96 protein-coding genes, 1 tRNA gene and 5 pseudogenes (2 of these 102 cut by a window edge) are annotated in these 114,627 nt (G+C 70.0%); 65 read left to right on the forward strand and 37 right to left on the reverse strand.

Features of this window, described 5'->3' with window-relative positions; genetic code table 11:
* Together ACH4YP_RS08155 and ACH4YP_RS08160 are read right to left on the reverse strand one after the other, a co-directional pair.
* Nucleotides 1-92, reverse strand: the 5' portion of a protein-coding gene (locus ACH4YP_RS08155; RefSeq protein WP_398489862.1) for an amino acid ABC transporter permease. 853 nt of this gene lie to the left of the window's left edge; only the first 92 of its 945 coding nucleotides appear in the window; it begins with the start codon at nt 90-92; its stop codon lies off the left edge, out of view.
* Between the two features lie 33 nt (nt 93-125).
* Entirely contained in the window at nt 126-1,088 is a 963-nt protein-coding gene (locus ACH4YP_RS08160) for an ABC transporter substrate-binding protein (RefSeq protein WP_361068597.1), read from the reverse strand.
* Between the two features lie 670 nt (nt 1,089-1,758).
* Here ACH4YP_RS08160 and ACH4YP_RS08165 point away from each other — a divergent pair.
* The 4 genes from ACH4YP_RS08165 to ACH4YP_RS08180 all read left to right on the forward strand — a co-directional run bounded on the left by ACH4YP_RS08165 (nt 1,759) and on the right by ACH4YP_RS08180 (nt 5,144).
* On the forward strand, nt 1,759-2,982 hold the full coding sequence (locus ACH4YP_RS08165; protein WP_398489863.1) for an NADP-dependent malic enzyme: 1,224 nt from the start codon (nt 1,759-1,761) through the stop codon (nt 2,980-2,982).
* Between the two features lie 262 nt (nt 2,983-3,244).
* Nucleotides 3,245-4,210: a zinc-binding dehydrogenase gene (locus ACH4YP_RS08170; protein ID WP_361068591.1), complete on the forward strand. Its 966-nt coding sequence runs from the start codon at nt 3,245-3,247 to the stop codon at nt 4,208-4,210.
* A 137-nt stretch (nt 4,211-4,347) separates the two neighbouring features.
* A complete protein-coding gene (locus tag ACH4YP_RS08175) occupies nt 4,348-4,557 on the forward strand; it encodes a helix-turn-helix domain-containing protein (RefSeq protein ID WP_010984411.1) in 210 nt (69 codons plus the stop codon).
* Nucleotides 4,557-5,144, forward strand: coding sequence for a Clp protease N-terminal domain-containing protein (locus ACH4YP_RS08180; RefSeq protein ID WP_361068587.1), 588 nt, complete (start codon nt 4,557-4,559; stop codon nt 5,142-5,144). Before ACH4YP_RS08175 ends, ACH4YP_RS08180 begins: the two co-directional genes overlap by 1 nt.
* A gap of 295 nt (nt 5,145-5,439) precedes the next feature.
* On the opposite strand, the gene ACH4YP_RS08185 is transcribed toward ACH4YP_RS08180, so the two are convergent.
* From ACH4YP_RS08185 to ACH4YP_RS08195, 3 genes are all read right to left on the reverse strand, one after another.
* Complete coding sequence (locus ACH4YP_RS08185; RefSeq protein ID WP_361068584.1) at nt 5,440-6,552, reverse strand: helix-turn-helix transcriptional regulator; 1,113 nt, start codon at nt 6,550-6,552, stop codon at nt 5,440-5,442.
* Nucleotide 6,553: 1 nt separating this feature from the next.
* Nucleotides 6,554-7,684, reverse strand: coding sequence for a DUF4097 family beta strand repeat-containing protein (locus ACH4YP_RS08190; protein WP_398489865.1), 1,131 nt, complete (start codon nt 7,682-7,684; stop codon nt 6,554-6,556).
* Between the two features lie 705 nt (nt 7,685-8,389).
* Nucleotides 8,390-8,578 carry a DUF6104 family protein gene (locus ACH4YP_RS08195; RefSeq protein WP_398489867.1) on the reverse strand — a complete coding sequence of 63 codons (189 nt, stop codon included), beginning with the start codon at nt 8,576-8,578 and terminating at the stop codon, nt 8,390-8,392.
* A gap of 266 nt (nt 8,579-8,844) precedes the next feature.
* Between ACH4YP_RS08195 and ACH4YP_RS08200 the strand changes: the two genes are divergently transcribed.
* From ACH4YP_RS08200 to fxsT, 6 genes are all read left to right on the forward strand, one after another.
* The gene (locus ACH4YP_RS08200) at nt 8,845-9,255 is read left to right on the forward strand and encodes a CU044_2847 family protein (protein WP_398489869.1); all 411 of its coding nucleotides are present in this window, start codon (nt 8,845-8,847) and stop codon (nt 9,253-9,255) included.
* Nucleotides 9,252-11,354 carry a trypsin-like peptidase domain-containing protein gene (locus tag ACH4YP_RS08205; RefSeq protein ID WP_398489871.1) on the forward strand — a complete coding sequence of 701 codons (2,103 nt, stop codon included), beginning with the start codon at nt 9,252-9,254 and terminating at the stop codon, nt 11,352-11,354. Before ACH4YP_RS08200 ends, ACH4YP_RS08205 begins: the two co-directional genes overlap by 4 nt.
* Before the next feature lie 157 nt (nt 11,355-11,511).
* Nucleotides 11,512-12,531, forward strand: a complete 1,020-nt coding sequence (locus ACH4YP_RS08210; RefSeq protein ID WP_055618113.1) for a MoxR family ATPase — start codon at nt 11,512-11,514, stop codon at nt 12,529-12,531.
* A 5-nt stretch (nt 12,532-12,536) separates the two neighbouring features.
* Nucleotides 12,537-15,683, forward strand: coding sequence for an SAV_2336 N-terminal domain-related protein (locus ACH4YP_RS08215; protein ID WP_398489873.1), 3,147 nt, complete (start codon nt 12,537-12,539; stop codon nt 15,681-15,683).
* 362 nt (nt 15,684-16,045) lie between these two features.
* Nucleotides 16,046-17,335, forward strand: coding sequence for an aKG-HExxH-type peptide beta-hydroxylase (locus ACH4YP_RS08220; RefSeq protein ID WP_398489875.1), 1,290 nt, complete (start codon nt 16,046-16,048; stop codon nt 17,333-17,335).
* Between the two features lie 69 nt (nt 17,336-17,404).
* Nucleotides 17,405-20,422: an FxSxx-COOH system tetratricopeptide repeat protein gene (gene fxsT / locus ACH4YP_RS08225; protein ID WP_398489877.1), complete on the forward strand. Its 3,018-nt coding sequence runs from the start codon at nt 17,405-17,407 to the stop codon at nt 20,420-20,422.
* Nucleotides 20,423-20,541: 119 nt separating this feature from the next.
* Here the strand turns inward: fxsT and ACH4YP_RS08230 are convergent, their stop codons facing one another.
* The 4 genes from ACH4YP_RS08230 to ACH4YP_RS08245 all read right to left on the reverse strand — a co-directional run bounded on the left by ACH4YP_RS08230 (nt 20,542) and on the right by ACH4YP_RS08245 (nt 27,670).
* Complete coding sequence (locus ACH4YP_RS08230; protein WP_398489879.1) at nt 20,542-24,348, reverse strand: multifunctional oxoglutarate decarboxylase/oxoglutarate dehydrogenase thiamine pyrophosphate-binding subunit/dihydrolipoyllysine-residue succinyltransferase subunit; 3,807 nt, start codon at nt 24,346-24,348, stop codon at nt 20,542-20,544.
* Between the two features lie 296 nt (nt 24,349-24,644).
* Nucleotides 24,645-25,769 (reverse strand): ATP-binding protein, encoded by a 1,125-nt coding sequence (locus ACH4YP_RS08235; RefSeq protein WP_398489881.1) that lies wholly within the window; start codon nt 25,767-25,769, stop codon nt 24,645-24,647.
* A gap of 337 nt (nt 25,770-26,106) precedes the next feature.
* On the reverse strand, nt 26,107-26,844 hold the full coding sequence (locus ACH4YP_RS08240) for a response regulator transcription factor (protein ID WP_143636317.1): 738 nt from the start codon (nt 26,842-26,844) through the stop codon (nt 26,107-26,109).
* Between the two features lie 112 nt (nt 26,845-26,956).
* Nucleotides 26,957-27,670 carry a spermidine synthase gene (locus ACH4YP_RS08245; RefSeq protein ID WP_398489882.1) on the reverse strand — a complete coding sequence of 238 codons (714 nt, stop codon included), beginning with the start codon at nt 27,668-27,670 and terminating at the stop codon, nt 26,957-26,959.
* Between the two features lie 159 nt (nt 27,671-27,829).
* On the opposite strand from ACH4YP_RS08245, the gene ACH4YP_RS08250 reads away from it, so the two are divergent.
* The gene (locus ACH4YP_RS08250; RefSeq protein ID WP_398489884.1) at nt 27,830-28,750 is read left to right on the forward strand and encodes a rhomboid-like protein; all 921 of its coding nucleotides are present in this window, start codon (nt 27,830-27,832) and stop codon (nt 28,748-28,750) included.
* Here the strand turns inward: ACH4YP_RS08250 and ACH4YP_RS08255 are convergent.
* On the reverse strand, nt 28,689-29,600 hold the full coding sequence (locus ACH4YP_RS08255; RefSeq protein ID WP_398489885.1) for a hypothetical protein: 912 nt from the start codon (nt 29,598-29,600) through the stop codon (nt 28,689-28,691). The two genes, ACH4YP_RS08250 and ACH4YP_RS08255, sit on opposite strands and share 62 nt — an antisense overlap.
* Before the next feature lie 188 nt (nt 29,601-29,788).
* Between ACH4YP_RS08255 and lon the strand changes: the two genes are divergently transcribed.
* Nucleotides 29,789-32,206, forward strand: coding sequence for an endopeptidase La (gene lon, locus ACH4YP_RS08260; protein ID WP_398489887.1), 2,418 nt, complete (start codon nt 29,789-29,791; stop codon nt 32,204-32,206).
* A gap of 107 nt (nt 32,207-32,313) precedes the next feature.
* On the opposite strand, the gene ACH4YP_RS08265 is transcribed toward lon, so the two are convergent.
* Nucleotides 32,314-32,436: a hypothetical protein gene (locus ACH4YP_RS08265; RefSeq protein ID WP_361069601.1), complete on the reverse strand. Its 123-nt coding sequence runs from the start codon at nt 32,434-32,436 to the stop codon at nt 32,314-32,316.
* 430 nt (nt 32,437-32,866) lie between these two features.
* Here ACH4YP_RS08265 and ACH4YP_RS08270 point away from each other — a divergent pair, with 430 nt between their 5' ends.
* A complete protein-coding gene (locus ACH4YP_RS08270; protein ID WP_361069623.1) occupies nt 32,867-33,373 on the forward strand; it encodes a MarR family transcriptional regulator in 507 nt (168 codons plus the stop codon).
* Nucleotides 33,374-33,487: 114 nt separating this feature from the next.
* Here ACH4YP_RS08270 and ACH4YP_RS08275 read toward each other — a convergent pair whose 3' ends face one another.
* Nucleotides 33,488-34,273, reverse strand: a complete 786-nt coding sequence (locus ACH4YP_RS08275; RefSeq protein ID WP_361069603.1) for a protein phosphatase 2C domain-containing protein — start codon at nt 34,271-34,273, stop codon at nt 33,488-33,490.
* A 368-nt stretch (nt 34,274-34,641) separates the two neighbouring features.
* On the opposite strand from ACH4YP_RS08275, the gene ACH4YP_RS08280 reads away from it, so the two are divergent.
* Genes ACH4YP_RS08280 through ACH4YP_RS08300 form a run of 5 tightly spaced genes read left to right on the forward strand, consistent with a single transcriptional unit; the run spans nt 34,642 to nt 40,379 of the window.
* A complete protein-coding gene (locus tag ACH4YP_RS08280; RefSeq protein ID WP_398489888.1) occupies nt 34,642-37,542 on the forward strand; it encodes a nitrate- and nitrite sensing domain-containing protein in 2,901 nt (966 codons plus the stop codon).
* Nucleotides 37,539-38,039 (forward strand): roadblock/LC7 domain-containing protein, encoded by a 501-nt coding sequence (locus ACH4YP_RS08285; RefSeq protein WP_361069609.1) that lies wholly within the window; start codon nt 37,539-37,541, stop codon nt 38,037-38,039. The genes ACH4YP_RS08280 and ACH4YP_RS08285 overlap by 4 nt, the downstream gene beginning before the upstream one ends.
* Nucleotides 38,040-38,044: 5 nt before the next feature.
* Nucleotides 38,045-38,446: a DUF742 domain-containing protein gene (locus ACH4YP_RS08290; protein ID WP_189838446.1), complete on the forward strand. Its 402-nt coding sequence runs from the start codon at nt 38,045-38,047 to the stop codon at nt 38,444-38,446.
* The gene (locus tag ACH4YP_RS08295) at nt 38,427-39,089 is read left to right on the forward strand and encodes a GTP-binding protein (protein ID WP_398489890.1); all 663 of its coding nucleotides are present in this window, start codon (nt 38,427-38,429) and stop codon (nt 39,087-39,089) included. The genes ACH4YP_RS08290 and ACH4YP_RS08295 overlap by 20 nt, the downstream gene beginning before the upstream one ends.
* Nucleotides 39,090-39,125: 36 nt before the next feature.
* Nucleotides 39,126-40,379: a styrene monooxygenase/indole monooxygenase family protein gene (locus tag ACH4YP_RS08300; protein ID WP_361069612.1), complete on the forward strand. Its 1,254-nt coding sequence runs from the start codon at nt 39,126-39,128 to the stop codon at nt 40,377-40,379.
* A 170-nt stretch (nt 40,380-40,549) separates the two neighbouring features.
* On the opposite strand, the gene ACH4YP_RS08305 is transcribed toward ACH4YP_RS08300, so the two are convergent.
* From ACH4YP_RS08305 to ACH4YP_RS08330, 6 genes and pseudogenes are all read right to left on the reverse strand, one after another.
* Nucleotides 40,550-40,924: an SDR family NAD(P)-dependent oxidoreductase gene (locus ACH4YP_RS08305; RefSeq protein ID WP_398490042.1), complete on the reverse strand. Its 375-nt coding sequence runs from the start codon at nt 40,922-40,924 to the stop codon at nt 40,550-40,552.
* Nucleotides 40,921-41,031: pseudogene (locus ACH4YP_RS08310) on the reverse strand (SDR family oxidoreductase); the annotation flags it as partial. The gene ACH4YP_RS08305 and the pseudogene ACH4YP_RS08310, both read right to left, overlap by 4 nt.
* 177 nt (nt 41,032-41,208) lie before the next feature.
* Entirely contained in the window at nt 41,209-42,486 is a 1,278-nt protein-coding gene (locus ACH4YP_RS08315; protein ID WP_398489891.1) for an NlpC/P60 family protein, read from the reverse strand.
* 108 nt (nt 42,487-42,594) lie between these two features.
* Nucleotides 42,595-42,933, reverse strand: coding sequence for a hypothetical protein (locus ACH4YP_RS08320; protein WP_361069618.1), 339 nt, complete (start codon nt 42,931-42,933; stop codon nt 42,595-42,597).
* Between the two features lie 10 nt (nt 42,934-42,943).
* Entirely contained in the window at nt 42,944-43,669 is a 726-nt protein-coding gene (locus ACH4YP_RS08325; protein ID WP_361069621.1) for a helix-turn-helix domain-containing protein, read from the reverse strand.
* 178 nt (nt 43,670-43,847) lie between these two features.
* Nucleotides 43,848-44,018, reverse strand: coding sequence for a hypothetical protein (locus tag ACH4YP_RS08330; protein WP_398489893.1), 171 nt, complete (start codon nt 44,016-44,018; stop codon nt 43,848-43,850).
* A 77-nt stretch (nt 44,019-44,095) separates the two neighbouring features.
* On the opposite strand from ACH4YP_RS08330, the gene ACH4YP_RS08335 reads away from it, so the two are divergent.
* From ACH4YP_RS08335 to ACH4YP_RS08350, 4 genes and pseudogenes are all read left to right on the forward strand, one after another.
* Nucleotides 44,096-44,263 (forward strand): hypothetical protein, encoded by a 168-nt coding sequence (locus ACH4YP_RS08335; protein WP_398489895.1) that lies wholly within the window; start codon nt 44,096-44,098, stop codon nt 44,261-44,263.
* A 21-nt stretch (nt 44,264-44,284) separates the two neighbouring features.
* Nucleotides 44,285-44,440 carry a hypothetical protein gene (locus ACH4YP_RS08340; protein WP_398489896.1) on the forward strand — a complete coding sequence of 52 codons (156 nt, stop codon included), beginning with the start codon at nt 44,285-44,287 and terminating at the stop codon, nt 44,438-44,440.
* 202 nt (nt 44,441-44,642) lie between these two features.
* Complete coding sequence (locus ACH4YP_RS08345; RefSeq protein WP_361055291.1) at nt 44,643-44,915, forward strand: hypothetical protein; 273 nt, start codon at nt 44,643-44,645, stop codon at nt 44,913-44,915.
* A pseudogene (locus ACH4YP_RS08350) lies at nt 44,876-45,007 on the forward strand (LuxR C-terminal-related transcriptional regulator); the annotation flags it as partial. The gene ACH4YP_RS08345 and the pseudogene ACH4YP_RS08350, both read left to right, overlap by 40 nt.
* Nucleotides 45,008-45,093: 86 nt before the next feature.
* Here ACH4YP_RS08350 and ACH4YP_RS08355 read toward each other — a convergent pair.
* Complete coding sequence (locus tag ACH4YP_RS08355) at nt 45,094-46,023, reverse strand: diiron oxygenase (protein ID WP_398489897.1); 930 nt, start codon at nt 46,021-46,023, stop codon at nt 45,094-45,096.
* Nucleotides 46,024-46,171: 148 nt separating this feature from the next.
* Here ACH4YP_RS08355 and ACH4YP_RS08360 point away from each other — a divergent pair, with 148 nt between their 5' ends.
* The gene (locus ACH4YP_RS08360; protein ID WP_398489899.1) at nt 46,172-47,278 is read left to right on the forward strand and encodes a ferritin-like domain-containing protein; all 1,107 of its coding nucleotides are present in this window, start codon (nt 46,172-46,174) and stop codon (nt 47,276-47,278) included.
* Between the two features lie 10 nt (nt 47,279-47,288).
* Here ACH4YP_RS08360 and ACH4YP_RS08365 read toward each other — a convergent pair whose 3' ends face one another.
* The 5 genes and pseudogenes from ACH4YP_RS08365 to ACH4YP_RS08385 form a co-directional block, all read right to left on the reverse strand.
* Nucleotides 47,289-47,810: a DUF3291 domain-containing protein gene (locus ACH4YP_RS08365; RefSeq protein WP_361055068.1), complete on the reverse strand. Its 522-nt coding sequence runs from the start codon at nt 47,808-47,810 to the stop codon at nt 47,289-47,291.
* Between the two features lie 57 nt (nt 47,811-47,867).
* Complete coding sequence (locus ACH4YP_RS08370) at nt 47,868-49,325, reverse strand: peptidoglycan D,D-transpeptidase FtsI family protein (protein ID WP_398490044.1); 1,458 nt, start codon at nt 49,323-49,325, stop codon at nt 47,868-47,870.
* Between the two features lie 17 nt (nt 49,326-49,342).
* A complete protein-coding gene (locus tag ACH4YP_RS08375; RefSeq protein ID WP_398489900.1) occupies nt 49,343-50,761 on the reverse strand; it encodes an FtsW/RodA/SpoVE family cell cycle protein in 1,419 nt (472 codons plus the stop codon).
* A 102-nt stretch (nt 50,762-50,863) separates the two neighbouring features.
* A complete protein-coding gene (locus ACH4YP_RS08380) occupies nt 50,864-51,226 on the reverse strand; it encodes an SH3 domain-containing protein (RefSeq protein ID WP_361055073.1) in 363 nt (120 codons plus the stop codon).
* Nucleotides 51,227-51,417: 191 nt separating this feature from the next.
* A pseudogene (locus ACH4YP_RS08385) lies at nt 51,418-51,945 on the reverse strand (sensor histidine kinase); the annotation flags it as partial.
* A gap of 310 nt (nt 51,946-52,255) precedes the next feature.
* Between ACH4YP_RS08385 and ACH4YP_RS08390 the strand changes: the two are divergent.
* Complete coding sequence (locus ACH4YP_RS08390) at nt 52,256-53,476, forward strand: RNA-guided endonuclease InsQ/TnpB family protein (RefSeq protein WP_398489901.1); 1,221 nt, start codon at nt 52,256-52,258, stop codon at nt 53,474-53,476.
* Nucleotides 53,477-53,665: 189 nt separating this feature from the next.
* Here the strand turns inward: ACH4YP_RS08390 and ACH4YP_RS08395 are convergent, their stop codons facing one another.
* Entirely contained in the window at nt 53,666-54,172 is a 507-nt protein-coding gene (locus ACH4YP_RS08395; protein WP_398489903.1) for a protein phosphatase, read from the reverse strand.
* Nucleotides 54,173-54,262: 90 nt separating this feature from the next.
* On the opposite strand from ACH4YP_RS08395, the gene ACH4YP_RS08400 reads away from it, so the two are divergent.
* Nucleotides 54,263-55,066 (forward strand): nuclease-related domain-containing protein, encoded by an 804-nt coding sequence (locus tag ACH4YP_RS08400; protein WP_361055082.1) that lies wholly within the window; start codon nt 54,263-54,265, stop codon nt 55,064-55,066.
* Nucleotides 55,067-55,138: 72 nt separating this feature from the next.
* Here the strand turns inward: ACH4YP_RS08400 and ACH4YP_RS08405 are convergent, their stop codons facing one another.
* Nucleotides 55,139-56,440, reverse strand: coding sequence for a vanadium-dependent haloperoxidase (locus ACH4YP_RS08405; protein ID WP_361055086.1), 1,302 nt, complete (start codon nt 56,438-56,440; stop codon nt 55,139-55,141).
* A 65-nt stretch (nt 56,441-56,505) separates the two neighbouring features.
* Entirely contained in the window at nt 56,506-57,387 is an 882-nt protein-coding gene (gene ligD, locus ACH4YP_RS08410) for a non-homologous end-joining DNA ligase (protein WP_398489905.1), read from the reverse strand.
* Between the two features lie 71 nt (nt 57,388-57,458).
* Between ligD and ACH4YP_RS08415 the strand changes: the two genes are divergently transcribed.
* Nucleotides 57,459-58,463 (forward strand): Ku protein, encoded by a 1,005-nt coding sequence (locus tag ACH4YP_RS08415; protein WP_398489906.1) that lies wholly within the window; start codon nt 57,459-57,461, stop codon nt 58,461-58,463.
* Nucleotides 58,464-59,089: 626 nt separating this feature from the next.
* Here the strand turns inward: ACH4YP_RS08415 and ACH4YP_RS08420 are convergent.
* Nucleotides 59,090-60,046: a helix-turn-helix domain-containing protein gene (locus tag ACH4YP_RS08420; protein WP_361055095.1), complete on the reverse strand. Its 957-nt coding sequence runs from the start codon at nt 60,044-60,046 to the stop codon at nt 59,090-59,092.
* 398 nt (nt 60,047-60,444) lie between these two features.
* Here ACH4YP_RS08420 and ACH4YP_RS08425 point away from each other — a divergent pair, with 398 nt between their 5' ends.
* The 5 genes from ACH4YP_RS08425 (at nt 60,445) to ACH4YP_RS08445 (ending at nt 64,714) form a co-directional block, all read left to right on the forward strand.
* Entirely contained in the window at nt 60,445-61,908 is a 1,464-nt protein-coding gene (locus ACH4YP_RS08425; protein ID WP_398489907.1) for an ATP-binding protein, read from the forward strand.
* On the forward strand, nt 61,905-62,321 hold the full coding sequence (locus ACH4YP_RS08430; protein WP_361055101.1) for a roadblock/LC7 domain-containing protein: 417 nt from the start codon (nt 61,905-61,907) through the stop codon (nt 62,319-62,321). The genes ACH4YP_RS08425 and ACH4YP_RS08430 overlap by 4 nt, the downstream gene beginning before the upstream one ends.
* Nucleotides 62,318-62,677 (forward strand): DUF742 domain-containing protein, encoded by a 360-nt coding sequence (locus ACH4YP_RS08435; protein WP_361055104.1) that lies wholly within the window; start codon nt 62,318-62,320, stop codon nt 62,675-62,677. The genes ACH4YP_RS08430 and ACH4YP_RS08435 overlap by 4 nt, the downstream gene beginning before the upstream one ends.
* The gene (locus tag ACH4YP_RS08440) at nt 62,655-63,323 is read left to right on the forward strand and encodes an ATP/GTP-binding protein (RefSeq protein ID WP_361055107.1); all 669 of its coding nucleotides are present in this window, start codon (nt 62,655-62,657) and stop codon (nt 63,321-63,323) included. Before ACH4YP_RS08435 ends, ACH4YP_RS08440 begins: the two co-directional genes overlap by 23 nt.
* Before the next feature lie 62 nt (nt 63,324-63,385).
* Nucleotides 63,386-64,714 carry a cytochrome P450 gene (locus ACH4YP_RS08445; protein WP_398490045.1) on the forward strand — a complete coding sequence of 443 codons (1,329 nt, stop codon included), beginning with the start codon at nt 63,386-63,388 and terminating at the stop codon, nt 64,712-64,714.
* A gap of 488 nt (nt 64,715-65,202) precedes the next feature.
* Here the strand turns inward: ACH4YP_RS08445 and ACH4YP_RS08450 are convergent, their stop codons facing one another.
* Entirely contained in the window at nt 65,203-66,456 is a 1,254-nt protein-coding gene (locus tag ACH4YP_RS08450) for a cytochrome P450 (protein WP_398489909.1), read from the reverse strand.
* Nucleotides 66,457-66,664: 208 nt separating this feature from the next.
* On the opposite strand from ACH4YP_RS08450, the gene ACH4YP_RS08455 reads away from it, so the two are divergent.
* The 6 genes from ACH4YP_RS08455 to ACH4YP_RS08480 all read left to right on the forward strand — a co-directional run bounded on the left by ACH4YP_RS08455 (nt 66,665) and on the right by ACH4YP_RS08480 (nt 74,760).
* Nucleotides 66,665-67,048: a hypothetical protein gene (locus ACH4YP_RS08455; RefSeq protein WP_398489910.1), complete on the forward strand. Its 384-nt coding sequence runs from the start codon at nt 66,665-66,667 to the stop codon at nt 67,046-67,048.
* Between the two features lie 262 nt (nt 67,049-67,310).
* Nucleotides 67,311-68,540, forward strand: coding sequence for an MFS transporter (locus ACH4YP_RS08460; protein WP_398490046.1), 1,230 nt, complete (start codon nt 67,311-67,313; stop codon nt 68,538-68,540).
* A gap of 73 nt (nt 68,541-68,613) precedes the next feature.
* Entirely contained in the window at nt 68,614-70,380 is a 1,767-nt protein-coding gene (locus ACH4YP_RS08465; RefSeq protein ID WP_398489911.1) for a beta-galactosidase, read from the forward strand.
* Nucleotides 70,380-72,869: a beta-galactosidase gene (locus ACH4YP_RS08470; protein WP_398489912.1), complete on the forward strand. Its 2,490-nt coding sequence runs from the start codon at nt 70,380-70,382 to the stop codon at nt 72,867-72,869. Before ACH4YP_RS08465 ends, ACH4YP_RS08470 begins: the two co-directional genes overlap by 1 nt.
* 107 nt (nt 72,870-72,976) lie before the next feature.
* On the forward strand, nt 72,977-74,065 hold the full coding sequence (locus ACH4YP_RS08475; protein ID WP_398489914.1) for a LacI family DNA-binding transcriptional regulator: 1,089 nt from the start codon (nt 72,977-72,979) through the stop codon (nt 74,063-74,065).
* Nucleotides 74,066-74,223: 158 nt separating this feature from the next.
* The gene (locus tag ACH4YP_RS08480) at nt 74,224-74,760 is read left to right on the forward strand and encodes a MarR family winged helix-turn-helix transcriptional regulator (protein WP_398489915.1); all 537 of its coding nucleotides are present in this window, start codon (nt 74,224-74,226) and stop codon (nt 74,758-74,760) included.
* 38 nt (nt 74,761-74,798) lie between these two features.
* Here the strand turns inward: ACH4YP_RS08480 and ACH4YP_RS08485 are convergent, their stop codons facing one another.
* Nucleotides 74,799-75,545: a DUF4142 domain-containing protein gene (locus ACH4YP_RS08485; protein WP_361055128.1), complete on the reverse strand. Its 747-nt coding sequence runs from the start codon at nt 75,543-75,545 to the stop codon at nt 74,799-74,801.
* A gap of 251 nt (nt 75,546-75,796) precedes the next feature.
* On the opposite strand from ACH4YP_RS08485, the gene ACH4YP_RS08490 reads away from it, so the two are divergent.
* From ACH4YP_RS08490 to ACH4YP_RS08505, 4 genes and pseudogenes are all read left to right on the forward strand, one after another.
* Nucleotides 75,797-76,561 (forward strand): hypothetical protein, encoded by a 765-nt coding sequence (locus ACH4YP_RS08490; protein WP_398489917.1) that lies wholly within the window; start codon nt 75,797-75,799, stop codon nt 76,559-76,561.
* Nucleotides 76,562-76,761: 200 nt separating this feature from the next.
* Complete coding sequence (locus ACH4YP_RS08495; protein ID WP_398489919.1) at nt 76,762-76,980, forward strand: hypothetical protein; 219 nt, start codon at nt 76,762-76,764, stop codon at nt 76,978-76,980.
* Between the two features lie 1,447 nt (nt 76,981-78,427).
* Nucleotides 78,428-79,543, forward strand: coding sequence for a hypothetical protein (locus ACH4YP_RS08500; RefSeq protein WP_361055140.1), 1,116 nt, complete (start codon nt 78,428-78,430; stop codon nt 79,541-79,543).
* A 174-nt stretch (nt 79,544-79,717) separates the two neighbouring features.
* Nucleotides 79,718-79,957: pseudogene (locus ACH4YP_RS08505) on the forward strand (helix-turn-helix domain-containing protein); the annotation flags it as partial.
* 323 nt (nt 79,958-80,280) lie between these two features.
* Here the strand turns inward: ACH4YP_RS08505 and ACH4YP_RS08510 are convergent.
* Nucleotides 80,281-80,661, reverse strand: coding sequence for a helix-turn-helix domain-containing protein (locus ACH4YP_RS08510; RefSeq protein ID WP_266757402.1), 381 nt, complete (start codon nt 80,659-80,661; stop codon nt 80,281-80,283).
* Between the two features lie 76 nt (nt 80,662-80,737).
* Here ACH4YP_RS08510 and ACH4YP_RS08515 point away from each other — a divergent pair, with 76 nt between their 5' ends.
* Nucleotides 80,738-81,667, forward strand: a complete 930-nt coding sequence (locus ACH4YP_RS08515) for an NADP-dependent oxidoreductase (protein ID WP_361055143.1) — start codon at nt 80,738-80,740, stop codon at nt 81,665-81,667.
* A 139-nt stretch (nt 81,668-81,806) separates the two neighbouring features.
* Here the strand turns inward: ACH4YP_RS08515 and ACH4YP_RS08520 are convergent, their stop codons facing one another.
* The 4 genes from ACH4YP_RS08520 to ACH4YP_RS08535 all read right to left on the reverse strand — a co-directional run bounded on the left by ACH4YP_RS08520 (nt 81,807) and on the right by ACH4YP_RS08535 (nt 86,972).
* Nucleotides 81,807-82,646, reverse strand: coding sequence for a transposase family protein (locus ACH4YP_RS08520; protein WP_398489922.1), 840 nt, complete (start codon nt 82,644-82,646; stop codon nt 81,807-81,809).
* Between the two features lie 32 nt (nt 82,647-82,678).
* Nucleotides 82,679-82,960 (reverse strand): hypothetical protein, encoded by a 282-nt coding sequence (locus ACH4YP_RS08525; protein WP_398489924.1) that lies wholly within the window; start codon nt 82,958-82,960, stop codon nt 82,679-82,681.
* A 98-nt stretch (nt 82,961-83,058) separates the two neighbouring features.
* Complete coding sequence (locus ACH4YP_RS08530) at nt 83,059-83,814, reverse strand: class I SAM-dependent methyltransferase (protein WP_398490047.1); 756 nt, start codon at nt 83,812-83,814, stop codon at nt 83,059-83,061.
* A 242-nt stretch (nt 83,815-84,056) separates the two neighbouring features.
* On the reverse strand, nt 84,057-86,972 hold the full coding sequence (locus ACH4YP_RS08535) for an NACHT domain-containing protein (protein ID WP_398489926.1): 2,916 nt from the start codon (nt 86,970-86,972) through the stop codon (nt 84,057-84,059).
* A 233-nt stretch (nt 86,973-87,205) separates the two neighbouring features.
* Between ACH4YP_RS08535 and ACH4YP_RS08540 the strand changes: the two genes are divergently transcribed.
* Nucleotides 87,206-88,036: a hypothetical protein gene (locus ACH4YP_RS08540; RefSeq protein WP_398489928.1), complete on the forward strand. Its 831-nt coding sequence runs from the start codon at nt 87,206-87,208 to the stop codon at nt 88,034-88,036.
* Between the two features lie 1,864 nt (nt 88,037-89,900).
* Here the strand turns inward: ACH4YP_RS08540 and ACH4YP_RS08545 are convergent.
* Entirely contained in the window at nt 89,901-90,731 is an 831-nt protein-coding gene (locus tag ACH4YP_RS08545) for a tetratricopeptide repeat protein (protein ID WP_361055157.1), read from the reverse strand.
* A 434-nt stretch (nt 90,732-91,165) separates the two neighbouring features.
* Here ACH4YP_RS08545 and ACH4YP_RS08550 point away from each other — a divergent pair.
* Nucleotides 91,166-91,411 (forward strand): annotated as a pseudogene (locus tag ACH4YP_RS08550) (hypothetical protein); the annotation flags it as partial.
* 159 nt (nt 91,412-91,570) lie between these two features.
* Here the strand turns inward: ACH4YP_RS08550 and ACH4YP_RS08555 are convergent.
* Nucleotides 91,571-91,642 (reverse strand) — tRNA-Arg (locus ACH4YP_RS08555).
* Between the two features lie 156 nt (nt 91,643-91,798).
* Between ACH4YP_RS08555 and ACH4YP_RS08560 the strand changes: the two genes are divergently transcribed.
* From ACH4YP_RS08560 to atpA, 21 genes are all read left to right on the forward strand, one after another.
* Nucleotides 91,799-92,317, forward strand: a complete 519-nt coding sequence (locus tag ACH4YP_RS08560) for a response regulator (RefSeq protein ID WP_361055205.1) — start codon at nt 91,799-91,801, stop codon at nt 92,315-92,317.
* 262 nt (nt 92,318-92,579) lie between these two features.
* Nucleotides 92,580-93,629: an ArgS-related anticodon-binding protein NrtL gene (nrtL, locus tag ACH4YP_RS08565; RefSeq protein WP_398489930.1), complete on the forward strand. Its 1,050-nt coding sequence runs from the start codon at nt 92,580-92,582 to the stop codon at nt 93,627-93,629.
* Nucleotides 93,630-93,655: 26 nt separating this feature from the next.
* Nucleotides 93,656-95,047: a diaminopimelate decarboxylase gene (gene lysA, locus ACH4YP_RS08570; RefSeq protein WP_361055211.1), complete on the forward strand. Its 1,392-nt coding sequence runs from the start codon at nt 93,656-93,658 to the stop codon at nt 95,045-95,047.
* A 160-nt stretch (nt 95,048-95,207) separates the two neighbouring features.
* The gene (locus tag ACH4YP_RS08575) at nt 95,208-96,506 is read left to right on the forward strand and encodes a homoserine dehydrogenase (protein WP_361055285.1); all 1,299 of its coding nucleotides are present in this window, start codon (nt 95,208-95,210) and stop codon (nt 96,504-96,506) included.
* Between the two features lie 6 nt (nt 96,507-96,512).
* Complete coding sequence (thrC, locus tag ACH4YP_RS08580) at nt 96,513-97,571, forward strand: threonine synthase (protein WP_398489932.1); 1,059 nt, start codon at nt 96,513-96,515, stop codon at nt 97,569-97,571.
* 398 nt (nt 97,572-97,969) lie between these two features.
* Entirely contained in the window at nt 97,970-98,899 is a 930-nt protein-coding gene (thrB, locus tag ACH4YP_RS08585) for a homoserine kinase (RefSeq protein WP_398489934.1), read from the forward strand.
* A 387-nt stretch (nt 98,900-99,286) separates the two neighbouring features.
* Nucleotides 99,287-101,335, forward strand: a complete 2,049-nt coding sequence (gene rho, locus ACH4YP_RS08590) for a transcription termination factor Rho (protein ID WP_398489936.1) — start codon at nt 99,287-99,289, stop codon at nt 101,333-101,335.
* A gap of 366 nt (nt 101,336-101,701) precedes the next feature.
* The gene (locus tag ACH4YP_RS08595; RefSeq protein WP_398489937.1) at nt 101,702-102,835 is read left to right on the forward strand and encodes an LCP family protein; all 1,134 of its coding nucleotides are present in this window, start codon (nt 101,702-101,704) and stop codon (nt 102,833-102,835) included.
* 201 nt (nt 102,836-103,036) lie between these two features.
* On the forward strand, nt 103,037-103,264 hold the full coding sequence (gene rpmE / locus ACH4YP_RS08600) for a 50S ribosomal protein L31 (RefSeq protein WP_328844693.1): 228 nt from the start codon (nt 103,037-103,039) through the stop codon (nt 103,262-103,264).
* 138 nt (nt 103,265-103,402) lie between these two features.
* Nucleotides 103,403-104,479: a peptide chain release factor 1 gene (gene prfA, locus ACH4YP_RS08605; protein WP_361055225.1), complete on the forward strand. Its 1,077-nt coding sequence runs from the start codon at nt 103,403-103,405 to the stop codon at nt 104,477-104,479.
* A gap of 61 nt (nt 104,480-104,540) precedes the next feature.
* Entirely contained in the window at nt 104,541-105,386 is an 846-nt protein-coding gene (gene prmC / locus ACH4YP_RS08610; RefSeq protein ID WP_361055228.1) for a peptide chain release factor N(5)-glutamine methyltransferase, read from the forward strand.
* Nucleotides 105,387-105,470: 84 nt separating this feature from the next.
* Nucleotides 105,471-106,118 (forward strand): L-threonylcarbamoyladenylate synthase, encoded by a 648-nt coding sequence (locus ACH4YP_RS08615; protein WP_361055231.1) that lies wholly within the window; start codon nt 105,471-105,473, stop codon nt 106,116-106,118.
* Complete coding sequence (locus ACH4YP_RS08620; protein ID WP_398489939.1) at nt 106,115-106,795, forward strand: protein-tyrosine-phosphatase; 681 nt, start codon at nt 106,115-106,117, stop codon at nt 106,793-106,795. The genes ACH4YP_RS08615 and ACH4YP_RS08620 overlap by 4 nt, the downstream gene beginning before the upstream one ends.
* A 70-nt stretch (nt 106,796-106,865) precedes the next feature.
* Nucleotides 106,866-108,119, forward strand: a complete 1,254-nt coding sequence (gene glyA / locus ACH4YP_RS08625; protein WP_326759432.1) for a serine hydroxymethyltransferase — start codon at nt 106,866-106,868, stop codon at nt 108,117-108,119.
* 126 nt (nt 108,120-108,245) lie between these two features.
* Entirely contained in the window at nt 108,246-109,667 is a 1,422-nt protein-coding gene (locus tag ACH4YP_RS08630; protein ID WP_398489941.1) for an MraY family glycosyltransferase, read from the forward strand.
* Between the two features lie 296 nt (nt 109,668-109,963).
* Entirely contained in the window at nt 109,964-110,401 is a 438-nt protein-coding gene (locus ACH4YP_RS08635; RefSeq protein WP_359719303.1) for a hypothetical protein, read from the forward strand.
* A 273-nt stretch (nt 110,402-110,674) separates the two neighbouring features.
* The gene (gene atpB, locus ACH4YP_RS08640) at nt 110,675-111,445 is read left to right on the forward strand and encodes a F0F1 ATP synthase subunit A (RefSeq protein ID WP_143636846.1); all 771 of its coding nucleotides are present in this window, start codon (nt 110,675-110,677) and stop codon (nt 111,443-111,445) included.
* Nucleotides 111,446-111,522: 77 nt separating this feature from the next.
* Nucleotides 111,523-111,756: an ATP synthase F0 subunit C gene (gene atpE / locus ACH4YP_RS08645; RefSeq protein ID WP_013000660.1), complete on the forward strand. Its 234-nt coding sequence runs from the start codon at nt 111,523-111,525 to the stop codon at nt 111,754-111,756.
* A gap of 40 nt (nt 111,757-111,796) precedes the next feature.
* The gene (locus ACH4YP_RS08650) at nt 111,797-112,357 is read left to right on the forward strand and encodes a F0F1 ATP synthase subunit B (RefSeq protein ID WP_361055241.1); all 561 of its coding nucleotides are present in this window, start codon (nt 111,797-111,799) and stop codon (nt 112,355-112,357) included.
* The gene (locus tag ACH4YP_RS08655; protein ID WP_361055244.1) at nt 112,354-113,169 is read left to right on the forward strand and encodes a F0F1 ATP synthase subunit delta; all 816 of its coding nucleotides are present in this window, start codon (nt 112,354-112,356) and stop codon (nt 113,167-113,169) included. Before ACH4YP_RS08650 ends, ACH4YP_RS08655 begins: the two co-directional genes overlap by 4 nt.
* A 139-nt stretch (nt 113,170-113,308) precedes the next feature.
* Nucleotides 113,309-114,627: the 5' portion of a F0F1 ATP synthase subunit alpha gene (atpA, locus tag ACH4YP_RS08660; RefSeq protein ID WP_361055247.1), read on the forward strand. It continues 274 nt past the right edge of the window; only the first 1,319 of its 1,593 coding nucleotides appear in the window; its start codon is at nt 113,309-113,311; its stop codon lies off the right edge, out of view.

The raw sequence follows: 114,627 nt of genomic DNA on the forward strand, positions 1-114,627 counted from the left end.
CCGTAGTGACGGACCGGAATGGCCTTGATGGCCTCCGGTCCGCCCGGGGGAGTGTCCGCGGGGCCGGCCGTCTTGTCGATGTCAACAGTCACGGATGTTGCCTTTCAGCGCCGCTGGGAACGCGGTCACTTGCCACCGTTGAGGGTGGCTTCCTTGACGGCGCCCGCGTCGACGCCCCACTTCGCGATGATCTTGTCGTACTCGCCGTTCTTGATGATCGCGTCGAGTGCGGCCTTGAGGGCGTCCCGCAGCTCGGTGTTCGACTTGGCGATCGCGATGCCGTACGGAGCGGCCTCGACCTGCTCGCCGACGACCTCGAAGTCCTTGCCGCCGCCCGAGGTCTTCGCCGCGTACGCCGCGACGGGGAAGTCCGAGGAACCGGCGTCGGCGCCACCGGCGCGCAGCCGGGTCTGGGCCTGCTGGTCGTTGTCGAAGGCCTCGATGGAGAGCTTCTTGCCGGCCGGGCACTTCTTGGCCTGGTCCTTGGCGAGGTCGTTGGAGACGGTGTTGCGCTGCACCACGATCTTCTTGCCGCAGAGGTCGTCCCAGCTCTTGATGCCCTGGTCGTCGCCCTGCTTGGTGTAGATCGAGACGCCCGCGGTGAAGTAGTCGAGGAAGTCGACGCCCTCGCCGACCTTCTTGCCGGTGTCGGCGTCGATGCCCTCCTGGCGGTCCTTGGTGTCCGTCATCGCCGACATCGCGATGTCGTACCGCTTGGAGCGCAGGCCGGTGAGCAGGGTGTCGAACGTGCCGTTCTCGAACTCGAACTTCACGCCGAGCTGCTTGCCCATGGCGTCGGCGAGGTCGGGGTCGATGCCCACGGTCTTGCCGGCGTCGTCCTTGAACTCGACGGGCGCGTACGCGATGTCCGAGCCGACCTTGATGACGCCCTTGTCGCGGACGGCCTTGGGCAGCTTGTCGGCGAGCGGGGCCGCGCTGGTGTCCGCGGACTCCGAGCTGCCGCTGTCCTTGTCCTTGGTCTGGTCACCGCAGCCGGTGAGCAGCAGGGCGCCTGCGACCGCGATCGCACCGACCGCGGCTATCCGGGACTGCGCTGCGGTCGTACGACGGGTGGAGCTTGCGGTCATGGTGGGTTCCTCCGGCGGGTGGGTGGAGTTGCCGATGGGTCGGCAGTAGCCGATGGGTCGACGAGAACACACACCTTCGGGTGTCGCGACCTCGTGTGATTACGGCATCTTGCCATTCGGACTCGCGCCTTCAGGGTGCCCGCCATGTCAAAATCGGATAACGGGTGACCCCCGAACCGGACCGAGTCGGTCCGTCGAAGCCGGATCTTGTGCGGAAAATCCCCCATCATGACCGGAAGATCTTCGGTGTACTGGGCGAAACGGGCGACCGTTTCTTCGCAAACGCGATGCTTCGGAGCGCATCGGTGGATTGTTCGCGAAATGGGCGCGTTCGGCGCATTCGGTCATGAGTCATGTCACCGGTATGTGACCTTCACTCTCCGGTATCCGGCCTGCATTCGGCCTGTATCCCGGTCGCGATCCTCCGATATGCGACCTTCCGCCGTCGGCGTGTGACCTTCGCTCCATGGACTCGTCTGCGATGCGGTCCGTCGGGTAAGAAGGTTCCTTACACCCCTCATCCGGGGCTCAGGGCGCGTGTGCGGCGCGCTCGTCGCGTATGACCCGTACGTACACGTACGTAACCGTCATCTGGGACATACGCGGTGCCCGCCTGCTCCTCACCCGGAGCGGAGACCCTCAACCATTAAGACTTAAGGGGTAAAACAAAGTGGCAGCGGAGATCGTCAATCCTCGCAGCGACAGCAGTACGGATCAGGAAGGCGGGGCCGAGCCCCTCGATTCCTTCGACCCGGCGTTCGCGCTGCACCGCGGCGGCAAGATGGCCGTGCAGGCCACGGTGCCCGTCCGTGACAAGGGCGACCTGTCCCTGGCGTACACGCCCGGTGTCGCGAAGGTCTGCACGGCCATCGCGGAGCAGCCGGAACTCGTCCACGACTACACGTGGAAGTCGTCCGTGGTCGCCGTCGTGACCGACGGCACCGCCGTGCTCGGGCTCGGTGACATCGGGCCCGAGGCCTCCCTCCCCGTGATGGAGGGCAAGGCGATCCTGTTCAAGCAGTTCGGCGGGGTCGACGCCGTGCCGATCGCGCTCGCCTGCACCGGTGTCGACGAGATCGTCGAGACCGTGGTGCGGCTCGCGCCGTCCTTCGGCGGCGTGAACCTGGAGGACATCTCGGCGCCCCGGTGCTTCGAGATCGAGCGGCAGCTGCAGGAGCGGCTCGACATTCCCGTCTTCCACGACGACCAGCACGGCACGGCCGTCGTCACGCTGGCGGCCCTGCGCAACGCCGCGCGGCTGACCGGGCGCTCGCTCGGGCAGTTGAGGGCCGTCATCTCGGGCGCGGGTGCGGCCGGGGTCGCCATCGCCAAGTTCCTCCTTGAGGCGGGGCTCGGGGATGTCGCGGTCGCCGACCGCAAGGGGATCGTGTCGACGGACCGGGACGACCTGACGCCGGTCAAGCGGGAACTGGCCGCCATGACCAACAAGGCGGGGCTGTCCGGCTCGCTGGAGTCCGCGCTCGCCGGCGCCGACGTCTTCATCGGCGTTTCCGGCGGTACGGTGCCGGAGCCGGCCGTGGCGTCCATGGCCGAGGGCGCGTTCGTTTTCGCCATGGCGAACCCGGATCCCGAGGTGCATCCCGATGTCGCCCACAAGTACGCGGCGGTCGTCGCCACCGGGCGGTCGGACTTCCCGAACCAGATCAACAACGTGCTGGCGTTCCCCGGGATCTTCGCGGGGGCGCTTCAGGTGCGGGCCTCCCGGATCACCGAGGGGATGAAGATCGCTGCGGCGGAGGCGCTGGCTTCGGTCGTCGGGGACGACCTTGCCGCGGACTACGTGATCCCGTCGCCGTTCGACGAGCGGGTCGCTCCCGCCGTCACCGCGGCGGTCGCCGCGGCGGCGCGGGCTGAGGGTGTGGCTCGGCGGTAGGTCCGGCTTGTCCGGCTTGTCCGGCTTGTTCGGCTGTGCGTGAGGTTCGGGTCCTGTCCTGGTGGGCGGGGCCCGGATTTTTTTGTGCGTGGAGATTTTTTGCCCGGGGGTTCGGCTGGGTGGGTGGCGTTTGGGTGCTCCGGAGGGGTGTGGGCGGGTGCGACCAGCCCTGACCGGCCAGCAGGTGAAGGTTGCCCGGGGGACGCGTGTCACAGGGGGACCTGGTTCCGTCGGGAGGGCGGTGGAGCCTAGGGTCAGGGACATGTTCGCTGCCTACGCTGCTCGTATCGACCGGGACCAGCCCTTGAACGGCCTTGAGTTGGGGGAGCGGCCCGCTCCCGAGGCCCGGGACGGCTGGACGACCGTGAATGTCAGGGCCGCCTCCCTGAACCACCACGACCTCTGGTCGCTGCGTGGTGTGGGGCTCGCCGAGGACAAGCTGCCGATGATCCTCGGATGCGATGCCGCCGGCGTCGACGAGGACGGCAACGAGGTCGTACTGCACTCCGTCATCGGGCAGACGGGCCACGGGGTCGGCCCCAAGGAGCCGCGCTCCATCCTCACCGAGCGATACCAGGGCACCTTCGCCGAGCAGGTCTCCGTGCCCGCGTGGAACGTCCTGCCCAAGCCCAAGGAGCTCTCCTTCGAAGAGGCGGCCTGTCTGCCCACCGCGTGGCTGACCGCGTACCGCATGCTCTTCACCAACGCCGGTGTACGCCCCGGTGACTCGGTTCTCGTGCAGGGCGCCGGAGGCGGTGTCGCCACCGCCGCGATCGCGCTCGGGAAGGCGGCGGGGCTGCGGGTCTTCGCGACCAGCCGCGACGAGGCCAAGCGGAAGCGGGCCCTCGAACTGGGTGCCGTGGAGGCCGTGGAGTCCGGGGCGCGGCTGTCGCAGCGGGTGGACGCCGTCATCGAGACGGTCGGCGCCGCGACCTGGTCCCACTCGGTCAAGTCCCTCAAGCCCGGCGGCACCCTGGTCATCTCGGGCGCCACCAGCGGAGACCGCCCCTCGCACGCCGAACTGACCCGGATCTTCTTCCTCGAACTCAAGGTCGTCGGCTCCACGATGGGCACGAAGGACGAGCTGGAGGACCTGCTGTCCTTCTGCGCCGCCACCGGCGTCCGTCCCGTCATCGACGCGGTCCTTCCGCTGGACCGGGCTCGTGAGGGCTTCGAGCGGATGGAGTCCGGTGAGCTCTTCGGCAAGGTCGTTCTGAACACCCCCTGACGCCGTTCCGGGCCTGGGCGCGGGTCTTGCGCGCCCTTCGTCTCGCACACCCTTGGTCTCACGCACTCTTGGTCTCACACACCCTTGAGTGTCAACTTCGGTTGACATTCGAGGGTGTGTCAATCTAAGTTGACATCATGACCGAAGCAACGGATCTCGCCGAGCGCGCGGGCGACCGCGATCCGCGGATCGGGCTGCGGGCCGTCTCCGCGTTGCGGCGGCTGCTGGAGCAGCTCGAAGCGGTTCAGGTGCGCAGTGCGCGCAATCAGGGTTGGTCGTGGCAGGAGATCGCCGCGGAACTGGGTGTCAGCAGGCAGGCCGTGCACAAGAAGTACGGGAGGCAGTGATGTTCGAACGGTTCACCAAGGACGCCCGGGCGGTGGTGCTCGGCGCGGTCGAGCACGCCGAGCGGCTGCACGCGGAGACGGTCGAGGAGCAGCACGTACTGCTGGCCCTGCTCGACCGTGAGGCCAGCCGCGGGTCGTTCGCCCTCATGTCGCTGGGGCTCGCGGAGCGCAAGGAGTCCGTCGAGGAGGCACTGGCCGAGGCGCGGCGTCGCGGTGGGCTCTCCCGCGCCGACGCGGACGCGCTCTCCGGGCTGGGCATCGACGTCTCGGAGATCGTCTCCCGGGTCGAGGAAGCCCATGGAGAGGGCGCGCTGCGGGCCGGCGGGACGGGTGCCGGGCGGGGCAGGGGGTGGTGGTCCGGGTTCGTCGGAGGGCATCGTCCCTTCGCTCAGGGGGCCAAGGACCTTCTTACGGAGTCCCTGCGGATGGCTCTCGCCCAGCGGGACCGGTACATCGGCGACGAGCACCTTCTCCTCGCACTCGCCGCACGCCCCGGTGTCCCCGCGGAGGTCCTGGCCGACCACGGGGTGACATACGCGTCGCTGCGGCGGGTGCTGTACGGCGGGGGAGAGGCGAAGGCGGGCTGAGGGGGCTGCCGTCGGCCGCCGACCGCGGTGGTCCGGCGCGGGTCCACCGCGGTGGGTCCGCGCCGGCCTGTCGCGGTGGGCGGCCAGCGAGGTGGTCAGGCCCGGGCCAGGCCCGTCGTGGTCAGGCCAAGTCCATCGTGGTCAGGCCCGGCTCGGTCCGTCGTGGTGGGTCCGGCGCGGGCCCGTCGTGGGTGCCGGCGGCGGGCCGAGCCGGGGTCACCGCCGGCACCGACCGCCGGGGGACGCCCTGGAGTCGATGGGTGCCCCCGCCCCGGGCGCCCCGGTCGGCCTCCGCTCAGCCCCTGGGTGTCCGCAGCGCCGCCCCTATGTGTGCCGCCGCCGTCGACAAGTGGCGTCGGGCGTCGCGCAGTTGCTCCTCCGTCACCCCGTGGTCGCGGGCCGCGTCGCGGATGTCGTCGCGGAAGCGGTCCAGGAGGCGGTCGAGGTCGCGGGCGGGGTCGCCGGTGGAGTCCTCGTGGGCCCAGGAGGGTTCGTAATCGGCGGGGAAGTCCTCAGGGGTGACCGTGTAGTCGGGCTCCCCTGTCGCAGAGCCAGCGCCTGCCCCGGTGCCTGGTCCCGTCCCCGCCCCCTTTCCTGTTCCCGGGCGGCCGAAGCCGAAGTCCTTCCCGAACTCCTTGCCGAAGTCCTTTCCGAACTCGCCGAATTCCTTGGCCAGTTCGGTGATGCCCTCGCGCACGCCCGTCGGCCAGTCGCCCCGGGTGAAGTGGTCCTGGACCTGGTCCTGGACGCGCTTCGCGATGCGCTGGAGCTCATCCTGGGCCTGTGCCCGCGCCCGCTCCTGCGCCTCCTTTGCCTGGTGGCGTGCCCGCTGGGCATCCTCGCGGGCCCGCCGGCTCTCGTCCTTGGCACGCCGGGCCTGCTCCTTCCACTCCTGCTTGACGCGGCGCATCTCCTCCTTCGCGACGCGCCACGCCTCGTTGTCGCCGTAGTCCACGAAGTCCCCGTGGGCGCCCTCGTGTTCGGCGCGGTCCCCCTTGGCGCCCGCTCCCGTGGAACCCCGCCGTGCCTCGCTCGCCGCCGCCCGCATCTCCCGGCGCAGATCACCCGCCGCGCCGCGCACATCGGCACGGATCTCCGCGGCGAGCTCGGCGACCGACTCGCGGATCTCCAGCTCCAGATCGGCCAGTTCCCCGCTGCGGTCGGCCAGTTCGGCCCGGCCCGCGTCCGTGATCGCGTACACCTTGCGGCCGCCCTCGGTGGTGTGGGTGACCAGGCCCTCGGCCTCCAGCTTGGACAGCCGTGGGTACACGGTGCCGGCCGATGGTGCGTACAGCCCCTGGAAGCGCTCCTCCAGGAGGCGTATCACCTCGTAACCGTGGCGCGGTGCCTCGTCCAGGAGCTTCAGCAGGTAGAGCCGCAGGCGGCCATGGGCAAAGACGGGAGCCATGTCAGAGCCCCTTCTCGTGGGTCGGGTCGTCGGGGACGCCGGCGTCGGAATGCTCGGTGGGGCCGGAACGGGGGCTGGAGTCAGGGCCAGAGTCGGGACCGGAGCCCGAGGCCTCGCCGGAGGTGGGGGACTTGGCGGGACCGTCCGTCGGTGAGGCGCCCAGTCCGGCACCGACGTGACCGCCGGGCACCGTGTCCTCGGGCACCGCGCTGTGCCCCTTGCCGTGCTCGGACGCGGCCCCAACAGGAACCGCGTCCTCCGGCTCATCCTCCCCGAAGTCCGTCCCCTTCTTGAAATCCACTCCCTCGTCCCATGGTTCGTCCTCCGAAGGGGGCCGTCGCAGCAGGGCGATGGCGCCCGAGACGGTGGTCGCCTTCAGCCGGCCGTTCCCCGCGCCCAGCCTGCCCGTGATCTTCTTGGCGCCCCACTGGCCGCCGACCCTGAGGTCCTCGAAGGCGCTGGAGACCGTGCCGCTCGCCGAGTCCACCTGCACCTCCGCGTCGGCCGGATGTGGCAGGCGGATGGCGATCTCGCCCGAGATGCTGGTCAGGCTGATGTCGCTGGGCCGCCCCGCCGGGTCGAGATCGACGATCATGGAACCGCTGACCGACTCCACCCGCACGGAGGGGCTGGAGCCCTCGATGACGGTGAGGTCGCCCGAGACGGAGTTGATCCGGAGGTCGCCGGTGAGGGCCTGCGCCTCCACGTTCCCCGACACCGTGTCCGCGCGCACCGGGCCGGAGAGCCCCACGAGTGTCGTGTCGCCGGAGATGCCCTTCACCACCGCGCGCCCGTCGACACCGGAGATCACGGCGGTGGCACTGACCACGCCGACCTCGACGCGTGTACGCGCCGGAACGGTCAGGGAGACCACCGCGCTGCGGCGCCAGCCCTTGCGGTCGAGCCATTTGAGGAAGCCCTTCCATGGCATGTCCTCATAGGCGACCGTGAGCGTGCCGTTCTCCTGCGTCACCACCAGAGGTGGTCCCTCTATCGAGGACACTTCGAGCCGGGTGGAACCCTCGTCGACCCCCACGACGTTCACCGTTCCATTGGCGATGCGCACATGGAGAGCCGTCACCGATTCGTCGAACGTGAGCTTCTCGGGCTCTGTGACGAACCATTTGGACATGGTGCTGACCTCCTTGGCCGGGACGGGACACGACACGCCATATCGCGTCTTCCAATAGACACGATATATCGCGGATTCGCGAAGTCAAGGCACTCGTTCTGGTGATCCGGGGGGTATTGGTCACCACAAAACCCATCAATCTGGGCACGCCGCCTCCCAAGCCGGATGCTCCGCAGGCGCTTGCCAGGGTGGCGGCGGCCTGCCGCTCATCGCCGGGGCGTACACCGACACACCGGCGGCTGGACCGCGGCGGGGGGCGCTCCTGGTGGCGCATGGGGCGCTCGGACTGGCGTACGACTTCGTGCGTCTGTGCGACTGACCCGCGGCGGGCGCCGGAAGCCCGGGCCGGCCGGACAGTCGAGCAAGCTCGGGCGGCAGGGCAGGGCAGGGCAGGGCAGGGTCGGGGGCTCGGGCGGGAGGTCGAGGGAGCTCTTCGGGGAGGGCGAGCGGCCTCGCCGGAGGAGCTGAGCGAGCTCGCCGGGAAGGTCGGGCGGAGCCGCCGCGGACGTCGAACCGGCCAGTCAGCCCGCCAGGCCCCCGCGCCGAGCGGTCACGCGCGGCCAAGGCCGGTACAGTCCGCAGCCAATCCGCACCAGCCAGGCCCCCGCGCCGAGCGGTTACCCCCGGCCAGGCCGGACACGGTCCGCGGCCGACCCCGCACCAGCCAGGCGCCCGCAGTTGAGGGCCGGAGCCCCAGCCCCGCCCCTACTCCTCGTCCTCGTCCTCGTCGTCGTCCAGTCGGGCCAGCCAGGTCGCCAGTCGTTCCACCGGGACCTCGAAGTCTGGGTTGAGGTCGACGAACGTTCGCAGCTGCTCGGCGAGCCACTCGAAGGTGACCTCTTCCTGGCCGCGCCGCTTCTCCAGTTCCTCGATGCCGCGGTCGGTGAAGTACATGGGGTGTTCTCCTGCGTGCGTCCGTGTTCCGCCTCCGGTCACAGTTCACGGTCTGTGGACTGCGGACTGTGGTCTGTGAGCCGGTTTCCGGTCACAGCCTATGTACTGGCCGCCGGATCCGGTCGCCGGGAGCCGCCACCGACAGGTGGTCACCGATAAGTGCCCCTCGCACATGTCCCAGGTCGGGAGTTAGCCTTCTCCTCCCCTGCGGTAGGGGAGCTTCACAGTTGGCAAAGGGAAACCGGCAGCGAACGGACGGGGGCGCCGTGGGTGGAGGGATCGAACGGATACGGCTCGACGACGGGACCGTCGTATGGGCGAGGGTCGGTGCGGCGGACGAGGCCGCGCTGGACGGGGACGGATATCAGGACACCGGGGTCGGGGACCGGATCGTCGACATGGCGGGCGGACTGGCCGACGCGGTCGGTGGCGTCGTGCGCTCCCTGCGCGCCGGTCTGGACACCCCGGCACCCGTCGAGGTGGCCGTCAGCTTCGGCATCGAACTGTCGGCGCAGGCAGGCAGGATCGTAGGAGCCATCGCGGGAGGCGGTGGCCAGGCTTCCCTTTCCGTGTCCCTGACCTGGACCGAGCCCGCGGGGCAGGCGGGCGCGGCGGTTGCGGGGCAGGGAGACGGCGGCGACGGGCAGCCCGGACCCTCGGCCTCCGGCACCGGATGAGCGCCCTTGAGGAGATGGTGCGCCCCTCGCTCGCGCGCATCGTGGCCCCGGGCGACGGGTATGCACCGGACCGTGAGGAGTACTGGGGCAGCGGTTTCTTCATAGCACCCGGCTGGCTGCTGACCTGCGCCCATGTCGTGGGAAAGGGGGGAGCGGCCGTGTGGCGAAGTGGCAACGCCGTCGGCGTGACCTGGCAGGGCGGCAAGACCACCGGCGAGGTGGTGCTCGCCAAACCGCGGCCCGAGGAGCCCGACGGGGCCCGCGGCAGCTGGCGGTTCCCGGACATCGCGCTCGTCAGGGTGCGGGGCGCGGACGACGCGTCGTGCGTCTGGCTGAGCGACCGGGCCCCGACCATCCCCGCTCCGGTCAGCCTGCACGGCTGGTCGCGGCAGACCGGCGACCTCGGTATGCGGCACGGCATCGGAGAGGCGTCCGCCCTGGACGGCAAGGCGCTGCTCCTCACCGGCCAGACACCGGTCGAGGGAGTGTCGGGCGGGCCCGTGGTCGACCTGCGGCACGGCGCCGTCATCGGCATGAACAAGGGGCGCGGCCGGCACGAGGGGGCAGCCGTCCCCATCACCGCGCTGCGCGAGCTGTACGACGTGCGGGGCGGCGAGATCCTGCACACCGTCATGGGGGAGCACGACCTCCACCATCTCGGCCGCTTCAACGACCCGACGGCGGGCGCGGACTGGACCAGGACCCAGACCCGGCTCCGCGGCCCCGGTGCCCCCGGGCTCGCCCCCGGACTGCGCGTCCGTCTCTACGGCCACTTCGCCCATCTCCCGCCGCCCGGCGGCCCGGGCGAGGTCATGCACCTCGTCCACGAGGTCAAGTCCCGTGTGGTGCAGGAGGACTACCGCTCGCCCATCGAGCACGACCCGCGCACCTGGCGCGAGGGCGCCGGACTCCTGCACGGTCTGCGGGACCCGGGCGACCACGACCACGGCGGCAGACCCGAACTCGCCCTCGACGCCGTCCTGTTGTACGCGGCGAAGGTGGCCAGGCAGACCGCCCTCGACCACCCCGCCGACGTGGACCGCGACCGGCTGCGCGACTTCACCGCCTGGATCACCGAGCAGGCGACCCTCTACGCACGGCAGGCCATCCGCGAGGACATCGACGCCCTCCTGGACCGCCTGTCCGAGGAGACCCTCCGGACACCGGCGACCGTCGTCACCGTGGCAGGGCCGACGCCGACGAGGACGCCCGCCGGGACACCGGCCCGAGCCCGGGCCGACGTACTCGTCGACGTCGGGGAGCCCGTCTACGGAGAGCGGTATCCCCTGAGCGTCAAGCTTCTCTACGACGGCCAGGACGTCACCCCGCTCTACAGCAACGACCACGGGGTGCGCCGCGACGAACTGCGCCAGCACCTGAGGGAGCCGCTGGCGGAGGCCCTGCGCCTGGGCGACCGCGGCGAACACCTGGCCGCGGTCGAGGCGTTCCTGCCGCGCCGGCTGTTCGACGTGCCGCTCGACGACTGGCGGCTCGGCCCCGATGACGCCTGGGACGACGCCGACCTCTTCGACGAACAGTCCATGCCGCTCGGGCTGCGCAGGGTCGTCGTCATCCGGGACCGTCGGCGCAACGCCCGGCCGGCCAGCCCCGAATGGCGCCGGCGATGGGCGGGCGTGGCGAGCCGGCCGTTGTCCGCCGGGCCGTTGAGAGGTGAGGCGACGGCACAGGGGCACCCGGAGACGGGACGCCCGGAGGGCAGGATGGCCGCGTACGGGCGGCTCTCGGGCATGGACGACGCGTACGTTCCCGTCCACTGCGGTCCGGTCGGCAGCGGCCCAGGCCTCGACGCGATGGCGGCCGCGCTCGCCGCCGGGCACCCCCTGGTGCTGTGGCGCAGGGACGGCCACGACCATGAGGAATGCCGCGAGTTCCACTTGCGGGCCGGGCAGTTGCTCGGCCTGGCGGGCGGGGCCGAGGGTCTGCACCGGCAGGTGCGCGAGCTCCGGATCCGGGTGTCGGATCCCGACACGGCGGAGGGTCTCGTGGGCGACATCGCTGTACTGTTCGATCCGCCGGATCGTCCGCCACACGGAACGGAACCCATGCAACCGCCCCTCATGGCAGCCCCCGACACGTGAATCGACTCCCAACTCCCTTGCCTCGTACGGATGTTCGTTGACCGGATTCGACACCGGACGAACAGGAAGCTCGGCAGGCCCGGCGCACCGGCGGTAACGTCGTACATCGAACAGCCGGGACCCGCTGCATGATCACCAGAGCCGGGAGGAGCCCATGGTGAACGACTGGCGGATCTACCGCGGGGTGGGTCAGCCGCACGACGGTGTGCGGCAGTTACCCCCGCCGCCCCCTTGGCGGGACTTCGCGGCGGCACCCGACCGACCCGAGTCCGGCCCGGACGACCCCAGCAGCGCCCGCCGGCTCGGCGTACGGCGGCGCCTCGTGGAGAACTACGCGCCCCGGCCCGCCGAGGTCGACGCCGTCAACGCGGCCCTCTATCTGCGCCGCCCCCTCCTCGTCACCGGCAACCCGGGCACCGGCAAGTCCACCCTCGCCTACGCGGTGGCCCACGAGCTGGGCCTCGGCCGGGTACTGCGCTGGCCCGTCGTCAGCCGCACCACACTCCAGGACGGCCTGTACCGCTACGACGCCATCGGCCGCCTCCAGGACGTCCAGCTGGAGCGGGCCCAGGGCGCCACCGCGGCGCCCGCGGCAGCCCCGTCCGGCATCGGATCGTACGTACGACTCGGCCCCCTCGGCACCGCGCTGCTGCCCGCCGAGGTGCCCCGCGTCCTGCTGATCGACGAACTCGACAAGAGCGACCTCGACCTGCCCAACGACCTGCTGAACACGCTGGAGGAAGGCGAGTTCGCCATCCCCGAGCTGGAGCGCGTGGCCGACCGCGAACCCGTCGTCGAGGTGCTCACCCACGACGGCCGCCGCGTGCCGGTGCACGGCGGACGCGTCGCCTGCACCGCCTTCCCGCTCATCATCCTGACGTCCAACGGGGAGAGGGACTTCCCCGCTCCCCTGCTGCGCCGCTGCATCCAGCTGGAGCTCGAACCGCCCGGTGAGGAACAGCTCACCGCCATGGTCGAGGCACACCTCGGCGGCGAGAGCGTCGAGCAGGGCCGCGATCTCATCGACCGGTTCCTCGACCGGGAGCCCGGCGAGGTCGTCGCCGCGGACCAACTGCTCAACGCCCTCTTCCTCACCCAGCACACACCCCACGCGGAGCGCCTCACCCGCGAGCGGATCGCGGACCTGCTCATGCACCCACTCGACCGCTCGCGGTGAGCCGGATGCACGGGATGCATCTGGAGGACCTGATCGGCCGGCTGCGCCGGGGCGGTCTCGACCCGACCGCCGAAGAGGTGGCCGACGCCCTCTGGCTGTCCCGATGGCTCGACCCGGCGCCGCCCCGCGCCGGGCAGGACCGCGGACAGGCCGACCCGCCCGCCCCGCCGGAGAACGGGACCAACGGGACGGGGCCGACGATCCGCTCACCGGCGGACCACACCCCCGGAACCGGCAGGGAACCCGGTACGGACACCTCGCTCGGCGGCGCCGTCCCCCTGCACACGACGGGCGGCGGTGCCGGTCCGGGGACCGACGGCGCCCGGCAGGTCTTCCCGGTGCGCGCCCCGGCGGCCACCGCGCTGCCGGGCCTGCTGGGCCTCGAACAGGCGCTGCGCGCCCTGGGCCGCTACCGGGGACCCGCCGCCCCGCCCCGGGACGGGGCGATCGACGAGGAGGCGACCGCCGACCACGCGGCCGCCAGCGGGGTCCTGGTGCCCGTCCGCCGCCCGGGCCGCCGACGGCGCTGCGACATCCAGCTCCTGATGGACACCGGCCCCGCGATGGCTGTCTGGGGGCAACTGGTCGAGGAACTGCGCCAGGCCTGCCAGCAGTCGGGGGCCTTCGGCAGCGTCCGGGTCCACCACCTGTACGCGGGCGACGGCGGCATCCCGCTCATCGGCACCACCGCCGGGCCCCGCCACCAGACCCGGCTGCGCTCGGCCGACGAGTTCCACGATCCCACGGGCCGCTGGCTCACCCTCGTCATCAGTGACTGCGTGGGACCCCTGTGGCAGAACGGCAGCGCACAGCGGCTGCTGCACGGCTGGCCCCGCACCTCACCGCTCGCCGTCGTCCAGCCGCTGCCGCCCCGGCTCTGGGGCCGCACCGCGCTGCCCGCCGAACCGGGGCTCCTGGTCAGGCAGGCGGAGACCGGCGGACGCACCACCTTCCTGCCCGACGAGGAACCCTGGGACGAGCCCGCCGCCGGAGCCCGCCCCGTGCCGGTGCTCCAGCCGACGCCCGAGGCCTTCGAGGCCTTCTCCCGACTCCTGTCCGGCACCGGCCCCACCAGCGAACGGGCCTGGGCCGCCTGGACCACCCCCGCCCCCGCCCCGGCGCAGAACGTGCCCGCCCAGCCCCCCGCCCCGCGCGGCGACGACGAACTCCTGCGTGCCTTCCGGGCCGGCGCCTCGCCCGGCGCGGTCCGCCTGGCCGTGTACCTCGCCGCGGCCCCGCTCACCCTGCCCGTCATGCAACTCGTCCAGCGGGCCATGCTCCCGGACACCGGACCCATGGAACTGGCCGAAGTCCTCCTGGGCGGCCTGCTCAGGCAACTGCCCGGCACCGAACGGCAGCCCTGCTTCGTCTACCCGGGCCGCGTCCAGGACCTGCTGCTCGGCTCACTCGACCAGGACACCGCCGGACTGGTCCTCAAACACTGCTCCGCCTATGTGGAACGCCACTTCGGCAAGGGCACCCGCAACTTCGCCGCGTTCGCCTCGGCCCGTCTCGCCGACCACGACACGACCGTCACCGCGACCGGCGTCACCGAAGGCGAGGGACTTGAGGACGACCGCGGCGACGTCGAGGCCGAACTCTTCGCCCGCATCCCGGCCCGCGTCCTGCGCTTCTACCTGCCCGACCTGGAGACCCCCGTCCCTCTCGCCGAGGCCGAGCGGCTCCTCGGCCAGTGGCAGGCCCTGGCCGACCCGACCGTCCTGCGCCGCGCGAAGGAACAGGCCGAAGCAGCCGTACGCCAGGACGGCGCCGCCCTCCCCGACGCCGTACGTGCCCATGTGCTCCTCGGCCGGATCCTGCGGGCGGAGGCCGGCACCGCGGCCGCACGCACCGGCGACCGCCGTACGGAGCTCCTGAACGCCGCCGTCGCCGAGTTCGACCGCGCACACCGCACGGCACCGGCCGACAGCTCCCACCGCAGCGAGGCGGCACTGGAACTCGCCGCGTCCCGGCACGAGTTGTGGCGCCTCACCGCGGACACCGCACAGCTCACCGCCGCACTCGGCGTTCTCGGCGGCCCCGACGTCCCGCCGGACCCGGACGGCCCCTGGCCCCAACCCCTGCGCCGGGCGCGGCTGCTGCGCCGCGGTCGGCTGCTGCTCGACCTGGACCGGCCCGGCGAGGCGGTCGCCGAACTCCGCGAAGGATGCGCCCTGTTGGACGGCGAGGGCGCCCCCGACGCCGTACGCGGCCCGGCCCTGCTGGATCTCGCCCGCGCCCTGCACGCTTCCGGGGCCGACGGAACCGAGGCCCACGACGCCCTCGTACGCGCCGAACGCGCCGCGGCCGACGACCCGGCCCTGCGCCTGTCCTGCCTGGCCGCCCGGGCAGCCTTCCACGACTCGGAGGGCGACCACCCGGCGGCCGACGAGGCGTACGAGACGGCAGCCATGCTCGCCCCGCCGGACAGTGTCCGGCGCTGCGAACTCCTCACCGCCTGGGGCGAGTCACTGCTCCGGCGTGCCTCCCGGCCGGACGGCGCCGGCATCGTCGACCGGACCGAGAACGTCCTGCGCGAGGCACTCAAGGCCCTGCCCGCCCGGTCCGCCCAGCGCGGCAGACTCCAGGGGCTCATCGGGAGCGCGCTGGCACAGCGGTTCCGGCATCTGGGCTTCCTGCCGGACCTGTACGAGAGCCGGCACCTGCTCGGGCAGACGGTCAGGTCCGCCGCCCCCGACGGCGTACAGGCCGAGTCCTGGCTCCAGTTGGGGCGGGTGCGCCTGGAACTGTGGCGTCGCGCCGGGGCGCCCGTCCTGGCCGACGCGCTCCAGGCGTACGAGGCCGCGCGGCGCGAGGCGGACCGGGCCCACGGCGACGATCCCGGCTCGGTGACGGCCGCCCGCGCGCTGCACGGCCGCGCCGCGGTCCTCGCCCTCATGGGACGCCCCGCCGCGGCCGGCGAGGCCTACCGGGCGGCCCGCGACCAGTGGCAGCGGCTCGTCGGAGTACTCACCGAAGTCGACTGGGACGACGTCGAGTCGACCCGCGGAGCGGCGGAGGAACTCGCCGCGCGACCGGCTCCGCCGAGCGGGCGCCGGCCGCTGCCGGACGACGAGTGGGGACGTGCCTCGCCGCCCTGGTACCCCTGGTCCGAGGGGTGGCTCAACCGCTCGGCGCATGACCGGAGTTGATCGGTAAGGGTTTCTGATTCCCACGCGTCGGGAAGAACTGGGCAGCCGTTGCGGCCGTGCGGGGCGGGCGTCGGCAGGGAGGAGCCGAGGGTGGGGGAGCAGAGGAATCGGGCGGCCGACCCTGGCCGGGACACCGGACGGACGGTGGCCCTGCCCGACCTCACCGACGTCGACCTGCGGACATTGCGTGCCATGGATGATCCGGGGCTTGCCGCGGCTGTTGATCAGGTGCTGGACAACTCGCGCGAGTCCGGGGAGGTCTGGCACACGACGAGTGATCCGGCTCATGTGCGAAGAGAGCTCGCCGCGCGTTCGTTTTCGGTCGGATGCGCGGAGTCCGCACGGGGTGGGGCAAGGCTGGGATGACTCCGTCGTCCGTCACCTCCGAGGTCTTCGCGGAGTTGGCGAGGACCCAGCCCTCGCCGGCCGGTACGGCGGCACTGCGTGCCGGACTCCACGCGCGTCGACTGCTGCTTCTCAAGTCGCTGCTCGTCCTGGTCGAACGGCGAAGCACCCTGCTGTCACCAGCCGTGCGCCAACGCTTCAAGAGCGACTGGACACTGCTCGAACGTGCGGAGCGCACCGATGCCGCGGCGGTCCGTGACGTCGTCGACTACCCGATGACCGGGGCCTGGCTCTCCGCGGCGCTCGCAGCGCCCGACGGCCCCGCCTTCGAAAGGCATCTGGCTCACCTGGGCGGTGTCGCCGTCGCCGCCGCCGTCCGCGCGGGGTGCCGGGTCGGTGGCACGCTGACACTGCCGACGGGCACCTTGACGCTGCCTGGCCTCGGCATGCTCCGCTGCCTGTCGGGCAGCGCCCGCCTGAGTGGTCACGCCGGGCTGGTACGGATCACGGACGGCGCGGGCCACGGAGTGGAACTGCTGAGCCTCGCGGCCAGGAACCGGCCGGGTACACCGCGCCCGCTCGGTGGCGGGCCGGGCTGGACCGCGTTGCGCGTACTGCCCGGCAGCGCGGTCGTACTTGACGACCTGGACCCCTACCGGGTGCTGCCGCGCGGGATCGGCCCCGCGGCGTTACCCGCGGCCGAGCGGCCGCTCTCCGCCCACAGGCTCTGGGCGCAGCGCTGGCGCGAGGCTCATGAGCTGCTCTCGGCGACCCACCCCGGGCGTGCTGCCGAGACCATGGCGGTGCTGCGCGCCGTGGTGCCCCTGGCACTGTCGGAAAGCACCGGCGGGGCCGCGATGAGCGCCACACTCCGGGCCGCTCCCGGCGCCGTACTCGCTCAATTGCCCGCTGACGCACCGCAGTTGACGGAGATCCTGGTGCACGAGGCCCATCACAACAAGCTGGCCTCCCTCCATGAACTCATACCCCTGTTCCATCCGGAGGGGGGCACTCTGCACCGCGTGGGATGGCGGCCGGACCCGCGCCCCGTCCCGGGGGTTCTTCAGGGGGCGTACGCGCATCTGGCTCTCACCGATCTCTGGTGGCGGGCGTGGAACGGGCCCGCTACTCCCAAAGAGTGGCGGCAGCGGGCCGCGGAGCAGTTCGAGTCGTATCGCGGGAGAGTCAGCGAGGCCTTGTCCATCCTGCTTGAATCCGATGAACTGACCTTTGCGGGAGGGGAGTTCGCCCGGGAGATGGGCAGGCATCATGCGAGTCTCGGCGTGGCGGCCCGGATCCGCAGGTGACACTGGGTGCAAGATCGGTCGCGTTCGGCACGTGAATGAGTGCGGCACAGCGGGAGCAGGGAGCTTGGGATGGCGGAACAGCGGCGGTCGGGCGGGGAGAGCGCGGCAGACCGCGGCTCAGCGGCACCGGAGCACTTCCTGGTGGTCTTCCCGGGCTACCACCGCTCGTGGGCGGCGTGGATCGCGCAGTGCCTGGAACGGCACGGCAACCGGGCCACCCAGCAGCGCTGGGACCCGCCTCGTGAGGTCCCGCTAGAGGACTCGCTCGGTGACCTGCTGCTGTCCAGCGGACGCGTACTTCTCGTCCTCAACGACTGGTTCTTCGAGCTCGGCCCGCGCCCCGCGGGCGAGTGGAACGACGCCCTGCGCGGCTTCGTCGCCGCGCACGCGGACCGCTTCGCCGCCGTCAACCTCACGAACCGACCGCTGCTTCCGGCCACCGCGGTCCTCGAACCGGCCAGCATGTGGGGCCTGAGCGAGGAGGCGGCCGAGGAACGTCTGCTGAGCCGCCTCGGCCTGGAGCGGCGTCGCACCACGAGGGCGGCACCCACCCGGCTCCGCTACCCGGAGACACGTGCCGAGATCTGGGGAGAGGTCCCGCGCCGCAACCCGCGGTTCACGGGCCGCGACGATCTCCTCGCCAGCCTCCACCAACGTCTCGCCGACGCCGAGCGCGGCGCCGCCGCCTGCACACTGCTCGGCATGTCCGGGATCGGCAAGACCCAGCTGGCCGCCGAGTACGCCCACCGCTTCAGCCCCGACTACGACATGGTGTGGTGGATCAACTCCGACGACCGCAACATCCAGCGTGACCGCTTCGGTGAACTCGCCGTGGAACTCGGTCTGCGCAGCGGCAGCGAGCCGGGCGAGCGCATCCGCGCCGTGCGGGACGCCCTGCGGCGCGGGGAGCCGCACTCCCGCTGGCTTCTGATCTTCGACGGCTGGGACGACACCGACGACATCGAGGCGCTGCTCCCGCAGGGACCCGGGCACGTACTGGTCACCTCCCGCAACCGCGGCTGGAGCGAGCACACGGAAATCCTGGAGATCCCCGCCTTCCTGCGCGCGGAATCCACCGGCTACCTCATGCGCCGCGCCCCGCACATCACCGCGGACGAGGCCGACGAGGTGGCCGTCGAGTTCGGCGACGTACCGCTGCCGCTAGTACAGGCCGCCTCCTGGCTCGGCGAGTCCGGCATGGAGGTGCCCGAGTATCTGCGGATGGTCCGCGAACGCAAGCTGTCGACCGTCGACGAACCCGCCACCGGCGAGGGTTTCCCGCAGTCGTCCATGACCTCCTGGTCGATACTGCTCAACCGGCTGCGCCGTTCACAGCCACAGGCCATCGACGTACTGAGCCTGTGTACGTCGTTCGCACCCGGACGCATCCCGCTCGGCCTCATCCGCGCCTACCCACAGGCCGATCTCCCCGAGGAACTGCGCTGGATGGCCACCGACCTGCCCGCCTGGACCCGGGCCCTGGACACGCTGGTCAACTACTCGGTGCTCACCCGCGAGACCCGCGGCCCCGCCGGTGCGGAGATGGGCCCGCACCAGGAGTCCGTGCACATGCACCGTCTGGTCCACGACATCGTTTCCAAACTGGCCAGTGAAGACAGCCGCGCCACCCACCGTAGGGCCGTCCGTACCCTCCTCGCGGAGGCCGACCCGGGCAACCCCGTGGACAGCAGGAACTGGCCTCGCTACGCGGAGTTGCTTCCACACCTGGAACCGTCCGGCGCGCTGGGCAGCACCACGCCCCGGGTCCAGGAGGCCGTCCTCAACTGCCTGCGCTACTGCCTGCGCAGCGGGGAGTTCAAGGCCGGACTGGATCTGGCTCAGCGGATCCACGACCGCTGGGACCGCGCCATGGACCGGCTCGCCCAGCCCATGCTCGACCTGATCAACCAGGAGGGCCACATCCTGCGGGCCGGCGGCAGGTTCCGCGACGCCTACGAACTGGACCGTGGCGTACTGGAGAAGCTGCAGACCGCGCCGCAGCGCAACGAACTCGGCGAGCTGACCGCGAAGGGCGCTGTGGCCACGAGTCTGCGCCACCTCGGCCGGTACGAGGAGGCGTACGAGCTGCAGCGGGAGGTCCTCGACGGTATCGGTCGGCTGCTCGGCCAGGACGAGCTGCCCACCCTCGTCGCCCGGCACAACCTCGGCGTCGGGCTCCGGCTCCTCGGCAGGTACACGGACGCGTACGAACTCGACCTGGAGACCCTCGCCAGGCGTGAGAGCGTCCTGCGCGCCCGGCACATCAACACCCTCAGCTCGGGCAACGCGGTCACCCACAGTCTGCGTCTCCTCGGCCGCTACCGTGACGCGCTCGCACGCCAGGAGCCGGTCGTCAGGCTGCACGTGCAGGTGCTCGGCGCACAGCATCCGCAGACCCTGGAGGCACGAGCCCAACTGACCATGTGCCGCCGCCGCGAGGGCGGCCACACACAGGACGTCGGGCCCTCGATGACCAGCCTCCTGGAACAGATGGTGCAGTTGAACGGCCGGGAGCACCACCGCACGCTGTCCTTCCTCACGAACTACGGCAACTTCCTGCGGGAGCACGGCGACCTGAGCCAGGCACGCGATCTGATCGCGGAGGCGGAGGCCGGCTACCGGGCCCTCCTCGGCCCCGCACACCCCGTCGCGACCGGCATGCTCACCAACACCGGCCTGGTCATGCAGGCAGCCGGCGAACGCGCCGAGGCCATGTCGATGTTCGAGTCCGCGATGGCCGGTCTCACCGCCACGCTCGGCCCCGACCACCCCTGGGTGCTGGGCTGCGCGCTGAACGCCGCGAGCGCGCGCAACTTCAACGGCCGTATCTCCGACGCCGTCGACCTGAGCCGCGACACCCTGCGCCGGGCCCGGCACTCGCTGGGGGAGGAGCACCCGCTCACCCTCTCCTGCCAGGTGGCGCTCTCCGCGGACCTGCGTGCGGCACGTGAGCAGGAGGAGGCCGGGAAGCTGGAGGAGGACGGCCTGCTCTCACTCACCCGCACCCTGGGCGCCCAGCACCCGCACACCATCTCGGCCCGCCAGCGCACCCGGCCCTACTGGGACTTCGAGCCCTACCTGGGCTGACGAACACCCGGCCGGCGTCACCCCGCCGCGCCGGACAAGCGGAAAGGCCCGGCCCCGAGTCCTGAGACTCGGGGCCGGGCCCTTGTTCGCGTACGTGCTGAACGACGCGTTCGAAGCCGTCAGGCCTCGAACACCTCCCGCACCAACTGCTCCTGCTCGGCCTGGTGCCGCTTCGCCGAGCCGACGGCCGGTGAGGAGGACGCCGGACGCGAGATCCGCCGCAGCCGCTCCCCGTGAGGAACGTCCGCGCCGACCGCCAGGTCCAGGTGGTCGATCAGGTTGAGCGCGATGAACGGCCAGGCACCCTGGTTCGCCGGCTCCTCCTGGGCCCACAGGTACTTCTCGGCGTTCGGGTACTTGGCGATCTCCGCCTGGAGCTCGGCACCCGGGAGCGGGTACAGGCGCTCGATGCGGATGATGGCCGTGTCCGTCGAGCCGCGCTTGACGCGCTCCCCGTCGAGGTCGTAGTAGACCTTGCCCGCGGTGAAGACGACCTTGCGGACCGCGGACGGGTCCACGGACGCGTCGCCGATGACCGGACGGAAGCCGCCCGTCGTGAACTCCTCCGCCTTCGACGCGGCCGCCTTGAGGCGGAGCATCGACTTCGGGGTGAAGACCACCAACGGCTTGTGGTGCGGGTTGTGCACCTGCCACCGCAGGAGGTGGAAGTAGTTCGACGGGAGGGTCGGCATCGCGACCGTCATGTTGTTCTGCGCGCAGATCTGGAGGAAGCGCTCCGGGCGCGCGGACGAGTGGTCCGGGCCCTGGCCCTCGTAACCGTGCGGCAGCAGGAGCGTGACGCCGGACGTCTGGCCCCACTTCTGCTCCGCCGACGAGATGAACTCGTCCACGACCGTCTGGGCGCCGTTGACGAAGTCGCCGAACTGCGCCTCCCACATGACCAGGGACTCGGGCCTCGCGAGCGAGTAGCCGTACTCGAAGCCCATCGCCGCGTACTCGCTGAGCAGCGAGTCGTAGATGTTGTAACGGGCCTGGTCCTCGGACATGTACTGGAGCGGGGTGAAGTCCTCGCCGGTCTCACGGTCGATCAGCACCGCGTGGCGCTGGCCGAACGTGCCGCGGCGGGAGTCCTGGCCCGAGAGGCGCACCGGGGTGCCCTCCAGGAGCAGGGAGCCGATGGCCAGCGTCTCGCCCATGCCCCAGTCGATCGTGCCGTCCTCGACCATGGCCGCGCGGCGCTGCAACTGGGGCAGCAGACGCGGGTGGACGGTGACGCGCTCGGGGATGTTGACCTGGGACTCGGCGATGCGCTTGACGACCTCCTGGGAGACCGCCGTGGTGACCGCGACCGGGAACTCGGGCTTCACGTCCGGGGCATGGGCCTCGGACGGCGCGTTCGTCGCCTCACGGACCTCCGTGAAGACCTTCTCCAGCTGGCCCTGGTAGTCCTGCAGCGCCTGCTCGGCCTCTTCCAGCGTGATGTCGCCGCGACCGATGAGGGACTCGGTGTAGAGCTTGCGCACCGAGCGCTTCTTGTCGATCAGGTCGTACATCAGCGGCTGGGTGAAGGCCGGGTTGTCCGACTCGTTGTGACCGCGGCGGCGGTAGCAGATGAGGTCGATCACCACGTCCTTGTTGAACGCCTGGCGGAACTCGAAGGCCAGCCGCGCGACGCGGACCACGGCCTCCGGGTCGTCGCCGTTCACGTGGAAGATCGGGGCCTCGATCATGCGGGCCACGTCGGTCGAGTACATGGAGGAGCGCGAGGACTCGGGCGCCGCCGTGAAGCCGACCTGGTTGTTGATGACCACGTGGACCGTGCCGCCGGTGCGGTAGCCGCGCAGCTGCGACATGTTCAGGGTCTCCGCGACCACGCCCTGGCCCGCGAAGGCCGCGTCGCCGTGCAGGGCCACCGGCAGGACCGTGAAGTCCGTGCCGCCCTTGTTGATGACGTCCTGCTTGGCGCGGACGACACCCTCCAGGACCGGGTCGACCGCCTCCAGGTGCGAGGGGTTGGCGGCCAGCGAGACCTTGATCTGCTCGCCGTCCAGACCGGTGAACACGCCCTCGGCGCCCAGGTGGTACTTCACGTCACCGGAGCCGTGCATCGACTTCGGGTCGAGGTTGCCCTCGAACTCGCGGAAGATCTGCGCGTACGACTTGCCGACGATGTTCGCCAGGACGTTCAGCCGGCCGCGGTGGGCCATGCCGATGACGACCTCGTCGAGACGGGACTCCGCCGCGCTGTCGAGCACCGCGTCGAGCAGCGGGATGACGGACTCGCCGCCCTCCAGGGAGAAGCGCTTCTGGCCGACGTACTTCGTCTGCAGGAAGGTCTCGAAGGCCTCCGCCGCGTTCAGCCGCCGCAGGATGCGCAGCTGCTCCTCGCGCTCCGGCTTGGTGTTCGAGCGCTCGATGCGGTCCTGGATCCACTTGCGCTGCTTCGGGTCCTGGATGTGCATGAACTCGACGCCGGTGGTGCGGCAGTACGAGTCGCGCAGGACGCCGAGGATGGAGCGCAGCTTCATCATCGACTTGCCGGCGAAACCGCCGACCGCGAACTCGCGCTCCAGGTCCCACAGGGTGAGCCCGTGCTCGGTGATGTCCAGGTCGGGGTGCTTGCGCTGCTTGTACTCCAGCGGGTCGGTGTCGGCCATGACGTGGCCGCGGACCCGGTAGGAGTGGATCAGCTCGAAGACGCGCGCGGCCTTCGTGACGTCGTCGTCGTGCGAGGCGTCGATGTCCTTGAGCCAGCGGACCGGCTCGTACGGAATGCGCAGGGCCTCGAAGATCTCGTCGTAGAAGCCGTTCTCGCCGAGGAGGTAGTTCGCGACGACGCGGAGGAACTCGCCCGACGCGGCGCCCTGGATCACCCGGTGGTCGTAGGTCGACGTGAGCGTCATGACCTTCGAGATGCCGAGCTTGTTCAGGGTGTCCTGGGACGTGCCCTGGAACTCCGCCGGGTAGTCCATCGAGCCGACGCCCATGATGACCGACTGACCGGGCATCAGACGCGGGACCGAGTGGACGGTGCCGAGGCCGCCGGGGTTGGTCAGGGAGACCGTGACCCCGGTGAAGTCGTCCATCGTCAGCTTGCCGTCACGGGCGCGGCGGACGATGTCCTCGTAGGCCTGCCAGAACTCGAAGAAGTTGAGCGTCTCGGCCTTCTTGATGCCCGCGACGACCAGCTGGCGGTCGCCGTTGGGCTTCACCAGGTCGATGGCGAGGCCGAAGTTGATGTGCTCCGGCTTGACCAGCGTCGGCTTGCCGTCCTTCTCCACGAAGGAGTAGTTCATCGACGGCATGGCCTTGATGGCCTGCACCATCGCGTAGCCGATGAGGTGGGTGAAGGAGATCTTCCCGCCCCGGGCACGCTTCAGGTGGTTGTTGATGACGATGCGGTTGTCGAAGAGCAGCTTCACCGGGACGGCGCGCACGGACGTGGCCGTGGGCACCTCGATGGAGGCGTTCATGTTCTTCGCGACCGCGGCGCTCGGGCCGCGCAGCGTCACGTACTCCGGACCCGCGGGGGACTCCGGCGCCGGTGCGGCCTTCTCGGCGGCCGGCTCGGCCGCGGCGGGCTTCGCCGGAGCCGGAGCCGCTGCGGGAGCAGCGGCGGCAGGCTTCGCCGGCGCGGCGGCCGCGGGCTTCGGCGCCGCGGGTGCGGCCGGGGCCGGAGCGGCCTGAGCCGGAGCCGCGGGCGCGGCAGGTGCGGCCGGAGCGACCGTGGTGGTACCCGCGGCCCCCGCGGCCGCGGTACCCGACGGAGCCGAGGCGGCGACGCCGCCCGGCTTGTAGTCGGCGAAGAAGTCCCACCAGGCTCGGTCTACCGAATTCGGGTCCTGGAGGTACTGCTGATAGATCTCGTCGACGAGCCACTCATTGGGACCGAACGCAGCAGCGGGGTTCTTCCCGGCTTGGTCCTCGGTCGAGGTGCTCGAGTTACTGGGGGACTGTGGCGACACGGCGGCAACCGCCCTCTTCCGCTTCACAAGGTGATGGACAGCGGGAATAAAGGCTACGCCTCCCGGACCGCGTAGGTCAGGCCGGGCATGGTCATCGTCGCGTAAGTCACATCGAAAAGCGTGTTTCGGTGGTGGAAATGGCGGGAAACAAGCGAGGTTCCGATGCGGAACCGACACGTTGGGTCAGAACTGCGACCCCGAAAGGCCGAGCCTCCGTACGAGGACCGCGCGATGACACGTGTCCTGCTGCCCGATCACACGTTTCACTCATGGATCTTGGGCTCTCGATTTGAACCCTACGTCAACCTGTCAAGCGAAGGCACGCCCGGAAGAGTGACCTGGATCCGGCAGCCACGCGGGGATTCGGCCACTCCGATCCGGCCGCCGTGCAGATCCACCGCCCAGCGGGCGATCGCGAGCCCCAGACCCGTACCGCCGTCGCTGCCGGGACCGTGCGGGGCGACCACACCGCCGCGGTTGAACCGCTCGAAGACCCGGTGCCACTCCGAGCGCGGGATGCCCGGACCCTCGTCCAGGATCTCCAGGTCCAGCGACTCGTGTCCCTCGCCGCGCCGGGCCTTCACGGTGACACGGCCGTGCGGGGGGCTGTGCTTGACCGCGTTGTCGATGAGGTTGGCGACGACCTGGTGTATCCGCTCCGGGTCCGCGTGCGCGGTCAGCTCGGGCGGCGAGACATCGAGGTGCAGATGGACGTCCGTCCGTGTGTGGCTGCCGGAGCCCGAGGCTATGCCCGCGCGCGCGGAGGCCACCATGTTGGCCTCCTTCAGCACGCCGGACAGGTACGGCCACACCTCGAAGCGGCGCTTGCGCAGCGGTACGACGCCGTTGTCCAGGCGGGACAGGTCGAGAAGCGTCTCCACGAGCCGCCCCAGCCGCTCCGTCTGCTTCAGGGCCGTACGCATCGTCTCGGGGTCGGCGGCGGACACGCCGTCCACCACGTTCTCCAGGACCGCGCGCAGGCCGGCGATGGGGGTGCGCAGTTCGTGGGAGACGTTCGCCACGAGTTCCTTGCGCTGGCGCTCCTGGGCCTCCAGGTCGTCGGCCATACGGTTGATCGTCTGGGCCAGGTCGCCCAGCTCGTCGCGGCGGTCGGCGCCCCTGACCCGGCGGGTGTAGTCGCCGTGCGAGATGCCCCGCGCCACGGTGTTCATCTCGTCGAGCGGGGAGGTCAGCGAGTGCGCCACGAACTGGGTGATCAGCAGGGTCGCAATCACCGAGAAGACCGTGATGAAGCGCAGCTCCGTCTCGGTGCGCACCGCGATCATCAGCAGACCGGTGGTGATGAAGACCGAGACGACGACCAGAGCGCCGAGCTTCGTCTTGATCGAGAAGGGCCGCACCTCGCCCCAGGAGCCCGTGGCCGATCCCGCCGCGGAGGTGTCACCGGCGGCCGACGCCATCGCGGAAGCGGGGGCCGTTCCGGAAACCGATGCCGATCCGGACGCCGCACTCGAATCGGGCGCCGGACTCAGTCCGGACACCGAGCCCGTACCGCTACCGGCTTCGATACCCGTACCCGTACGGGGCGGTGAGTCCGGACCGGGGCCGACGAACGCACCCGTACCCGAGCCGGTGGGCGACCCCGCGTCCGAGCCGGCATGTGCCCCTGGTCCCGAGCGCCTGCCCGAGCCCGGGCGCCTGCCGAAAGGTGAACGGGATCCCGCAACCGCCAGCACGTTCCTGCGCCACGCACCGATACCGCTCATCACTTCCGCCCCTCAACCAGGGTGCCCGACTCTAGGGCGTCGGGGTCTCCAGCGCGTAGCCCACGCCATGAACCGTACGGATGCGCTCGGCGCCGATCTTCCGGCGCAGCGCCTTGATGTGGCTGTCCACGGTGCGGGTGCCGGACGCGTCGGCCCAGTCCCACACCTCGGCCAGCAGCTGCTCGCGCGAGAGCACCGCGCGCGGCGTGTTCGCGAGGCAGACCAGCAGGTCGAACTCCGTGGGCGTGAGATGCACGTCCTCGGAGCGCACCCGGACCCTGCGCTGCGCGTGGTCGATCTCCAGCTCGCCGAGCCGCAGGATGCCCGAGCGCGGCGTCGACGCGGCCAGCGCGGCGCGCTCCACGCGTCGTAGCAGTACGTGCACGCGCGCGGCCAGCTCGCGCATCGAGAACGGCTTCGTCATGTAGTCGTCGGCGCCCACGCCGAGCCCGACCAGCATGTCCGTCTCGTCGTCGCGCGCGGTGAGCATCAGTACCGGCACCGGACGGGCCGCCTGCACCCGGCGACAGACCTCCAGGCCGTCGAAACCGGGCAGCATGATGTCGAGGATCAGCAGGTCGGGCTGCCATGCCTCCGCCGTGTCGACGGCGGCCGGCCCGTCACCCGCCGTTTGCACGAGGAACCCCTCGGCACGAAGGCGGGCGGCGATGGCGTCCACGATCGTGGGATCGTCCTCGACCACCAGCACCCGGCGCTGAGCGCCCGGCGTGGCCGCCGTGCCGTTCTGGGAGGTGTGTGTCTGCTCCATCGCCCGCCCCTGAGTGTGCTTTCCGGAACCAGTGGGGTGATTCCATGACTGCGCTTGACGCTTGAATGATCGGCGTCAGGTCAGCAGGGTACGGGCAGTGACCGCCGCTCGGCTATCCAGGCCCGATCGCGAGATGCACGACGTCCGGAACGCCCCGGGCAACCGGGATCTCTTCGGTACGCACCCGTCGGAACCCGGCATTCCGCAAGGTTCTTGAGAAATCAGGCGAGGGTCTGGCCGACCACACGGCCAGTACCCCGCCGGGCCTCAACACCCTTGCGCACGCGTCGAGTCCGGCCGTCGAGTAGAGGTTTTCGTTGCCCTCCGTGACGGTCCACTCGGGTCCGTTGTCGATGTCGAGGCACAGCGCGTCGTACGTGTCGGACGTCTCATTGACGTATGCGACGAGATCCGCCTCGACGATCTCCGTACGCGGATCCGCGAGCGCGCGCGACGAAAGCCCGGCGAGCGGACCGGACCGGTGCCAGTCGATGATCGCCCGCTCCCGTTCGACGACGGCGATCCTGCCCCAGCGCGGCTCGGCGGCCGCGTGTGCGAGCGAGAAGCCGACGCCCAGGCCGCCGATCAGGACGTCGGGCCCCGGCCGTTCGTCCAGCGCGCCGAGCGCGGCCTCGACCAGACGTCTCTCCGAGCGTCCGTCGGAGGTGTCCATGAGGAAACACCCGTTGGCGATGATCTGCAGCAGCCCACCGTGGCGGCGGAGCACGACCTCGCCGTACGGCCCCTCGCGACGGTCGATGACTTCGGGAGCGCCGTGGGAAGCGTCGAAGGGGGTGCCGTAGGAGGTGTCGTGCGAGGTGGTCATGCGGCCATCCTGGCAAGTTCCCCCAGCACGAGCAGCTGAATTGCGCCGGGCCGCGCCCGACGATGAGAGATCGCTGTGAATCGGTCCTTCGGTGGCGCCCGTCACAGACAGGCCGGCCGTGCGAAGCTGAGGGTGGGGGTGACGGAAGGAGCCTCCACCGTGAAAAGGCCTGTGACGAGCGGCGCGGAGACGACGACCCCCGCCGCACCCTCCGCCTCCACCGCCGATCCTTACGCCGTTCGCGCCACCGGTCCGGGCGCCGCTCCCGCCGCCGGGCTCGACGGCATCCCGCGGCAGCGGCCTCTCGCCGTCGAGCGCGTGTATGTCGCTGTCGCCTCCGCCGAGAGCGCGACCGCGGCTGCCGAGAACGCGCCGCCCGCCACCACCGGGAGTGCCCGGCCCCTGCTCACCCCCCTTCGCCGCGTGCGGCCCTGGCGGCTGTTCCCCACGCCCACCGGAACCTCCTTCACCTTCGGCTACGCGGTCGTCCTCGCGGTGACCTCTCTCATTGCCGAGTACGGGGACCCGGACCTGGTGGACCGGGTGCTCCAGGGGTCCAGTACCGATGTGGCGCATCTGGCGCAGTCGCCGGTGCGCGTGCTGGTCGCCAGCGCGCTGTGGATAGCGGGAGGTCTCACGTCGGCGTACGTGATCGCCTTCCTGCTGGTGCTCACCGCGTTGGAGCGGCGGATCGGCGGGTGGCGTACGGCGGGCGTCTTCCTGCTGGGCCACGGCCTGGCGACGCTGGCCACCGAGATACCCGTCGGCCTCTCCGTCCTCGCCGGGCACCTCCCCGAGAGCTCGCTCCACCGCTACGACTACGGCATCAGCTTCGGCGTCGCCGCGAGCGTCGGCGCGCTGGCCGGGCTGTTGAGTCCCTGGCTGCGCTGGACCGTGCTCGCGGTGTTCGGCTGGATGGTCGTCGGCGACCTGATCGCGTTCACGGATCCGATGACGAACTGGGGCCACGTGATGGCACTGGCCATCGGGGTGGCCACCTGGCCGCTGCTGCGACGGGTCAGCTCCAGGACGACGACCGGGACCCGGGAGACCCCTCGTACGGCACGGGCCTGCCGGTGAACGCGTCGAGGAGCATGCGGTCGCCGACCGGCCGGTCCAGTTTCACGGTCACCTTCTTCGCGCGCAGTTCCTTTGTGCAGAGACCGTCGGAGGGGTTGCGGATCCAGGCGGAGAACACCACGTTGTCCCCGCTCTCCAGCACGTCGACGCCGGGGCCGTCGTCACAGGCCCCGTGGTGGGCGCGCAGGACGACGGTCCGGCCGTCCCGCGACACCGTGTCCAGTCCGGCCAGCTCCCACAGGTCTGCCGTCAGGTCCGGTACGGGCTTCACCGGGGGCTTCGGAAGCTTCGAGGCGACGACCGCGACGCGCTTGAGCGGCGTGTCGTAGCCCTTGATCGTGAAGTGCCAGGCGGGGACCGTCGCCGGCCCGCGGCTGGTGCGGATCGTCATCTCCCCGAGCCGCGCGCCGGTCACGGTGAGCCGGGGCCCGGTCCCGGGACCGGAACCCGTGCCGACTTTCTCGTACGCCGCCCGCGCCGACACGACCGGAACGGCCAGCGAGCCGCCGCTCGGCCAGCGGACCTCCCCCTTCTTCGGCGGGGCGCCGGGAAGGGAACCGCGGAGCTCGAAGTTCTGCCGCTGGTACGCCTGCTTGTCCGCGTCGCTGTGGAACGCCCCCTCGGGCAGCCGGACCGGGTCCCCCAGCGGGAAGTACCCCGCACGCCACGCCCGCGCCGCCGCCGAGCCCTCCCAGGCGTCGGAGACCTGACGCGCGCGTTCCGCGGTGCGGGCCGGGTCGTGCCGCGAGCCACTGTCGCCGTACTTGTCTCCGCAGCCGGAGACCCCGACGGCCGCGGTGACGAACAGGCCTGTGACGACGAGCAACCGACGCAGTCGAGCGGTCCGCATGATGCCCCCGAGGTGGACGGCCGGAACGGATGAGGAACCCGGCGCTACACCTGTGACGCACCGGCCGGGCGAGACGTTCACCGACCTTCGCCGACGTGATCGCTCACAGCGAACAGCGCCAGGGGAACAATCGAGGGCTCACATGCATTGAGTCGGCATAGCTCAACTTGAATGCCGAAGGGGAGATCATGACTTTGACGTCCGAACCGCTCACTCTGCCCGTGCTGCCGCTCGACGACGAGGTCGTGCTGCCCGGCATGGTGGTGCCCCTGGACCTCAACGACGCCGACGTACGCGCCGCGGTGGAGGCCGCACAGGCCGCCGCGCGGTCCAGTGGAGGAAGCAAGCCGAGGGTGCTGCTTGTTCCGCGGATCGACGGGACGTACGCGAACACGGGTGTGCTGGGCACGGTCGAGCAGGTCGGACGCCTCGCCGACGGCGACCCCGGCGCCCTGATCCGCGGGCGCGGCCGGGTGCGCGTGGGCGCCGGTACGACCGGCCCCGGAGCCGCTCTGTGGGTGGAGGGCGTCCAGGTCGAGGAGACCGTGCCCGACCCGCTGCCCGGTGCCGTGACCGAGCTGGTCAAGGAGTACAAGGCGCTGGCCACCAACTGGCTGAAGAAGCGCGCCGCCTGGCAGGTCGTGGACCGCGTCCAGGCCATCGACGACGTGTCCGCGCTCGCCGACAACTCCGGCTACTCGCCGTTCCTCACGACCGCCCAGAAGGTCGAGCTCCTGGAGACCTCCGACCCGGTGGCCCGGCTGAAGCTCGCCACCGAGCAGCTGCGCGAGCACCTCGCCGAGCAGGATGTCGCCGAGTCCATCGCCAAGGACGTACAGGAAGGTGTGGACAAGCAGCAGCGGGAGTTCCTGCTGCGGCGCCAGCTGGAGGCCGTCCGCAAGGAGCTGCGCGAGCTGAACGGCGAGGCGGAGGGCGAGGAGTCCGACGACTACCGGACCCGCGTCGAGGCCGCCGACCTCCCCGAGAAGGTCCGCGAGGCCGCGCTCAAGGAGGTCGAGAAGCTGGAGCGCTCCAGCGACCAGTCGCCCGAGGGCTCCTGGATCCGCACCTGGCTCGACACAGTGCTCGAACTGCCCTGGAACGAGCGCACCGAGGACGAGTACGACATCCAGGGCGCCAAGGCGATCCTGGACGCCGAGCACGCCGGTCTGGAGGACGTGAAGGAGCGGATCACCGAGTACCTGGCCGTGCGCAAGCGGCGCAACGACCGTGGTCTGGGTGTCGTGGGCGGCCGCCGCGGCGGTGCCGTGCTCGCGCTCGTCGGACCTCCCGGCGTCGGCAAGACCAGCCTCGGCGAGTCCGTCGCGCACGCCATGGGCCGCAAGTTCGTCCGGGTCGCCCTCGGCGGCGTACGGGACGAGGCGGAGATCCGCGGCCACCGGCGTACGTACGTCGGCGCGCTGCCCGGCCGTGTCGTGCGGGCCATCAAGGAGGCCGGGTCCATGAACCCGGTGGTCCTGCTGGACGAGATCGACAAGGTGGGCTCCGACTTCCGCGGCGACCCTGCCGCGGCCCTGCTCGAAGTCCTCGACCCGGCGCAGAACCACACCTTCCGGGACCACTACCTGGAGGTCGAACTCGACCTGAGCGACGTGGTGTTCCTCGCCACGGCGAACGTGCTGGAGGCCATCCCGGAGGCGCTGCTCGACCGTATGGAGCTGGTGCGCCTGGACGGCTACACCGAGGACGAGAAGGTCGTCATCGCCCGGGACCACCTGCTGCCGCGTCAGTTGGAGCGGGCCGGTCTGGAGAAGGCCGAAGTCACCCTGGACGAGAGCGCGTTGCGCAAGCTGGCCGGCGAGTACACGCGCGAGGCGGGCGTACGCAACCTGGAGCGGTCCGTCGCACGGCTGCTCCGAAAGGTGGCGGCACAGCACGAACTCGGCGAGCGGGAACTGCCGTTCACGGTCGGCGCCGACGATCTGCGCGCGCTGATCGGCCGGCCGCACCACGTGCCCGAGTCCGCCACGGACCCGGCCGACCGCCGCACGGCGGTGCCGGGCGTGGCGACCGGACTAGCGGTCACGGGCGCGGGCGGTGACGTCCTCTTCGTGGAGGCGTCGCTGGCCGACCCCGAGACGGGCGCGTCGGGTCTGACCCTGACCGGACAGCTCGGTGACGTCATGAAGGAGTCGGCACAGATCGCGCTCTCCTTCCTGCGGAGCCACGGAGCCGAACTCGAACTGCCCGTGGGCGACCTGAAGGACCGGGGTGCGCACATCCACTTCCCGGCCGGCGCGGTCCCCAAGGACGGCCCGAGCGCCGGTGTCACCATGACGACGGCCCTCGCCTCGCTCCTGTCCGGCCGGCTGGTCCGTACGGACGTGGCCATGACGGGTGAGGTCTCGCTCACCGGCCGGGTGCTCCCGATCGGCGGAGTCAAGCAGAAGCTGCTCGTCGCGCACCGGGCCGGGGTCACCACCGTGATCATCCCGAAGCGCAACGAGGCCGACCTGGACGACGTCCCGGCCGAGGTCCTGGAGAAGCTCGACGTCCACGCCGTCACGGACGTCCGCCAGGTCCTCGAACTGGCCCTCGCCCCGGCGACGAACGGCGCGGCGACGGAGGTTCCGGTGGCGGCGTGACGGGCGTCCACCGGTAACGCAAGGCCCGGGTCCCTCTTTTCGAGGGGTTCGGGCCTTCCGCGTACGTACGAGGTCTGGGCGAGACGTACGTGCAAAGGGCGCGGCGCTCAGCCGTTGGCCGGCGCCGCCACCCGGTCCAGGGCCCCGTTGAACTTGTCGTCCGTCTGCGTGGCGTCACCGGGGGTCGGCAGACCGCCCTGGCCGTCGTGCGGGATGACGCCCATGCCCATGTGGGCGGAGCCCCGGGGCGGGACGTCGGCCGCCTGGGCCGGGAACGGGAGAGTGAGAGGAGGAGGAGAGAGACGAGGAGAGAGACGAGGAGAGAGACGAGGGAGATCAGGGCTGCGAGCGGTAATCGGGATCTGTGCACGGGCATTGCGTGCCTCCGAAGGCTCGACGTGCTCGAAGTACCGGAACGTGCTCGAAGGCGCGGGAGCGTGCGCGAAGGTGGGGCAACGCGCTCGCGGAGTGCTCGATGTGGTAGTGGCGTGGGCATGCCATCGGGTGCCTGTCAGTGAAGCTGCGCGCCGTGACGACCGGGCGGAAAGAGGGGCCGGAGGCCGCCGTTGGTCTATTCCTGCGAAATACTGGCCCAGCTGCGGCAATGGCGGTCTTTGGCGGAAACTTTCACGATCGGGAAACCGGGTCATGGGTGCTGACGTGCACGAGGACGGAAACGGCGAAGGGCACCGGACGAAATCCGGCGCCCCGGCGAGTGGCGTGGACCAGGGCGGGAGGGACCAGGAGTTCCTCGCCCTGGAACGTGAGCTGACCCTCCTGCTGCGGCGTGCCCGCGCCTCCTCCGGCGAGATGGTCCGGGAGGTCCATCCCGACCTGGAGTCCTCCGCGTACGGACTTCTCGTGCGGCTGGAGGAGATCGGCCGGCAGCGGGCCACGGAGCTCGCCGCCTATATCGGCGTCGGCAAGGCCACGATGTCGCGGCAGCTGCGGGCGCTGGAGGAGATGGGCGTCGTCGCCCGCGAGCCGGATCCCGCGGACGGGCGGGCCTGGCTCGTTCATCTCACGGAGGAGGGGCGGGTGCGGTTTCGCGCCGTGCGCGATGCCCGGCGGGCGCGGTACGTACAGGAGCTCGCCAGCTGGGACCGGAAGGAAGTGGCCGAGCTGGCGCGGTTGTTGCATCGGCTGAACCGGGGGGTTGAGGGGTAACGCTCGGCTGGACGGCCGGCCGGCCGGTGGTGACGTGCGGGTCGTGGGGCTGAGCGCGCCCCGCGGCGGAGCCGCAGATGCCACAGCCCCCCGCCGCTGAAGGGACGCCCTCGCCTACAACTCCACGTACGCCACCGTCGCGTCGTCATGTTGTTTCGACCTGCCCAGGAACACCCGCTCCGTATCCGCCAGTTCCAGTGCCCGTACGCGGTCGACGAGTGCCTGGCCGCCCTCCTTGCGGACCAGGGCGAACAGGTCCGCCCAGTCGCCCTCGTGGAACTTGTCCGTCCAGCGGGTCGCGCCGTCGGTGAGGGCGGCCAGGGCGCGGACGTCGGGGCGGGGGAGGGTGCCCGTCACCGCTCGCGACGCCACCGAGGGGTCCGACGCTGCCGTGAAGAAGCCGCCCTCCTTGTTGCGGAGGGTGGCGTCCGTGGCGGTGTGGGAGGTCAGGGTGGCGCGGGGGACTCGGGACAGGCGGTCGTCGAGGAGCGGGGTGACCTCGCCGGTGGGGGATTCCACGAGGAGGGCCGAGTCCGAGAGGACCAGGTACTCGACGGATTCGGGCGACCAGCGGGCCAGGACGACGGTCGCCTGTGGGGTGCGTGGGTGAGAAAGGTCACAGGTGGCTCGATGGGCGTCGGCGGTACGCAGGATGGCCTGCGCGAGCACCTCGGGCAGCGTCAGATCCCGCCGTGAAACGGACAGTTCGTGCAGGGATCCGCCCAGGCGGGCCGTGAACCAAGGGACGGAATGCAGACAGGCGTAGTCGGCGGACGGCGGCGTCACACCGTCCAGGACGACGAGTGAACCGCCCTGTCCGGAGGCGGGAAGTCCGAGCGACGCGTAGTCCTCGTCGGGGCGGGCGGGGTCACCGGGGACCGAGATCAGTTCCGAGCGCATTCGGCCAGTCTGCACGAGCCCTTCACAAGCTTCGCCAAAGGCTGGCAACCGTCGCCGAATTGCCCCTGACAGGCAGGTCAGGCGCCTGTTTTGAGGTGGAATCACCGAGTCCGGTGAAGCGTGGCGGCGCATCTTGCCACCGGTCGCCGTGGACGTCCAACCGGCCCGCCGCGCAAGGGTGTCGCACGCGCCACGGGAACTTGCCGGTCCGCTCCTCGGGGATGTTCACTCCTTCGTGTGGCGGGTCAGGCGATGCGCGACCACTGCCCACCGGCACTGGGAGGGTCGGGAGCCGTACCGGGACGACACGCGAGTTGACGGATCGTCACCCGGGCCCATGGGGACACGAGTCAAGAATGCGAGCACCGGTGCAGAAAACGCGGCCTCGGCGCAAAGGCAGGCAGTCGGCCTCGGGTGAAGCCTCCGGGCACACGCCGAACTCGCCGACCGCACAGAACACCCCGGACCCCGCGGGCCGCGGTCGCCCCGCGCACGTACGCAGTCGGCTGATCATCGCCGTCGCCGTCGTGGCCGCCGCGATCGCCGGAGCCGGCGCCCCGTCCGTGATCGCAGCGTCGAGCGAGCTGAACGACTCGCAGAACCTGGTGACGCTCGCCGGACGCACCCAGGACGCGCTGGCCCTCGCCCACTCGCTCTCCGACGAGCGCGACGAGGTCACCTCCTACGTCGCGGCCGGCCGGCCCGACGGCAAGGGCCCCTCCGAGGGCCGCAGCGCCCGCGTCGACCGGCAGGTCGACGAACTCCGCGCGGCGGCCGTCGAGGCGGACGCCCCCGCCGCGTTCGTCGAGACCCTCGACGACATCGCCACCGTGCGCCGAGCGGCGCTCACCGGGAAGAGCACCGCTCTCGAAGCGCATCAGGCGTACTCCGCCGCCCTCACCGAACTCCACGGCCTCGCCGAGGAACTGGCCGAGCAGCTCCCGCCCCGCGCGGGCGCCGGCGCGCACGCCCTCGCCGACCTCGACACCGGGGTCCAGCAGGCCGCCGCGACCCGCGGCCTCCTGCTCGCGGCCCTGAACGTCCCCACGTCCACCCGGACGTCCACCGACCCGATCACGGGCCTGCCCACGACGAGCACCACGTCGACCGCCGCCGGCACCAAGCAGCGCAACGCGCTCACGGCCGCCGCCATGCAGGCCAACGTCCGCGAACAGGCCGCGATCGCCGGCTTCCGCGAGACCGCGCCGAAGACCGACCGCGCCTCGTACGACTCCACGGTGACCGGCGCCGAGGTCAACACCGCCGACAAGTACCTCGCGAGCCTGGCGAACCGGCCCACCCTCTCCGACTCCCAACTCGGCACCGACAGCAAGAAACTGGACGCCGCACTCTCCGCCCGCGTCGAGCAGATGCGTGGCGTCGAGGCCTCCCTCAACACCCAACGGGCCAAGGAACTCGCCCAGTTGAGGGACGACGACGTCACCGCGCTGGAGATCCGGATCGCCATCCTCGGCGCCCTGATGCTGCTCGCCGTCGGTGTCGCCACCGGCATGGCCCGCTCGCTCACCCGCCCGCTGGCCGTCCTGCGCCTCGGCTCGGCCCGCCTCGCCGCCGAACCGGCCACCGAGGAACCGGTCAAGTTCACCGGCCGCAACGACGAGTTCGCCCAGGTCGTACGTTCCGTCAACACGCTCCACGCGCACGCCCTCGCGGCCCACGAGCGGCTGGCGGCCCTGGAGGACGACCGCAAGCACCTCATCGGCAAGCGCCAGAAGATGGCCGACGAGCGCGACCGTCTCCGCTCCGAACTCGCGGACGCCGTCGCTCACTTGGAGCAGGTCCGCACCAGCATCCACGGCACCTTCGTCAACCTCGCGCTGCGCACGCTCGGCCTCGTCGAGCGCCAACTCGGCGTCATCGAGGGCCTGGAGGAGCGCGAGCAGGACCCCGACCGGCTCGCCACCCTCTTCCGGCTCGACCACTTCGCCACCGTCATGCGCCGACACAGCGAGAACCTGCTGGTCCTCGCGGGCGCCGACCACGGCCACCAGCACCCCGGCCCGGTCCCGCTCGTCGACGTCGTACGCGCCGCCGTCAGCGAGATCGAGCGGTACGAGCGGGTACGGATCGCCGCGCTGCCGCCGCACGCGCACCTCGCCGGGTTCGCCGCGGACGACATCAGCCACCTGGTGGCCGAACTCCTGGAGAACGCCTCGTCGTTCTCGCCGCCCGACGTGCCCGTCGAGGTCTCCGGCTGGCTCCTGGAGAGCGGCGAGGTCATGCTCTCCGTCCAGGACGAGGGCATCGGCATGACCGGCGACCGGCTCACCCAGCTCAACGCCCGCCTCTCGGACTTCGACCCCGAGGACGCGTACGACCAGGAGAGCGGCGAGGGCCTCGGACTCGGCCTGTACGTGGTGGCCCGGCTCGCCCACCGGCACGGCGTACGGGTGCAGTTGCGCGAGCAGAAGCAGGGCGGCATCACGGCGGTCGTCGTGCTGCCCAAGTCCCTGCTCGCCGCCGCTCCCGCCGTCGCCGTCCCCTCCGCGACCACCGCTCGCACGGCGGGCGCCGCTCCCGCGCTCTCCCTCCCGGGCGCGGACGCCGAGGTCAACTCCAATGTCCTGTACGCCCGTTCGGACCGCGACCCGCTGATCGCGGCGGCGGAGGAGTCCCTGCGGGACACCGGCGAAGCCCACGAGGACGCGAGCCCGCTGGGCGGCATGGACGAGGAACAGTCCTCCCAGTCCGCGGACACGACCGAGCCCGTCGCCACCGGTCCCGAGACGACCATGGTGCTCATGGCGCCGGTACCGCCGGCCGAGGACCCCGCCGAGCCCGCCGAAGCCGACGTCCGCGACCCCGAATCCCGCGAACCCGCAGCCGGCGCCCCGTCCGTCACGCTCCCCGCCCAGAAGAGCACCGACCCGTACGCCATCGGCCCGGACGCCCACGAGCGCGTCCCCGACGCCGACGCGCCGCACCAGCCACAGCCGGCGTACGAACCGCAGACAGCGAACGAACCGCAGGAATCGCACACACCGCAGGAACCGGACGAGCCGGTCACCGACAAGGGGCTGCCCAAGCGGACGCCCAGGATCTCCGCGCCCGCCCCGGCGGCGCGGCCGCGCAACTCGTCCGTGGACGCCGAGGCCCTGCGCCGCAGGCTCGGCGGCTTCCACAGCGGTGCGAACCACGGCCGCCGTGACGTCGAAGCGGAGATCGCCGAACAGACGTCGGGGCTGCAGCAGCCCGCCGCACATGCCGTAGAAACCAAGGGGGACACAGTCGAGGAGGCAAGCAGTTGACCGCGCCCAGTACCTTCGGACTGAGCAGTGAAGCCCGCAATCTGCACTGGCTGCTGACGAACCTCGTCGAGGAGGTGCCGGGGCTCCTGTCGGTCGCGGTGGTCTCCTCCGACGGTTTGCTGCTGCTGTCCTCCGACCCCGGGAGGAACGCCCAGGCACGTCGCGGCAGGGAGAAACTCACGAGCCCCAGGGGCTCGGCGGCGGACCTGGCGGCCATCGTGTCCGGCATCGGCAGCCTCGCCATCGGCGCCGCCAAGCTGATGGACGGCGGCGGCGTCAAGCAGACGATGGTCGCGATGGAGGACGGCGGCCTTTTCATCATGTCGATCAGCGACGGTTCGCTGCTCGGTGTGCACGGCGCCCCGGACTGCGACATGAGCGTCGTCGCGTACCACATGGCGCTCTTCGTGGGCCGTGCCGGACACGTCCTGACCCCCGAACTCCGCAGCGAGCTGCGGCAGTCGATCGAGGCCACGACGATGGAGGCGGCCAAGTGAGCGACCTGAGCGGCACGCCCAGGCTCCCCGTCCGCGGCGGCGACCGGAAACCTGCCCGCGTACGCCCGTACTCGCTCACCGGCGGCCGTACGCGCTTCGGGCACGTCCTGCTCGTCGAGACGTTCGTGGCGGCGCTCGAAGCCTCGCCGGAGCGCCCGGAACTGGAGAACGGTTCACTCTCCACCCGGGTGATGCCGGAGATGCGGGCCATCGTCGAACTCTGCCGCCGGATGCGGACGGTGGCCGAGGTCGCCGCCCTCCTGAAGATGCCGCTCGGTGTGGTCCGGGTGCTCCTCAGCGACCTGGCGGACCAGGGAAAGATCCGTGTGTACGGAACAGGTCACGGCCCGGGACAGCCGGACCGCGCTCTGCTGGAAAGGGTGCTGAGTGGACTCCGTCGTCTCTGACGCCTCCCGCGTCGCAGATGCCTCGCGATACCCCGGGTTTCCCCAACTCATCGAGCCTGACGATGAGTTGAAGGCCTGGCAGAAGGACCGTACGCGCGCCCCGATCGCCACGAAGATAGTGGTGGCCGGCGGCTTCGGCGTCGGCAAGACCACCCTCGTCACCGCCGTCTCGGAGATCACGCCCCTCCAGACGGAGGCGCTGATGACCGAGGCGAGCGAGGGCACCGACGACCTCAGCTCGACCCCGGAGAAGCTGACCACCACCGTGGCCATGGACTTCGGCCGCATCACGCTCGACGACGACCTGGTCCTGTACCTGTTCGGCACGCCGGGGCAGCAGCGGTTCTGGTTCATGTGGGACGACCTGGTGCGCGGGGCGATCGGCGCGGTGGTCCTCGCCGACACGCGCCGCCTCAAGGACTGCTTCCCGGCGCTCGACTACTTCGAGAGCTGCGGGCTGCCGTACGTCGTCGCCGTCAACCACTTCGACGGCAGCGAGACGTACGAGCCGGAGGACGTACGCGAGGCCCTCACGATCCCTCCGCGCATACCTGTCATGATCATGGACGCGCGCCACAGGTTCTCGGTGATCGAGACCCTGCTGGCCCTCGTCGGCCACGCACTCGAAGTCAGCCCGGAATAACCGGAACAAGACGTACGTACGCAGAGAAGGACAGGCATGCGGAAGATACTCGTCGTCGGAGCCGGCCAGTCCGGACTCCAGCTCGCCCTCGGACTCCAGTCGAACGGGTACGAGGTCACCCTGATGTCCAACCGGACGGCGGACGAGATCCGTACCGGCCGCGTCATGTCGACGCAGTGCATGTTCCACACGGCGTTGCAGCACGAGCGCGATCTCCAGGTGAACTTCTGGGAGTCCCAGGCCCCGAAGATCGAAGGACTCGGCGTCTCGGTCGCCGCCCCCGGCTCGCACGACCCCGGGCCGACCCAGCGCGTGATCGACTGGGTCGGCAAGCTCGACGGGTACGCGCAGTCCGTCGACCAGCGCGTCAAGATGGCCGGCTGGATGGAGACCTTCGCCCAGCGCGGCGGCCAACTGGTCATCCACGGCGCGGCGGTCGGCGACCTCGACTACTTCTCCCGTACGTACGACCTGGTCCTCGTCTCGGCCGGCAAGGGCGAACTGGTGTCGATGTTCGGCCGCGACGCATCCCGCTCCCCGTACACGGAGCCGCAGCGCGCGCTGGCCGTCGCGTACGTCCACGGCCTGGGCCCGCGCCCGGAGCACCCGGACTATGACGCGGTCCGCTGCAACCTCGTCCCCGGTGTGGGCGAACTCTTCGTCATGCCCACCCTCACCACCTCCGGCCGGGCGGACATCCTCTTCTGGGAGGGCATACCCGGCGGCCCCCTGGACGCCTTCCAGGGCGTCAAGGACCCGGCCGAGCACCTCTCCCTGACCCTGGAACTCATGGAGCGGTTCACGCCGTGGGAGTACGCGCGGGCCACCAAGGTCGAACTCACCGACGCCGGCGGCACGTTGTCCGGACGCTACGCGCCCACGGTCCGCAACCCCGTCGGCCGGCTGCCCGGCGGCGGCCTGGTCCTCGGTGTCGGCGACGTGGTCGTCGCCAACGACCCGATCACCGGCCAGGGCTCCAACTCGGCCTCGAAGTGCGCCGCTTCGTACCTCGACTCGATCCTCTCGCACGGCGAGAAGGAGTTCGACGAGACGTGGATGCGGGACACCTTCGAGCGGTACTGGGACACGGCCCAGCACGTGACCAAGTGGACCAACGCGATGCTCGGCGCACCGCCGGAGCACGTCCTCAACCTGATCGGCGCGGCAGGCCAACTCCCCCCGGTCGCCGCCCGCTTCGCGAACGGCTTCAACGACCCGTCGGACTTCGAGAACTACTTCTACGACCCGGAGAAGACGGGCGCGTACCTCGCCTCGGTCTCCGGAGCCTGACGGGACGGTCGCGCTGCCCCCCGCCGTGCTCGTCCCCGCACGGCTACCAGCGCAACTCCCCTTCTCGTCCTGGAGAGTTCCTGTCGGACCGTCCGCGTCGAGGGTTGCCAGGCGGACGACGGTGCCGGCGCTCTCTTCCACCGCCGGCCTTCCGACTCCGAGGGCCGCGGTCATGTCGGTGGCGGTGGTGCCGGGCTCAAGCGCGTTGAACTTGATGGGGCATGTTGAACTCCGGCCGGTCGGGGTTGTTCACCGCCCAGAACGACCCGAGGCTGCTCGAAACGTTGACCACGGTGGGGTTCGGGGCCGTTGAGGACTTCGCTGCCGAGGACGCCCGCGTTGTTCACCAGGACGTCGAGCCGGCCCTCGGCCGAGTCGATCGTCGCCGGCGCGTTGCTCATCGATGCCTCGTCGGTCACGTCGAGTTGCACGAACCGAGCGCCGAGCCGGTGGGCGTTGAGCTGCTCGACATAGGCAGGTAGAAAGCGCGCAGATCGCTGTCGGACATCGAACGACCTCCGGATGCGTGCGGTGACGGAACTCAGATCTGGTTCAGGCCGCCGTCGACGTACAGGCTCGAACCGGTGATGAAACTGCTCCGGTCGGAGGCGAAGAAGGCCACGGCGGCGGCGACCTCCTCGTACACGCCGAGCGCCTCGTCGCCGACGTCCCCGTTGGTGGACCCGGGGCTACTGGCCCGCTATGTCACCGCCCTGGGATACGGCATGGCCGTGCAGGCCGCGAGCGGTGTGGGCCGCGACGAACTCCAGGCGATGGCCGACGTCGCCCTGCGCAGCTGGCCGCCCTCCTGAGAACGGTGCCCGGGCTCTCACCTCGGGTGCGGGTCGGCTGAGGCTGATCGCGCGGTTCCCCGCGGCCCTGGGTAGGAAGGCGAGCTGTAGCCGTCGTCCGAACCGTCCGTCGCGCCCTCGGGGAGCTGCGGCGGGGTGTAGCTCGGCAGCGGCTCCTCGTCGGTGTCCGGGCGGACCGCACCCAGGATCGGGTTGGCGGCGATGGGGGACACCTTGACCGTCGCTCCCGGTCTCGGCGCCTGGACGACCATGCCGTCGCCGAGGTACAGGGCGACATGGGTGGCCTCGGGGAAGTAGACGACCAGGTCCCCCGGCCGCAGCTCGCTCAGCTCCACGCGAGGCAACTGGGCCCACTGCTCCTGGCTGGTACGGGGGATGGCACGTCCCGCGCTGCCCCAGGCCTCCGACGTGAGACCGGAACAGTCGTACGTGTCCGGGCCCTCGGCGCCCCACTCGTACGGCTTGCCGATCTGGTCCACGGCATGGCGCAGCGCCCGGTCCCCCTCACGGGAGGGCGGCTGCGCACTGCTCAGCGCACCCGAGGCCACGAGTTCGTCCTGCGCCTCGGCCACCCCCGACTTCTCCAACTCGGCCACCCGGGCGAGCTGTTCGGCGCTCAGTGAGACGAGCAGCTCCTCGACGTCCTTCAGCCGCTTCCCGACGAGGTCTCGGTCCTTCTTCTGCCGTTCGGCGAGGGTGAGTTGCTCGTCCAGCGCGCGCCGGGCCTCCCGCGCCAGCCCGTCGGTCCTCCGCTCGTCCACCACCAGCCGGTCGACCGTTCCGGCGCGCTCCAGCGAGACCTGCCGGATCACCTGGCCCTGGTCGAGCGCGTGTTGAGGGTCGCGGGCGAGCAACAGCCGTACGTACGAGGAGATCTCGCTCGTGCCCTGGTACTGCTGCCGGGCGAGCCGTCCCGCGGCGCCGCGGCTGCCCTGGAGCGAGAGCCGGGCCGCGGAGAGGCGCCCGTTGAGCTTCGCGACCTCGCTCCGCTGCCGCTTCAGCTTCTCCTCGGTCGCGTTGTACGTCTCGGTCGCCTCCTCGGCCTCCCGGTACAGCCGCTGGAGGTCGGTCAGCAACTCGGCGACGGACGGCTCGCCTTCCGGTACGGAATCCGGCGCGAAGCTTTCGCCCGGTTCGGGTGCGAAGCTCGCGCCCGGCTCGGGTACGAAACTCTCACCCGGCTCGGGTACGGAGCTTTCGCCGGGCTCGGGCACCGCCGCCGCCGGGCCGGGTGCGAGGACGGCGCCGGCCGCGATCGCCGCCGTACAGACCAGCCGCAGAAGCCTTCCTGACACGTCATCACCTCCGGTGCGGGGCGCGGCCCTTCCGCTCCTCCGCACCACGAGCGTCAGACGCGCGCGCGAACCCCGCGCGGCGAGCGTGGGCGATCCGGCCCAACGAGGTCACTCGTCGGTGTCGTCCGACTTGCCGTCCGGCGTGGCGTCTGGCTTGATGCGCGCCGCGGTGTCGGGCTCGGCCTCCGGCTTGGACCACGGCCACCGGAGCCTGCCGCCGCTCGTGTCCGTGGGGTCGTACTGGTACTTCCACCCCTGGTGCAGCGCGAGCCGCCTGCTGGTCCCCGCCTGTACGCGCCGGTAGACGAGCACGGTCGGGGGGCCACCGGCGTTGTCCGGGACCGGGACCCGGTACACCTTCGGCGGGTGTCCGGTCGCACCGAGCAGGACCGGCAGCACCCGGCCGTCCAGGGGGCCGCCTTCGAAGGGGGTGTCTTCGCTCTTCACGCAGCCAGTGTCACAGCAGGTGCGCCGCGTCACTCACGACGGGCAGCACGCCACGTGCGAATGCGCCCATCGGGCCGTCCGCGGCCTCCATCGCCAGCGCGGCCCGTACGGCTCCGGCCGTCTGGGCGTCGCGCCCCGCGGCCGCCACCAGGCACGCGACGAACTGCTCCACGAGCCAGTCCCGCAGCTCGTCCAGCGGGGGTTCCTTCTCCTCGTCCAGCCAGATCAGGGAGGCGGCCTCGACCGCCGTGATCCACATCCGGACGGTCATCCGCAGCCGGGGTGCCGGCTCCTCGACCTCCAGATGAACCAGGATGTGCTCGGCGGCGGCCCGTCGCACGCCGTCCACGATGGCCGTGGTCCGGGAGGTCTCGACGACGCTTCCGCCCTGGAGCAGCGCGCTGAATCCGGCGTCGTGCTCGTCCACGAAGGCGAGATAGCGGTCCAGGGCGTTGGAGAGGCGCTGGGTGAGCGGGCCCTCCGGGGGTTCGGCGAAACAGTGCTCCAGCTCTTCCGCGGCGGACCTGAGCGCGGCTTCGTACAACTGCTGCTTGCCGCCGGGGAAGTACCGGTACACCAGGGGTCGGGAGACGCCCGCCGCTTCCGCGACATCGTCCAGGGAGACGTCCTCGGGGGGCCGTACCGCGAACAACGACAATGCCGCGTCGAGCAGTTGGCTGCGGCGCTCCTCGACGCTGAGCCGTCGATACGCGCGTGTGGGGACGTCCGAGGCCATGCCCCGCAGCGTAACCTTTCTCGCCCCCGCCGCCCCTACCCGTCCCATCCCTGGGGGCCGCGCCCCCAGACCCCCGCTGATCGGCCTGAACGGCCTCGTCCTCAAACGCCGGACGGGCTGGGTGGGGGCTGAGTGGGTCGGGAGCCGGTCACGGACGCCACGCTCCCCGGGGCGATGGTCAACGATTCTCGCGTCGGCTGCGGATGTTCAGGGTGATGGCGGAGACGAGGAACCAGAAGGCGCCGAAGGCCGAGTAGCCGGCCAGGGTGGACAGGCCGCTTGTCGCCGAGGCGGACATGGTGGCGAAGGAGGTACCGGCGAGGACGGACAGGCCGCCGCTGATGACCATGGGCCACTGGGCACCGACGGGTGCGCCGGCGCAGGATCGCCACGACCAGCTGGATCGCTCCGGAAAGGAGCGCCCAGATGCCGAACACGAGCAGGGTCGTCCCGACGGTGGAGAAGGCGGCGATGACCATCCCGGCGGTGGCGGCGAGGCCGAGAGCCATGTTGGTGGTGCCGACGCGGTCCGTGGAACCGGTGCCGGCCATGCGGCGCTCCAGGAGCGTGGCGACGACGTCCCAGAGGGGGTAGACGACGAGCAGCACGGCCGCGATGGCCGTGGGCTCGTCCGTCGACACGAGCGAGGCCGAGGTCGCGGCGACGAGTGCCACTCAGACCAGGGAGAAGGCGACTCGGATCAGATGGAGCGATCGGAGCCCGGAGAGCGTCGTCGAGGTCGTGGTCGTACTCGAAAGCACGGTGGTCTGAGTCATCGGGTGTCCCGTTCTGTGATCGTGATGGTGATCGTGTGAGACGGTCGCCTCGATGAGGAGTCTCAGCGGCCTCGGGAGGGGCCGCGTACTTCGAACGAAGTAGTTCCGCCATCCACTTCGAAGCGAACGATTTCTGCCCTCCCCATCGCCCGGACCGGGCCCGCCGTCCCGAGGCGCCGCACCTCGTCGCCTATTCGGTGGCCGCGCTGGTCCTCACCGGCCAGATCGTGGCGGTGATCCTGCGGGGGTCGGACTGGCCGACGGCCCTCTCCGCGCTCCTCGCCGGTGGCGGTGTCGCCCTCTCGTGGCGGATGCCGTGGGCAGGACTGGTCGTGACGAGCGCGGCGTCCTTCGCCGTCACCGCGGTGGGCCACGACCCGCTGTCGGTGTGGATGATGGCGGTGCTCGTGCTGTTCTCGGTCACCGTCACGAGATCGGGGCCCAGCTGTCCGTGTCGCCGTTCACCGTGAAGACCCTTGCGGTGCGGGCCATGACGAAGGTCGGCGCACGTGATCGAGCGCAACTCGTCTCGTTCGCCTTCCGGGCCGGCCTCTATCCCTGAGCCCGCCGAGCGGAACCCGGAAGCAGGTGGCCGCCCCCTCAGGCCGGCAACCGCTCACGCCGGCAACCGCTCACGCCGACAACCCCTCAGGCCAGCAGCCCCGACGACCGCCAAAGCCTTCGCCCCGCCCCCCGCAAGACCCCGATGTCGTCCAGGAAGTCGGTCAACCGCTTCGCGCCCGTCTGCATGATCTCCCGCCGGTGCCCGCTCGCCTTCACCTGGGCCATCGCCTCACGCCGGTCGAGCCCCACGTTCTCGTACACGTCCGGATTGACGAAGGCGACGGAGAAGACGCGCGCGAACTCCCCGGACGTGACTCGCGTGAACTCCTGCGACCACCGGGGCGCGGTCATCATCTGCCGGCGCAGTTCCTCCCGCGCGTACCGGACGTGCCGGGCCTCCTCCACGACGTGGATCCGTGTCACACCCCGGACCAACGTCTGCACCCGCTCGTCCGGGAACGTCAGCCGCTGCATCCAGTCGAGGACCTCCTCGCCCAGCAGCGTCGCCGTGAACGACCCCGGCGTGGTCGACACCGTCTTGAAGAAGCGCCCGAGGTTCTGATGGGCCCGGCTCACCGGATACCACGGCGTCCCGCCCGACGCGATCAGCCGCGCGAACATCTTCGAGTGCCGGCACTCGTCCTCGATCTCGGTCAGCGCGTAGCGCACATGGGCGCTCGTCGCCGCCTTGTCGTAGATGTGCCGCACCAGCAGCTGCATCAGGATGATCTCGAACCAGATGCCCAGCGAGGCGAGCGCGGCGGCCTCGTGCCGCGACAGCAGGATCCGCTGCTCCTCACTCATCCGCTTCCACAGCGGAGTGCCGTACAACGACACCAGCTCCGGCGGCCAGAACCACTTCCCCTCCTCGAAGGGCGCGTCCCAGTCCAGCTCCTTGTCCGGGTCGAAGGAGTGCTTGGCGGAGGAGTCGAGCAGCCGCTCGGCCACCTGCTCCCGGTCCTTGAGCAGGCCGAGCGCGTCGCGCAGTGCCTCGGCCTCCGTCACGGTCGTCATGGCTGTGCCCACCTCGTCGTACCGAAAGCAGCGGAAAGAATCCGGGTTACCGGCGGTCACCTCTTATGAGACTGCTTGTCAGCAAGCCCGTCAATCCCTCGCGCGCAACTTGTTGACCCGTCGTCTACTACGTAGGAGCCTGCGCAACATGGCCACCTACGACCTGTACGCCAATGACCCCGGAGCCCCCCTCTGGCAGGTGCCCGCGACCGGCGCGGCACGGTTCAGCTGGGAGTACGACGAAGGGCGCGAACGGCTGCTGGCCCTCTACCAGAAGGGCAAGGACAAGCAGTGGGACGGCCAGAAACGGATCGACTGGGCCCTGGAGGTGGACCCGCACGATCCGCTCGGCACCCCCGACGAGTCGATCTCGATCCACGGCACGCCCCACTGGGCGAGGATGAACGACCGCGACAGGGGCGAACTCCGCAAGCACTTCGCGTCATGGCAGTTCAGCCAGTTCCTGCACGGTGAGCAGGGGGCCATGGTCTGCGCGGCCCGCATCGTCGAGTCCGTGCCCGACCTGGACGCCAAGCTCTACTCCGCGACCCAGACCATGGACGAGGCCCGCCACGCGGAGATCTACGCCCGCTTCCTCCACGAGAAGATCGGGATGCTCTACCCGGTCAACGACAACCTGCGGTCACTCCTCGGCGACACCCTCCGCGACTCCCGCTGGGACATGCCCTACCTCGGCATGCAGGTCCTCATCGAGGGCCTGGCGCTGGCCGCGTTCGGCATGATCAGGGACACCACGGACAAGCCGCTGCCCAAGCAGATCCTCGCGTACGTCATGCAGGACGAGGCCCGCCACGTGGCCTTCGGCCGGATGGCGCTGCGCGACTACTACAAGCAGCTCACCGACGCCGAGCTCCGCGAACGCGAGGAGTTCGTCATCGAGGGCTGCTACCTGATGCGCGACCGGCTGCGCGGGGTGGAGGTCCTGGAGAACTTCGGCATCCCCAAGGCGGAGGCCGAGGAGTACAGCGAGCGCTCCGAATTCCTCGCGCTGTTCCGCCAGTTGCTGTTCTCCCGCATCGTCCCCTGCGTCAAGGACATCGGCCTGTGGGGCAAACGCCTCCAGCAGGCCTACGTCGACATGGGCGTCTTCGACATGGGCAACTCCAACCTCGACCTCCTCATGGCCCAGGACGAGGAACTCGCCGAACAGCTGGACGCGGAACGCTTCGCCGCGGAGGAGAAGGCACGGGTCGCGGAGGTGGAGCAGGCGATCGAGGCGGGCGCGGAGTCCTAGACGCGGAGACCTAGACAGGGCACTCCACGTCGGGAAGGGCCCGGGTCTCCTCGGACAGGGCCGTCGGCGCCGCCTCCCCGGCGGGGAACGGCGTCCGCAGCGTGAACGCGTACGCCGTGGCCCCGTGCGCCCGCAGATGCAGCAGCCGCTCCTCCGCCTCGGCGACCGTCGGCCGGTGCCCCGCCGGCACCCACCACAGGGCCGTCATCGCCTCCTGGACCCGCTCGAACCACTCCCTGCGCCGGGCCAGCAGCTCGCGGTGCTGCCCCTGGTACATGAAGGCGGTGAGGGCGTTGGTGTCCCGCCACACCGACATGTTGAGGATCAGCCACTCGTCGCCGAAGACGGCCACGTCCGTCGCGTTGCCCGAGTCGCTCTGCAGACGCCAGACGAAACCGTCGGAGGTGTCGGCGACCGCGTTCACCGGGTCGAGCGCGTCGACGAAGTCCTTCAACCGCGGGGAGTCCAGCGGGGCTTGGAGCCGGGCGATATTGACCTGGGCGAGTTCGTACGCGGCTGCGGGCTGAGTCATGACCGAACGGTAGGTCGGCCCCGAATCGCACAACACCCCCGTCTCACGAAGCGGACATTACGGTGCAAGCACCGCCTCCATCACGGCCCGTGCGATCGGCGCGGCGTCCCCGCCCCCGCTGATGTCACCCCGGTCGGCCTCCGCGTCCTCGACGACGACCGCGACGGCCACGGCCGGCCCCATCGCGTCGTCCGCCTTCGCCCAGGAGATGAACCAGGCATACGGCGTACCGGAGTTGTGGATGCCGTGCTGGGCGGTGCCGGACTTGCCGCCGACCGTGGCGCCGGGGATGGCGGCGTTCTTGCCGGTGCCCCGCTCCACCACGTCCGTCATCAACTCGCGCAGCCGCACGGCGGTGGCGGGGTTCATGGCCTGGTGGAGGGTGCGCTGCCCGGTGGCCGACACCGTGTCGCCGTCGTCCGTGGTCGTCCGCTCCACCAGATGGGGCGTACGCACCGAGCCGTTGTTCGCGACGGCCCCGGCGACCATCGCCATCTGCAGCGGTGTCGCCCGGGTGTTGTACTGGCCGATGGAGGAGAGCGCGAGCTGCGCCTGGTCCACCCGGGTGTCGAAGGTGCTGGGGGACACCCGGAAGGGGATTCTCAACTGCCGTTCGTTGAAGCCGAATCCGGCCGCCCCCGCCCGCATGCCGGTCACCCCCACGTCCACGCCCAGCTTGGCGAACACGGTGTTGCACGACCAGGTGAAGGCGTACCGCAGGGACGCGTCCGGGCAGCCCTCGACCTCGTTCGTCAGCCGGACCGAACTGCCCGGCAGCCGGTAGGGGTCGGGGGACTTCGTGGGCTCGTCGACGTCCTCCACCACCCCCGCGTCGAGGGCCGCCGCGGCGGTGACCACCTTGAAGGTCGAGCCGGGCGGATACGTCTGCCGCACGGCCCGGTTGAGCATCGGCTTGTTGGCCGCCCGGTTCAGCCGCGTCCACGCCCGGGCCACCCCCGAGTCCGTCCCGGAGAGCTCCTCGGGGTCGTAGGAGGGGGTGGAGACCAGCGCCAGGATCCGGCCCGTGGACGGTTCGAGCGCGGCCACCGCGCCCCGCCGGTCGCCGAGCCCCGCGAACGCCGCCTCCTGCGCGGCCGGGTCGAGGGTCGTGACGACGTGACCGCCGGGGTTGCGGGCCCGGGTGAGGTCGTTCCACAGGGGGAGCGGCGACAGCAGCGGGTCGGTGCCCGCCAGGACGTCGTCCTCGGCGCCCTCCAGCAGGTTCGTCCCGTACACCTGCGAGGCGAAGCCGGTGACGGGCGCGTACAACGGGCCGTTCCTGTACGTCCGTTCGTAGCGGAACTGCTCCCCGGAGTCCTTGGAGCCGGTGACCGGCCTGCCGCCGACGAGGATGTCGCCGCGCGGCTGGCCGTAACGGGCGATCGTGTGACGGCGGTTGGCCGGGTTCTCGTCGTACGAGCGGGCCTGGACGAGCTGGATGCGGGTGGCGTTGACGAGGAGGGCGAGCAGCAGCAGGGCGCAGAAGGCGGCGGCGTGCCGGATGTACCGGGTCATGGGGCGGCCGTTCCCGGTCATGACGTGACCCCTCCGTCGGCCCTTTCGGCCCTTTCGGCCTTTTCGGCTCTTTCGGTTCCTTCGGCCTTCGCCGTCCCGGACCGGCCGCGTGCCGAGTCGCTGAGGCGCATCAGCAGGGCCACGATGATCCAGTTGGTGACGACCGACGAACCGCCCTGCGCCAGGAAGGGCATCGCCATGCCGGTCAGCGGGATCAGCCCCGTCACGCCGCCCGCGATCACGAAGACCTGGAGGGCGACGATCGAGGCGAGTCCGATCGCGAGCAGCCGGCCGAAGGGGTCGCGCAGGGCGAGGCTCGCCCGGTAGCCGCGCTCGACCAGCAGCCCGTACAGCAGGAAGATCGCGGAGAGGCCGGCCAGGCCCAGTTCCTCGCCGGCCGTGGCCAGGATGAAGTCCGACTTGGCGGCGAAGCCGATGAGGACGGAGTGGCCGAGGCCCAGCCCGGTGCCGAGCATCCCGCCTGCGGCGAACGAGAAGAGCGACTGGGCGAGTTGGTTCGGTCCCAGGCCCGCCTCGATCGACGCGAACGGGTGCAGCCAGTCCTCGACCCGGCTGTGCACATGCGGTTCGAGCCAGCCGACGGCGACTGCCCCGCACGCCGCGAGCAGCAGGCCCACCGCGATCCAGCCGGTGCGGCCCGTGGCGACGTACAGCAGGATCACGAACAGGCCGAAGAAGAGCAGCGAGGTGCCGAGGTCCCGCTCCAGGACCAGCACCCCGACGCTCAGCAGCCAGACCGCGAGGATCGGGCCGAGGACGCGCCCGGTGGGCAGTTGGAGCCGCCAGATACGACGGCCGGTGTACGCGAGGGCGTTGCGGTTCGCCGCGAGGTAGCCGGCGAAGAACACGGCCAGCAGTACCTTCGCGAACTCGCCCGGCTGGATGGAGAATCCGGCGATCCTGACCCAGATCCGGGCGCCGTTCACGGCGGGGAAGAAGATCGGCAGGACGAGCAGGACGAGGGCGCTCACGACGGACACGTACGTGTAGCGCTGGAGCACCCGGTGGTCGCGCAGCAGCACCACGACCGCGATGAACAGGCCCATGCCCAGCGTCGACCAGACGAGCTGTGTCGGGGCCGCCGGATCGTCCGGGGTCTCCAGGTCGAGCCGGTAGATGAGCACCAGGCCCAGTCCGTTGAGCAGGACGCCGATCGGCAGCAGCAGCGGATCGGCGTCCGGGGCCCGCAGGCGTACCGCGAGATGCGCGAGGAGCGCGAGTACGCCGAGCCCGGCGCCGTAGCCGACGGCGCCGGGCGGGACCGACCCGGTCCGGGCGATACCGACGTCGCAGTAGCCGTATACGGAGAGCAGGACGGCCACGACGATGAGGGTGAACTCGATGCCACGGCGCCGGGGGAGGGGGACGACGGGAGCCGGCGGGTCCGCCTGCGCTGTCGTTCCGGGCGAGAGCATGTCCGGAACGTAGCAAGCGAAACGGTACATGTCCCGCTATAGAGTGTCAAACGGGCTTCTTGGGTGGTGCGCCTCGGCCGCCCGGTCAGGGGCGCCGGGCGCTCAGCACCAGCGGGGCGCCGGACCGATGTTGTCGATGAAGCGGGCCGTCGCCCAGGCCCAGGTGCCGTCCGCGAGGAGGTACCAGAGGTGGTTGCCCTGGACGTTCTCGCCGCTCGTCTTGCAGAAGATGGAGACCTTCTGGCCGTGGCCGACGAAGCCGACGATGGCGCTGCCGCGGGTCGGCCTGTCGCGGAGGTTCAGTCCGCCGGGCGCGGTGACGACGCCCTTGTAGAGCTTGTGGTGACTGCCGTTGTCGTGGTGGCCCCAGTCGTCGTTCGCGAGAGCGGGACTGGCGGCTCCGACGACGAGGGCGCCGCCGGCGGCGGCTATGCCTATACGGGTGAGAGCGGTACGCAGTGACATTGCTGGCTCCTCCAGAAGGGGGCAGAGCTGACTAATCGCCACATTATGAGCGCTCTGCGTGGTGCGCCCGCCACGCTGGGCCATCAGAGACAAGCAACCGCTCAGCCCGAGCCCCGCGAGGGGCGCGACCAGCCACAACACACTCGCAGCGGCCACACCGTCCGCGCTCCCGAACTCGGTCGCCCCGGGGCTCAGCGCAACGTCAGGGTGGCGACAGCCCCACCGTCCGCCGCGTTCGTGAACCCCAGCCGTGCCCCCAACACCCCCGCCTGCCCCAGCGCGATGGTCAGCCCCAGCCCGTGCCCCTTGGCGCCGCCCTCCGTGCGGAACCGCTGCGGCCCGTGCTCGACGAGATACGCCGGAAAGCCGTCCCCGTGGTCCCGCACGGTGACGAGCGGCCCGTCGACCGTCAGCGACACCGGCGCCCGCCCGTGCTTGTGCGCGTTGGCGACGAGATTGCCCAACACCCGCTCCAGACGCCGCCGGTCGGTCTCCACGACCACGTCCCGTACGACCAGGACCTCCGTGTCCGTGCCGGACGCCCGGACCACCCGCTCGGCCACTTCCGCGAGCCGCACCGCGTCCACGTCCAGCCGCTCGCTGCGCGTGTCGAGCCGGGAGATCTCCAACAGGTCCTCGGTGAGCGTGCGCAGCGCGGCGACCCGGTCGCGGACCAGCTCGGTCGGACGGCCGGGCGGCAGCAGCTCGGCTGCCGCGTGCGCGAGGTGGCGGAAGCCCGCGGGACGGTTGGGGATCACCTGTTTTCTTGCGAGGAGGCCCTGGCGTTCAGGCCGGGGAGAAAACGCATCCGGGTGTCGCGGCGGGGAGTGTCGCCGTATCCGGTTCAGGGCGCGGAGCGCCCGTGCCGCTGTCGGCCTTCGCCGAGAGGATGCGAACGCGTGTGCCTGTGGTCGCTGGTGGGGGTGGCGGGTGGGGGATCGGGGCGCGTTTGTGCGGCTGTCGTACGTATGGTCCTGCGGAGGGTTAGGGATGGAACGGTGTCCCGGCCGGGGCCGTGAGGGGGGCGAGATGGTGCAGGTGGGGGTGGCTGCGGAGGCCGGGCAGGCCCGTTACACGTACCGGCTGCGTGTGTCGTCGACCGCCCGTACCGCGCTGGTGGCGGAGTGGGACCGATGCAGGTGGCTGTGGAACGAATGCGTCGCCAAATCCAGGGCCGTACACCAGCACAACAAGTCCACCGGGGAGAACCAGACGTGCGGCCCGGCGCAGCTTGACAGGATGCTGACCGAGGCGCGTGCCCGTGCGCCGTGGCTGCGTGAGGGCTCGTCGGTTGTCCAGCAGCAGGTCGTCCGCGACTTCGGCCGCTCACGTGGCAAGGCGCACAAGGACATCCGCGAGCACCTGCCCATGCCGCGCCGGGCCCAGATGCCGAAGTGGAAATCCAGGCGCGAGGCGCTGCCGACCCTCAACTACACCAAGCGCGGGTTCCGCTTGAAGGACGGCCGCCTGCACCTGGCCGGGGGCATCTCGGTGGCGGTGGTGTGGTCGCGGGAACTGCTGGCCGAACCGTCCTCGGTGCGCGTGTACCAGGACAGCCTCGGGCACTGGTACTGCTCGTTCGTCGTCCCCGTCCAGGTCCAGCCCCTGCCGGAGACCGGCCGCGCACTTGGTGTCGACTGGGGTGTGAGGGAGACCGCGACCACCACGTCCGACGCGCACGACCTCCCCCATGCCGGGCACGGCAGGAAGGCGAAGGCGAAGCTGACCCGGTACGACCGGATGATGGCCCGCCGCAGGCCGAAGAAGGGCCGGCCCGGATCGAAGGGCTACCGCGAGGCGAAGAGGCTGCGGGCGAGGGCGTATAAGAAGGTCGCGAGGCAGCGTGAGGACACCGGCCGTAAGTGGGCCAAGAAGGTGGTCCGTGACCATGACGCGATCGCGGTCGAGGATTTCCGTCCGAAGTTCCTCGCCAAGAGCACGATGGCCCGCAAGGCCGCTGACGCCGCCATCGGCGCCACCAAGGCCGCTCTGATCGAGATGGGCCGCAAGCACGGGCGGGACATCCGCCTGGTACATCCCGCGCACACCACGATGGACTGCGCGCAGTGTGATGCGAGAGCCAAGCATCGCCTGCCGCTGGGTGAACGTACCTACACCTGCACCGCGTGCGGAGCCGTGTCCCCACGGGACAAGAACTCCGCAGGCGTCATGCTCGTCCGGGCTGGTCTCAACCCGGCTGGCGCTGATGGCGCAAGACCTCCTGGAGCGCTGCTCCAGGAGGCAGCCTGAGCCAGGAATCCCCTCCCCGTTCAGGGAGGGGAGGATTCAATGCGCTCCTGCGTCAGGGCCGCTCGCCCGGTGCGAGACCGGCGTGGACCGGGGTAGTGCGGCGATCACCGGCCATGGCCGATTACCGTCGCTCGTACACCCTATTCGTACGGAATTCCTTTTTGTGCACCGGTCGCCGGTGGGAACAAGCTACTCGGCGAGCTCTTCGAGGAGTCGGGCCGTGTCGAGCCCGGTGTGCAGGTAGTCCACGAACAACTCGTTGTGCAGCGCCCACGGGGAACGGCGTGAGCGGATCAGGCGGATCGCGTCCTCGGGGGTGCTGCCCGCGCCGATCAGGGCGTGGGCGACGACCAGGCCCGAGCGGTTGTAGCCGTGGTAGCAGCGGACCAGGACGCGCCGGCCGGCGTCCCGCGCCTCGTCCGCGGTCCGCGCGAGCCGCATCACACCGGCCAGTTGGGTGCCGTCCAGCGGCCCGTCGGGAATCGGCCACACATGGTGTTCCACGCCCGGGTCGGGGCCGTGGCCGGGTAGTCGCAGCAGGGTCAGGACCAGGTCGAACTCGTCTCGTACGACAGCGAACTCCGGTTGTCCCGTCCGGCCCGTGTACTCGTGCCCGCCCATCCACAGGCCCGGCACGATCTCGCTCCACGGACTGTCCGGGGCCGGCGCATCGGATTGCTTCCCGCGATCCCGCAACGGCGCCTCCCCCTCCACTGGTCCCAAAGGTAACCGGCTTCTTGCCCCTGGAGCACCCCGCCTGTTCCCATGGTCGTGGGGTGATGGTGCATGAGCGGACTGCGCGTCATACCGACCTGGCGCCACGGCCAGGAGCGGCTGTACGTCTGTTTCACGGACGGCAGGAACGTCGCCTGGTACGACAGGGAGGCGGCCAGGGTCAACCTGCTCAGCGAGGACCGGCGCGAGGACGTGCTCGATGTGCTCGGGCCGTTCCTGACCGGTGAGGTGACGGTGGGCCCGCCACCCGTGCCCACACCCGCGGAGCTCGCGCGGCTGTCCCTCCACCCGGACGACGACCTCGCGCCGAACCGGCCCGGCGAGGCACTCCAGATCGCCCTCGACCGGGACCCGGCCGCCCCGCGCCGGATGCGCCCCGATCCACGCCGGCGCGCGCTCATGGCGGAGCAGGCGGTGGGGGAGGCCCTGGACCGCCTGGACGGGGCGGGCTGGCACACTCTGCACTCGGTCCCGCTCCCCGGCGGCGACCGCATCCACCATCTCGTCATCGGTCCCGGCGGCCTCTTCGCCGTACGCGCCCTCCACGCCCGCAAGCATCGGGTCCTGGTGGCCGACCCGATGGTCACGGTGGGCCGCCGCGAGCCGCGCCCACTGCTTCGCGCGGTACGCGCCGACGCCGCCCGCGCCTCGTACGCCCTGACCGCGGAGGTCCACCCGGTCCTGGCCGTCTTCGCTCCCTCCTCCCTCGATATCACCGCCCCCCTGCGGGAGGCCCGCGTCCTGACGGACACGGACCTCCCGACGCTGACCCGCCTCGGCGGAACCCTCAAACCGGCGGACGTCGAGGCACTGCACGCGGTGGCCCGCGACCGGCACACGTGGACGCGGGTGTGAGGACCGGGCGACCGGCGTGACGAACGAGGCGAATCGAGGCACGCGTTCGGCACGGCGGGTCGAAGCACGTGATCAGTGCAGCGGCGCGAAGTGGTGGTCGAGTGCCCAGTTGCCGATGTGCCGGCCGATCCGGTTGCCGACGACGTCGGCGGTGCGGAAGTGGATTCCGCTCCAGATCCGGGCGTTGATCACATCACGGTTGTAGTCGGCCGATCTCGTGTACGTACGGGTGGTGCCCGTCACCGCCGATGAGACGCGGAGGTCGATGTCACCGCCGGTCAGCCGGTCCAGTACGGCCATGACGGCCCCGTCGTTGGCGCAGTGGCCGCCCATGTACTCCGGGTACGGGGGTGTGGTGAGCAGCGACTCCCAGGACGGGTCGGCCTCGGTGGCGGGGTTGCCGTCGGTGTCGGCCAGCCGGATCGCGGTGATCGGACGCCACAGGGCGTGGGTGAACTTGGAGTTCCACGTGGTGATCGTCGCGTCGGCACTGGCCGTGTTGGCGGCGGCGAACAACCGGGCCGCCTCGACGATGTCCAGTCCGTGGCGTGCCGTGTGGTCGCGGTAGGCGGCCTGGAGCTGCTGCGGCAGGGGGTCGGAGAAGAAGCGCGCGGTCTCCGTCTGCCGGGCGGTCCGCCCCGGGCTGTTCCTCGCGCCCATCGACTTCACCTCGGCGAAGTCCCGGGCGTACCTCTTCGACGTCAGCGCGGGCGGCGGCCCGGGCATGAACCGGTCCGGTGAGTCGAAGAGCATCGGCCGCAGCTTCCCGAGCCACGGGTTCGCGAAGGGCCTGAAGCCGGGCGGGGTCGGGCGCCAGACGCCGGGGGCGGGCTCCTTGTCGTACGTCAACGGGTTGTCGCGCCCGTCGTTCTCACGCAGCTCGACGATCCGCGCGGCGGCGCGTTCCCCGAAGCGGACGCCCCGGTCCTCGGCCTTTCCGTCGGGGACCCTCGCGAGCGACGCGGTGTAGGCGGTGTCGATCCGGGCCTTCGAGGCGGGGAAGTACGTCAGCAGGACCCGGCGGGCGGCAGCCGCCGCGGCCGCCTCGGAGGAGGCGCCGCGGGGACCGTGTGCATGCCACTTGTACGGGGTGTAGCGGCCCTCGATGCCGACGACCGCGTTGTAGACGGCGGCCGAGACGAAGCCGTACCAGAGGAACGGTTCGGCCGTCGGGCGCCCGGCGTCCACGCTCACCACGGCGGCGGCGGTCTCGCTCCAGTCGGTGATCACCTCGGCGCCCGGCACGCGCGTCGAGACCCGGTCCGGGGAGGCCGTGGCGGCCGCGGGTGCCCAGGGCAGGGCGCCGAGGGCGAGAGCCGTCAGCCCGACGACGAGTGAGCGGCGGACGGTACGGGAGGGCGGTGGTGCTTGCATGGTGCTCCTTTGTTGTGAGGTCCCCCCTGGTCTTCGGTGTGCGCCCCCCCCTTGGTCCGCCGCGCTCAGGGGAGTGCGCCGGCGCGCTCCGGATCGAACAGCGGGGCCAGCAGGTCGCCGTGGTCCCGCAACCGCGGTGCGATGTCCGGGGCCAGGAAGGTGAGCCGGCGGGCTGACCGGCACTCCTCGACCTCGGCCCACGTCACCGGCGCCGACACCGTGGGCTCCGCCCGGGCCCGCAGGGTGTAGGGGGTCGCGGTCGTCTTCCGCGCCGCGTTCTGGCTCCAGTCGACGAAGACCTTGCCGGGCCGCAGGCTGCGCGTCATCCGGTGCACGACGAGCCGCGGGAGCGCCTTCTCCGCCTCCGTCGCGAGCTCCTTGGCGTACTCCGCCGCCCGGCCGGAGGGCGTCGGACGCAGCGCCGCCAGCAGATGCAGCCCCTTCGACCCCGACGTCTTGGCGTACGCCTCGATGCCGTCCTCCGCCAGCCGCTCCCGCAGCCACAGCGCGACCTCGCAGCACTCGACGACGGTCGCGGGAGCCCCGGGGTCGAGGTCGAAGACGAGCCGGTCGGCCTCGCCCGGGGCGTCGATCAGCCACTGCGGCGTATGGAACTCGGTGACGAGGTTCGCCGCCCACACGAGGCTCGCGAGGTCCTGGACCAGCACCATGCGGGCCGGCCCCTCCGACCGCGGCACCTCGGCGGTGGTGACCCACTCGGGCGTACCAGGAGGCACGTTCTTGGCGAAGAACACCTGGCCGTCGGGTCCGTCCGGGTAGCGCAGGAAGGACAGCGGCCGGTCGCGGAGGTGGGGCAGCAGGACCTCGGCGGTCGTCGCGTAGTAGTGCAGCAGCTCGCCCTTGGTGAATCCGGTCGCCGGATGGAGGACCTTCTCCAGATTGCTCAGCGAGAGCCTTCGCCCCTCCACCTCCGTGATCGGCGTCATAGGATGACAATCCCACGATTTCATCCTGAAACGTCACATCTCGTACTCAACCGATCGGAAAGGTGCTGCACGTGCGATCCATATGGAACGGCGCCATCTCCTTCGGCCTGGTCAGCATCCCGATCAAGCTCGTGAACGCCACCGAGAGCCACTCCATCTCCTTCCGCCAGATCCATCTGGAGGACGGCGGCCGCATTCGCTACCGCAAGGTGTGCGAGCTGGAGGAGCGCGAGGTGTCGGCGCCGGAGATCGGCAAGGCGTACGAGGACGCGGACGGGTCGATGATCCCGATCACGGACGAGGACCTGGCGTCCCTGCCCATCCCGACCGCGAGGACGATCGAGATCGTGGCCTTCGTGCCGGCCGACCGGATCGATCCGCTCCAGATGGACACGGCGTACTACCTGGCGGCGAACGGGGTGCCGGCGGCCAAGCCGTACACGTTGCTGCGGGAGGCGCTGAAGCGCAGCCAGAAGGTCGCCATCGCGAAGTTCGCCCTGCGCGGGCGGGAGCGGCTCGGGATGCTGCGGGTCGTCGACGACGTCATCGCGATGCACGGGCTGCTCTGGCCGGACGAGATCCGTACGCCCGAGAGCGTCGCCCCCGACTCCAGCGTGACCGTCCGGGACAAGGAACTCGATCTCGCGGACGCGCTGATGGACACGCTTGGCGAGGTCGACCTCAACGACCTCCACGACGACTATCGCGAGGCCGTCGAGGAACTCATCGCCGCGAAGGCCTCCGGCGAGAAGATGCCGGCCGCGCCCTCCGGCGAGAAGGGCGGCGGCAAGGTCATCGACCTCATGGCGGCCCTGGAAAGCAGCGTCCGCCAGGCCAAGGTGGCCCGCGGCGAGGACGCCGACGACTCCGCCGCCGACGTCAAGCCCCTCCGCAAGGGTCCCGCCCGCAAGGCCTCCCCCAAGCCGGCGTCCGGCAAGAAGTCGACAGCCAAGAAGACTGCCGCCAAGAAAACAGCGGCAACAAAGAAGACGACAGCCGACCCCACCAAGAAAACAGCCACCGCCAAAAAGACCCCGGCCAAGAAGTCACCCCCACGAAAACGAGCGTCGGCCTGACGGCCGGCGGGGTGGGTGGGGGATGGGGACGGTGTGGCGAGTGCGGGCCCACTGTGGCTGGTCGCGCCGTTCCCCGCGCCCCTGAAGACCGGTGGCCAGGGTCGGTTCGCAGCGTGTGGGTTGGTCTGTGTTGTCCGCGCCGTTCCCCGCGCCCCTGAAGACCGGTGGCCAGGGTCGGTTCGCAGCGTGTGGGTTGGTCTGTGTTGTCCGCGCCGTTCCCCGCGCCCCTGAAGACCGGTGGCCAGGGTCGGTTCGCAGCGTGTGGGTTGGTCTGTGTTGTCCGCGCCGTTCCCCGCGCCCCTAAAAAGCCGAAGGTCGGTTCGCAGTGTGCGGGTTGGTCTGTGTTGCTCGCGCCGTTCCCCGCGCCCCTTACGGGGCGCGGCGGATGGTGCAGTGGGCCGGCGGGGACGTGGCGGGATGTGTGTCCGCAGCGTACGAGGAGGCCGGTGGGCGGTTACCGGGCGGCAACCGCGCCTTACGTCACCGGCTGCGGACGCACGTCCCGTCGCGGCCCCGCACCCCGCAGAACAGCCGCACCCCCCAACCACCCAGGGGCGCGGGGAACTGCGCAATCCTTCACCCGACCCAGCCACAACACCACCGCACCCGCAGACGAACAACACCCCTCAACGCACCCCGTGCCGCATCTCCCGCGGACTAACCCCGAACCGCTGCTTGAACGCCGTGCTCAACGCACTCGCCGACGAGAACCCCGACGCATACGCCAGATCCGTGATCGTCATGTGCTCACACTCCCCGCACTGGAGCCGATCCCGCACAAGCCGCAACCGCTCCTCACGGATCAACTCCCGCGGCGTGGTCCCCACCCGCTGCAACGCCAGCTGGATCTGCCGCAACGACCACCCGAGCGCCCGCGCCATCGACGTCCCGGTGAGCCCGGGATCCGCCGCGTGCTCCCGCACATGACGCCGGACCACCGCCTCGACCTCCGTCAGATGCCCGGACGAGTCGGGCCGGTCGTCCCCGACGGCGATCATGCACAGCAGTTCGACGATCCGGTCGGACACGGCGTTGAACTCGGTGGTCGTCAGGCTGTCCCGCTCCCCGGACAGCCCCTGGATCATGGAGCCGACGACCCGCCCCAGCCCGGTCGTCAGATCGATACCGGTCGCCAGGGGCGACTTCCGGTTGAGCGGCCCCTCGATCTCGCGGGCCGGTATCGAGAAGATGATCCCCCGCAACGACGCGTCGTGGAGCAACTGGAACGGCGCCCCCAGCGTCATCAGACTCCCCGCCCCGGGCGCGAGCCGCGCCTCCTGGTCGTCCTGCCGCAGGACCAGCTCCCCGGAGAGCGGGAGCAGGAACCGGTAGTCGGGATCGGGCTCCTGCCGCACGAGCCGAGGCGTACGGACGTACTCGATCTTGTCGCAGCTCCAGTCGACGATCTGGTACGTGTCGGTGCCCTGCCGGGTCATCTCGCCGCGGAACGTCTCGGGGCTCGCGTATCTGAAGTCCATCCGGGTCTGGTACGTCCCGACATGCTCGCTCCAGAAGTCGGTCCGCTCACGCGGATCCACCTCACCGGTCGTCTGCGACTCCACGATGTAGGTTCCCGCGGGCAATGCGCTTCCTCCGCCCAGAGTGTGCCCGGCCGCAGCCGACATGCCTGATCAACCGGATTTCTGGCCATGGCAGTTACGGCTCGTAAGCGTAGTGCACACATTCCGTTCAGGTGGTCCGAGCACGACAACCGGCTGGCAGACGACCCACACACGCGACCGGCGCGCGAAGCCCTCTCCCGTGCGCCCCGCGCACGACGGTGCGTCTCACAGCAACTTCCTTGCGCGCGCGGAAAAGTGCGTGCGCCCGCTCGCGACTACCGTCAAGCGCCGCGTCCCCCATCTCCCCACGCCCCTCATCCCTTACACCCGCCACACCCACCCCACTCGTCTCACTCACCCCACCCACCCCTCAATCACCACCCTCCAACCTCCCCGCCTTTGAGAACTTCGAGGACTTCATGAAGGAACAGATACCGGAGGCGGTGTTCTGGTGCGTGGCCGTCGGCCTGCTCGCCGTCACCGTGCTGCTGGTGCGCCAGCGCGGCATCACCGCGCGGCTGCGCCGACGCACCAATGAGCTGGCCGAGGACGTGCGCACCCGGGAGGACGAGGTGCGGCACCTGGTCGTCGTACGCCTGCCCGCCCTGGAGGACCACGGCACCCAGCAGCCGCTCGCCGGTGTGGGCCTGCTCGACGCCAGACTCTCCGGCAGCGGCTTCGCGAAGTCCCTCGACCACGTCCTGGAGCGGTTCGCCACCGCCGTGGAGCACGCCCAGTCCCGCGCCGACCAGTCCGCGAAGGCCGCCCTGAAGTCGTCGATGCGCTCGATCCAGGCGCTGGCCAACGAGCAGCAGGTCGCCATCTCCGACATGCAGGACCGCCACGACCGGCCCGACGTGCTGCGCGACCTGCTCGAAATCGACCACGCCAACGCCCAGTTCGGCCGCCGCGCCCAGGCCATCGCCGTACTTTGCGGATCCTGGCCGGGCCGTCAGCGCTCCACCTCCGCGCTGATCGAGGTCGTCCGCGGTGCCACCTCCCGCATCCGCGACTACCGGCGCGTACAGATCCACGGCCAGGCCGACATCGCCGTCGAGAGCCGGGCCGTCGAGCCGGTCGTGCTCACCATCGCCGAGCTGCTCGACAACGCGGCCCGCCACTCGCAGCCCAACACCAGGGTCGAGGTCAACGTCCAGTCCGTGCACAACGGCGCCTGCGTGATCATCGACGACGCGGGTGTCGGCATGGACGCCCACGCGACCGAGCGGGCCGCCTCCCTGCTGTCCGGACGCCACGCGGTGGACGTCACCCGGCTCGACGACCCGCCCCAGTTCGGCTTCGCCGTCATCGGCGTGCTCGCCGCGCGTTACGGGTTCAGCGTCTCCGCCGACACCCGCTCCCCGTACGGAGGCGTCCGTGCCGTCGTGTTCGTGCCGTCCGCCCTGCTCACGCACCGGGACACCGCGGAGGAGCTGCCGCCCGTGACCGCACCGCCCGCCCGCGCCTCCTCCTCCCGTACGCCGGCCCCGTCGGCCCGTACGACCGAGTCCGCCCGTACCACCGAACCCGGCCGTACGCCCGCGTCCGCCGACGCCTCCGCGCCCGCGTCGTCCTCCGACTCCCCCTCCGCCGACGAGCCGGTGCCCGGCCGGTCCGCGGGGCGGCCGTTGCCCGCCGAGACGGCGGCCGCGGCCGCCACGGCGACCACGGCCGGCGGACTGCCCAAGCGCCGCCGGCGGGCCCAGGCGCAGGCGGAGCCCGCCGCCGGAACGCAGGAGCCGCCCGCGCCCCTGGACGATCCCGGCGACCGCTCGGCCGAGGAGACGGCCCGCCGCATGGGCGCCTTCGCCCGCGGCACGCTCCACGGCCGGGCGGCCCAGGACACCACCCCCCAAGAAGACGAAGGGAACATCCAAGGATGATCGAGCCCACCACGAAGAACGAGTTGGGCTGGATGCTCGATGAGGTCCTGAGGGTCCCCGAAGCGCGTCACGCGATCCTGCTCTCGGCCGACGGCATGCTCCGCGCCCACTCCGCGGACATCGGCAGGGACGACGCCGAACGGCTCGCCGCGGGGCTCTCCGGCGTCCAGTCGATCAGCCGCAGCACCGCCGAGTTCTGCGGCACCCCGCACACGCCCTGGCGGCAGACCCTGATCGAGTTCGCGCACGGCTACGTCTTCCTCGTGGCCGCCGGCGAGGGCGCCTACCTCGCGGTGTCCACCACCGAGCACGTGGACATGGAGGCCGTCACGTACCGCATGCACAAGCTCGTCGACCGGCTCGGCAAGGAACTGACCAGCCCGGCGCGTCGGGACGCCGGCAGCCCGGCATGACACCGCCCAGGCGCCCCGGAGGGAAGCTGGTGCGGCCGTACGTCGTCACTGACGGCCGCTCCCACCCGACCCGCAACACCCTGGACCTGGTCACACTGCTGATCGCCGCCGACGATCTGCCGCTGACCGGACTGAGCCCGGAGAAGCGGGCGTTGATGGAGCTGTGCCGGCCCGGCGCGCTGTCGGTCGCCGAGGTGGCCGGACATCTGGCGCTGCCGGTCAGCGTCACCAAGGTGCTGATCGCCGACCTCATGGACAGCGGCCACGTCGTCACCCGCGCCCCCATCCCGGCCGCCCGGCCGTCCGAGACCCGCATCCTCCAGGAGGTCCTCGATGGGCTCCGCGCCCGCCTCTGAAGACAGCCCCGCCGGGGGCGTCTATCTGCCGAGCGGTGTGCAGACCGCCGTCAAGATCCTGATCGTGGGGCACTTCGCGGTCGGTAAGACCACCTTCGTCGGCGCGCTGTCCGAGATCCGGCCGCTGCGCACGGAGGAGGTCATGACCCAGGCCGGCGCGCTCGTCGACGACCTCGCGGGCACGAAGGACAAGACGACCACCACCGTCGCCCTCGACTTCGGCCGCCTCACCCTCAACGACTCCCTCGTGCTGTACCTCTTCGGCACCCCGGGACAGCAGCGCTTCACCGAGCTGTGGCAGGACATGACCCGCGGCGCCCTCGGCGCGCTCGTCCTCGCCGACACGCGCCGCCTCGGCCAGTCCTTCGACGTCATGGGCGTCCTGGAGGACCTGGGCCTGCCGTACGCCGTCGCCCTCAACGACTTCGACGACGCCTACGCCGAGCACGACCTGGAGGAGGTCCGCGAGGCCCTCGACCTGCTCCCCGAAACACCCCTCGTACGGTGCGACGCCCGCGACCGGATCTCCTCCACGCACGCGCTGATCGCCCTCGTCGAGTACCTCCTCACCCGCAATGCCGGCAGCGCCGACGACCGTGCCGGCACTGCCGGCAGCGCCGGCGACAGTGAACTGGAGCACGCGTGACCTCCCCCGAAGCCCCCGGCCCCGTCTCCGCGCCACCTGAGGGCTGCCCCTTCCACCACCCCATGTACGGCCCCGAGTTCGCCGCCGACCCGGCCGCCACGTACGGCAAGCTGCGGGCGCACGGCAACACCGCGCCCGTCGAACTCGCGCCCGGCGTCCGCGCCACCCTCGTCACCGGATACGAGGCCGCGCTGCACGTCCTGCGCAGCCCCGAGACGTTCTCCAAGGACCCCCGCCGCTGGCGCGACCTGGCCGAGGGCATCGTCGCGCCGGACAGCCCGGTCGTGCCGATGATGATGTACCGGCCGAACGCGCTGTTCACCGACGGCGAGGAGCACCGCAGGCTCCGCGGCGCCATCACCGACAGCCTGGCCCGCGTCGAGCCCAACACCCTGCGCGGCTACGTCGAGCGCAGCGCCGACACGCTGATCGACCTGATCGCGCCGCGCGGCGAGGCCGACCTGCTCGGCGAGTACGCGCAGGTGCTGCCGCTGCTCGTCTTCAACCGGCTCTTCGGATGCCCGCCCGACCTCGGTGAGCGGCTCGTCGAGGGCATGTCCGGGATCTTCGACGGCGTGGACGCGGAGAAGGCCAACGAGCTGCTCACCATGACCCTGCTCGACCTCATCGCGCTCAAGCGGGCGCGGCCGGGGCAGGACATGACGTCCTGGTTGATGGCCCACCCGGCCGCCCTCACCGACGAGGAGATGATCCACGAACTCGTCGTCCTCATGGGCGCGGGCACCGAGCCCCAGCAGAACCTGATCTCCAACGGGCTGCGGCTGCTGCTCTCCGACGACCGGTTCGCGGGCAGCCTGGGCGGTGGCAGCCTGCCGGTCGAGGACGCGCTCGACGAGGTCCTGTGGACCGATCCGCCGATGGCCAACTACGCGGTGCACTATCCGATTCGGGACGTCATGTACGAGGGGACGGTGCTGCGGGCCGGTGATCCGGTCGTCATCAGCCTCGCCGCCGCGAACACGGATCCCGCGCTGACGAACGATCAGCGGGCGGGGAATCGCGCCCACTTGGCGTGGAGCGCCGGTCCGCACAACTGCCCGGCGCAGAGCCCGGCGCGGTTGATCGCCGCGGTGGCGGTCGAGAAGCTGCTCGACCGGTTGCCGGACGTGGAACTCGCGGTGCCGGTGGGGGAGTTGGAGTGGCGTCCCGGGCCGTTCCACCGGGCGTTGGCCTCGCTGCCGGTGCGGTTTCCTGTGGCGCCGGTCAGCGGGGAGGCCGCGGCTGCGTCGGCGGTCGCCGGTCGGGAGGGTGGGCGGCGGCCTGCGCTGCCCGCGTTCGCCGACGGCGGGCACGCGGAGGCGCCGGTCGCCGCGGACGGTCGTCCGCGGGGGGCGTGGGGGCGGCTGCGGGCGTGGTGGCGCGGGGAGTAGCGGGTGCGGCTGTGTGGTGGCTGGGTCGGGTGAAGGATTGCGCAGTTCCCCGCGCCCCTGGGTGGTTGGGGGTGCGGCTGTTCTGCGGGGTGCGGGGCCGCGACGGGACGTGCGTCCGCAGCCGGTGACGTAAGGCGCGGTTGCCGCCCGGTAACTGCCCACCGGCCTCCTCGTACGCTGCGGACACACATCCCGCCACGTCCCCGCCGGCCCACTGCACCATCCGCCGCGCCCCGTAAGGGGCGCGGGGAACGGCGCGGCCAACACAGACCAACCCGCACACTGCGAACCAACCTTCGGCTCTTTAGGGGCGCGGGGAACGGCGCGAGCAACACAGACCGACCCGCACACTGCGAACCGACCTTTGGCTTTTTAGGGGCGCGGGGAACGGCGCGGGCAACACAGACCGACCCGCACGCTGCGAACCGCCCCCGGCCACCGGTTTCCAGGGGCGCGGGGAACGGCGCGACCGGCCCCCGACCGGAGCGTCAGCCGTTCCCGTTGAGCCTTACCGGCAGGTACCGGTGGCCGTTGGAGATGAAGGACGCCACCGGACTCAACTCCTCCTCGGGAACGGCGAGTCCGAGGTCGGGGAAGCGCTCGAAGAGGGCAGGGAGCGCGATGCGGGCCTCCAAGCGGCCCAGCGGCGCGCCGAGGCAGAAGTGGACGCCATGGCCGAAGGCAAGGTGCTCCTTGCCCAGGCGGGTGACGTCGAAGCGGTCGGCGTCCGCCCCGTGGTCCTCGGGGTTGCGCCCCGCGGCGGCGTACGCGGCGAGGATCGCGTCACCCTTGCCGATCACCACCCCTTCGGGCCCGCCCAGTTCACCGATCGCCAGGTCCTCCACCGCGTACCGCAACGGCAGGCTGGCCACCGGCGCCTGCACCCGCAGGGTCTCCTCGATCACGTCGTCCCAGGTGGCACGCCCCGCCCGGACGTGCGCGAGCTGTTCGGGGTGAGTCAGCAGCGCGTGAATCGCGTTGTCGATGAGGTTGACCGTGGTCTCGTGCCCCGCGCTGATCATCAACACCAGCGTGTCGAGCAGCTCCTGCTCGCTCAGCCGCGTGTCGCCCTCGTCGTCGCGCGCGGCGATGAGCGCGGAGGTGAGGTCGTCGCCGGGCGACTCCCGCTTGGCGGCGACGAGTTCGCCGAGGGCCGCGTACAGCCGCGTGTAGATGTCCGTGACCTCCTCCGGGGTGGCGGCGGTGTTGAAGATGCCGTCCACGACGGCCCGCAACTCCGTGCCCTTCTCCTCGGGCAGTCCGAACAGCTCGCTGATCACCTGGATCGGCAGCGGATAGCAGAACTCCTCGCGCAGGTCGACGACCTCGCTCCGCCGCCCGGCCTCGTCGATACGGCCGAGCAGGGTCTTGGTGATCTCCTCGATACGCGGCTGGAGCGCGGCCGTCCGGCGGGCGGTGAACGCCTTCGACACCAGGGTCCGCAGGCGTTTGTGCTCTCCGCCGTACGCCGTGAACATGTTCTGCACGGCGACCCAGGTGAACAGCGGCCACTCCGGGGAGATCTCCCCGTTGATCCACACCGGCCAGTGCTGCCGCGGGTCCTTCGACACCCGTGGATCGGTGAGCAGTTTCTTGAGCAGGTCCGTACTACTGACCGCCCAGGCCTCCACACCGCCGGGGAGTTCGACCCGGGTCACCGGACCGCTCTCGCGTATCCGTGTCGCCTCGCCGTGGATGTCGCGACCGGACGGGTCGATGACGATGGAGCCCTGCTCTGACATGGGAGCCTCCCAGTATCTGAAACATCTGAAACGCGAACCGCTCGAACCCAATACGGCGAGTGACGTTACGCGGCCGTACGGTTCCCGAACGAGAGCACGTGGGACGTGCTGCGCATGTCGACAAGTTCCCTACGCGTACCGGCAAGTCGGTGAATCGGGTCCGCCCTAGGGTCGGGTTCCCCTGGCGAGAGGCGGTGGGCGCCGAACCATGCCGAGCAGCGATGCCCCCAGGTGGCTGCGGCCCCTCGGACCGGACGTGCGGACGCTCCCGGCCGGCGAGTGGTGGGACGCGGTGCGGGTTCCCCTCGCCACCGGCCTGAGCATCCTCGAACACCTCGGCCCGCGCACGGGAGCCGTCATCGAGGACGGCTACGGCGGCAGCGGCATCCTCTACTGGCTCGTCCCGCCCGGCGAGGCCGCCGACTGGGACCTTCCTCCGGTCCAGATCCTCGGCCCTGGCTCGCATGTGGCCATCCCGCCGCGGCATCGTACGTACGCCCCCGGTCTGCACTGGCGGGTGCCGCCGACCCGGACCCGGCACTGGACGGACCCGGCCGGCCTGCACGCCGCCCTGCGCGCCACCCTGTCCTGACCGACTTCGGGCGTCCCCGGCCGGACTCCCGGCCGGGCCGTGACTTCACCCGCACCGCTCTGCCGCGGGATCTTGACGGCTTAGTGTTACCGGTAACATCATGGTTCTCGCAGCGCTGCCGCCGGCGTCCGGCCGGCTTGTCGCCCACGGGAGCGTGGGCCGTCCACTGGAGTCCCGCGTGAGTGACCACGTGACAGGCCCGACGACCGCCCAACCGGTCGCGAGCGTCCCGAAGCATGCCCAAGTGGCCCCGGAAAAGCCCGTGTTCAGCCGGGCGGCCGTCGTCGCCTCCTGCGTCGGCTTCGTCCTCATCGGTGCGCTCCAGGCCCTGTACGGTCCCGCGATCCCCGCCTTCCGCGAGGAGTTCGGGCTCTCACCCTCGGCGGCCGGGCTCGGCCTGAGCGCCCACTTCGTCGGCGGGGTCGCGGGGGTCCTCCTCTTCGACCGGCTGTACGGGCGGTTCGGCAACCGGCAGATCCTCGGCGCCTCGTATCTGCTGATGGGCGTCGGTGCGGCCGGCTTCGCGCTGGCGCCGAACTGGCCGCTGGCCCTGGCCGCGGCCCTGCTCGCCGGGCTCGGCTTCGGCGGCATCGACTACGGGCTGAACCAGCTGTTCGCCGTCGGGTTCGGCCATCGCTCGACCGCCATGCTCAACATCCTCAACGCGCACTTCGGCATCGGCGCGATCCTCGGCCCGGCCCTGATCGGCCTGGTCGGCTCCGAGCACTATCCGGCGGTCTTCCTCGTCTTCGCCGCCGCCAACCTGCCGCTGCTGCTCTGCCTCAAGGGCGTACGCGACCATGTGCCGCACCCCGCCGGCGGCGGTACGGAGGCCGGCCGTGGCGGGCAGGTGCTCGGCCGCAGCCTCGGGTCAGTGCTCGCCGTCTTCGTCACCCTCTACGTCCTGCACGTGGGCATCGAGGCGGGCGTCGGCGGCTGGGAGCCCACCCATCTGGAGACCGTCGGTTACGGCGCCGGGGTCGCCGCCACCGCCACCTCCGTGTACTGGCTGATGATGACCGTCGGCCGTTTCCTCGTGGCACCGATCGCGCTCCGCTACTCGGCCCAGACCATCGTCACCGTCTCGTGCGCCGGCATGACGGTCTGCCTGCTGCTGGCCGCCGTACCGGGGCTCGCCCCCTACGCGTACGCCGGTGTCGGGCTGTTCATCGCGCCGATCTTCCCCACCGGGCTGCCCTGGCTCAACAGGGCCGCCCCGCGGGCCCGCAGGGCCGGAGCGGTGGTCATCGCCGCGTCCATGGTCGGCGGAGTCGCGGCCGGACCCGCGCTCGGCAAGGCCATCGAGTGGTCCGGCGTCCGCGCGGTGCCCCTCCTGCTGTGCGCCGTCTCGGCACTGTGCCTGGCCGCCACGGTGTGGCTGATCCGCGCGACGCGAACCGCCGATGCCGATGCCGACGCCAGTACCGATGTCGACGCCAGCGCCAGTGCCGACGTCGATGCCAGTACCGACGCCGATGCCGGCGTCCGCTGAAGAGCACTCCCGTCCCCGCCCGGGCCGACCGGGACCCCGCCCGAACTCCGTTGAACCGAAAGGAAGTTCCCGTATGTCCGCTCTGACGACGTCGTCCGACGGTTTCCTCCTCCACGGCGAGCCGTTCCGCATCATCTCCGGCGCGATGCACTACTTCCGCATCCACCCGGACCGGTGGACCGACCGGCTCCGCAAGGCCCGTCTGATGGGCCTCAACACGGTGGAGACGTACGTGCCGTGGAACCTCCACCAGCCGGAGCCCGGCACCCTCGTCCTGGACGGCTTCCTCGACCTGCCGCGCTATCTGCGCCTCGCCCGCTCCGAGGGACTGCACGTCCTGCTGCGCCCCGGCCCGTACATCTGCGCCGAGTGGGACGGCGGCGGCCTGCCCTCCTGGCTGACGACCGACCCCGACATCCGGCTGCGCTCCAGCGACCCCCGCTTCACGGACGCGCTGGACCGCTATCTCGACCTGCTGCTGCCCCCGATCGTGCCCCAACTGGCCGCGAACGGCGGCCCGGTGATCGCCGTACAGGTGGAGAACGAGTACGGGGCGTACGGCGACGACACCGCGTATCTCGAACACCTCGCCCGGTCCCTGCGCTCGCGCGGCATCGACGAACTCCTCTTCACCTGCGACCAGGCCAACCCCGAGCACCTGGCGGCAGGCAGCCTGCCCGGTGTCCTCAGCACCGGCACCTTCGGCAGCAGAATCGCGCCCTCCCTGGAGCAGTTGCGGGCCCACCGGCCCGAAGAGCCCCTGATGTGCGCGGAGTTCTGGATCGGCTGGTTCGACCACTGGGGCGAGCCGCACCATGTGCGGGACGCCGGTGACGCCGCCGCCGACCTGGACCGGCTGCTCTCGGCGGGCGCCTCCGTCAACATCTACATGTTCCACGGCGGCACCAACTTCGCCTTCACCAACGGCGCGAACCACGACCACGCGTACGAGCCGATCGTGACGTCGTACGACTACGACGCCGCCCTCACCGAGTCCGGCGACCCCGGCCCCAAGTACCACGCCTTCCGCGAGGTGATCGCCCGCCACGCCCCCGTCCCCGACGAGCCGGTCCCGGCGCCGTCCCGCAAACTCCCGCTCACCACCGTGGAGTTGGACCGACGCGCCCCGCTGCTGCCGCACGCGACCGCGCTGGCCAAGCCGGTACGCGTCGACGCCGACCCGGTCACCGCCGAGGAGCTGGGCCTGCGGTCGGGTTACGTCCTCTACCGCACCACGGTCCCGGTCGACGGCGACGGACTGCTGCACTTCTCGGGCGGTGTCGGCGACCGCGCCCAGGTGTTCGTGGACGGCGCCCCCGTCGGCGTACTGGAACGTGAACGCCACGAGGAGGCCCTGCCCGTGCGCGTTCCGCGGGCCGGTGCCTCGCTCGACGTGTTCGTGGAGAACATGGGCGGCGTCAACTACGGCCCGCGCATCGGTGCGGCGAAGGGGCTGCTGGGCCCGGTCACCTTCAAGGGCACGGCGCTGCAGGGCTGGGACTGTCATCCGCTCGCACTCGACAACCTGCGCTCCGTGCCCTTCGGCCCCGCGTCAGAGGCGCCCGCGGACGCCGGTCCCGCCTTCCACCACGGCACCTTCGAGGTCCGCGCGCCCGCCGACACGTTCCTCGCCCTGCCCGGCTGGACCAAGGGCCAGGCCTGGGTCAACGGCTTCCACCTCGGCCGCTACTGGAACCGCGGCCCGCAGCGCACGCTGTACGTCCCGGCGCCCGTACTGCGCCGCGGCACCAACGAACTGGTCCTGCTGGAGCTCCAGGCCACGACCGCCCCGAGCGCGCTGCTCACCGACACGCCCGACCTCGGCCCGGTGAAGCCCTGATGCGCCACCACTCGCGTGTTCCCGCGCCCGCCGCACCCCCGCTGACCGGCCATCTTCCCTTCACCGACGCCCTCGGCGTCCCCGACCCGATCGAGGTCACCAGCCGGTACCTCACCCGCGGGGGCCGCCCCTGGTTCCCGGTCTCCGGCGAGTTCCACTACACCCGCTACCCGGCCCGGGAGTGGGAGGAGGAACTCCTGAAGATGAAGGCGGGCGGGGTGACCGCCGTCGCGAGCTACGTCATCTGGATCCACCACGAGGAGACCGAGGGCCGCATCCGCTTCGACGGGGACAGGGATCTGCGGCGGTTCGCCGAACTCTGTCGCCGCCACGGCCTGGACTTCATCCCGCGGATCGGTCCCTGGTCCCACGCGGAGGTCCGCAACGGCGGCCTCCCCGACTGGCTCCTGGGCCGAGCCTGCACCCCGCGCACGGACGATCCGGCCTATCTGGCCCCCGTACGCACCTGGTTCGAGGCGATCGCCGGGCAGTTGCGCGGGCTCGACCGCGCGCACGGCGGGCCGATCGTCGCGATCCAGATCGAGAACGAGCTCTACGACCGACCCGGCCACCTGCTGACGCTCAAGCGCATGGCTCAGGAGGCCGGGCTGAGCGCCCCGCTCTGGACGGCGACGGCGTGGGGCGGGGTCCAACTCCCGCCCGACGAACTGCTTCCGCTGTACGGCGGCTACCCCGAGACCTTCTGGACGGAGGCGGACGGCGGCTGGCCCGACACCTGCCGCAAGCACTTCTTCTTCACCCACCAGCGCGACGACGAGGGCATCGGCGCCGATCTGCGACCGACCGTCGTACGCGGCGGTGATCCGGCACCCACGGACCGATTCCCTTGGGCCACCTGCGAGTTGGGCGGCGGAATGGCGGTGGCGTACCACCGCAGACCGCGTGTCGGGGCCGCGGACATCGGCGCCCTCGGCCTCACGAAGATCGGCTGCGGTTCGGTGTGGCAGGGCTACTACATGTTCCACGGCGGTACGAACCCGCCGGGCGAGCTGACGACCCTTCAGGAGTCCCACGCCACCGGCTACCCCAACGACCTCCCGGTCCTCACCTACGACTTCCAGGCCCCGCTGGGGGAGTACGGCCAGTACCGGCCCACGTACGACGAACTGCGGCTCCAGCACCTGCTGTTGGCCGACTTCGGTCAGCTGATCGCGCCCATGGAGTCCGTGCTTCCCGAGCGGCGGCCGGCCGGGCAGTACGACCGGGAGACGCTCCGGTGGACGGTCCGCGCGGACGGGCGGTCCGGGTTCCTCTTCGTCAACAACCATCAGCCGCACGAGCCGCTGCCGGACCATCCGGACACGTCGTTCACGGTGGAGTTCCCGGACGCCGGTGAACTGACATTTCCCAGCACACCGGTGACGGTCCCTCAAGGTGCTTATTTCTGCTGGCCGTTACGGCTCGACGTGGCCGGACTGCGGCTCGACTGGGCCACCGCCCAGCCCGTCTGCACGGTCGACGCGGACGGCCGTACGGTCCTGGTGCTGGCCGCGGTCGACGGGATCGCCCCCGAACTCGCCCTGGACAGCAGCACGTTGAGGTCGGTCTACGCGCCGACGCGGCAGGTCTCCTCCGTCGGCGGCCGCGTCCTGATCACCGGACTGCGGCCCGGCACCGACGCCCTCGTCGAGGTCGTCACGACGGACGGCGACCAGGTCGGCCTGCTGGTGCTGGACGCGGCGACCGCGCGGACCGCCTACCGGGGTGTCGCGTGGGGAGTGGAACGGCTGGTGCTCTGCGCCGACGGTGTCGTCTTCGACGAGCACGCCGGAGACGGCCGGGGCGAGCTGCGGGTGCACAGCCGACGGGCCGGGGAACCGTCGTTCGCGATGCTGCCGGCGCCGGAGCGGGCGCCGGTGGTGACGGCTGCGACGGGGTCGAGCGGAGTGTCGCCGTCAACTGGCGTGACCGGGGCGGTCGTTCGGGAGTCGGCGGGCGGGTTGCTCACGCGCTACACCGTGCAGGGCGGCGGCAGTCACGCCGTTGTGGACGGGACGGCCACCCTGGTCCGGGCCGCCACGGGACCGGCGCCCGAGCCGGTGACGGGCGTGCTGGGCCGGGCGAGCGCGCCTGCGGACAAGTACTTCGACACCGCGGCGGCGGCCGAGTACGCCGTTGCCGTACCGGACGGCCTTCCGGTCCCGGGCACCCTCCTGCGCGTCCACTGGACCGGAGACGTGGCGCGGGCGTACGTGGGGGACACGCTCGTGGCCGACCAGTTCGCCTCGGGGCGCGTCTGGGACATCGCCCTGGACCGGCTCCCCGCGGACGCCCTTCGCGAGGAGGGCCTGCGGCTGCGGGTGCTGCCCCGGCACGCGGACGCCCGGGTGTACGTGGCGGCGGAGGCGGGCGGAGACGGGGAAGGAGCGGTGGAGGCGTGGACGAACGGAGACGGGGGAACGGCGGCGGCGAGGATCGGGCGCGTCGAGTGGGTGACGGGCCGCACCTGGGCGATGCGGGCGGGCTGAGCCCCCGGGGCCCGGCCGCCGGGGCCCTCTCCCTCCCGGCGGCCTATCCTGTGGGCCAGCCGGGCGGGGCACGACCGCCGGCACGAGCCCGAAGGACATCACCCGTCATGACCCGAAGTGCCGGTGACGGCGCGCCGCCCCAAGGCCCTGCCAAGGACCTCCCCAAGGGCCGCAGCCGACGCAACTTCGCGGGAGCGCGGCCGGTGATGGACGACGTGGCACGCCTGGCCGGTGTCTCCAAGCAGACCGTGTCCCGCGTACTGAACGACAATCCGTCCGTCCGTCCCGAGACCCGCGAGTCGGTCCTGACGGCGATGCGCACGCTCGGCTACCGGCCGAGCCGCAGCGCACGTTCCCTGGCGAGCGGCAGAACGCGCATGCTGGGCGTGATCTCCTTCGACGCGGCGCGGTTCGGCCCCGCCTCGATCCTGACCGCCATCAACAGGGCGGCCCAGGAGGCCGGTTACCTGGTGAGTTCCATCGCGCTGGACACCGCGGACCGGGTCACCGTCGTACGGGCCGTGGACACGCTGTCGGCCGAGGGCGCGGACGGTGTGATCGCCATCGCCCCGCAGCGCTGGGTGGGCAGGGCGCTGGCGGAGGCCCAACTGGACACCCCGCTCATGGTGTTGGAGAACGACCTGGGCAAGGACGCCTCCTTCGTCACGGCGGACAACCGGGCGGGCGCGCGCAAGGCCACCGAACACCTGCTGGCGCTGGGCCACGCGACGGTCTGGCACATCGCGGGCCCCACGGGCTGGCTGTCGGCGGACCGAAGGGTGGAGGCCTGGCGGGCCGCGCTGGAGGCGGCGGGGGCCGAGGTCCCCGAGCCCCTCGTCGGCGACTGGAGCGCCGACTCCGGTTACGAACTGGGCCGCCGACTGGCCGCCCGGCCCGACGTCACCGCGATCTTCGCCTCCAACGACCAGATGGCCCTGGGGCTGCTGAGGGCCCTGCACGAGGCGGGCCGCCACGTCCCCGACGACGTCAGTGTCGTCGGCTACGACGACATCCCCGAGGCCGCGCACCTGCTGCCCCCGCTGACCACGGTCCGCACCGACTTCCCCGAGATCGGCACCCGTTCCCTGCACCTCCTCCTGTCCCAGCTGGACGGCCCGCCCGAACCGGCCGTCGGCCGCGTCGTACCGGTCGAACTGATCGTGCGCAGGAGTACGGGACCGGCCCCGGGCCGTTGACCCGTACCCGGGCTGCCCGGGCTACCTGGGTACAGCGGGGCCGTCGACCTCGTACGCAGGTCATGGAGAAGGAAAATCTGTGCGGATCAGGTGAGTGGGCGGGCACCTCGGCGGGATAGAAAGGACACATGCAGGAGCGCGAGACCCCCGCAGGGGCCATGAACGATGTCCAAGAGGACCCCGCAGGGGCCATGGACGACGTGGAAGCGGTGACGCACGCGGTGCTGACCGCCTCGCGCCTGCTCGTCGCGGTCTCGGCGCGCTCGCTCGCGGAGGTCGAGGAGCGCGTGACGCTGCCGCAGGTCAGGATGCTGGTGGTGCTCGCCACGCGCGGCGCCACCAAGCTGGTCACCCTCGCGGAGCTGCTCCAGGTCGCGCCGTCCACGGCGATGCGCATGATCGACCGGCTCATCGCCGCCGGGCTCGCCGACCGCCAGACAAACCCCACCAACCGCCGCGAGACCCTGCTGCAGCTGACGGAGGAGGGGCGGCACACGGTCGCCGACGTGACCGCCCGTCGTCGCGCCGAGATCTCCGTGATCGTCGAACGGCTCACCCCGAAACAGCGCGAGGCACTGGTCGACGCGCTGACGGCGTTCAACGAGGCGGGCGGCGAACCCCTGGCCCCGGCGCTGGACGACGCGGAGCCGTACCCCTTGGGCTGGGTGGACACGCCGGCCGCGTACGAGGTCTGAGCCCTTCCTTCCCTGCCCCCTGGCCGGGACCGCTCGGGTCACCCGGCGCTCGGGCTGGGAGCCGGCGTCGGGGAGCTCGTGTTCACATCCAGCCCCGGAGGCTCGTTGAGTACGAGAACGGGCGAGCCCGGCTGCGGCGCCGGCGGCGTCGTGTCGTCCTTGGGGAGCTTCGGCGGGGTGGTCTGCTGGAAGTTGACCTGGTCGTAGTTGACGAGGTCGGTCTTCTCCAGCACGGTGATGTGGTCGAGGACGGTGTCGTTGGCCAGGTCGGCCAGCTGCCGGATCATCGTGTTCTGCGTACTGGCCCGGATCTTGGCGATGGTCGGGAAGATCTGCCCGTGTGTCACCCGCATGATGTTCACTGCGGTCGTGTCGAACTGCTTGCCGGAATTCCCGTCCACGGTCGCCACGAACTGCTGCTGTTGCGGACTGGCCTGGTTGGGCAGGGTGATGCCCAGCTCGGGAGAGATCTTCCGGCACAGCTCGTCGAGCCCGGAGTGCCCCGCGACCAGATGCTCCCCGGCCTCCTTCATCTCCGGGGTCGTCCCCCGCTCCATGGCCATCAGCCCCAGCGGGTGCTCCCACAGCCCAGCCGCCCGAACCTTGATGACGAAGTCCCGGTCCGCCTCCGTCAACGGCCCGTACCGGGTGTTGGCGATGATCCGTTCCTGGTTCGTCGCCGTCTTCTCCACCCCGACGAGGGCGGGGTAGGCGAGCGCGGTGAGCGTCACGGCCAGCCCACCGATCACGAATACGGTTCCTGCCGTGCGTTGCGTTACGCGCATGGTGCCTCCTGGGTGAACGGCTCGGTCCTCAGGAGGTACGGATGAGAAGCACAATGCAATCATTGCGCAGGGTAAATTTTGCACTCTCTCGGGCCCTGAGGGTGTCGTGCGGGGAACGACGGCCGTCGTGCCGCCGCGCAGGCGGCTCACATTCCCCCACTACCGGCGCAGACGGGTCATACCTCTCAGTACGCCCCTAGGGTGGCCGAGCGTGAGAACGACCCACACCGTCTCTGCTCGGGGAGGGCGCCATGTCACGCCTGCGCCATACCGGGTGGTCGATTTTATGGATCATGACGTTGGTCGCCGCGATCCAACTGGGGGCGATGCCCACGGCTTCCGGTCGCGATGAGCACAACGGTGATGGGCACAGTGGTGATGGGCACAGTGGCGATCAGCACAGCGGTGAGGGCCGCCTGGTCGAGCCGCGCAAAAAAGTGGACGGACTGACCGGACGAGACGCCATGGCCGAGGGCTGGTATCGGACGTTCTCCCTGCCTGCGACGGAGAATCCGTGGTTCGGCAACGGCGACCGATGCGTGAAGCTCGGGCGCACCGAAAAGGTTCTCCTGGCCCTTGGAAACGGACCCCCGCAGAACTGCACGGTCAAACAAGGGACAGCGGTGCTCGTCCTCGGACTCATGACCGTCTGCGATGACGTCGAGCAGCCCCCGTACTACGCGGTCGGCGAGGCCGCCCAACGCAAGTGCGCCTGGACCGATCTCCGGGCCATCACCAAGTCGTTGCGGCTCACTGTCGACGGCGGCAGGGCCATCGATCTCCAGAAGCGACGCTTCGCGATATGCGCACCGCAGCAGGCGGTTCAGCTGCGGCCGGACAACTTCCTGGACGTACCCGCACAGCCCGCGACCTTCACCGCTTGCGGGTGGGTGGCATGGCTGACGGACCTGGCGCCGGGCCGGCACGTCCTCAACTCGAGAGCGACCTTCTTCGACGGCTCCGAGCCGCACGTATGGGCCCCGGTCATCAACGTGGTCCGCGGGAACCACCACTGAGGCCCTTTCAACCTGGCTGAGCACAGGCCGAGTTGGCGGAAGGCCGGGCGCTGGGCGAGGCGAGGCTTCTGGTTAGATGGGTCGACGACAAGCACTCCTTGCGCCTGACCGGCACACCTCAGCAGGAGCGTGTTACGAACTCCCGCGTGGCAGCCGACAGAACACGGCCGGTAGAAGCAGGCAGACGAAGGACGGATCTCATGGGAACGACGCGGAGCCGGTCGGTGGGGGACGAGGGCATCCACGTCCCCGCGGGACGGACCAGGTGGTGGGTGGTCGCCCTCATCCTGGGTCTGCCGGCACTTCTCGTAGTCGGCTTCTTGGCCATGATCGTGATCTGGGTACTCGCCGACGACTCCTCCGGGCCCGAACAGCGTCCCTCCCACGGTCTCCAGGCGCCGATCACGGCGAACTGGTAGCTGGTAACTGGTACGTCCGACGCGCACCCTGCCGTTCGAGCGGCAGCGCGGTCACTCGAATGAGACCGACGAGACAGACGAGCCTGCTGAGCCTGCTGAGACCGAGGAAAGGGCCTTCGCCAACGAACCGGATGCCTCGCGCGCGGCCGACCGCAGACTGATCACACGTCTCAAGACGCCTCAACACGACCCCGCGCACGTGCGGCATGACCCGAGTCCGTCGCCCGACCTCCTATCGCACTTCTATCGCGATCAGCGCGCAGCAACGACAAAGAGCGGGACCCAGTGACACTGGGTCCCGCTCTCTCGTATCAGCATCCGCCCTGTCACATACCACTCTTGGCATGTGGGTGGGCGAGTGCCCCCGGCAGGATTCGAACCTGCGCACTCGGCTCCGGAGGGCGTGGGATTCCCGCATGTTTTCGCAGGTCAGCGGCCTATCTGAAGGGCCGTCGGGTCCGCCGTCCCGCGCATGTCCCGCGAGAATGAAATGGTCTATTCGCTCTTCTTGTCCGGACCATTTCCTGTGGTGGTCGATCCATGCACCATGACGTAGATCACTACTTCCTCGGGCAGGCGTAGGGGCATATGGTGCGCCCCTCAATCTTGTCCGGATGGCCTGAGGGCATGTGCGCGTGCTGGGCTTCCGGCGGGCCCGGTGGGGGCCCATCGCTCACGCGGCGCCGTAGTGGCCACCGCACGCCGACCTATGCGGTGATCGGCGTCGGCCGGAGGAGACGGGACGTCACGAACCTCGATGGCGAACCGGCGAGTCGGACGCCGGGCGGGGTTGCCAAAGGCCGTGGACCGGCGGGTGAAGACTGGCGAGACGTGCACCAGGGCCGAAATGGCGCCGGTCTCCCGGTGCTCGTGGAAGTGCTCGGCGTGGAGGCTGCGATCCTCTTGCGAGGGACTTGGGAGGCGGGCCACGGACTGAGCGGATCGGGTCCTGGCCGTGAGCGCGACGGTTCTGCCCGACTGCTCGTGATTACAGGCGGCCGTCGTGTGGAGTTGCGAGGTTGAGTTTGGGACGCGGCCTTTCGACGTGCGGGCAGGCGGTGGCGGTGGACTGTCAATGATGCGAGGAATCGTCGGTTTGGCCAACCGGCGATCCTGAGCTATGTTGCGCGGCCCGAAGCGGTGAGCGCAGAAGAACAAAGATCTCGTGAGCTGTTGGTTCAGAGCGTGCGTCGTTTGCGGATGGGCAGGATGCTCAGGGTCATGGCGGTGCCGTCGCCCTGGAAGGGGATCGGGTTGTTCCATTTCCTGGCCGCCGACAGCCCAAGAAGAGTTGGCGAGTTGAGGAGGAGACCAGTGTGGGCGCGTGGTTGAGCTCGGTCAGGTGCTCACATCTACGGCAAAGGCATCAGTCATCTTGTCGGTCTCGTCGATTGCCCATATCTGGCGACCTGGCAGGTCGCTGAACCATCTGGGAGGGGACCCCGCTGTGACCGAAGTGCTGCCCGGCTCCGTTGATGCCGGCGACGATGATACCGACCGCGAAGCTGTCGAACAGGAGCGCGCCAGACTGCGGGAGTTCGTCCAAGGGCTGAGCGCAGACGACATCAAGTCGGGCGGCTGGTTCACGAAACTCTGCGCCCAGGCGCTGCGGTCGTACACCGAAAAAGCTACCTGGGAGTACTTCCAGCAGAAGTACAAGGGTGTGCCCGCGGACGGTATCGTCGGGCGGCAGATTCAGCTGGCGGCAAAGAACGCCATGATTCAAGGCGGAATCACCTCCAGCCTCTACACCGGGACGATCGCCGTGACCATCGGGTCGCTGGGTGGCGCCAGCTCCGTCGCTGTTCCGGCCGGTGTCGTTACGTTCATGGTTGACCTGACGTACATCACTCAGCTGCAGATGCGCTTGGCCTACGACATCGCGGTGATCTACCGGATTCCACTGGACATGGACGATCCCGAAGACATGATGAAACTTGTTCGGGTGGCATTCGGCATAAAGGCCGGAGAGGTCGCACGGGGCGGCATGAAGTTCGTACCCGGCCTGGTCCGGCAAGTCCTGAAGAAGTACTACTCCGGTCCGGTCCTTGCCGCCGCGAAGAGCCTTCCGTTCGTCGGGAAGCATCTTCTGCAACGCAACATCATCAAGTTCGGTATCCCCGGCGTCGGGATCCCCCTCACCATCCTCGTGAACCGCTACACGACCGTGGCCGCGGGACGCCACGCCAAATCCGTTTTTCGTGACGAAGCAGAGGTGATCGAACTCGCCGACACCTTGATCCGACGTACGCGGCACCCGCGGCTGATGCTGTGGGTTTCCTGGCTCGTCATCAACGCGGACGACAAGATCGCTGACACCGAGCGCCTGCTGTTCCAGCGCCTGACGCGCCTTGCCCGGGAACGACATCAGGTCGATGACGAGCAACTCGCCGACGTCGTCACCATCGACCCGGACGAGGTATGGCACCGCATCGACGCCGAGCCCGGAGATCTCAGCGACGTTGTCTACGCCGCCCAACGGGTTGCCACCGTCGATGGAGATCTCAACGCGCACGAGAAGGCACTTATCGACGAGCTACGGGATCGCTGCCAGCGACGCTGAACCGTCGGTGCGCAGGCCCGACGAAGGCCGAGGTCTGTTGAGGCAGGATCGCTGTCGGGGCGTCACCTCACCGGTTGCCCGGAGCGGCTAGTGCTGTGATCGCGTAGGTTCGCCGGGTTGGTGGTCGTGGCGGTTGGATGTGCGGTGACATCCGCTCCGACCGCTGGAGGCGCGGTGGCTGAGCCTGTCCGTGTGCGCAGACTGACCGACCAGGAAGGGCGGCGGCTGCAGCAGATCGTGCGCCGTGGCAGCACGAGTTCGGTGCGCTACCGGCGCGCGATGATGCCGCTGGCCTCGGCCGGCGGGAACCGCGTGCCGGTGATCGCGCAACTCGTCCAGGCCGACGAGGACACCGTCCGGGACGTGATCCACCGGTTCAACGAGATCGGCCTGGCCTGTCTGGACCCTCAGTGGACGGTGTGCATCGTGAAGTCGCAGGTCATGGGTCTGGTGTGGATGGCGAGTTGGGTACTCGTGCCGGTCGGCGGCCGATGACCATGGCGTAGATCGTCGGGCAGGTCCGGCTCCGGCGGGATGCCGGGTTCGGCTGCGTCCGCGACCGGCCCCCGCCTACGATCCGTCAGCAGGTCGGCACGCCGTGAGAACGCGGGAGGGCACGCCAGGACGACCACCCCGATGTGGCAGATCGTCCAACGCATCGAGAGCTTGCAGACCGAGCATGGCCGGGCCGATACCGAGTAGCGACCGAGAGGACACTCGGTGGCCTGGCGGGGGTCTCAGTCGTTATGGGCGACCGGCTCGGGATCGGTGTCGAGCGCATCGAGCACTGCGTCGCCGTTCGCCCTCGCCCACTCGGTCAGCATGTGGATCGGATCGATCAGCGTCGCCCCGAGCGGGGTGAGCTCGTACTCGACGCGGGGCGGCACCTCGGCGTAGGCGTGGCGGCGGATGAGTCCGTGCGCCTGGAGCCGTCGGAGCGTCTGGGTGAGCATCTTGCGGGAGATGCCGCCGATCAGCTCGATCAGCTCGCCATGGCGCACCGGGCCCTTGCTGAGGGCGTAGAGCACGACCGCTGTCCACTTGTCGGCGATGAGCTCGACCGTCAGACGCGCCGGACAGTCGGCGAGGAAGGGATCACCGGGACCGAAACTGCTCATGGCGCCTAAGGTACCTGCTGGTTCCTGTCGGAAACCTAGCCTGGGTTCTCTCCCCCCTTCCAGAGCCAGGAGAGTCATGCGAGTCATCACCCAGCAGTCGCTCGGCGGTCCCGAGGTGCTCACCGTCGTGGACGCGCCCGAGCCCCAGCTCCTCCCGACCGAGGTCCTCGTCCGAGTCAAGGCGATCGGGCTGAACCCGCTGGATGCGCGACTGCGCGCCGGCGAGTTCCCGCTGATAGGCCGGCCGCCGTTCATCCTCGGCTGGGACATCAGCGGCGTGGTCGAGGAGGCGCCGCAGACGTGGCGGTTCAGGCCCGGCGACGAGGTGTTCGGGATGCCGATGTTCCCGCGGGCGGCGAGCGCGTACGCCGAGGTCGTGTCGGCGCCGGCGTTGCACCTGGTACGCAAGCCGGCGTCGCTCTCGCACGTCGAGGCGGCGGCGCTGCCGGTCGTCGGGCTGACGGCGTGGCAGGGCCTCGTCGACCTCGGCGGCGTGAGCGAGGGCGACCGTGTCCTGGTCCACGGCGGTGGTGGCGGGGTCGGCCACGTCGCGATCCAGATCGCGAAAGCGCTCGGCGCGCACGTGATCACGACCGCCGGCGGGAGCAAGCGGAAGTTCGTCGAGGGGTTCGGCGCCGACGAGGTGATCGACTACGCGGCGGTCGACTTCACCGAGGCGGTCCGCGACATCGACGTCGTGCTCGACACGATCGGCGGCGACACCGTCGAGCGGTCGCTCGAAGTGCTCCGCCCAGGCGGTCACCTGGTGACGGCGGTCGCCGAGGGGGATTCAGAGCTCGTCGCCAAGTACGAGGCGGCCGGCATGCGCTTCAGCGGCATCGCGGTCGACCCCGATCCGGTCGCCCTGCGAGGTCTCGTCGAACTCGTCGAACAGGGCAGGCTCCGGGTCCACGTGCAGGAGACGTTCCCGTTCGAGCGCGTCGCGGACGCGCACCGGCTGCTCGACGGCGGTCACCTCCAGGGCAAGCTCGTCCTCACTGTCTGATCCCGTCGGGGGCCTCGCGTGAGCGAGGCCCCCATGAGACTCGTGCGTAATGAAAACTGCATGTCAGACGGCCTGGTGCGCGTAGGCATCAGGAAGCTCGGGCAGGTCCGGAGCGGTAGTCCACCGATAAGATCATTCGTCAGCGGGCCACTTCCCGGTTCGTAAGCACCGGCAGGGCCCGCACCGGCGCGGTCGCCCACCTCGGATCCGTGCGGACCCTGCCGAGAACTCTCCAGTTCTTCAGATGGGCGAAGCCGTGCTCAACCGGGGCCCGAACCGCGGCCGGCACCTTGTTGGACAACTTCTGACCGCGTGTCAGGGGCCGGTGCCGGGCCGCCTTGTAGCCGGTGATCACCGCCGGATCGGCGTCGGGTGCGGCGTCGTCGAGGCCGACGAACCCCAGGTCGGCGATGGCGCCGAGGCCGGCCGCCCGCAGCTTGGCGGTGAGCTTGTCGTGGCGGCAGGCGGTGATCTCCGACGTGCGTCCGGGCCGCACCGCAGAGATCCATACCGGTCGGCCGCGGTCGTCGGTGAGCGCGATCACGAGCAGGCCATGGCATTTGTGTTTGCCCGAGTAGTTCGGCCGGTTGTCCGCTCCGGTGCGACGGCGGGTGCGTATGAGGGAGCCGTCCAGCAGGACCACGCCGCCACCCTTTCGGGCGATCTCCTTCGACGCGCGGTCCAGGCGCGGGGCGCGGGTGGCCAGCAGGCCGACGACCTCGCGCACCCACCGGCTCACGGTGGTGCGGTGCACCCCGTTCCCGCCGGCCAGATCGCCGGGCCGCTGGTCACAGCGCAGCACCGCCGGCACGATGCCGACGATCTTCCCCGCGGGCAACGCCCGCCACCGCGAGCCGATCCTCTTGCAGCGGCCGCGTATCAGGCAAGCGAGATAGTTCAAGGTCGCGCTCGACAGCGGCAGACGGGCGGTGTGAACAAGGCCGCCAGGGCCCTCGGCGAGACCGTTGTTCTTCTTCACACCGAACGTGACTGCCGTCGGGGGCCCATCAGTTACGGCGTGCCCCGCGCGACTACGGACGTGCCGTGAACCGCCCGTCGCCCCCCCTTGTGCAGCCGGCCGCGGTCGGCGAGCTTGGCCGACTTCGCCCGCAAAGGTTCCAGCTTGCCGCGCACCGAGGTGGCCAGACCCAGCCGCTCGCCGACCGCCCTGACCCGCACCGGGCCGTCGGCCTCCCGCACGATCGCCAGGATCTTGCGGTAGTCGCCGGGCAGCGCGCCCTCGTCGGCCGCGTCGCTGCGGTGCGGGACGAGCAGGACTGCCCGCCCGGCCACCTTCGCCGATACCGGAGCACTTGAACCCGCACCGATGAGAGGGCGCAAGCGTCCTGCGAGCAACTGCGCGGTCCGGCCAGGGACTGAGAGTCCGGTGTTTATACCTTGCTCGCGACCACCATGTAGTTCTCGGCCTCAAGATCGAACGTGCTCAGTTCCGTTTGGAGTCCGACCCGGTGCAGCTCGACTTCGAGTTCCTCGTACCGGTAGGGCCAGCAGGACAGCAGTTCCGAGCGGACAAGAACCAACCCGGTCGCATCAACTTGCGCGATCGCAATCTCGATGTGGTGCTCCTCCTCCCAATGCGGCGCAATCTCCCAGCGGTAGACCACGACGGCATCGCGACCGTTCCGGCGGACGAGTCGGTCACTGATCTCCAGCCGGGAACCTCTGGCCCTCACGAGTTCCCAAGTGCGGGATGTGAGTACCAAGCGCCCGCCGGGGCGCAGAAGCCGTGACATCGACTCCAGAGCAGCACCCCTGCCTGTCGCGCCCGCGGCATGGTGAAGCGAGTTGCCAACGCAGAACACCATGTCGAACGTGTTGTCCTGGAAATGGTCGGGCAGCTCTTCCCAGTTCGCCCGTACGGCCCGGACGGATGCCCCGAACTCCTCAGACAACTCCGCAGTCCGACGAACCATCGCCTTGCTGGCGTCAGTTGCGACAACCTGCATGCCACGACCGGCGAGGCCAACCGCCAACTGTCCGGTTCCGCACGAACAGTCGAGGACGTGAGCGTTCGACGGCAGGAGATCGAGGACGTCGTCGAACGACGCAGCGAACTCGGCTGGAGGCAACTTTGCATCCGAGATGAGCCATTCGTACACCTCGGCAAGCACGTCATAGCCTGTCACAACCACTACCTCCGTCACGCGGCAGACTCACGGTAGGACGTCAGTCCATCAGCGGAGCAAAGCCGGGCACCAACGGTTTTCGCAAGGATGGCTCTGACGGTGTTTGTGGGAGGAGGCGAGGTCGAGGCGGTCGGATGTCTGGTACGCCTCCAGGTCGTTGAAGTAAGGAGAGCGAACGACTGGGCGAGGGTGACGGGCCGGCTGGCCCTGTCGAGGTGTCAGCCGCCGTGTCTCCTGCCTGCTCAGCTGTTTCCTTCTACGTGAGGGCTTGTTGAGGTTGTCAGGGTGGGGTACGCCAAGAAGTCCAGGAGCTGCATGAAGGCCATGGCCACAGGCCACGCAGTAATCGGCTGGGCGTCAATGACGTCGAGGCAGAGTTGGAGCGCCTGTGGGTCTCCCATGGCTTGGAGCGCCCCGGTGGTGTCCAACGGGACGCCCGGATCGACGATGGCGACGTCGACGTCCTTGAGGCGTGCTTGGTGGACAGGGTGATGACTGAGGGCGGCGACCAAGCCGGCGAGGGTGCGTGAGCATTGCTCTTCGCCATCCGGGGGAAGGTGGGGATGTGCGAAGTCCGCGAGGTTGCTTTCGCCCACGATTGTGAACTGCCGCCGCAGCCCGTGGGTACTCGGATGCTCGATCTGGGCCACGGTGTTGAAGGCTGCGAGCTCTTCTGGAGTGAGTCTCGCGGATGTCGCTGTCCACAGGCGCCGTGCAAGGACGCGCGTCTCTCGCTGCGACTGTTTCCAGACCTGTATCACTGTCAGGGCTGTCACGAGTCGTCCGTCACGCGCGTTCAGGGCGTCCTTGAGTGCGTGCTCCACTTGCGCGCGTGCCTGCGTCTGTGTTGTCGCTGCTTCGAGCAAGGTGTTCGCGCAATGGCGGTGGAGGTCAAGGCGTGGAACCTGCCCGAGGAGCGCGGTGGCGTGATCGACCAGCAGGCTGTGGAAGCGTGGGTGCTGGTGGGAGATGCCTTCATCGAGTAGCTCCAGGGCGAGCCGTGCTCCGGGTGCGAGGGTCATGGTGACCTCGTCGCGGGAGTCGAGCGCGCGCAGGGCGTTGTGTAGGTCGCCTCGCAGGTGGGGTTTGGTGGGGAAGATTCCTGCTGCGGCCAGAAGCCAGGTGTTGCGCCAGGAGGAGCTGGGGGCGAGTGCTTCCAGCCGGGGGATGATGTCGGCTTCGGGACCGGAGATGAGTGCTCGGGCTGCCATGTACTCCTGAAGACTGCGGATTTCGAAGCCCACGTAGCCGGCGTCCGGGGCTACGAGCAGGACGAGCCGGTCTGTTGCGGCATCGATCAGCTGTTCGGCCAGGGATGTGGCGCGGTCCGCGTCCTCGGTTTCCTTCAGTAGACGCTTCTCCGTGCGTTCGCGCAGTTCGCTCTCCGCCACGACGGCATCCAGCTCCTCGTCCTGCGCGGCGCGGGATTGCAGGAGCAGCCCAACGTGTTCATGGAGCCAGTTGATGTGGAAGCGATGGTCGGCGAGGAGCTGGCCAGTGCTGGTGGGCTTGTCGACTTCACGGGCGTAGATCGTGTCGTAGTAGGCCGCAAACAGTTCATACCGGTTCTGAGGGATGCGGGCGCGTCGTTCCATCAGCAGAGACATGATGGTCACCTGCAGCGGTGTGCGCATGAGTCGTGCGGTGGCCTCTTCCCGCATTGCTTTCTTGACTCGTTCAAGGACCGTCTCGCGCATCTCCGGGTCATCGAAGTGGCGTGCTGAGGCCAGGCGTTCGGCGTAGTGGAGTGCGTCGTCGGAGCCCAACGGGACCAGCGTGAGGGTTTCGTAGTCCCCGGTGTGGAACTCTCCCTTGTATCCCTGAGGGCGGGTGGTGGCGACCACCAGGAGGTCGGCGTCTATTTGCCGGGCGTCGAGGAGGAGGTCGGAGATTCCCCGCAGCACCTCTTCGCGCGTGTGAGGAGAGGCGACCTCGTCAAGGCCGTCCAAGACCAACACGCAGGGCCAGATTCGAAGCCATCGTTTCAGGTGGACGGTGGTGATGTTGTCAGAGCTGCGGCGGTTGACTTTCTGGGCCATGTAGCGGAGCAGGCTGATGCGCTCGCCGCCGAGGAGAGCGTTGGCGTAGTCGTTCAGTGCGACCCGTAAAGGCCAGCGTCGGCCGGCGGGCAGTTGCAGGCCAACTGCGTTGAGATCTTGGCGCAGCGCGTGCAGTGCCGCCCGGGCCTCCCCGGTGAGGCGCTGCTCGCCGCCTTCTGCCAGCAGGGCGGCCCGGTATACCTGGCAGACCAGCTGCCCCAGTGTGCTCTTGCCCTGGCCGGGGCCGCCGATCAGCAAGATGTGCCGGTAACCGTCGGTGCCCTCGTGGCTGGGGCGCAGTACCGTGTTGCCGCGCTCGATGATATAGGCGGCGGCCCGGGTTGAGCGGACCTTGACTGGTGCCTCGTAGCCGGGGACCCGGTCGAGGTTGGGAGCGGAAACAGTGAGTTCGAGGTCGGCACGCAGGTCCACGGCCACAGGGCCGAGTCGTACACGCTGGTGTTCTCCCTGCGCTCCGGACTCCCCGAGCCGTATGTACTGATCGGCCAGCAGCTCGCGCGCGACGTGGGCCCGGATCAGCTCGCCGGTCTCCTCGTCGGCGTCGGAGACTGTGTCCATCAAATGGGACAGCACGTCGCCTGGAGTGATGAAGTGTGCGTAGGCGCGGCGGACGGCGTCGTAGCAGTCCAGCAAACGGCAGACCTCGTCGGCATGCCAGACCGCCCAGCCCTTCAACTTCCACTGAGGAAAGTCGTCCTGGTATGAGGCGATGAGCCGGTTCACCCGCGCAATGCCGCCTGTATCCGGCACTGCGGATAAAGAGACATTGGTTACGAAGAGCATGTATTCGGGCAGGCGTCCACGCCTGGAATCAGGGCGCAGCCATTCGTTCAACTCCGCCTTGATCTGCCGCTCAAGCCATTCCGTACCCGAGGAGACGCCCTCGGAACGCTGCTTGAACTTCGCCTGGACGACCCCGTAACCGCGCCATCGCTCCCCGTCGTACGGATATGGCACGGTTCCCTCGAACGTCGCTTCGCGACCCCCGTCCTTGCCGTCGCCGAAGACCGAAACCCCTGGTCCCAGGGCACACTTGACCAGCGTCTGGGACAGATGCTCGAACTCCCGGGACCCCAGGCGGGTCAAGTCGTAGTTCACCACGTCATGTTGGCACGTGAGCGCTCTGCGTTGTGGGAACAATCAGGAGACTCGATGCCGGGTGGGAGTTCGTCCGCTGTTGCCTGCTGAACGGTCTGTTCGTCTTGGATGTTGAAGATCGCCCGGAGGTGAGATCCCGGGCAGATCATGGAATAGGATCTCCTTTAGTGTGGCTGTCTGGCCGCGCCTGACGCCGTGTCCTGCCCAAAGGGGCCTACCCAGTGCCACGACGAGTGACCGAAGGCGAAGCCGTCAAGGCAATGCTTGACCGGGGAACGCGCCCGCAGGAACCCTTTCCTGGCACGCAACTGCCTTGGAAATGCCGCTGCTTGACCTGCAATGAGGTGAGTTCCCCGCGCTACAACGATGTCGTCAACAAGGGGAGCGGCGCCTGCAACAGAACGTGCCGGTCGCGCAAGATCGCAGCCAAACTCACCCGTGACGGGGCCACGGCTGCTGCCGTCATGCTCGACCGGGGGTGGGATCCACTGGTGGAATACCCGGGCGCCGGGAAACAGTGGGCCGCCCGGTGCATCCACTGCGGCGTCATCAAGCCGAAGAAGCTGGCGCACGTCCAACGAGGCCGCGGCGGCTGCACCAACTGCGCCGGACGCGACGTCACCAACGAAGCGGCGCGGCAGCTGATGGGCAAGGCCGATCTGCAACCTCTCGTCGACTATCCCGGTTCATTGCAGCCGTGGTTGTGCCGCTGCCTGCGCTGCGGACACGTCGGAACTCCCGCCTATGCCAAGGTCCGCACCCGCGGCCACCAATGCTGGTCCTGCCGCTCGGAGAAGATCGCAGATGCCCTGCGGCTCGACGAGGAAGAAGCCATCGCCAGCATGCTGGAGAAGGCACTCGACCCGCTCGTGCCCTACCCCAGCAGCACAGAACTCCCCTGGAAAGCCCGCTGCATGACCTGCGAACGGTCCTCGAACCCGGGCCCACGCTGCACAACATCCGCGGCACGCAACGCGGCTGCCCAATCTGTGCCGAGCGCGGCATCAATCCTGCCAAACCTGGCTATCTCTACCTCGTTGTCCACGACGCCCACCAAGCCCTGAAGTGGGGCATCGCCAACATCGAAAAACGACTGACCCAGCATGTCTCCCAGGGCTGGGAGTTGAGCGCGCGTTGGGATTTCGACCTCACCAGAGATGCGTGGGCCTTCGAGCGCCAGGTAAAAGCCTGGGTCCGGGGTCAAGGGATCGCCAGAGCACTGGAAGCCGACGAGATGAAATATGGCGGCCATACAGAGACCGCTCTCGTCTCCGACATCAGCCTTCAACTCGTCCGGAATTACATCGAGTTCTTGATAGGCCGCAGCCCAGATGTGCCGCCAGAGGCGTAGTTCACATAGCGGCGCCGCGCTGCTGTGCCAGTGCGCCACGCGAGGGCGTGCCGATTGGTAGCTGCCTCCACCTGAATAAGACGGCCCTTCGCACAGTGGCCGAGGCCCACGTGGTGCCGTCCACCCGGCCGCTGACGCTCGCCTGAGCGGTGGCCCCCGGAGCCGAAAGTGTGACGATCCACCAGACCGTGTGCGCTTTGGTGTGCTCTTCGGCACATTCAGGCAGGTCGCATGGGGTATTCGAGCGAAAGTGCCACGGGTGCCCGAGGTGTGCGGCGCGGTCGGTATTTGGCGACGTGTATCGCCAACCGGTCCTTGGTGAATGGCCTTTGAACTGCGGAAACGCGTCAGAAAGACAGCGCGGAAGTCGGTGCATCGCTCGGAAACAGAAACGGCCAAAAGACCGTGTGCGTTTTGACGTGAACGCAAAAACTCCCGACCTGTATTTCTGCAGGTCAGGAGCTTTTCCCGGAGTGCCCCCGGCAGGATTCGAACCTGCGCACGCGGCTCCGGAGCACAATCAGAATTGAGCTTGTGATTGGCCTCTGACCAGCAAGTCCTTTGATCGCAAGCGATGTTCGGCGCCTACCTGTATCGCAGATAGTGCGAACCGGGGTCCCGCGTGACCGCGCCCGGGTGTTGAGCGCCCCCGGCGCGAGCGGCCAGACCGCCCGTGACGAATCCCCCCGCGCAGTTGTGCCGAGATTCGTCACGGGCGCTTCGCGAGACCCGAAACGCGTTCCACTTTCGCGGGGAGGCAGCGGGGGAGGCGTCAGGGAGGCGGGGAGTTCTCCCTGAGTGCCTCCCTGAGGCGCCTCCCTGAGTCTGACCTGCATAGATCAACGATCAGGGAGGCGGGGAGGCGTGCAGGTCAGCCCACGAAAACTCCCTTCCGAGCACGTCGGGAAGGGGGTTCATCTGCCTCCCTGAAGTGCTCGGATCCTGATTCCGCTTGTGCTCGAAGTGCCGGGAGGGCTTGCCTTCGGACGGGCGGCATTCCGGTGCCGTCAGCCTGCCAGGCATGAGGCCCGTAAGATCGCTTGTGCTAGCAACACGGGTCGCTAGCGCAAGCGACCCTGCTAGCGACCAAAACCACAGGTGACCTGCGTGGTAGCGAGTGGCGACAGATCCGCGCTGGCCCCGGAATCGGGCCGTTTGGTGCCGTTGGGAGGGGCGCCGCCGCGTCGCTATCGGGCCCGTCGAAGAGCAGGAAGGACCGGCCTTCGGCCGGACGACTCTCGGGCGCCTCGGCGTCCAGGAGCTCCCGTCGGACGGGCGGCTGCGGGCACGCTGCGGGGACCCCCTAAGAGGCCATCTCATTTGGCATGTTCGGTAGGCTCTCGGTGCGGCGGTCGTTGAGCGGTTGGTGCCGGATCAGTTCAGCGGGTGGTGCTGGAGGCGCCGACTCGTCCGCAGGGCGGTGGCCGACGCCGGAACGGTGCCCGGGAAGTGCTGGACCGCGATCGTGTTCGTGGCCACGTCACCGAATGAGATGACCCCTTTGCCCGGCGCGTTGCGATAGCTGGATGAGCTGCCCAGGGAGCGCCTGCGACTCGCCTCGAGCGGGGGCGCTGCTCTTACGGTCGAGTGCCGTCGATGTGCTCGAGCAGCGTTCGGGCTTCGACGGTGCGGCGGTGGTCCGGGCCGCAGGCGGCCAGGCAGGCATCATGAGCGGCTGCAGCCTGGCGACGGGCTTCGGGAGCGCGCCGCAACCCCAACAGGGCAGTAGCAAAGGCCAGTTCGACGGCGCCCGTATCTGGATGGCGCTGGTAATCGGGCAGAGCGCGGTACAGCTTGTCGGCCCCCTGCGCCTCGATGAGGGCCTCTTCGTGGCGAGCCTGGCCGTTGAGGCTGCGAGCCAGGCCGAGTCGCAAGACGAGGGACACCCGGTCACGTACGCGATGGGCGGCCAGGGCCTCGCGGGCGAGTGCTTCAGCCTCCTGGTGGCGCCCCTGCGCATTGAGGGCGAATACCAGCCCATTGCGGGCGGCCGCTGCCAGGAGTGACATTTCCGGGCCGGTACCGCGGCTCGCGGCCTCGGCGACGGCCGCACATTCTGCCTCGCACTCGGCGTGCTGACCGAGCGAGGTCATCTGCTGGACGCGGTCCGAGCGCAGCTTCAGGGCCAACCAGTGATCGGCTCCAAATATCCTGATGAAGGCAGGCAGCGCTTCGTCGTAGGTGGCGAGTGCCTCGGCGTGGCGGCCTTGGGCGCCCGTCGCGACCGCGGCGATGCTCAGCGCCACAGCTGCGTACTCGTCGTCGCGCGGCCGCGATCGGGCCACGGCACGGGCTTCGGCCTCCGCCTCGGCGTAACGCCCGGCTTCGTAAAGGGCTTTGGCCTCCGCCACAGGCGTCCCCGTCATTCGTTGGGCGTCGCTTCGGCCATGCCGCCGTAAAAATCTCATGACCGGGAGCATACGGATGCTGCGCAGGCTGCTCGGCGAAGAGGCAAGGAGATAGTCGGCAGCCCTGGCGTCCTAAGACGGTGTCTAAGAGCCGCCTTCCCCGCAGCGTGCCCGCAGCCGCCCGTCCGACGGGAGCTCCTGGACGCCGAGGCGCCCGAGAGTCGTCCGGCCGAAGGCCGGTCCTTCCTGCTCTTCGACGCCAGCTCACGGGCTGGTCATGATGAGCTACGGGATCTACTGACGCTCATCATGGAGAGCGCGTTCCCCCATGATCAGGTCCCGCAGTAGTGATGGAAGGCGCCAGCACTACATGTCTGAGTGAGCCGGGGATACGTAGCACATAGCTTCGGTCTGCTGCCCTGCCCCGTACGCATGAGCCGTCATCCCCAGCTTGTGCCACCCAAGACGCTCATACAGCCGAATTGCGGCGGCATCTTTACTACGCGGGTCTCAGACCCGCTGAGGCGGTCGGGCTGAGGCTCTCTGACTGCAACCTGCCGGAGGCGGGTTGGGGCACGTTGACGTTGAACGCAGGCGTGCCGATCGCGGAGGTGGCACGGCGAGTAGGCAACTCCCCGGAGGTGATCCACCGCCGGTATCACGGCTGTATCGACGGTCACGAGGAAGCGGCCAACGCGAAGATCACAAAGGCTCTGGAAGAGGAGGGGGACACGGCCTGACGAGCGTGTCGGAGGTGTGTCGCGTGTATCGCAGATAGTGCGCGGACAGTGAGAGACAACGAGAAAGAGCGGGAGTCAGTGAGACTGACTCCCGCTCTCTCAATTTCGGCATTCGCCCTGACCAGGTACCAAAATTGGTATGTGGTCTGTGTAGGCGAGTGCCCCCGGCAGGATTCGAACCTGCGCACACGGCTCCGGAGGCCGTTGCTCTATCCCCTGAGCTACGGGGGCGTGTCGGGCGCGGTGTTTGCGGCGACGGGTAGAACCCTACCAGCTCTTTCGGGGTCGCCATGAACGGGTTTTGGGGGTGGGGGAGAGGGTGTCGGGGGTCGTTCCGATCTTGGGTGGCGGGTGGGTTACGGGTGGGTTCGGGATCGCTCGCGCGGGGTGGAAGTGGGGAAAAGCCGGACGCGGTGCCACGTGCCGACCTACTCTCGAGTTGTGCCAGGCGCGTCGGGTCGGGTGCTTGTTGTGGACGACAACAAGGTCATCCGGCAACTGATCAGGGTCAATCTCGAGCTGGAGGGTCTCGAGGTCGTGACCGCGGCCGACGGTGTCGAGTGTCTGGACGTCATCCACCAGGTCCGGCCCGATGTGGTCACCCTCGATGTGGTCATGCCCCGGCTGGACGGACTGCGTACCGCCGCCCGGCTCCGGGCCGATCCGCGGACCCGTAACCTCCCCCTCGCCATCGTGAGCGCCTGCAACCAGTACGAGGTCGAGAACGGCCTCGACGTCGGCGTCGACGCCTTCCTCGCCAAGCCCTTCGAGCCCGCCGAACTGGTCAGGCTTGTACGCCAGTTGTTGGAGCGGCGGGAGACTCCGGCCACCGGTGCGCCCTTCGAGGGTGCCGAGAGCGTCTACGGCTCCGGCGAGACCGAGCGCGCCGGCCGTACCGGCAGCTGAGTCGAGTCGACCACCAGCTGCCCGAGACCGTCATCGCCGGCTGCCCGAGATCGTCGCCCCCCACCTCGGCGCCCCGGCCCGCAACCCACACCGGCCCGCACCCGGCCACAAGCCACCACCCCGCGCCGGCCCTCCGGCCCACCCCAGCCCGGCACTCGAACAGGCCCCCGCCCCGCCCTCACTCCCACCCCACCGTCCATATCCCGGACCTCCCCCCAAACCCGTTCGCCTACCCACCCCCCTCCTCCCCTACGCTTGTCCCGTGACCCCCGTCGAGCTCTCCCGTACCGTCCTGCGCGCAGTGCGCCGCGCGGTGGACGTGGGCGAGCTTGTCGCGCCAGTGCCGGAGAGTGTCCAGGTCGCGCCCCCGGGGCCCGGCGGTCGTGGGGACTACGCCACGAACGTCGCTCTGCGGCTGGCCCGCCCCGCCGGCCGTCCGCCGCAGGAGGTCGCCGAGATTCTGCGGTCGCATCTCGCGGACGCGGAAGGCGTGGCCGGCGTCGACATCACCGGACCCGGTTTCCTCAACATCACCCTCGACGGGAGTGGAGAGCAGGCCCTTGTCGCCGAGATTCTGAGGTGTGGCGCGCGGTACGGGTTCGTCGATGAGTCCACCGGAGGCCTCGTACAGCTCCACCACCCCCGCGAAGTACGCGCCGCCGTCACCGCTCACGCCGTCGCGCGGATCCTCCGCTCTCAGGGCGCCCTCGTCCGTACGTCCTGCGAGGACGAGCCCGACCCGGCCTGGGCGGCCGTCCTCGGTGTCAGCGTCGACGCCCACGGCACCCCGACCGCGCCGGCGCCTCTCAAGGTCAACGTCCGGCCCGTACCGGCCGGCCAGGACCCCACCCCCCTCGGCCGCGACGCCGCCCGCTGGGCCCTGTTGCACCCCGCGTCGCACGACCGTCCCCGCATGACCTCGGACCATCTCCTCCAGCGCGAGGCCAACCCCCTCTTCAGGGTCCGGTACGCCCACGCCCGTACCCGGGCCCTCACCCGCAACGCCGCCACCCTCGGCTTCGCCGGCGCCCCCGGCGACGTACAGGGCAACACGACAGACCTCGTCGACGCCCTCGCCGCCCACCCCCGGACCCTCGCCACCGCGGCCCGCCACCGTGCGCCCGACCGTCTCGCGCGGCATCTCGTCGTCACCGCCGACGCGATGCTCGCCTTCCAGCACACCGTGCTTCCGCTGGGTGACGAGAAACCCTCGGCCGCCCACCGCGCCCGGCTCGCGCTTGCCGAAGCCGCCGGGACGGTGCTGGCCGGCGGCCTGTCCCTGCTCGGCATCGACGCCCCAGAACATCTCTAGAACATCTCTGAGGAAGCCCAACAGCCATGAGCCGTTCCGCACACCCCGCCGGGCCCCGTCACGCCGATGTCTGGCCCGAGGGCCACTACTCCGCCCCGCCCGCCGACCTGAACGCCCTCGACCCGAAGGTCTGGGCCCAGACCGTCACACGTACGGACACCGGTGAGGTCAGCGTCGGGGGGATCGGCGTCGCCGCGCTCGCCGAGGAGTTCGGCACGCCCGCCTACTTCGTCGACGAGACCGACTTCCGGGCCCGCGCCCGCGCCTGGCGTACCGCCTTCGGGCACGACGCCGACGTGTTCTACGCCGGCAAGGCGTTCCTCTCCCGCGCCGTCGTGCGCTGGCTGCACGAGGAGGGGCTCAACCTCGACGTGTGTTCCGGCGGCGAGCTCACCACCGCGCTGTCCGCCGGGATGCCCGCCGACCGCATCGCCTTCCACGGCAACAACAAGTCGACCGACGAGATCACCCAGGCCATCGAGACCGGTGTCGGGCGGATCGTCCTCGATTCCTTCCAGGAGATCGTGCGCGTCGCGCACATCGCCCAGTCGCTCGGCAAGCGGCAGCGCGTGCAGATCCGCGTCACCGTCGGCGTCGAGGCCCACACGCACGAGTTCATCGCCACCGCGCACGAGGACCAGAAGTTCGGCATCGCGCTCGCGGACGGCCAGGCCGCCGAGGCCGTACGGCGCGCGCTGACCCTCGACGGGCTCGAACTGATCGGGATCCACTCCCACATCGGGTCGCAGATCTTCGACATGGCGGGCTTCGAAGTCGCCGCCCGTCGTGTCGTGGCCCTCCTCGCCGCCGTCCGTGACGAGCACGGCGTCGAGCTTCCCGAGATCGACCTCGGCGGCGGCCTCGGCATCGCCTACACCAGCGACGACGACCCGCGTGAGCCGCACGAGATCGCCAAGGCGCTCGGCGAGATCGTCACGCGCGAGTGCGAGGCCGCGAAGCTGCGGACGCCTCGCATCTCGGTCGAGCCGGGTCGCGCCATCGTCGGTCCGACCGCCTTCACGCTCTACGAGGTCGGCACCATCAAGCCCCTCGAAGGACTGCGTACGTACGTCTCCGTCGACGGCGGCATGTCGGACAACATCCGCACCGCGCTGTACGACGCCGAGTACAGCGTCGCGCTCGTCTCCCGTACGAGCGACGCCGAATCCATGCTCGTACGCGTCGTCGGCAAGCACTGCGAGAGCGGTGACATCGTCGTGAAGGACGCCTTCCTGCCCGCCGACCTCGCGCCCGGCGACCTCATCGCGGTGCCGGCCACCGGCGCGTACTGCCGCTCGATGGCGAGCAACTACAACCACGCCCTGCGCCCGCCGGTCGTGGCGGTCCGCGACGGCGAGGCACGTGTGATCGTCCGCCGCGAGACGGAGGAGGACCTCCTGCGTCTCGACGTCGGCTGACAGGAATGACGGCACAATGCTGAGCGGGGCGGAAGATCTCCTGTCTGCCGCCCTCGCGCAAATGAAATAGACATCTCACGATCCGGACGAGGCATAGAAACCCCCGTCCGGTGAGTGAGACTGGTCCCACCGTGACGGTATGAGGAAACGAGGTCGGATGATGCGTACGCGTCCGCTGAAGGTGGCGCTGCTGGGCTGTGGGGTTGTCGGCTCAGAGGTGGCGCGCATCATGACGACGCACGCCGACGATCTCGCCGCACGGATCGGCGCCCCCGTCGAGCTTGCGGGTGTGGCGGTACGCCGGCCCTCCAAGGTTCGTGAGGGCATCGACCCCGCCCTCGTCACCACCGACGCCACCGCGCTCGTCAAGAGCGGGGACATCGACGTCGTCGTCGAGGTCATCGGCGGTATCGAGCCCGCCCGCACGCTCATCACCACCGCCTTCGAGCACGGCGCGTCCGTCGTCTCCGCGAACAAGGCGCTCCTCGCCCAGGACGGTGCCGCGCTGCACGCCCTCGCCGAGGAGCAGGGCCGGGACCTCTACTACGAGGCCGCCGTCGCCGGTGCCATCCCGCTGATCCGCCCGCTGCGCGAGTCCCTCGCCGGCGACAAGGTCAACCGGGTGCTCGGCATCGTCAACGGGACGACGAACTTCATCCTCGACAAGATGGACTCGACCGGCGCCGGCTACCAGGAGGCCCTCGACGAGGCCACCGCCCTGGGGTACGCCGAGGCCGACCCGACCGCCGACGTCGAGGGGTTCGACGCCGCCGCGAAGGCCGCCATCCTCGCCGGGATCGCCTTCCACACGCGCGTGCGTCTCGACGACGTCTACCGCGAGGGCATGACCGAGGTCACCGCCGCCGACTTCGCCTCGGCGACACGGATGGGCTGCACCATCAAGCTGCTCGCCATCTGCGAGCGGGCCGCCGACGGGGGATCGGTCACCGCGCGCGTGCACCCCGCCATGATTCCGCTGAGTCACCCGCTCGCCTCCGTGCGCGGCGCGTACAACGCCGTGTTCGTCGAGTCCGACGCCGCCGGGCAGCTCATGTTCTACGGGCCGGGCGCCGGCGGTGCGCCGACCGCGTCCGCCGTCCTCGGTGACCTCGTCGCGGTCTGCCGCAACAAGCTCAGCGGTGCGACCGGGCCCGGCGACTCGGCGTACACCCAGCTGCCCGTGAGCTCCATGGGTGAGGTCGTGACCCGCTATCACATCAGCCTCGATGTGGCGGACAAACCGGGTGTTCTCGCCCAGGTCGCGACCGTTTTCGCCGAGCACGGTGTCTCGATCGATACCGTTCGGCAGCAAGGCCGACAGGACGGAGGCGGCGAGGCCTCTCTCGTCGTCGTCACGCACCGCGCGTCCGACGCGTCCCTCAACGGGACCGTCGAGGCGTTGCGCAACCTCGACACCGTGCGGGGTGTCGCCAGCATCATGCGGGTTGAAGGAGAGTAACGAGCAATGACCCACCAGTGGCGCGGAATCATCGAGGAGTACCGGGACCGGCTGCCGGTATCCGACACCACGCAGGTCGTCTCGCTGCGTGAGGGCGGTACGCCGCTCGTGCCCGCGCAGGTGCTCTCCGAGCGCACGGGCTGCGAGGTCCACCTCAAGGTCGAGGGTGCCAACCCCACCGGGTCCTTCAAGGACCGCGGCATGACCATGGCCATCACGCGGGCCAAGGAGGAGGGCGCGAAGGCCGTCATCTGCGCCTCGACGGGCAACACGTCGGCGTCCGCCGCCGCGTATGCCGTACGGGCCGGAATGGTCTGTGCCGTTCTTGTACCGCAGGGCAAGATCGCGCTCGGCAAGATGGGCCAGGCGCTCGTGCACGGCGCGAAGATCCTCCAGGTCGACGGGAACTTCGACGACTGCCTCACGCTGGCGCGCAGCCTCTCCGACAACTACCCGGTGGCGCTGGTCAATTCGGTGAACCCGGTGCGTATCGAAGGGCAGAAGACCGCCGCCTTCGAGATCGTGGACATGCTGGGCGACGCCCCCGACATCCACGTCCTTCCGGTGGGCAACGCGGGCAACATCACCGCGTACTGGAAGGGGTACACCGAGTACGCCACTGACGGGATCGCCCGGCAGACCCCGCGCATGTGGGGCTTCCAGGCATCCGGTTCCGCGCCCATCGTGCGCGGCGAGGTCGTCAAGGACCCCTCGACGATCGCCACCGCGATCCGCATCGGCAACCCGGCCTCGTGGAAGTTCGCGCTGGCCGCGCGGGACGAGTCGGGCGGCTTCATCGACGAGGTGACGGACCGTGAGATCCTGCGCGCCTACCGCCTGTTGGCCGCTCAGGAGGGTGTCTTCGTCGAGCCGGCCTCCGCGGCTTCGGTCGCCGGTCTGCTCAAGGCCGCCGAGCAGGGCAAGGTCGACCCGGGCCAGCGCATCGTCTGCACGGTGACCGGAAACGGCCTCAAGGACCCCGACTGGGCCGTCGCGGGCGCACCGCAGCCGGTCACGGTCCCGGTCGACGCGGCAACGGCCGCCGAACGCCTCGGCCTGGCGTAACAGGGCACCTCGCCCTGGCACAGCCCGACACCAACGCCGGCCCCCCAACAGCGAGTGAGCCGAAGGGGCGCGCCTGTGTCGAGAGTCCGAGCGCGCGGAGCGCCCGACGAAGGAGGGTCGAGCACGGTCGGACTCTCGACACAGGCTTCTGCGCCCCGGAGGCGAACCGAGCGCTAAAAAAAGGGGGGGTGCACGAGGGGCTTACGACACGCATCGTGCGCCTCCTGTGCGCCCTATGTCGCCACAGAACCTTCCTTCGATAGGCTGTACCGAACCCGCCCGCCGCATATGCCGCGGTGCCGCGCCGTCCCTGCGGCCTTTGGGTCTTCCGCATTTTCCGTATGTCTCGCAGGATTTCGAGAATCTCGCAGCTCAAGCTCAAGGAGAGTCATCGAGCGATGGCCGGTCCAGCGTTCCGCGCCGCCGCCGTCCGGGTGCGCGTCCCCGCCACCAGTGCCAACCTCGGCCCGGGCTTCGACGCCTTCGGTCTGTCACTGGGGTTGTACGACGACGTTGTCGTCCGGGTGGCCGACTCCGGACTGAACATCGACATCGCAGGAGAGGGCAGCGAGACGCTCCCACGCGACGAGAACCATCTGCTCGTACGCTCCCTGCGCACCGCCTTCGATCTGCTCGGCGGACAGCCTCGCGGTCTTGAGATCGTCTGCGCCAACCGCATCCCGCACGGCCGGGGCCTCGGCTCCTCGTCAGCGGCCATCTGCGCGGGCATCGTCGCCGCACGCGCTGTGACCATAGGCGGCGACAGCAAGCTCGACGACGAGGCGCTCCTGGAGCTCGCGACGGAGATCGAGGGCCACCCCGACAACGTCGCGGCCTGTCTGCTGGGCGGTTTCACGCTGTCCTGGCTGGAGGGCGGATCCGCGCGCGCCATCAGGATGGAGCCCGCCGATTCCATCGTTCCGGTGGTTTTCGTACCGGCCAAGCCGGTCCTCACCGAGACCGCCCGGGGACTGCTCCCGCGCTCCGTCCCGCACGTCGACGCGGCGGCCAACGCGGGCCGCGCCGCACTGCTTGTCGAGGCTCTGACCAGGCGCCCCGAGCTGTTGCTGCCCGCCACCGAGGACCGACTGCACCAGGAGTACCGCGCCCCGGCCATGCCGGAGAGCACGGCGCTGGTGGAGCGGCTGCGGGCCGACGGAATTCCCGCGGTGATCTCCGGCGCCGGGCCCACCGTGCTCGCGCTCGCCGCCGACACCGCGGCCGACAAGGTCGCACGACTGGCGGGCGAGGGCTGGGCGGCCAACCGGCTGGGCCTCGACGCCACGGGGGCGAGCGTGCTGCCGCTTGCTCCGTTCAGCGTTCATTGACTACGTACGGTCGCCGGATTTCGAGAGGGGGAATGTTTGTTGGATCCGGTAGTGTTAACCTCAAGTCTGCACCCGACCCCACCATGGCGAGGTGCTTCACGTCCCCGTCCGGGACAACCATTCTTCCGGGAGCCCCCCAAACTGCTTGCGTCATGCATTGGGTGCTACGCGCTGAGCGGTGCTGAGCACGCTCCGGAACCGGCGTGAACGAGCCGATGGACACAGCACCTCAGGTCCATGGCCCCGGGAAACGTCATCCCAGAAATTCCCTCCGCCTTTTGGCGGACCACCGCCCCGGCACGGTCCACACATGACGGACCACTGTCGGACAGCACAACCGGTCGCCGAGCCAGACAGGCCGACGTCCGCTCCAGGGAAGGACCCTTCGTGAGCGACACCACCGATCTGATGGGCGCACGTGTCGAGGAGACCGCTGCAGCGCCCGCCACGGACGCCTCCGCGCCTGCCACCGGTGCCGGCTCCCGTCGGCGCCGCGGTACCGGCCTTGACGGCATGGTGCTGGCCGAGCTGCAGCAGGTCGCATCCGGCCTCGGCATCAGGGGCACAGCGCGGATGCGCAAGAGCCAGCTGATCGAGGTCATCAAGGAGGCGCAGGGGGGCGGGGGTGCTCCGGCCAAGGCCGAGACCGCCACCGAGACCAAGCCGAAGCGCCGCGCCACCTCGAAGGCCCGTACGGGCGACGACGCCGCTCCCGCCGACAAGAAGGCGGAGGCCAAGGCCGAGAAGGCCGTGGCACAGCAGCAGATCGAGATCCCCGGCCAGCCCGCGAGTGACGACGCTCCGGCTGAGCGCCGTCGGCGCCGCGCGACCGCCGAGGCCGGCACCCCCGAGACGGTCACCGCTGAGACGGTCACCGCCGAGGCGAAGAGCGAGCCGAAGGCCGAGACTCCCGCCCAGTCCCAGGGCGACGCCGGTGACGGTGGCGAGGGCCGTCAGGGCCGCCGCGACCGTCGTGACCGCGGCGACCGTGACCGTGGTGGCCGCGACCGCGACCGCCGTGGCAAGGGCGACGAGCAGCAGGGCGGCCAGGGTGGCGGCAACCAGCAGCGCCAGGACCGTCAGGGTGGCCCGGACCGTCAGGACCGTCAGGGCGGCCAGCAGCAGAGTGGCGGTCGTCAGGACCGCCAGGAACGCCAGGACCGTCAGCGTGACAACGGGCCCCAGGACGACGACGACTTCGAGGGTGGCCGGCGCGGCCGCCGCGGCCGTTACCGGGACCGCCGTGGCCGGCGTGGCCGCGACGAGTTCGGTCCGAACGAGCCGCAGGTCGCCGACGACGACGTCCTGATCCCCGTCGCGGGAATCCTGGACATCCTCGACAACTACGCGTTCATTCGTACGTCGGGCTACCTGCCCGGCCCGAACGACGTGTACGTCTCCCTCGCCCAGGTCCGCAAGAACGGTCTGCGCAAGGGTGACCACGTCACCGGTGCGGTTCGTCAGCCCAAGGACGGCGAGCGCCGCGAGAAGTTCAACGCGCTGGTCCGCCTCGACTCGGCGAACGGCATGGCCGCCGAATCCGGCCGTGGCCGCCCGGAGTTCAACAAGCTGACGCCCCTTTACCCGCAGGACCGGCTCCGTCTGGAGACCGACCCGGGCGTGCTGACGACCCGCATCATCGACCTCGTCGCGCCGATCGGTAAGGGCCAGCGCGGTCTGATCGTGGCCCCGCCGAAGACCGGCAAGACCATGATCATGCAGGCGATCGCCAACGCGATCACGCACAACAACCCCGAGTGCCACCTGATGGTCGTCCTGGTCGACGAGCGTCCGGAAGAGGTCACCGACATGCAGCGGTCGGTGAAGGGCGAGGTCATCTCCTCGACCTTCGACCGTCCGGCCGAGGACCACACCACGGTCGCCGAGCTCGCCATCGAGCGCGCCAAGCGTCTGGTGGAGCTGGGCCACGACGTCGTCGTACTGCTCGACTCGATCACGCGTCTGGGCCGTGCGTACAACCTCGCCGCGCCCGCCTCCGGCCGCATCCTGTCCGGTGGTGTCGACTCGACCGCGCTGTACCCGCCGAAGCGCTTCTTCGGTGCCGCGCGCAACATCGAGGACGGCGGCTCGCTGACCATCCTGGCCACCGCGCTCGTCGACACCGGCTCGCGCATGGACGAGGTCATCTTCGAGGAGTTCAAGGGCACCGGCAACGCCGAGCTCAAGCTCGACCGGAAGCTCGCCGACAAGCGCATCTTCCCGGCGGTGGACGTCGACGCGTCCGGTACCCGTAAGGAAGAGATCCTGCTCGGCAGCGACGAGCTCGCCGTCACCTGGAAGCTGCGCCGCGTGCTCCACGCGCTCGACCAGCAGCAGGCGATCGAGCTGCTCCTGGACAAAATGAAGCAGACGAAGTCGAACGCCGAGTTCCTGCTGCAGATCCAGAAGACGACGCCGGGCAACGGCAACGACTGACGGAACCGCAGCCGGCCGGACCGGTACCGCGAAGGGCCACCCCTGTACGCAACGGGGGTGGCCCTTCGCGTTGCCCGGGCCCCGGCGAAATGGGCGCCGGAGAGACCTTCGCCACAGATGTGAGGAGCGCCACGTGCTCGCGGAAGCACACCCTCCGCCGTCGAAAGCCCAGGTGAGCGCTCGACGGCCCGCCCCGCCCCTCACACAGTGTGTTCGATCGTCCACAGCCCGGTCACAGCGCGTCGTGCAACCCTTTTTTCGGTTTCGACGTCTGACCGGACGGGTCCTGACAGAGACGTCACGGCAGATGACCACGCCTGACCCTGACAGCAGGGGGTAACCGAACGTACGAGGACTGAGGAGCACATGTCTGCCGAGAGCATGCCGGAACCCGGCACACCGGAGGAATCCGGTTCCAGCGTCCCGCGCCACCGCGCCAAGGGCCGCCGCCGCAAGCCGCGGAGCACGCGTCACAAGGCGCTCGTCATCACGGCCTGGGCCGCCGCGGGCGTCGTCGTGCTGGGTGGTAGCGGCCTCGGGTTCATGTACTTCAAGCTCAACGACAACATCAAGAGCGTCGACATCAACCAGGCACTCGGCACCGACCGGCCCCTGGACGTCGACAACGGCTCGCAGGACATCCTCGTACTCGGCTCCGACACCCGCTCCGGCGGCAACAAGGAGCTCGGCGGCGGTGTCGACGACGGCAGTGCCCGCTCGGACACCGCGATGATCGTGCACGTCTACGAGGGCCACAAGAAGGCCAGCGTGGTCTCCATACCCCGCGACACCCTCGTGGACCGGCCCGAGTGCACCGACAGCAAGGGCGTCGAGCACGACGCCGGGACCCAGGCGATGTTCAACTCCGCGTACTCGACCGGTGGCGCCGCCTGTGCCGTGAAGACCGTCGAGTCGATGACCGGCATCCGCATGGACCACTACGTCGAGGTCGACTTCAGCGGCTTCCAGAAGCTCATCGACGAACTCGGCGGCGTCAAGGTCACCACGACCAAGAGCATCCGGGACGAGGAGAGCCACCTCGACCTCAAGGCCGGTACGCACCAGCTCACCGGCAAGCAGGCGCTCGGTCTGGTCCGCACCCGGCACGGTGTCGGCGACGGCTCCGACCTCGGCCGGATCCAGCTCCAGCAGGCGTTCATCAAGGCCCTGGTCGAGCAGGTCAAGAACATCGGCGTACTGACCAGCCCGAAGAAGCTGTTCGACCTCGCGGACACCGCGACGAAGACCGTCACCACCGACTCCGACCTCGCCTCCGTCAAGGACCTCGCCTCCTTCGCCAACGGCCTCAAGGGCATCAGCCCGTCGAAGATGAACATGGTGACGATGCCGGTCCAGTACGACCCCGCCGACGGCAACCGCGTCCTCGTCCTCAAGGCCAAGTCCCAGCAGGTCTGGGACGCCCTGAAGAACGACCGCCCGATCCCGAAGTCGGCGACCGAGGGGGCGGCTACGGGTGCGGCGAAGGGTGTCGTGAGCTAGGGCTCCGCCGGGAGGCCGTTCGTCGTCCGCGGGCCCGGTGGGAACCGCGCGAACAGCCTCGGACGGCCCGCGGGGAATACCTGACGCGAACCCCCGGTTTTGGGGGATGGCCCCAGTCCTGGCAGACTGGTACGTCGGCCCCGGTTCACGCTCCGCAGCCCGCGGCGGCGACCCGGCGCCCTCCCGAAACTAGGAGACACCTTGAAGCGCGAGATCCACCCCGAGTACGTCGAGACGCAGGTCAGCTGTACCTGTGGCGCGTCGTTCACCACCCGCAGCACGATCTCCAGCGGCACCGTCCGCGCCGAGGTCTGCTCCGAGTGCCACCCGTTCTACACGGGCAAGCAGAAGATCCTCGACACCGGTGGCCGCGTGGCCCGCTTCGAGGCCCGCTTCGGCAAGGCCAAGGCTGCCGCTGACAACAAGTAGCGAGCCCACAGCGCCGGTCTCCGGAGCCTCCGTCCAGGGGGCGCTGGGACCGGCGCTTTGCGGTGCAGCCCCTATTCGTCGTAGTACCTACGTCCCCGCGCCCGACACGGAGCGGGGGACAGCCCATTGGAGCCGGAGATGTTCGAGGCGGTCGAGGAACTGATCGGCGAGCACGCCGATCTGGAGAAGAAGCTCGCTGACCCGTCGGTGCACGCCGACCAGGCCAACGCGCGCAAGCTCAACAAGCGCTACGCCGAGCTCACCCCGATCGTCGCGACGTACCGCTCCTGGAAGCAGACCGGGGACGACATCGAGACGGCGAAGGAGTTCGTCGCCGACGACCCGGACTTCGCGGCCGAGGTCAAGGAGCTGGAGAAGCAGCGCGAGGAACTGACGGAGAAGCTGCGGCTGCTCCTCGTCCCGCGCGACCCCAGCGACGACAAGGACGTCATCCTGGAGGTCAAGGCGGGCGCGGGCGGCGACGAGTCGGCCCTGTTCGCCGGTGACCTGCTGCGCATGTATCTGCGGTACGCCGAGCGCGTCGGCTGGAAGACCGAGATCATCGACGCCACCGAGTCCGAGCTGGGCGGCTACAAGGACGTCCAGGTCGCCGTGAAGACCAAGGGCGGCCAGGGTGCCACCGAGCCCGGCCAGGGCGTCTGGGCGCGGCTGAAGTACGAGGGCGGGGTGCACCGCGTGCAGCGGGTGCCGTCGACCGAGTCGCAGGGCCGGATCCACACCTCCGCCGCCGGTGTCCTCGTCACGCCCGAGGCCGAGGAGGTGGACGTCGAGATCCTCGCGAACGACCTGCGGATCGACGTCTACCGCTCCTCCGGGCCCGGCGGCCAGTCCGTCAACACCACCGACTCCGCCGTGCGCATCACACACATTCCCACCGGAGTCGTCGCCTCCTGCCAGAACGAGAAGAGCCAGCTGCAGAACAAGGAGCAGGCGATGCGTATCCTGCGCTCCAGGCTGCTGGCCGCGGCGCAGGAGGAGGCGGAGAGCAAGGCCGCGGACGCCCGCCGCAGCCAGGTCCGCACCGTCGACCGCTCCGAGAAGATCCGTACGTACAACTTCCCGGAGAACCGCATCTCGGACCACCGGGTCGGCTTCAAGGCGTACAACTTGGACCAGGTGCTCGACGGTGATCTGGACGCGGTGATCCAGGCCTGTGTGGACGCCGACTCGGCGGCCAAGCTCGCCGCGGCGTAGGACCCGCCGACGTACGTATCCGCCATCCGCACGACGACGACAGCCCAGCCCCGGAGGACGCGTGAACCTGCTGCTCGCGGAAGTGGCCCAGGCCACCCAGCGGCTGGCCGACGCCGGCGTGCCCTCGCCGCGCAACGACGCCGAGGAACTCGCCGCGTTCGTGCACGGCGTGAAGCGGGGCGAGCTGCACACCGTCAAGGACGCGGACTTCGACGCCCGGTACTGGGAGGTGATCGCGCGCCGCGAGGCCCGCGAACCGCTCCAGCACATCACCGCGCGGGCCTACTTCCGCTATCTGGAACTCCAGGTCGGGCCGGGTGTGTTCGTGCCCCGGCCCGAGACGGAGTCCGTGGTCGGCTGGGCCATAGACGCCGTACGCGCGATGGACGTCGTCGAGCCGCTGATCGTCGACCTGTGCACCGGCTCGGGCGCGATCGCGCTCGCCCTCGCGCAGGAGGTGCCGCGCTCGCGCGTCCACGCCGTCGAACTGTCCGAGGACGCCCTGCGGTGGACCCGTAAGAACGTCGAGGGATCCAGGGTCGACCTGCGGCAGGGCAACGCCCTGGACGCGTTCCGCGACCTCGACGGCCAGGTCGACCTCGTCATCTCCAACCCGCCGTACATCCCGCTGACCGAATGGGAGTACGTCGCTCCGGAGGCCCGGGACTACGATCCCGAACTCGCCCTGTTCTCGGGGGAGGACGGCCTCGACCTCATCCGCGGTCTGGAGCGCACCGCGCACCGGCTGCTGCGGCCCGGCGGTGTCGTCGTCATTGAGCACGCCGACACCCAGGGCGGGCAGGTGCCGTGGATCTTCACCGAGGAGCGGGGCTGGGCCGACGCCGCGGACCACCCCGACCTCAACAACCGGCCGCGGTTCGCGACCGCCCGCAGGGCGACGCCATGACAGCGGCGACTTCTTGCCTGGACGACGTGGAAAACGTTAGATGCGCGGCCAACGGGGCCCGCGTGTTCGAGGAGGCTTGCTGATATGGCACGGCGATACGACACCAACGACGCGACCGACCGCTCGACGGGTCTGCGCGAGGCCGCGTCCGCCGTCCGCCGCGGCGAGCTCGTGGTGCTGCCGACCGACACCCTGTACGGGGTCGGCGCCGACGCGTTCAGCTCGGAGGCCGTGACCGACCTGCTGGAGGCCAAGGGCCGCGGCCGGAACATGCCCACGCCCGTCCTCATCGGCTCCCCGAACACACTGCACGGCCTGGTCACCGACTTCTCCGAGATGGCGTGGGAACTCGTCGACGCGTTCTGGCCGGGCGCGCTGACGCTCGTCGCCAAGCACCAGCCGTCCCTCCAGTGGGACCTGGGAGACACCCGCGGGACCGTCGCCGTACGCATGCCGCTGCACCCGGTCGCCATCGAGCTGCTGACCGAGGTCGGCCCGATGGCCGTCTCCTCCGCGAACCTGACCGGCCACCCGTCCCCCGAGGACTGTGACGCCGCGCAGGAGATGCTCGGCGACTCCGTCTCCGTGTACCTGGACGGCGGGCCGACCCCCGCCAACCTCCCGTCGTCGATCGTCGACGTCACGGGCAAGGTGCCGGTGCTGCTGCGGGCCGGAGCCCTGTCCGCGGAGGAGCTGCGAAAGGTCGTCCCCGACCTCGAGGTGGCGAATTGACAGCCCCTGACGCGGGGCGTGGCATAGGTACGGGGACGGGGTACGCGGGGGCTTACGGCGACGGGGCCTCGGGGGACTCCTCTTTTCGCATCCTCCACGTCAGCACCGGCAATGTGTGCCGCTCGCCGATCACCGAGCGGCTGACCCGTCATGCCCTGGCGGACCGGCTCGGCGACCCCCTGTGGGGCGGCCTGATCGTGGAGAGCGCCGGCACCTGGGGCCACGAGGGCGCGCCCATGGAGGCCAACGCGGAGGCGGTCCTCGCGGACTTCGGCGCGGACGCCTCCGGCTTCGTCGGCCGTGAGCTGCTCGACGAGCACGTCATCAGGGCGGACCTCGTCCTCACGGCCACCCGCGACCACCGCGCCCAGGTCATCTCCATGGGCCACTCGGCGGGCCTGCGCACCTTCACCCTGAAGGAGTTCACCCGCCTGGTCCGCGCCATAGACCCCGCCACCCTCCCTCCCCTGGAGGACGGCATGGTCGAACGCGCCCGCGCCCTGGTCCGCGCGGCAGCGGCTCTACGCGGGTGGCTCCTGGCCCCCACAGCGGAGGCGGACGAGGTGTACGACCCGTACGGAGCACCCCTGCCGTTCTTCCGCTCGGTGGGGGATGAGATCAATCAGGCACTGGATCCTGTGGTGACCGCCCTCACGGGTGTGCCCGCTCGGGCGTAACACCGGGCGCAGCAGGGGACACGGTTCTACATTGGACTTAGCGTTCCCTTGTCGAGGTCCGGAGTCCGCCATGCCGGTCGCACACACGCTTGAAGGTCCGCTGTCGGTCGACGTGCTCGGCCGGCAGGATCCGGAGCTGGCCGAGATCCTGCTCGGGGAGTTGGAGCGGCAGTCCACGACGCTGCAGCTCATCGCCGCCGAGAACTTCACCTCGCCCGCCGTGCTGGCGGCGCTGGGCTCGCCGCTCGCGAACAAGTACGCCGAGGGGTATCCCGGCGCCCGGCACCACGGCGGCTGCGAGATCGTCGACGTGGCCGAGCGCATCGCCGTGGAGCGCGCCAAGGCCCTGTTCGGCGCCGATCACGCCAACGTGCAGTCCCACTCCGGGAGTTCGGCCGTCCTGGCCGCGTACGCCGCCCTGCTGCGCCCGGGAGACACCGTCCTCGCGATGGGTCTGCCGCACGGCGGCCACCTCACGCACGGGTCGCCCGCGAACTTCTCCGGCCGGTGGTTCGACTTCGTCGGGTACGGCGTCGACCCCGAGAGCGGGCTCATCGACCACGAGCAGGTGCGCACCCTGGCCCGTACACACCGGCCGAAGGCCATCGTGTGCGGGTCGATCTCGTATCCCCGCCACATCGACTACGCGGCATTCCGCGAGGTCGCGGACGAGGTCGGCGCCTATCTCATCGCGGACGCCGCCCATCCCATCGGGCTCGTCGCCGGGGGAGCGGCGCCCAGTCCGGTCCCGTACGCCGATGTGGTGTGCGCGACCACGCACAAGGTGCTGCGCGGCCCGCGCGGCGGCATGCTGCTGTGCGGGAGCGAACTGGCCGAGCGGGTGGACCGGGCGGTGTTCCCCTTCACGCAGGGCGGTGCGCAGATGCACACCATCGCCGCGAAGGCCGTCGCGTTCGGTGAGGCGGCAACACCGGCGTTCACCGCGTACGCCCATCAGGTGGTGGCGAATGCGCGGGTGCTCGCGCAGGGCCTGGCCGCCGAGGGGCTCGCGGTCACGACCGGCGGCACCGACACCCACCTGCTCACCGTCGACCCGGCACCGCTCGGGGTGGACGGCCGCACCGCCCGCGGGCGTCTGGCCGCCGCCGGAATGGTCCTCGACACCTGTGCCCTGCCCCATCCCGACGTGCGAGGACTGCGGCTGGGCACGGCCGCGCTCACCACCCAGGGGATGGGCGAGGCCGAGACCGCACGCATCGCGGTGCTGTTCGCGACGGCCCTGCGGGACGAGTCCGCGGGGCGTGGAGTGCGTGAAGAAGTGCGGGATCTGACCGGAAGATTTCCGCCCTATCCCGCCCACTGAGGGGTAGACGATCACTCGTGCACAGCCACTCGTGCAACCATCGGCTCTACCCGGAAGTCCCCAACCGTATGCGCACGAAGCTAGGGTGTGGGGCTGAGATGGCCAGCGAGATCTGTGGGGAAGCCTGTGCGTGAATACCTCCTGACGCTCTGCATCACGGCCGCGGTGACGTATCTGCTTACCGGGCCGGTACGGAAGTTCGCGATCGTGGCCGGAGCGATGCCGGAGATCCGGGCGCGTGACGTGCACCGGGAACCCACACCGCGCCTGGGCGGCATCGCGATGTTCTTCGGGCTGTGCGCCGGCCTGCTGGTCGCCGACCACCTGACGAACCTCAGTGAGGTCTTCGAGAACTCCAACGAACCGCGGGCGCTGCTCTCCGGCGCGGCCCTGATCTGGCTGATCGGCGTCCTGGACGACAAGTTCGAGATCGACGCCCTCATCAAGCTCGGCGGCCAGATGATCGCCGCGGGCGTCATGGTCATGCAGGGTCTGACGATCCTGTGGCTGCCGATCCCCGGCGTCGGCTCGGTCTCCCTGACCCAGTGGCAGGGCACGCTGCTGACCGTCGCGCTCGTCGTGATCACCATCAACGCCGTGAACTTCGCCGACGGCCTCGACGGCCTCGCCGCCGGCATGGTGTGCATCGCGTCCGCCGCGTTCTTCATGTACGGCTACCGCATCTGGTACGGCTACGGGCTGGAGTCCGCCGCCCCCGCCACCCTCTTCTCCGCGATCCTCATGGGCATGTGCCTCGGCTTCCTGCCGCACAACATGCATCCCGCGCGGATCTTCATGGGCGACTCGGGCTCGATGCTCATCGGCCTGGTGCTGGCGGCCGGTGCCATCTCCATCACCGGGCAGGTCGACCCGGACGCGATGAACCTCTTCGCCGGGTCCGAGAAGGAGGCCGTGCACCAGACGGTGCCCGTCTACATCCCGCTGCTGCTGCCGCTGACGATCATCGCCGTCCCGGCGGCCGACCTGGTGCTCGCCATCGTGCGGCGCACCTGGCGCGGGCAGTCGCCGTTCGCCGCCGACCGCGGGCATCTGCACCACCGCCTGCTGGACATCGGACACTCGCACAGCCGGGCCGTGCTCATCATGTACTTCTGGTCGGCCCTGGTCGCCTTCGGAGCCCTCGCGTACTCGGTGAACTCCGGGGCCATGTGGATCGTGCTCGGCATCATGGCGCTCAGCGCGGTGGGCCTGGTCCTGCTCCTGCTGCCGCGCTTCACACCGCGCGCCCCGCGCTGGGCCGAGCACTTCGTGCCGCCGCGCTACCGCCGCCGCAGGGCCGCGCAGGTGTCGGTGGAGGCCTCGACGGCGGTCGCGTACGCCGAGGGTGACGGAACGCACGACGGGGCACCCGTCGGAGTCGGCAATGGCACCGGCGACGCTGCTGACGACGGCGGCGACGCCGTCGACGGCGAGCGTGAGGAACACCGCACTCCGGTGGTCGTCGGTGTCTCAGGAGTCAACGGGGCGACGGCTGTTGGCCCCCGTTCGCGCCTCCTGGACGGGCGCAAGGCCGGAACGTCGCGCTGACGCGAGGTAAGAATCGTGCAAGAACCATCGAGTCGACGGCGTCCGTAAACCGCCCCAATACCAGACAAGTTGGTCGCCTGAGTGCACAGACGTGCAGTTTCACTCTCATGTGTGACGCCGAGCACACCAACCAGGTAAAGACCTCATCAAATAGTTTGTGATACGGTTCACGAGAACCCGGGACAGAGCCGAAGGACCGCAGTGCGACGGTCCATTGGCGGTGAGGTTCTCTCTCTGTCCGGGACTACGCTCGTCCATGACGACACCTGCCCCCTTGAGCAAGCGGAGTTGCCGCCATGCCGTCCAATGACGTCCGGATCCTTCTCCAGGCCGCTGTGCCCACAGCTGCCGTCGGCGCGATCGCCGCCGTCGTCAGTGCCGTGGTCGCCGGTGGCAAGGGAGCGATCGGGGCGGGCTTCGCGACGCTGGTCGTGATCCTCTTCATGGGCATCGGGCTGTACGTCCTGCAGCGCACCGCCAAATCGCTTCCGCACCTTTTCCAGGCGATGGGTCTGATGCTCTATACGGCACAGATTCTGCTGCTGTTCATCTTCGTCGCCGCCTTCAAGAACACGACGCTGTTCAACCCCAAGGCTTTCGCGATCACGCTGGTCGCCACCACGCTCGCGTGGATCGGCGCCCAGGCGCGTGCCCACATGAAGGCCAAGATCCTCTATGTCGAACCCGACTCCTCGAAGGGCGACAAGCCCGAAAAGACGGGGCACTCGTCGTGAGGGGTAGGGCCGGGATAAGCGCGGGTGGGAGATCCTGCTATCGTCCGGTGCCAACTGCGGCATCGCGGGCGCGGGCATGTGAGCTGACGCCTGCTCCAGCGCGAGGCTCGATGCCCTCCAGCCGCCCCCACATCCGTAACACCAGTCCAGTGCCGAACCGCGGCTGCGCGCCGCGCCGACACAACGAGGTTGCCGTACCCATGCGTCACGCCGAAGGAGCCCGTGGTGAGTGCTGACCAGACCCAGCTCGCCTTTGAGTGGAACTGTCGGATCATGTCCGACAACGGCTGCGGCTTCCCGGCACCGGGCCTGCACTCGTTCCTGTTCAAGCCGATCGTCACGGTCGGTGGGTTCGAGTTCAACAAGGTGATGCTGCTCGCGCTCATCACCACGCTCCTTGTCATCACCTTCTTCACGCTTGCCTTCGGCAAGGCGAAGGTGGTCCCGGGCAAGCTGCAGATGGTCGGCGAGGCCGGTTACGACTTCGTACGCCGCGGCATCGTCTACGAGACCCTCGGCAAGCGGGAGGGCGAGAAGTACGTCCCCCTGATGGTCTCGCTCTTCTTCTTCATCTGGATCATGAACATCTGGTCCGTGATCCCGCTGGCCCAGTTCCCGGTCTCGTCGATCATCGCCTTCCCGATGGTGCTCGCCGGCATCGTCTACGTCGTCTGGGTCTCACTGACGTTCAAGAAGCACGGCTTCGTCGGCTTCTTCAAGAACGTCACCGGTTACGACAAGTCGCTCGGCCCGGTGCTGCCGCTCGTCATGGTGATCGAGTTCTTCTCGAACCTGCTGGTCCGGCCGTTCACGCACGCCGTGCGACTGTTCGCCAACATGTTCGCCGGTCACCTGATGCTGGTGATGTTCACCGTCGCCTCCTGGTACCTGCTGAACAGCTGGATGATCCCGGCGGCCGGCATCTCGTTCGTCATGACCATCGTCATGATCCTCTTCGAGCTCTTCGTGCAGGCCGTCCAGGCGTACGTGTTCGTGCTCCTCGCCTGCTCGTACATCCAGGGCGCCCTGGCCGAGAACCACTGAGCCGCGACGCTCCGCAAACCCCCAGAACGTCCGGTGGCCAACCCCCGCCGGTCCTTGAAAGAGAAGGAAGAATCAGCATGGCTGCCATGGAGACCCTCGCCGCCCTTGAAGGCAACATCGGTTCCGTCGGCTACGGCCTCGCCGCCATCGGCCCCGGCGTCGGCGTCGGCATCATCTTCGGTAACGGCACCCAGGCCCTCGCGCGTCAGCCCGAGGCCGCCGGCCTGATCCGTGCCAACCAGATCCTCGGCTTCGCCTTCTGTGAGGCCCTCGCCCTCATCGGCATCGTCATGCCGTTCGTCTACAACTGACGAACCCTGACGAGCGAACCTTTCAACGGAAGGCACTGATGTGATCGCCAACCTGGTACAGCTGGCGGCGTCCGAGGGGGAGCAGAACCCGCTCGTCCCCCCGGGCCCCGAGCTGCTCGTCGGCACCATCGCCTTCGCCATCGTGTTCTTCTTCTTCTGGAAGAAGCTCCTCCCGAACATCAACAAGGTTCTGGAAGAGCGCCGCGCGGCGATCGAAGGCGGTATCGAAGAGGCCGACGCCATGAAGGTCGAGGCCCAGAGCGTGCTGGAGCAGTACAAGGCCCAGCTCGCCGAGGCCCGGCACGAGGCCGCGCGTCTGCGCCAGGAGGCGCAGGAGCAGGGCGCCACGCTCATCGCCGAGATGCGTGCGGAAGGCCAGCGGCAGCGCGAGGAGATCATCGCCGCCGGTCACTCGCAGATCGCGGCGGACCGCAAGGCCGCGTCGTCGGCGCTGCGCCAGGACGTGGGCCAGCTGGCCACCGAACTGGCCGGCAAGCTCGTCGGTGAGTCCCTGGAGGACCACGCCCGGCAGAGCCGCACGATCGACCGGTTCCTCGACGGTCTCGACGAGTCCGCTTCGAAGGCCGAGGCGTCGCGATGAACGGAGCGAGCCGCGAGGCCCTGGCCGCCGCACGAGAGCGTCTCGACGCGCTGACGGACAACACGTCCGTGGACGCGACGCTGCTCGCCGACGAGCTGGCCGCCGTCACCGCGCTGCTCGACCGCGAGGTGTCACTGCGTCGGGTCCTCACCGACCCGGCGCAGGCCGGAGAGGCGAAGGCCGAACTGGCCGGGCGTCTGTTCGGCAGCCAGGTCGGCGGTCCGACCACCGATCTGGTGGCCGGTCTGGTGCGTTCCCGCTGGTCGCGCTCGCGTGACCTGGTCGACTCCATCGAGGAGCTGGCCGACACCGCCGACCTCACGGCGGCGCAGCGGGCGGGCACGCTCGACGAGGTCGAGGACGAGCTGTTCCGGTTCGGCCGGATCGTCTCTTCGAACACCGGGCTGCGCGCCGCACTGACCGACCGCGGCGCCACGACCGCGGCCAAGAGCGAGCTGCTGCGCAGCCTGCTCGGCGGCCGGGCCAAGGTGACGACCGAGCGTCTGGTCACGCGCCTTGTGACCGCGCCCCGGGGACGTAGCCTGGAGTCGGGACTCGAGTCCCTGTCCAAGCTCGCCGCCGAGCGTCGTAGCCGCATGGTCGCCGTCGTCACCTCGGCGGTTCCGCTGAGCGACCCGCAGAAGCAGCGCCTGGGTGCAGCCCTCGCGAAGCTCTACGGCCGCCAGATGCACCTCAACCTCGACGTGGACCCCGAGGTCCTCGGCGGGATCCGGGTGCAGGTCGGCGACGAGGTCATCAACGGCTCCATCGCGGACCGCCTTGAGGACGTCGGCCGCCGCATGGCGAGCTAGCGACAGCAACTCAATACACGTACATACGCAGTAACACGCAGTAATACGGCCCTGGTTGGGCCGTGCAGAGGATTCCTGGGGGCTGACCCCAGACCCCCCAAGAAAACTTCGGGCCCAACAAGGAGAGCAGGGAACCCAGATGGCGGAGCTCACGATCCGGCCGGAGGAGATCCGGGATGCGCTGGAGAACTTTGTCCAGTCGTACAAGCCGGACGCGGCCTCGCGCGAGGAGGTCGGTACGGTCACCCTTGCCGGCGACGGCATCGCGAAGGTCGAGGGCCTGCCCTCGGCCATGGCCAACGAACTGCTGAAGTTCGAGGACGGCACTCTCGGCCTCGCGCTGAACCTGGAAGAGCGCGAGATCGGTGCGGTCGTCCTCGGCGAGTTCAGCGGTATCGAGGAGGGACAGCCGGTCACGCGTACCGGCGAGGTCCTGTCCGTGGCCGTCGGCGAGGGCTACCTCGGCCGCGTTGTCGACCCGCTCGGCACCCCGATCGACGGTCTCGGCGAGATCGAGACGTCCGGCCGCCGCGCCCTGGAGCTGCAGGCTCCGGGCGTCATGGCCCGTAAGTCGGTGCACGAGCCGATGGAGACCGGCTACAAGGCCGTCGACGCGATGACCCCGATCGGCCGTGGCCAGCGTCAGCTGGTCATCGGTGACCGCCAGACCGGCAAGACCGCCCTGGCCGTCGACACGATCATCAACCAGCGCGACAACTGGCGCACCGGCGACCCGAACAAGCAGGTCCGCTGCGTGTACGTCGCCATCGGCCAGAAGGGCTCGACCATCGCCTCCGTGCGTGGCGCCCTCGAAGAGGCCGGCGCGCTGGAGTACACGACCATCGTCGCCGCCCCGGCGTCCGACCCGGCCGGCTTCAAGTACCTTGCGCCGTACACCGGTTCGGCCATCGGTCAGCAGTGGATGTACGAGGGCAAGCACGTCCTCATCATCTTCGACGACCTCTCGAAGCAGGCCGACGCCTACCGCGCCGTGTCCCTGCTGCTCCGCCGTCCGCCGGGGCGCGAGGCCTACCCCGGTGACGTCTTCTACCTGCACTCCCGTCTCCTTGAGCGCTGCGCGAAGCTCTCGGACGAGATGGGCGCGGGCTCGATGACCGGTCTGCCGATCGTCGAGACGAAGGCCAACGACGTCTCGGCGTTCATCCCGACCAACGTCATCTCCATCACCGACGGCCAGTGCTTCCTGGAGTCGGACCTGTTCAACGCCGGTCAGCGCCCCGCGCTGAACGTCGGTATCTCCGTCTCCCGAGTCGGTGGCAGCGCACAGCACAAGGCGATGCGCCAGGTCTCCGGCCGACTGCGCGTGGACCTCGCCCAGTTCCGTGAGCTGGAGGCGTTCGCCGCCTTCGGTTCCGACCTGGACGCCGCGTCGAAGTCGCAGCTGGACCGCGGTCAGCGGATGGTGGAGCTGCTCAAGCAGGCTCAGTACCAGCCGAT

The sequence above is a fragment of the Streptomyces sp. NPDC020747 genome (assembly GCF_044334695.1).
GTDB lineage: Bacteria > Actinomycetota > Actinomycetes > Streptomycetales > Streptomycetaceae > Streptomyces.

Excerpts from the sequence above, each read along its gene's own strand:
- ACH4YP_RS08220 (WP_398489875.1), top strand. The coding sequence starts at position 16,046 with ATGACTCCGTCGTCCGTCACCTCCGAGGTCTTCGCGGAGTTGGCGAGG.
- ACH4YP_RS08465 (WP_398489911.1), top strand. The coding sequence starts at position 68,614 with ATGTCCGCTCTGACGACGTCGTCCGACGGTTTCCTCCTCCACGGCGAG.
- ACH4YP_RS08440 (WP_361055107.1), top strand. The coding sequence starts at position 62,655 with ATGGGCTCCGCGCCCGCCTCTGAAGACAGCCCCGCCGGGGGCGTCTAT.
- ACH4YP_RS08515 (WP_361055143.1), top strand. The coding sequence starts at position 80,738 with ATGCGAGTCATCACCCAGCAGTCGCTCGGCGGTCCCGAGGTGCTCACC.
- ACH4YP_RS08425 (WP_398489907.1), top strand. The coding sequence starts at position 60,445 with ATGAAGGAACAGATACCGGAGGCGGTGTTCTGGTGCGTGGCCGTCGGC.
- ACH4YP_RS08335 (WP_398489895.1), top strand. The coding sequence starts at position 44,096 with ATGCCGAACACGAGCAGGGTCGTCCCGACGGTGGAGAAGGCGGCGATG.
- lon (WP_398489887.1), top strand. The coding sequence starts at position 29,789 with ATGACTTTGACGTCCGAACCGCTCACTCTGCCCGTGCTGCCGCTCGAC.
- ACH4YP_RS08390 (WP_398489901.1), top strand. The coding sequence starts at position 52,256 with ATGGTGCAGGTGGGGGTGGCTGCGGAGGCCGGGCAGGCCCGTTACACG.
- ACH4YP_RS08365 (WP_361055068.1), bottom strand. The coding sequence starts at position 47,810 with ATGACTCAGCCCGCAGCCGCGTACGAACTCGCCCAGGTCAATATCGCC.
- glyA (WP_326759432.1), top strand. The coding sequence starts at position 106,866 with ATGCCGGTCGCACACACGCTTGAAGGTCCGCTGTCGGTCGACGTGCTC.
- prfA (WP_361055225.1), top strand. The coding sequence starts at position 103,403 with ATGTTCGAGGCGGTCGAGGAACTGATCGGCGAGCACGCCGATCTGGAG.
- ACH4YP_RS08405 (WP_361055086.1), bottom strand. The coding sequence starts at position 56,440 with ATGCAAGCACCACCGCCCTCCCGTACCGTCCGCCGCTCACTCGTCGTC.
- ACH4YP_RS08275 (WP_361069603.1), bottom strand. The coding sequence starts at position 34,273 with ATGCGCTCGGAACTGATCTCGGTCCCCGGTGACCCCGCCCGCCCCGAC.
- ACH4YP_RS08185 (WP_361068584.1), bottom strand. The coding sequence starts at position 6,552 with ATGGCTCCCGTCTTTGCCCATGGCCGCCTGCGGCTCTACCTGCTGAAG.
- ACH4YP_RS08170 (WP_361068591.1), top strand. The coding sequence starts at position 3,245 with ATGTTCGCTGCCTACGCTGCTCGTATCGACCGGGACCAGCCCTTGAAC.
- ACH4YP_RS08340 (WP_398489896.1), top strand. The coding sequence starts at position 44,285 with ATGGCCGTGGGCTCGTCCGTCGACACGAGCGAGGCCGAGGTCGCGGCG.
- ACH4YP_RS08490 (WP_398489917.1), top strand. The coding sequence starts at position 75,797 with ATGTCACGCCTGCGCCATACCGGGTGGTCGATTTTATGGATCATGACG.
- ACH4YP_RS08400 (WP_361055082.1), top strand. The coding sequence starts at position 54,263 with ATGAGCGGACTGCGCGTCATACCGACCTGGCGCCACGGCCAGGAGCGG.
- ACH4YP_RS08355 (WP_398489897.1), bottom strand. The coding sequence starts at position 46,023 with ATGACGACCGTGACGGAGGCCGAGGCACTGCGCGACGCGCTCGGCCTG.
- ACH4YP_RS08480 (WP_398489915.1), top strand. The coding sequence starts at position 74,224 with ATGAACGATGTCCAAGAGGACCCCGCAGGGGCCATGGACGACGTGGAA.
- ACH4YP_RS08635 (WP_359719303.1), top strand. The coding sequence starts at position 109,964 with ATGCCGTCCAATGACGTCCGGATCCTTCTCCAGGCCGCTGTGCCCACA.
- fxsT (WP_398489877.1), top strand. The coding sequence starts at position 17,405 with ATGGCGGAACAGCGGCGGTCGGGCGGGGAGAGCGCGGCAGACCGCGGC.
- ACH4YP_RS08445 (WP_398490045.1), top strand. The coding sequence starts at position 63,386 with ATGTACGGCCCCGAGTTCGCCGCCGACCCGGCCGCCACGTACGGCAAG.
- ACH4YP_RS08160 (WP_361068597.1), bottom strand. The coding sequence starts at position 1,088 with ATGACCGCAAGCTCCACCCGTCGTACGACCGCAGCGCAGTCCCGGATA.
- ACH4YP_RS08300 (WP_361069612.1), top strand. The coding sequence starts at position 39,126 with ATGCGGAAGATACTCGTCGTCGGAGCCGGCCAGTCCGGACTCCAGCTC.
- ACH4YP_RS08235 (WP_398489881.1), bottom strand. The coding sequence starts at position 25,769 with ATGGCGTCGGCCGCCGGTGACACCTCCGCGGCGGGATCGGCCACGGGC.
- ACH4YP_RS08255 (WP_398489885.1), bottom strand. The coding sequence starts at position 29,600 with ATGCGGACCGCTCGACTGCGTCGGTTGCTCGTCGTCACAGGCCTGTTC.
- ACH4YP_RS08450 (WP_398489909.1), bottom strand. The coding sequence starts at position 66,456 with ATGTCAGAGCAGGGCTCCATCGTCATCGACCCGTCCGGTCGCGACATC.
- thrB (WP_398489934.1), top strand. The coding sequence starts at position 97,970 with ATGGCCGGTCCAGCGTTCCGCGCCGCCGCCGTCCGGGTGCGCGTCCCC.
- ACH4YP_RS08475 (WP_398489914.1), top strand. The coding sequence starts at position 72,977 with ATGACCCGAAGTGCCGGTGACGGCGCGCCGCCCCAAGGCCCTGCCAAG.
- ACH4YP_RS08510 (WP_266757402.1), bottom strand. The coding sequence starts at position 80,661 with ATGAGCAGTTTCGGTCCCGGTGATCCCTTCCTCGCCGACTGTCCGGCG.
- ACH4YP_RS08195 (WP_398489867.1), bottom strand. The coding sequence starts at position 8,578 with ATGTACTTCACCGACCGCGGCATCGAGGAACTGGAGAAGCGGCGCGGC.
- ACH4YP_RS08175 (WP_010984411.1), top strand. The coding sequence starts at position 4,348 with ATGACCGAAGCAACGGATCTCGCCGAGCGCGCGGGCGACCGCGATCCG.
- ACH4YP_RS08455 (WP_398489910.1), top strand. The coding sequence starts at position 66,665 with ATGCCGAGCAGCGATGCCCCCAGGTGGCTGCGGCCCCTCGGACCGGAC.
- atpB (WP_143636846.1), top strand. The coding sequence starts at position 110,675 with ATGTCCGACAACGGCTGCGGCTTCCCGGCACCGGGCCTGCACTCGTTC.
- ACH4YP_RS08180 (WP_361068587.1), top strand. The coding sequence starts at position 4,557 with ATGTTCGAACGGTTCACCAAGGACGCCCGGGCGGTGGTGCTCGGCGCG.
- ACH4YP_RS08430 (WP_361055101.1), top strand. The coding sequence starts at position 61,905 with ATGATCGAGCCCACCACGAAGAACGAGTTGGGCTGGATGCTCGATGAG.
- ligD (WP_398489905.1), bottom strand. The coding sequence starts at position 57,387 with ATGACGCCGATCACGGAGGTGGAGGGGCGAAGGCTCTCGCTGAGCAAT.
- ACH4YP_RS08330 (WP_398489893.1), bottom strand. The coding sequence starts at position 44,018 with ATGGTCATCAGCGGCGGCCTGTCCGTCCTCGCCGGTACCTCCTTCGCC.
- ACH4YP_RS08265 (WP_361069601.1), bottom strand. The coding sequence starts at position 32,436 with ATGGGCATGGGCGTCATCCCGCACGACGGCCAGGGCGGTCTGCCGACC.
- ACH4YP_RS08655 (WP_361055244.1), top strand. The coding sequence starts at position 112,354 with ATGAACGGAGCGAGCCGCGAGGCCCTGGCCGCCGCACGAGAGCGTCTC.
- ACH4YP_RS08545 (WP_361055157.1), bottom strand. The coding sequence starts at position 90,731 with ATGAGATTTTTACGGCGGCATGGCCGAAGCGACGCCCAACGAATGACG.
- ACH4YP_RS08325 (WP_361069621.1), bottom strand. The coding sequence starts at position 43,669 with ATGGCCTCGGACGTCCCCACACGCGCGTATCGACGGCTCAGCGTCGAG.
- ACH4YP_RS08375 (WP_398489900.1), bottom strand. The coding sequence starts at position 50,761 with ATGCTCTCGCCCGGAACGACAGCGCAGGCGGACCCGCCGGCTCCCGTC.
- ACH4YP_RS08595 (WP_398489937.1), top strand. The coding sequence starts at position 101,702 with ATGTCTGCCGAGAGCATGCCGGAACCCGGCACACCGGAGGAATCCGGT.
- atpE (WP_013000660.1), top strand. The coding sequence starts at position 111,523 with ATGGCTGCCATGGAGACCCTCGCCGCCCTTGAAGGCAACATCGGTTCC.
- ACH4YP_RS08360 (WP_398489899.1), top strand. The coding sequence starts at position 46,172 with ATGGCCACCTACGACCTGTACGCCAATGACCCCGGAGCCCCCCTCTGG.
- ACH4YP_RS08495 (WP_398489919.1), top strand. The coding sequence starts at position 76,762 with ATGGGAACGACGCGGAGCCGGTCGGTGGGGGACGAGGGCATCCACGTC.
- ACH4YP_RS08190 (WP_398489865.1), bottom strand. The coding sequence starts at position 7,684 with ATGTCCAAATGGTTCGTCACAGAGCCCGAGAAGCTCACGTTCGACGAA.
- ACH4YP_RS08370 (WP_398490044.1), bottom strand. The coding sequence starts at position 49,325 with ATGACCCGGTACATCCGGCACGCCGCCGCCTTCTGCGCCCTGCTGCTG.
- ACH4YP_RS08615 (WP_361055231.1), top strand. The coding sequence starts at position 105,471 with ATGGCACGGCGATACGACACCAACGACGCGACCGACCGCTCGACGGGT.
- ACH4YP_RS08240 (WP_143636317.1), bottom strand. The coding sequence starts at position 26,844 with ATGGAGCAGACACACACCTCCCAGAACGGCACGGCGGCCACGCCGGGC.
- thrC (WP_398489932.1), top strand. The coding sequence starts at position 96,513 with ATGACCCACCAGTGGCGCGGAATCATCGAGGAGTACCGGGACCGGCTG.
- lysA (WP_361055211.1), top strand. The coding sequence starts at position 93,656 with ATGAGCCGTTCCGCACACCCCGCCGGGCCCCGTCACGCCGATGTCTGG.
- ACH4YP_RS08245 (WP_398489882.1), bottom strand. The coding sequence starts at position 27,670 with ATGACCACCTCGCACGACACCTCCTACGGCACCCCCTTCGACGCTTCC.
- ACH4YP_RS08380 (WP_361055073.1), bottom strand. The coding sequence starts at position 51,226 with ATGTCACTGCGTACCGCTCTCACCCGTATAGGCATAGCCGCCGCCGGC.
- ACH4YP_RS08485 (WP_361055128.1), bottom strand. The coding sequence starts at position 75,545 with ATGCGCGTAACGCAACGCACGGCAGGAACCGTATTCGTGATCGGTGGG.
- ACH4YP_RS08470 (WP_398489912.1), top strand. The coding sequence starts at position 70,380 with ATGCGCCACCACTCGCGTGTTCCCGCGCCCGCCGCACCCCCGCTGACC.
- ACH4YP_RS08575 (WP_361055285.1), top strand. The coding sequence starts at position 95,208 with ATGCGTACGCGTCCGCTGAAGGTGGCGCTGCTGGGCTGTGGGGTTGTC.
- ACH4YP_RS08435 (WP_361055104.1), top strand. The coding sequence starts at position 62,318 with ATGACACCGCCCAGGCGCCCCGGAGGGAAGCTGGTGCGGCCGTACGTC.
- ACH4YP_RS08205 (WP_398489871.1), top strand. The coding sequence starts at position 9,252 with ATGAGCGCCCTTGAGGAGATGGTGCGCCCCTCGCTCGCGCGCATCGTG.
- ACH4YP_RS08215 (WP_398489873.1), top strand. The coding sequence starts at position 12,537 with ATGCACGGGATGCATCTGGAGGACCTGATCGGCCGGCTGCGCCGGGGC.